General features: G+C 54.3%; 98 protein-coding genes (1 of these 98 running past the window's edge). 60 read left to right on the top strand and 38 right to left on the bottom strand.

The genetic code is table 11. The annotated features are described in order from the left end of the window. The first annotated feature begins 213 nt into the window (after window positions 1–213). The 8 genes from rpmH (at window position 214) to MMC1_RS19300 (ending at window position 7,848) form a co-directional block, all read left to right on the top strand. A complete protein-coding gene (gene rpmH / locus MMC1_RS19330; protein WP_011715297.1) occupies window positions 214–348 on the top strand; it encodes a 50S ribosomal protein L34 in 135 nt (44 codons plus the stop codon). Window positions 349–507: 159 nt separating this feature from the next. Continuing rightward, window positions 508–888, top strand: coding sequence for a ribonuclease P protein component (rnpA, locus tag MMC1_RS19325; RefSeq protein WP_049757778.1), 381 nt, complete (start codon window positions 508–510; stop codon window positions 886–888). 11 nt (window positions 889–899) lie between these two features. Beyond that, the gene (gene yidD, locus MMC1_RS21445) at window positions 900–1,109 is read left to right on the top strand and encodes a membrane protein insertion efficiency factor YidD (protein WP_011715295.1); all 210 of its coding nucleotides are present in this window, start codon (window positions 900–902) and stop codon (window positions 1,107–1,109) included. 21 nt (window positions 1,110–1,130) lie between these two features. Beyond that, complete coding sequence (gene yidC, locus MMC1_RS19320) at window positions 1,131–2,801, top strand: membrane protein insertase YidC (protein ID WP_011715294.1); 1,671 nt, start codon at window positions 1,131–1,133, stop codon at window positions 2,799–2,801. Window positions 2,802–2,931: 130 nt separating this feature from the next. Beyond that, on the top strand, window positions 2,932–4,338 hold the full coding sequence (gene mnmE / locus MMC1_RS19315) for a tRNA uridine-5-carboxymethylaminomethyl(34) synthesis GTPase MnmE (RefSeq protein WP_011715293.1): 1,407 nt from the start codon (window positions 2,932–2,934) through the stop codon (window positions 4,336–4,338). Between the two features lie 121 nt (window positions 4,339–4,459). After that, window positions 4,460–6,259: a tRNA uridine-5-carboxymethylaminomethyl(34) synthesis enzyme MnmG gene (gene mnmG, locus MMC1_RS19310; RefSeq protein ID WP_011715292.1), complete on the top strand. Its 1,800-nt coding sequence runs from the start codon at window positions 4,460–4,462 to the stop codon at window positions 6,257–6,259. Window positions 6,260–6,290: 31 nt separating this feature from the next. Beyond that, window positions 6,291–6,920 carry a 16S rRNA (guanine(527)-N(7))-methyltransferase RsmG gene (rsmG, locus tag MMC1_RS19305; RefSeq protein WP_160162745.1) on the top strand — a complete coding sequence of 210 codons (630 nt, stop codon included), beginning with the start codon at window positions 6,291–6,293 and terminating at the stop codon, window positions 6,918–6,920. 334 nt (window positions 6,921–7,254) lie between these two features. Continuing rightward, the gene (locus MMC1_RS19300) at window positions 7,255–7,848 is read left to right on the top strand and encodes a hypothetical protein (protein ID WP_041641508.1); all 594 of its coding nucleotides are present in this window, start codon (window positions 7,255–7,257) and stop codon (window positions 7,846–7,848) included. Window positions 7,849–8,186: 338 nt separating this feature from the next. On the opposite strand, the gene MMC1_RS20775 is transcribed toward MMC1_RS19300, so the two are convergent. After that, entirely contained in the window at window positions 8,187–8,429 is a 243-nt protein-coding gene (locus MMC1_RS20775; RefSeq protein WP_049757776.1) for a hypothetical protein, read from the bottom strand. Window positions 8,430–8,626: 197 nt separating this feature from the next. Further along, on the bottom strand, window positions 8,627–8,959 hold the full coding sequence (locus MMC1_RS21790; RefSeq protein WP_011715289.1) for a transposase: 333 nt from the start codon (window positions 8,957–8,959) through the stop codon (window positions 8,627–8,629). A gap of 323 nt (window positions 8,960–9,282) precedes the next feature. Between MMC1_RS21790 and MMC1_RS19290 the strand changes: the two genes are divergently transcribed. The 5 genes from MMC1_RS19290 to MMC1_RS19270 all read left to right on the top strand — a co-directional run bounded on the left by MMC1_RS19290 (window position 9,283) and on the right by MMC1_RS19270 (window position 14,221). Next, window positions 9,283–9,570 (top strand): hypothetical protein, encoded by a 288-nt coding sequence (locus tag MMC1_RS19290; RefSeq protein WP_041641505.1) that lies wholly within the window; start codon window positions 9,283–9,285, stop codon window positions 9,568–9,570. Between the two features lie 470 nt (window positions 9,571–10,040). Beyond that, window positions 10,041–10,814 carry a ParA family protein gene (locus tag MMC1_RS19285; protein ID WP_011715288.1) on the top strand — a complete coding sequence of 258 codons (774 nt, stop codon included), beginning with the start codon at window positions 10,041–10,043 and terminating at the stop codon, window positions 10,812–10,814. A gap of 199 nt (window positions 10,815–11,013) precedes the next feature. Next, entirely contained in the window at window positions 11,014–11,931 is a 918-nt protein-coding gene (locus tag MMC1_RS19280; RefSeq protein ID WP_011715287.1) for a ParB/RepB/Spo0J family partition protein, read from the top strand. A 212-nt stretch (window positions 11,932–12,143) separates the two neighbouring features. Beyond that, window positions 12,144–13,448 carry a hypothetical protein gene (locus tag MMC1_RS19275; protein ID WP_011715286.1) on the top strand — a complete coding sequence of 435 codons (1,305 nt, stop codon included), beginning with the start codon at window positions 12,144–12,146 and terminating at the stop codon, window positions 13,446–13,448. A 197-nt stretch (window positions 13,449–13,645) separates the two neighbouring features. Further along, window positions 13,646–14,221, top strand: a complete 576-nt coding sequence (locus MMC1_RS19270; protein ID WP_011715285.1) for a DUF3576 domain-containing protein — start codon at window positions 13,646–13,648, stop codon at window positions 14,219–14,221. 246 nt (window positions 14,222–14,467) lie between these two features. Here the strand turns inward: MMC1_RS19270 and MMC1_RS19260 are convergent, their stop codons facing one another. Next, window positions 14,468–14,917, bottom strand: a complete 450-nt coding sequence (locus tag MMC1_RS19260) for a hypothetical protein (protein WP_041641501.1) — start codon at window positions 14,915–14,917, stop codon at window positions 14,468–14,470. Between the two features lie 545 nt (window positions 14,918–15,462). Between MMC1_RS19260 and MMC1_RS19255 the strand changes: the two genes are divergently transcribed. From MMC1_RS19255 to priA, 11 genes are all read left to right on the top strand, one after another. After that, entirely contained in the window at window positions 15,463–15,687 is a 225-nt protein-coding gene (locus MMC1_RS19255) for a sulfurtransferase TusA family protein (protein WP_011715283.1), read from the top strand. 17 nt (window positions 15,688–15,704) lie between these two features. Next, entirely contained in the window at window positions 15,705–16,175 is a 471-nt protein-coding gene (gene dsrE2, locus MMC1_RS19250) for a sulfur carrier protein DsrE2 (RefSeq protein ID WP_011715282.1), read from the top strand. A 301-nt stretch (window positions 16,176–16,476) separates the two neighbouring features. Beyond that, on the top strand, window positions 16,477–17,652 hold the full coding sequence (locus MMC1_RS19245; RefSeq protein ID WP_011715281.1) for an aspartate aminotransferase family protein: 1,176 nt from the start codon (window positions 16,477–16,479) through the stop codon (window positions 17,650–17,652). Between the two features lie 54 nt (window positions 17,653–17,706). Next, window positions 17,707–18,672: an ornithine carbamoyltransferase gene (gene argF / locus MMC1_RS19240; RefSeq protein ID WP_011715280.1), complete on the top strand. Its 966-nt coding sequence runs from the start codon at window positions 17,707–17,709 to the stop codon at window positions 18,670–18,672. A 34-nt stretch (window positions 18,673–18,706) separates the two neighbouring features. Next, window positions 18,707–19,930: an argininosuccinate synthase gene (locus MMC1_RS19235; RefSeq protein WP_011715279.1), complete on the top strand. Its 1,224-nt coding sequence runs from the start codon at window positions 18,707–18,709 to the stop codon at window positions 19,928–19,930. Window positions 19,931–20,205: 275 nt separating this feature from the next. Further along, on the top strand, window positions 20,206–21,600 hold the full coding sequence (gene argH / locus MMC1_RS19230) for an argininosuccinate lyase (protein WP_011715278.1): 1,395 nt from the start codon (window positions 20,206–20,208) through the stop codon (window positions 21,598–21,600). 207 nt (window positions 21,601–21,807) lie between these two features. Beyond that, the gene (gene lptM, locus MMC1_RS21440; RefSeq protein ID WP_081436367.1) at window positions 21,808–21,924 is read left to right on the top strand and encodes an LPS translocon maturation chaperone LptM; all 117 of its coding nucleotides are present in this window, start codon (window positions 21,808–21,810) and stop codon (window positions 21,922–21,924) included. A gap of 182 nt (window positions 21,925–22,106) precedes the next feature. Further along, the gene (gene lysA / locus MMC1_RS19225) at window positions 22,107–23,366 is read left to right on the top strand and encodes a diaminopimelate decarboxylase (RefSeq protein WP_011715277.1); all 1,260 of its coding nucleotides are present in this window, start codon (window positions 22,107–22,109) and stop codon (window positions 23,364–23,366) included. 2 nt (window positions 23,367–23,368) lie between these two features. Further along, window positions 23,369–24,205, top strand: coding sequence for a diaminopimelate epimerase (gene dapF / locus MMC1_RS19220; protein WP_011715276.1), 837 nt, complete (start codon window positions 23,369–23,371; stop codon window positions 24,203–24,205). 218 nt (window positions 24,206–24,423) lie between these two features. Continuing rightward, window positions 24,424–25,533 (top strand): DegT/DnrJ/EryC1/StrS family aminotransferase, encoded by a 1,110-nt coding sequence (locus tag MMC1_RS19215; protein ID WP_011715275.1) that lies wholly within the window; start codon window positions 24,424–24,426, stop codon window positions 25,531–25,533. A gap of 136 nt (window positions 25,534–25,669) precedes the next feature. Then, entirely contained in the window at window positions 25,670–27,886 is a 2,217-nt protein-coding gene (priA, locus tag MMC1_RS19210) for a replication restart helicase PriA (RefSeq protein ID WP_011715274.1), read from the top strand. Window positions 27,887–28,003: 117 nt separating this feature from the next. Here the strand turns inward: priA and MMC1_RS19205 are convergent, their stop codons facing one another. Both MMC1_RS19205 and ygfZ read right to left on the bottom strand, forming a co-directional pair. Then, a complete protein-coding gene (locus MMC1_RS19205; RefSeq protein WP_041641496.1) occupies window positions 28,004–29,107 on the bottom strand; it encodes an NAD(P)H-dependent flavin oxidoreductase in 1,104 nt (367 codons plus the stop codon). 263 nt (window positions 29,108–29,370) lie between these two features. Further along, window positions 29,371–30,426 carry a CAF17-like 4Fe-4S cluster assembly/insertion protein YgfZ gene (ygfZ, locus tag MMC1_RS19200; protein WP_041641493.1) on the bottom strand — a complete coding sequence of 352 codons (1,056 nt, stop codon included), beginning with the start codon at window positions 30,424–30,426 and terminating at the stop codon, window positions 29,371–29,373. Window positions 30,427–30,739: 313 nt separating this feature from the next. Here ygfZ and thiC point away from each other — a divergent pair, with 313 nt between their 5' ends. Further along, entirely contained in the window at window positions 30,740–32,161 is a 1,422-nt protein-coding gene (gene thiC / locus MMC1_RS19195; protein WP_011715271.1) for a phosphomethylpyrimidine synthase ThiC, read from the top strand. A gap of 27 nt (window positions 32,162–32,188) precedes the next feature. After that, window positions 32,189–33,193, top strand: a complete 1,005-nt coding sequence (locus tag MMC1_RS19190) for an aspartate aminotransferase family protein (RefSeq protein ID WP_041641489.1) — start codon at window positions 32,189–32,191, stop codon at window positions 33,191–33,193. A 166-nt stretch (window positions 33,194–33,359) separates the two neighbouring features. On the opposite strand, the gene pyrE is transcribed toward MMC1_RS19190, so the two are convergent. Beyond that, window positions 33,360–34,010 carry an orotate phosphoribosyltransferase gene (gene pyrE, locus MMC1_RS19185; protein WP_011715269.1) on the bottom strand — a complete coding sequence of 217 codons (651 nt, stop codon included), beginning with the start codon at window positions 34,008–34,010 and terminating at the stop codon, window positions 33,360–33,362. A 216-nt stretch (window positions 34,011–34,226) separates the two neighbouring features. On the opposite strand from pyrE, the gene MMC1_RS19180 reads away from it, so the two are divergent. From MMC1_RS19180 to pnp, 10 genes are all read left to right on the top strand, one after another. After that, complete coding sequence (locus MMC1_RS19180) at window positions 34,227–34,607, top strand: FtsB family cell division protein (protein WP_011715268.1); 381 nt, start codon at window positions 34,227–34,229, stop codon at window positions 34,605–34,607. Window positions 34,608–34,786: 179 nt separating this feature from the next. Further along, a complete protein-coding gene (locus tag MMC1_RS19175; RefSeq protein ID WP_041643379.1) occupies window positions 34,787–35,275 on the top strand; it encodes a ribosome maturation factor RimP in 489 nt (162 codons plus the stop codon). Between the two features lie 20 nt (window positions 35,276–35,295). Further along, entirely contained in the window at window positions 35,296–36,816 is a 1,521-nt protein-coding gene (gene nusA, locus MMC1_RS19170) for a transcription termination factor NusA (RefSeq protein WP_011715266.1), read from the top strand. Next, window positions 36,794–37,492 carry a DUF448 domain-containing protein gene (locus tag MMC1_RS19165; protein WP_041641486.1) on the top strand — a complete coding sequence of 233 codons (699 nt, stop codon included), beginning with the start codon at window positions 36,794–36,796 and terminating at the stop codon, window positions 37,490–37,492. Before nusA ends, MMC1_RS19165 begins: the two co-directional genes overlap by 23 nt. A 4-nt stretch (window positions 37,493–37,496) precedes the next feature. Continuing rightward, on the top strand, window positions 37,497–40,346 hold the full coding sequence (infB, locus tag MMC1_RS19160; protein ID WP_011715264.1) for a translation initiation factor IF-2: 2,850 nt from the start codon (window positions 37,497–37,499) through the stop codon (window positions 40,344–40,346). A 59-nt stretch (window positions 40,347–40,405) separates the two neighbouring features. Further along, entirely contained in the window at window positions 40,406–40,699 is a 294-nt protein-coding gene (locus MMC1_RS19155; protein ID WP_011715263.1) for a DUF503 domain-containing protein, read from the top strand. Continuing rightward, a complete protein-coding gene (gene rbfA, locus MMC1_RS19150; RefSeq protein WP_011715262.1) occupies window positions 40,696–41,067 on the top strand; it encodes a 30S ribosome-binding factor RbfA in 372 nt (123 codons plus the stop codon). The genes MMC1_RS19155 and rbfA overlap by 4 nt, the downstream gene beginning before the upstream one ends. A 2-nt stretch (window positions 41,068–41,069) precedes the next feature. Further along, a complete protein-coding gene (gene truB / locus MMC1_RS19145; RefSeq protein WP_011715261.1) occupies window positions 41,070–42,029 on the top strand; it encodes a tRNA pseudouridine(55) synthase TruB in 960 nt (319 codons plus the stop codon). A gap of 30 nt (window positions 42,030–42,059) precedes the next feature. Further along, the gene (gene rpsO, locus MMC1_RS19140) at window positions 42,060–42,329 is read left to right on the top strand and encodes a 30S ribosomal protein S15 (RefSeq protein WP_011715260.1); all 270 of its coding nucleotides are present in this window, start codon (window positions 42,060–42,062) and stop codon (window positions 42,327–42,329) included. A gap of 76 nt (window positions 42,330–42,405) precedes the next feature. After that, window positions 42,406–44,511 carry a polyribonucleotide nucleotidyltransferase gene (gene pnp, locus MMC1_RS19135; RefSeq protein WP_011715259.1) on the top strand — a complete coding sequence of 702 codons (2,106 nt, stop codon included), beginning with the start codon at window positions 42,406–42,408 and terminating at the stop codon, window positions 44,509–44,511. 243 nt (window positions 44,512–44,754) lie between these two features. On the opposite strand, the gene MMC1_RS19130 is transcribed toward pnp, so the two are convergent. Then, complete coding sequence (locus tag MMC1_RS19130) at window positions 44,755–46,668, bottom strand: tetratricopeptide repeat-containing sulfotransferase family protein (protein WP_011715258.1); 1,914 nt, start codon at window positions 46,666–46,668, stop codon at window positions 44,755–44,757. 379 nt (window positions 46,669–47,047) lie between these two features. Between MMC1_RS19130 and MMC1_RS22005 the strand changes: the two genes are divergently transcribed. Together MMC1_RS22005 and MMC1_RS19125 are read left to right on the top strand one after the other, a co-directional pair. Then, complete coding sequence (locus MMC1_RS22005) at window positions 47,048–47,200, top strand: hypothetical protein (RefSeq protein WP_160162743.1); 153 nt, start codon at window positions 47,048–47,050, stop codon at window positions 47,198–47,200. 157 nt (window positions 47,201–47,357) lie between these two features. After that, window positions 47,358–47,999: an ATP-binding cassette domain-containing protein gene (locus MMC1_RS19125; protein ID WP_011715257.1), complete on the top strand. Its 642-nt coding sequence runs from the start codon at window positions 47,358–47,360 to the stop codon at window positions 47,997–47,999. A gap of 52 nt (window positions 48,000–48,051) precedes the next feature. On the opposite strand, the gene MMC1_RS19120 is transcribed toward MMC1_RS19125, so the two are convergent. Beyond that, on the bottom strand, window positions 48,052–48,573 hold the full coding sequence (locus tag MMC1_RS19120) for a thioredoxin family protein (RefSeq protein WP_011715256.1): 522 nt from the start codon (window positions 48,571–48,573) through the stop codon (window positions 48,052–48,054). A 242-nt stretch (window positions 48,574–48,815) separates the two neighbouring features. Here MMC1_RS19120 and MMC1_RS19115 point away from each other — a divergent pair, with 242 nt between their 5' ends. The 7 genes from MMC1_RS19115 (at window position 48,816) to folD (ending at window position 53,380) form a co-directional block, all read left to right on the top strand. Next, window positions 48,816–49,184, top strand: a complete 369-nt coding sequence (locus tag MMC1_RS19115) for a SoxW family protein (RefSeq protein WP_160162742.1) — start codon at window positions 48,816–48,818, stop codon at window positions 49,182–49,184. Window positions 49,185–49,253: 69 nt separating this feature from the next. Beyond that, on the top strand, window positions 49,254–49,688 hold the full coding sequence (gene soxX, locus MMC1_RS19110; protein WP_011715254.1) for a sulfur oxidation c-type cytochrome SoxX: 435 nt from the start codon (window positions 49,254–49,256) through the stop codon (window positions 49,686–49,688). 57 nt (window positions 49,689–49,745) lie between these two features. After that, the gene (gene soxY / locus MMC1_RS19105; RefSeq protein WP_011715253.1) at window positions 49,746–50,216 is read left to right on the top strand and encodes a thiosulfate oxidation carrier protein SoxY; all 471 of its coding nucleotides are present in this window, start codon (window positions 49,746–49,748) and stop codon (window positions 50,214–50,216) included. Between the two features lie 56 nt (window positions 50,217–50,272). Then, window positions 50,273–50,605, top strand: a complete 333-nt coding sequence (gene soxZ, locus MMC1_RS19100) for a thiosulfate oxidation carrier complex protein SoxZ (protein ID WP_011713559.1) — start codon at window positions 50,273–50,275, stop codon at window positions 50,603–50,605. Window positions 50,606–50,621: 16 nt separating this feature from the next. Further along, window positions 50,622–51,506: a sulfur oxidation c-type cytochrome SoxA gene (soxA, locus tag MMC1_RS20770; RefSeq protein ID WP_011715252.1), complete on the top strand. Its 885-nt coding sequence runs from the start codon at window positions 50,622–50,624 to the stop codon at window positions 51,504–51,506. 125 nt (window positions 51,507–51,631) lie between these two features. Continuing rightward, on the top strand, window positions 51,632–52,327 hold the full coding sequence (locus tag MMC1_RS19090; protein ID WP_011715251.1) for a DUF302 domain-containing protein: 696 nt from the start codon (window positions 51,632–51,634) through the stop codon (window positions 52,325–52,327). A 195-nt stretch (window positions 52,328–52,522) separates the two neighbouring features. Continuing rightward, the gene (gene folD, locus MMC1_RS19085; protein ID WP_011715250.1) at window positions 52,523–53,380 is read left to right on the top strand and encodes a bifunctional methylenetetrahydrofolate dehydrogenase/methenyltetrahydrofolate cyclohydrolase FolD; all 858 of its coding nucleotides are present in this window, start codon (window positions 52,523–52,525) and stop codon (window positions 53,378–53,380) included. Between the two features lie 118 nt (window positions 53,381–53,498). On the opposite strand, the gene MMC1_RS19080 is transcribed toward folD, so the two are convergent. The 3 genes from MMC1_RS19080 to MMC1_RS19070 all read right to left on the bottom strand — a co-directional run bounded on the left by MMC1_RS19080 (window position 53,499) and on the right by MMC1_RS19070 (window position 58,535). Further along, window positions 53,499–56,930 carry an SPOR domain-containing protein gene (locus tag MMC1_RS19080; protein ID WP_011715249.1) on the bottom strand — a complete coding sequence of 1,144 codons (3,432 nt, stop codon included), beginning with the start codon at window positions 56,928–56,930 and terminating at the stop codon, window positions 53,499–53,501. Window positions 56,931–57,300: 370 nt separating this feature from the next. Next, on the bottom strand, window positions 57,301–58,125 hold the full coding sequence (gene larE, locus MMC1_RS19075; protein ID WP_011715248.1) for an ATP-dependent sacrificial sulfur transferase LarE: 825 nt from the start codon (window positions 58,123–58,125) through the stop codon (window positions 57,301–57,303). A gap of 8 nt (window positions 58,126–58,133) precedes the next feature. Further along, entirely contained in the window at window positions 58,134–58,535 is a 402-nt protein-coding gene (locus MMC1_RS19070; protein ID WP_011715247.1) for a M67 family metallopeptidase, read from the bottom strand. A gap of 268 nt (window positions 58,536–58,803) precedes the next feature. Between MMC1_RS19070 and MMC1_RS20765 the strand changes: the two genes are divergently transcribed. From MMC1_RS20765 to MMC1_RS19055, 3 genes are all read left to right on the top strand, one after another. Beyond that, window positions 58,804–59,100 carry a WGR domain-containing protein gene (locus tag MMC1_RS20765; protein ID WP_011715246.1) on the top strand — a complete coding sequence of 99 codons (297 nt, stop codon included), beginning with the start codon at window positions 58,804–58,806 and terminating at the stop codon, window positions 59,098–59,100. Then, window positions 59,084–59,713, top strand: coding sequence for an MBL fold metallo-hydrolase (locus tag MMC1_RS19060; protein WP_011715245.1), 630 nt, complete (start codon window positions 59,084–59,086; stop codon window positions 59,711–59,713). Before MMC1_RS20765 ends, MMC1_RS19060 begins: the two co-directional genes overlap by 17 nt. Before the next feature lie 281 nt (window positions 59,714–59,994). Further along, entirely contained in the window at window positions 59,995–60,324 is a 330-nt protein-coding gene (locus tag MMC1_RS19055) for a hypothetical protein (protein WP_011715244.1), read from the top strand. Window positions 60,325–60,402: 78 nt separating this feature from the next. On the opposite strand, the gene pgl is transcribed toward MMC1_RS19055, so the two are convergent. Beyond that, a complete protein-coding gene (gene pgl / locus MMC1_RS19050) occupies window positions 60,403–61,152 on the bottom strand; it encodes a 6-phosphogluconolactonase (RefSeq protein ID WP_011715243.1) in 750 nt (249 codons plus the stop codon). Window positions 61,153–61,651: 499 nt separating this feature from the next. Here pgl and MMC1_RS20760 point away from each other — a divergent pair, with 499 nt between their 5' ends. Then, window positions 61,652–62,314, top strand: a complete 663-nt coding sequence (locus tag MMC1_RS20760; protein ID WP_011715242.1) for a helix-turn-helix transcriptional regulator — start codon at window positions 61,652–61,654, stop codon at window positions 62,312–62,314. Between the two features lie 34 nt (window positions 62,315–62,348). Here MMC1_RS20760 and MMC1_RS19040 read toward each other — a convergent pair whose 3' ends face one another. From MMC1_RS19040 to yhbY, 4 genes are all read right to left on the bottom strand, one after another. Next, complete coding sequence (locus MMC1_RS19040; protein ID WP_011715241.1) at window positions 62,349–62,627, bottom strand: hypothetical protein; 279 nt, start codon at window positions 62,625–62,627, stop codon at window positions 62,349–62,351. Window positions 62,628–62,632: 5 nt separating this feature from the next. Then, on the bottom strand, window positions 62,633–63,703 hold the full coding sequence (locus tag MMC1_RS19035; RefSeq protein ID WP_011715240.1) for a class I SAM-dependent methyltransferase: 1,071 nt from the start codon (window positions 63,701–63,703) through the stop codon (window positions 62,633–62,635). Between the two features lie 233 nt (window positions 63,704–63,936). Continuing rightward, window positions 63,937–64,251 carry a hypothetical protein gene (locus tag MMC1_RS19030; RefSeq protein WP_011715239.1) on the bottom strand — a complete coding sequence of 105 codons (315 nt, stop codon included), beginning with the start codon at window positions 64,249–64,251 and terminating at the stop codon, window positions 63,937–63,939. Between the two features lie 3 nt (window positions 64,252–64,254). Continuing rightward, complete coding sequence (gene yhbY, locus MMC1_RS19025) at window positions 64,255–64,581, bottom strand: ribosome assembly RNA-binding protein YhbY (RefSeq protein WP_041641483.1); 327 nt, start codon at window positions 64,579–64,581, stop codon at window positions 64,255–64,257. 692 nt (window positions 64,582–65,273) lie between these two features. Here yhbY and MMC1_RS19020 point away from each other — a divergent pair. Then, entirely contained in the window at window positions 65,274–65,564 is a 291-nt protein-coding gene (locus MMC1_RS19020; RefSeq protein WP_011715237.1) for a hypothetical protein, read from the top strand. Beyond that, window positions 65,564–65,956, top strand: a complete 393-nt coding sequence (locus tag MMC1_RS19015; RefSeq protein WP_011715236.1) for an RNA-binding S4 domain-containing protein — start codon at window positions 65,564–65,566, stop codon at window positions 65,954–65,956. Before MMC1_RS19020 ends, MMC1_RS19015 begins: the two co-directional genes overlap by 1 nt. A gap of 175 nt (window positions 65,957–66,131) precedes the next feature. Here MMC1_RS19015 and MMC1_RS19010 read toward each other — a convergent pair whose 3' ends face one another. The 3 genes from MMC1_RS19010 to MMC1_RS19000 form a co-directional block, all read right to left on the bottom strand. Next, complete coding sequence (locus tag MMC1_RS19010; protein ID WP_160162741.1) at window positions 66,132–68,204, bottom strand: adenylate/guanylate cyclase domain-containing protein; 2,073 nt, start codon at window positions 68,202–68,204, stop codon at window positions 66,132–66,134. 205 nt (window positions 68,205–68,409) lie between these two features. After that, window positions 68,410–69,354 (bottom strand): DUF7354 domain-containing protein, encoded by a 945-nt coding sequence (locus tag MMC1_RS19005; RefSeq protein ID WP_011715234.1) that lies wholly within the window; start codon window positions 69,352–69,354, stop codon window positions 68,410–68,412. 209 nt (window positions 69,355–69,563) lie between these two features. Then, the gene (locus tag MMC1_RS19000; RefSeq protein WP_011715233.1) at window positions 69,564–73,991 is read right to left on the bottom strand and encodes a tetratricopeptide repeat protein; all 4,428 of its coding nucleotides are present in this window, start codon (window positions 73,989–73,991) and stop codon (window positions 69,564–69,566) included. A gap of 479 nt (window positions 73,992–74,470) precedes the next feature. On the opposite strand from MMC1_RS19000, the gene MMC1_RS18995 reads away from it, so the two are divergent. Then, window positions 74,471–81,994 (top strand): tandem-95 repeat protein, encoded by a 7,524-nt coding sequence (locus tag MMC1_RS18995; RefSeq protein WP_011715232.1) that lies wholly within the window; start codon window positions 74,471–74,473, stop codon window positions 81,992–81,994. A 49-nt stretch (window positions 81,995–82,043) separates the two neighbouring features. Here MMC1_RS18995 and MMC1_RS20755 read toward each other — a convergent pair whose 3' ends face one another. Beyond that, window positions 82,044–84,047 carry a response regulator gene (locus tag MMC1_RS20755; RefSeq protein WP_011715231.1) on the bottom strand — a complete coding sequence of 668 codons (2,004 nt, stop codon included), beginning with the start codon at window positions 84,045–84,047 and terminating at the stop codon, window positions 82,044–82,046. Between the two features lie 199 nt (window positions 84,048–84,246). Between MMC1_RS20755 and MMC1_RS18985 the strand changes: the two genes are divergently transcribed. Then, the gene (locus tag MMC1_RS18985) at window positions 84,247–85,119 is read left to right on the top strand and encodes a MerR family transcriptional regulator (RefSeq protein ID WP_011715230.1); all 873 of its coding nucleotides are present in this window, start codon (window positions 84,247–84,249) and stop codon (window positions 85,117–85,119) included. A 217-nt stretch (window positions 85,120–85,336) separates the two neighbouring features. On the opposite strand, the gene MMC1_RS18980 is transcribed toward MMC1_RS18985, so the two are convergent. Continuing rightward, the gene (locus MMC1_RS18980; RefSeq protein ID WP_011715229.1) at window positions 85,337–85,834 is read right to left on the bottom strand and encodes a hypothetical protein; all 498 of its coding nucleotides are present in this window, start codon (window positions 85,832–85,834) and stop codon (window positions 85,337–85,339) included. 162 nt (window positions 85,835–85,996) lie between these two features. On the opposite strand from MMC1_RS18980, the gene metH reads away from it, so the two are divergent. Further along, a complete protein-coding gene (metH, locus tag MMC1_RS18975; RefSeq protein ID WP_011715228.1) occupies window positions 85,997–89,659 on the top strand; it encodes a methionine synthase in 3,663 nt (1,220 codons plus the stop codon). A 12-nt stretch (window positions 89,660–89,671) separates the two neighbouring features. After that, window positions 89,672–91,978 carry an NAD-dependent DNA ligase LigA gene (ligA, locus tag MMC1_RS18970; RefSeq protein WP_011715227.1) on the top strand — a complete coding sequence of 769 codons (2,307 nt, stop codon included), beginning with the start codon at window positions 89,672–89,674 and terminating at the stop codon, window positions 91,976–91,978. A 246-nt stretch (window positions 91,979–92,224) separates the two neighbouring features. On the opposite strand, the gene MMC1_RS18960 is transcribed toward ligA, so the two are convergent. The 6 genes from MMC1_RS18960 to MMC1_RS18935 form a co-directional block, all read right to left on the bottom strand. Then, a complete protein-coding gene (locus MMC1_RS18960; RefSeq protein WP_011715226.1) occupies window positions 92,225–92,578 on the bottom strand; it encodes a YajD family HNH nuclease in 354 nt (117 codons plus the stop codon). A gap of 20 nt (window positions 92,579–92,598) precedes the next feature. Continuing rightward, window positions 92,599–94,227 (bottom strand): electron transfer flavoprotein-ubiquinone oxidoreductase, encoded by a 1,629-nt coding sequence (locus MMC1_RS18955; RefSeq protein WP_011715225.1) that lies wholly within the window; start codon window positions 94,225–94,227, stop codon window positions 92,599–92,601. A 180-nt stretch (window positions 94,228–94,407) separates the two neighbouring features. Beyond that, the gene (locus tag MMC1_RS18950) at window positions 94,408–94,773 is read right to left on the bottom strand and encodes a P-II family nitrogen regulator (protein WP_041641475.1); all 366 of its coding nucleotides are present in this window, start codon (window positions 94,771–94,773) and stop codon (window positions 94,408–94,410) included. A 24-nt stretch (window positions 94,774–94,797) separates the two neighbouring features. Then, window positions 94,798–95,607 (bottom strand): DUF1538 domain-containing protein, encoded by an 810-nt coding sequence (locus tag MMC1_RS18945; RefSeq protein WP_011715223.1) that lies wholly within the window; start codon window positions 95,605–95,607, stop codon window positions 94,798–94,800. 3 nt (window positions 95,608–95,610) lie between these two features. After that, complete coding sequence (locus tag MMC1_RS18940) at window positions 95,611–96,357, bottom strand: DUF1538 domain-containing protein (RefSeq protein WP_011715222.1); 747 nt, start codon at window positions 96,355–96,357, stop codon at window positions 95,611–95,613. A 4-nt stretch (window positions 96,358–96,361) separates the two neighbouring features. Further along, window positions 96,362–97,021 (bottom strand): TIGR04211 family SH3 domain-containing protein, encoded by a 660-nt coding sequence (locus MMC1_RS18935; protein WP_011715221.1) that lies wholly within the window; start codon window positions 97,019–97,021, stop codon window positions 96,362–96,364. A gap of 248 nt (window positions 97,022–97,269) precedes the next feature. Between MMC1_RS18935 and argB the strand changes: the two genes are divergently transcribed. Then, on the top strand, window positions 97,270–98,154 hold the full coding sequence (gene argB / locus MMC1_RS18930) for an acetylglutamate kinase (RefSeq protein WP_011715220.1): 885 nt from the start codon (window positions 97,270–97,272) through the stop codon (window positions 98,152–98,154). Between the two features lie 40 nt (window positions 98,155–98,194). Here argB and MMC1_RS18925 read toward each other — a convergent pair whose 3' ends face one another. Further along, window positions 98,195–98,797, bottom strand: a complete 603-nt coding sequence (locus MMC1_RS18925; protein WP_011715219.1) for a glutathione S-transferase N-terminal domain-containing protein — start codon at window positions 98,795–98,797, stop codon at window positions 98,195–98,197. Window positions 98,798–98,884: 87 nt separating this feature from the next. Next, window positions 98,885–100,414, bottom strand: coding sequence for a potassium channel protein (locus MMC1_RS18920; protein WP_011715218.1), 1,530 nt, complete (start codon window positions 100,412–100,414; stop codon window positions 98,885–98,887). A 528-nt stretch (window positions 100,415–100,942) separates the two neighbouring features. Here MMC1_RS18920 and MMC1_RS18915 point away from each other — a divergent pair. Further along, window positions 100,943–102,340 (top strand): glutamate--cysteine ligase, encoded by a 1,398-nt coding sequence (locus MMC1_RS18915; protein ID WP_011715217.1) that lies wholly within the window; start codon window positions 100,943–100,945, stop codon window positions 102,338–102,340. 29 nt (window positions 102,341–102,369) lie between these two features. Here the strand turns inward: MMC1_RS18915 and MMC1_RS18910 are convergent, their stop codons facing one another. From MMC1_RS18910 to dusB, 9 genes are all read right to left on the bottom strand, one after another. After that, window positions 102,370–103,833, bottom strand: a complete 1,464-nt coding sequence (locus tag MMC1_RS18910; protein WP_011715216.1) for an MBOAT family O-acyltransferase — start codon at window positions 103,831–103,833, stop codon at window positions 102,370–102,372. Beyond that, a complete protein-coding gene (locus tag MMC1_RS18905) occupies window positions 103,830–104,999 on the bottom strand; it encodes a hypothetical protein (RefSeq protein WP_011715215.1) in 1,170 nt (389 codons plus the stop codon). The genes MMC1_RS18910 and MMC1_RS18905 overlap by 4 nt, the downstream gene beginning before the upstream one ends. Before the next feature lie 149 nt (window positions 105,000–105,148). Further along, the gene (gene atpF / locus MMC1_RS18900; protein WP_011715214.1) at window positions 105,149–105,718 is read right to left on the bottom strand and encodes a F0F1 ATP synthase subunit B; all 570 of its coding nucleotides are present in this window, start codon (window positions 105,716–105,718) and stop codon (window positions 105,149–105,151) included. A 26-nt stretch (window positions 105,719–105,744) separates the two neighbouring features. Beyond that, entirely contained in the window at window positions 105,745–105,972 is a 228-nt protein-coding gene (gene atpE, locus MMC1_RS18895) for an ATP synthase F0 subunit C (protein ID WP_011715213.1), read from the bottom strand. 84 nt (window positions 105,973–106,056) lie between these two features. After that, the gene (locus MMC1_RS18890) at window positions 106,057–106,836 is read right to left on the bottom strand and encodes a F0F1 ATP synthase subunit A (protein ID WP_227665284.1); all 780 of its coding nucleotides are present in this window, start codon (window positions 106,834–106,836) and stop codon (window positions 106,057–106,059) included. 208 nt (window positions 106,837–107,044) lie between these two features. Continuing rightward, window positions 107,045–107,380: an AtpZ/AtpI family protein gene (locus MMC1_RS18885; protein WP_011715211.1), complete on the bottom strand. Its 336-nt coding sequence runs from the start codon at window positions 107,378–107,380 to the stop codon at window positions 107,045–107,047. 242 nt (window positions 107,381–107,622) lie between these two features. Beyond that, on the bottom strand, window positions 107,623–109,137 hold the full coding sequence (ntrC, locus tag MMC1_RS18875) for a nitrogen regulation protein NR(I) (protein WP_011715210.1): 1,515 nt from the start codon (window positions 109,135–109,137) through the stop codon (window positions 107,623–107,625). A gap of 43 nt (window positions 109,138–109,180) precedes the next feature. Then, window positions 109,181–110,248 (bottom strand): two-component system sensor histidine kinase NtrB, encoded by a 1,068-nt coding sequence (locus MMC1_RS18870; RefSeq protein ID WP_011715209.1) that lies wholly within the window; start codon window positions 110,246–110,248, stop codon window positions 109,181–109,183. Window positions 110,249–110,259: 11 nt separating this feature from the next. Then, a complete protein-coding gene (dusB, locus tag MMC1_RS18865) occupies window positions 110,260–111,270 on the bottom strand; it encodes a tRNA dihydrouridine synthase DusB (RefSeq protein ID WP_011715208.1) in 1,011 nt (336 codons plus the stop codon). Between the two features lie 68 nt (window positions 111,271–111,338). Between dusB and yihA the strand changes: the two genes are divergently transcribed. The 3 genes from yihA to MMC1_RS18850 all read left to right on the top strand — a co-directional run. Beyond that, window positions 111,339–111,995, top strand: a complete 657-nt coding sequence (gene yihA / locus MMC1_RS18860) for a ribosome biogenesis GTP-binding protein YihA/YsxC (RefSeq protein WP_011715207.1) — start codon at window positions 111,339–111,341, stop codon at window positions 111,993–111,995. A gap of 365 nt (window positions 111,996–112,360) precedes the next feature. Beyond that, entirely contained in the window at window positions 112,361–113,719 is a 1,359-nt protein-coding gene (gene rsmB, locus MMC1_RS18855) for a 16S rRNA (cytosine(967)-C(5))-methyltransferase RsmB (RefSeq protein ID WP_011715206.1), read from the top strand. 214 nt (window positions 113,720–113,933) lie between these two features. Then, window positions 113,934–114,167, top strand: the 5' end (the start) of a protein-coding gene (locus tag MMC1_RS18850) for an NAD(P)/FAD-dependent oxidoreductase (protein WP_011715205.1). 984 nt of this gene lie beyond the right edge of the window; the window shows 234 of its 1,218 coding nt (coding positions 1–234); the start codon lies at window positions 113,934–113,936; its stop codon lies beyond the right edge, outside the window.

Genomic DNA, 114,167 nt, shown 5'->3' with positions numbered 1-114,167 from the left:
TTACTTGACCCTTGAGTAACTTTCACTACAATGGTGCGTTTTCGTCAAACGACTTGTGCACATAAGACGGCGCACCCCCCTGTTCCTTCCTGGTTTTAAGCGGGTTTGGAACGTTTTGGAGGCGTGTCGGTGCGGGCAGGGAGCCCCACAATACCGCCGCCACAGCGCTGTTTGAACATCTTCCGCTAAACCCCCATATAGAGGAGGGGAACCGTGAAACGGACTTTCCAACCCAGTAAAATTCGTCGTAAACGTACCCATGGTTTCCGTGCCCGCATGGCGACCAAAAATGGTCGTAAAGTGCTGGCCGCGCGTCGTCGTAAGGGCCGCAAGGCGCTTATTCCGTAAAAAACGGCTGCGCCTGCCGACCCGCTCGGCATAAAATGCATGGATATCCGCAAACCACGAACCATGATGGTTCGTGGTTTGCCGTGTCTGCCCGCATGGAGTGTTTGCGCTCTATTAGGGTAGAGTACGACCGGCTGCGCCATCGCGATGAGGGCTGCATTGAACGACGCATCACCGCACGCTCCCCAGCGGGCCTGCTTTCCTAAGTCAGCCCGGCTGCTTACTGCCAAGGCGTTTCGTCAGGTTTTGGCCGCACAAAATCGCGTGCAAAGCCGTGCTTTTGTGCTCTATAGCCGCGATGGCAGTGGGGCGGATCCTCGGGTTGGACTGACCGTTAGCCGTAAGGTTGGTAAAGCCTATGTGCGTAACCGCATCAAGCGGGTGGCCCGTGAGCTGTTTCGCAGCAACCGTCAGCGCTTGGCCTTTGGACGGGACTTTGTGCTTATCGCCCGTAACCGTGCTGCCAGTATGGATAACGATGCCCTGCGGGGGGAGCTCAACCGATTGTTCAAACCCCACTGGCGTGACCGGGTAGAGTGAGAGCACAAACCATGGGTCGTCTGCTTGTTCTGCTTGTTCGCTTTTATCAACTGTTTATCTCACCCGTACTGCCGCCTTCATGCCGCCACAGTCCCACATGCTCTCAGTATGCGATTGAGGCGTTACAAAAACATGGGGCAATAAAGGGATCATGGCTTGCCTTTCGGCGCGTTTTGCGGTGCAATCCCTGGCATCCAGGCGGGTATGATCCCGTCCCTTAAACCTCACAATCTTGGTGAATCATGGATCGGCGCACACTCACTGCCATTGTACTCTCTTTTGTTCTGCTCACCGCTTTTCAGTTCTATATGGCCTGGAAGTATCCCCCTGCGGAGTTAACGGGTGAGCAGGTACAATCCGGTGAGAGCAGTGCTCCTGCACCCCTCGCCTCCACGGCCCCGGTTGCTGACGCCTTGCCCCCCCCTGTGGAGGGTATGGCTGGGTCGGCTCCTCAACAGGCCATGAGCCAGCCGTTGATCAATACCGATGCCAAGAGCCTATTGCATTTTAAAAACGATCTGGTCGAAGGCTCCCTGAGCCTACAAGGTGGCCGTTTGGTGGGAATGGATTTTCTTCAACACACCGATGTGTTGGGGGGTAAACCCATTAGCTTTATGGGGATAAGCCAAGTTGAATCGTTTTATCAGGAGAGCGGTTTTCTACCGGTGGCTGGCAGTGCGATCAAAGCCCCCGATGCAAACACCCAGTGGCAACTGATCGGTAAAGAGAGCTTGCAGGGGGCTGGTGAATTTAAGTTGGTGTGGGATAATGGGGAAGGGATTGTGTTTGAGAAGCTGTTCTCCTTTGCCCAGGGTAGCTACCTGTTCAAGGTAGAGGATCGTCTCATCAACAACAGCGCGGCGGCTTTGGGTGTCTACCATTACAGCCAATTTAAGCGTATTCCTGTGATTAACAGCCAGTCCATGCTGGCTATGTCGGATTTTCAGGGACCCATGGCTTACTTAAATGGTGAGCGTTATCAGCACAGCTATGAAGATTTGACGGCTCAGGATCTGCGCGAGAAGGGGCATGGGGGTTGGACCGGTTTTAGCGATAAATATTTCCTGGCGGCAATGGTGGCAAAACCCTTGCCCCCAGAGGCCCAGCCCCGCCGCTACTACTTCGATTATGATCGCCCCAACTATCGTGTTGGTATGGTGGAAAACAGCGTGATCATTCCTGCGGGGCAATCCTTAGCGGTGGATTATGACCTGTTTATTGGTCCTAAAGAGATCTCTACTTTAGAGCGTTCTAACCTCTCTTTGGAGCGCTCCATTGACTATGGCTGGTTTCACTTTTTGGCAGAGCCTTTGGTTAAGGTGCTCAACTTTTTCAACAGTGTGGTGCACAACTATGGGGTGGCGATCATTCTGTTGACCTTAGCGATTAAGCTGCTTTTCTTCCCGCTGGCCAACAAGAGCTACCGCTCTATGAACGCCATGAAGAAGTTGCAACCCAAGATTGAAGAGCTGAAAAAGTTGCATGGTAGCGATCGCAACAAGATGAATGAAGCGATGATGAAGCTCTACCAAACCCATAAGGTCAATCCTTTGGGGGGCTGTTTGCCCATTTTGGTGCAGATTCCCGTGTTCTTTGCCCTCTATAAAGTGCTGTTCCTCTCGGTTGAGATGCGCCACGCCCCCTTTATGCTGTGGATTCCTGATTTGTCGGCGATGGACCCCTTCTATGTATTGCCCTTGTTGATGGGCGGCTCTATGTTTTTGCAGAGCAAACTCAACCCGACGCCATCGGACCCCATGCAGGCCAAGATTATGATGTTTTTGCCGGTGATCTTTACCGTGATGTTCCTCTCTTTCCCCTCTGGGTTGGTGCTGTACTGGCTGGTTAACAACGTGTTGTCGATTTCCCAGCAGTACTACATTATGAAAAAAATGGAACATGAGCCTAGCTGATCCACCGTCTGTCATCGCTTTGCTGTAACCATAATGGGATCCGGGGGTAACTCCGGATCCCATTCGTGGTTTAATGGGGTAGAATAAGCCATCACCCTCTGTCTAGAGGGTTACAAAGGAGTGTTACACCATGCTGCGCACACCACTGTTGCATGAGCAGGATTGCATTATTGGTATGGCAACGCCACCCGGTACCTCAGGGGTTGCGGTGCTGCGCCTGAGCGGCCCTGGGGTGCTTTCGCTGGTGGTTCCTTATCTTTACACCCCCAAGGGTGAAAAGGTGGCAGAAAGCGGGTTTAAACCCCGTGTGATGCGACGATTGAATTTTATCGATCCCCAAGCCCCGGATGTGCCGTTGGATCATATGTTGGTGGTGCATTTTCCTAATCCCCACTCATTTTCCGGTGAAGATATGGTTGAGTTGCACGGTCATGGTGCCCCAGTGGTGGTGAAACGGATCATGGAAGTATTGGTGGCTCATGGTGTGCGGCCAGCGGACCCTGGAGAGTTTTCTAAGCGGGCTTTTTTTAATAATAAAATGGATTTGGTGCAGGCCGAAGCATTGATGGGGCTCATTGAAGCGACCTCGTTAAGGGCGGCGCGGGAGGCATCGCGACAGATGACAGGAACGCTCTCGGAGCATCTCATGGCGCTAAAAGATCATTTGGTGCTTACCTATGCGCATCTTGAGGCGGCCTTGGATTTTTCCGATGAGGATATTGAACCGGAGAGCGAAGGGGGGCTATTGGATCGTTTAGCTTATGTGCACGCGGGCATAAAAAAAATGCTGGGTACAGCGGAGCTTGGGCGACAGATGCGGGATGGTTTTGAACTCGCCATCGTGGGGCGGCCAAATGTTGGTAAGTCGAGCCTGTTTAATGCGCTGTCAGGCGAGGATCGGGCGATTGTGACAGATTTAGCAGGAACAACCCGTGATTTAAACGAAAGTAATCTAGAAATCCATGGTCTACCGATTTTATTGGTGGATACAGCCGGCTTACGAGAGAGCGATGACCCTGTGGAGCGTATTGGTATTGAGCGCGCTTGGCAACGGGTAGAGCGGGCCGATGGTATCGTGTTTGTGGCAGAAGCGCAGCTTGGTGTGACGCTTGAGGATAAAGCGCTCTTACAGCGTTTACCCAAAGAGAAGGCGCTGTGGGTGTGGAATAAGCTGGATCAGTTGGAAGGGGCGCTCCCAGAGTGTTTGCAAGATTGGCCGGAAGAGCAAATATGTGGGGTGTCATGCCATACTGGGGAGGGGTTAGAAAGTGTTGTTGCACACATTGTTGCACGTATGGAGCAACTCCCTGAGCATGGGGAGGGGGTCGTTATTATGCAGTTGCGACAACAGCAAACATTACAACAAGCTATTGTATTAATAGAAGAAGCACAGGAAATGTTGGCGAACGGCCAATGGCTGGAATTAGTAGCTGAGCCATTAACTAGGAGTATTGACCAATTAACTCAATTAATGGGCAATACGGATTATGAGGATGTGTTAGGCATGGTATTTAGCAGTTTTTGTGTGGGGAAATGATGAGGTTTCACGTGAAACACGGGAATAGGGGTGTTTCACGTGAAACAGTCGATAGCGTGTAAGATTACGGAAAAACGTAAAAAGCAGAAAAAAGCAGTTTTCTCAAATTTTGGAGGTTTAGATGTTTAATCAACACTTCGATGTTGTTGTTGTGGGCGCTGGGCATGCCGGATGTGAGGCCGCTCATGCAGCAGCTACATTGGGTTGTCGAACATTATTAAGCACACAGGTGATTGATTCGATCGGTCAGATGTCTTGTAATCCTGCCATAGGAGGAATTGGTAAAGGCCATTTAGTAAAGGAGTTGGATGCACTTGGTGGTGTAATGGGGATCGTAGCTGATCAGAGTGGAATACAATTCAAAAAATTAAACCAAAGAAAAGGTCCTGCTGTACATGGTTCACGTGCGCAAATAGATAAAATGGCGTACAGGAAAAACATGAAAAAAATATTAGATGCATGTGCAAACCTTGAAATAAAGCAAGCTGAGGTCGTAGAGCTAATCATTAAAAACAGTTGTGTGGTTGGTGTTAAGACCGATTGGAATGAGGTGTATAGTTGTGGTGCAATAGTAATCGCAACAGGAACTTTTTTAGATGGACTGATACATATCGGAGAAAGAAAATTTCCATCTGGGCGTTTAGGCGATAAAGAGAGCCATCCATTAGCGGTGAATATAAAGTCACTTGGTTTAAAAATATCCAGATTTAAAACAGGAACGCCTCCTAGATTGGATGGGCGTACTGTTAATATAGAAAAATTGAATCGTCAAGACGGTGATGCGATTCCGTCGCCGTTTTCATTTATGCATGATAAAATTGAAAGACCAGAGATGCCGTGTTGGATAGCCCAAACATCAAAAGAAACAAAGCAAATTATTGAGAAAAATATTCACAGATCTGCCATGTATTCAGGGCAGATAGAGGGTGTTGGGCCGCGTTACTGCCCATCTATTGAAGATAAAATAAAAAAGTTCAAAGAACGTGAAGTCCATCAAGTGTTTTTGGAGCCAGAAGGTGAAAATACAAATGAAATGTATGTAAATGGGGTATCAACGTCAATGCCGATTGATGTTCAATGGCAAATGATAAGGTCTATTGTTGGATTAGAGAACGCTCAGATTGTTAAGCCTGGATATGCTATCGAGTATGATATGGTGATGCCAACAGAGCTAGATCATACGCTGAAAACAAAAAAATATGATGGGTTATATCTGGCTGGTCAGATTAATGGTACAACTGGCTATGAAGAAGCCGCAGCACAAGGGATGATTGCAGGACTTAATGCCGCGAGATTTGCAAAAAAAGAGAGTAGTTACCGGTTTGAACGGTATGATGGATATTTTGGAGTTATGGTAGACGATCTTGTAACGCGCGGTGTAGATGAGCCCTATCGTATGTTTACATCTAGAAGTGAGTTAAGAATCGTTCATCGTGAAGATAATGCCGACATGCGTTTAACGCCACTTGGTCACGAACTTGGATTGGTGGGCCATAAAAGATGGGAGAAGTATTTATCAAAAAAGAAACAATATGATTTATTAGAAGATCTATCACAAAAATTTAAAATTAATGGTCAGCCAGTGTCAGAAATTCTAAAACGCACCGATTGTGATTTAGAAAAAGTATGTGAAGCGATGCAATTGGATGCTCTGTCAAAAAATGTCCTAGAAATATACAAAAATGATTTGATCTATAGCGGGTATGAAAAGAAAATAATAGCCGAAAATTCTAGGGTAGAAAAGTACCGGTCACATGTTTTGCCTAAAGAGATTGACTGGTCAAAAGTTGCTAGTTTATCAAGTGAAGTTCGGTTGAGATTAGAAAAATCGGATTGTCGTACTGTTGCAGATGTGATTGCTACAAAGGGCGTTACACCAGCTTCTGTTGTGAATATTCTGATTTATCTTGGGTTGAAATAAAATGGAAAATTTCCGATATGAAATCGAGAGCATGTTGCAATTGGTGGGTGTAGATATGGATGTCATATCAGTTGACCCATATTCTGATGAGAAACTTGCTGAGTTTGTGAGTGAGCTGCTTCTTTGGAACAAAAAAATCAATTTAATAGGAAAGAGCACGGAAAAATCTATATGGAGTCGTCATATTGCTGAGTCGCTCATATTATTACCTTATGTTCAGGGTAGTACGGTTTTAGATATGGGTACTGGTGCTGGTCTGCCAGGTTTACCGCTTCAAATTGTGTCTGGTAGTAATATTGAAATGCACCTTGTTGAAAAGGACCAAAAGAAGGTAAGTTTCCTTAAGCATGTGAGCGCAAATTTAAATTTAAAAAACATACGCATTTATAATAAACAATTTACTGAAAAAGGGTTTGATGGTGCACCGCTCGTCAATGTTGTAACGTCACGAGCCTTAGCGGAAATTAACCAGCTAGTCGCTTGGGCTGATCCATGTTTAGTAAATGGCGGAAGTCTTGTACTAATAAAAGGTCCTGTATGTAAGGCTGAATTAGAAAAATTTGAAGAGAGTGATCTGTCAGATAAATATGAAAATGGAGAAATCGTTGAGTATAAAATTGATAGCCATGATGTAAATATCGTTATTATTAAAAAGAAATAAAAAAGTAGTTAACCATCCGTATTAAAATATGATTGACCAGTAGAATCCGATTTGTATTCGATATGCACATACGACCATGCTCAACAGCATATTTAAGGGAGTAGCCTTTGGTATTAAGAGCGCTCCCTTAATCCTTCTTTTCGCTACGTTCTCTATAGTCAAAATCTTCCGGTTGATACCAAGTAAAAGCACAATGGTTTATGGTGTACCCATCAGCATATGATGTCCGGATAGGTATCAATATTCAGCGATTTTGGAATCATAGTATAGCATCCGGTTGTAGCTGATCATCATAATTATATCGTCAATGACACCCAAATAGACAATCATAGAAGTGGGAGGGAAGAGCGGAAGCGGGAGGAAAGAGCGGAAGCGGGAGGGAAGAGCGGAAGCGGGAGGGAAGAGCGGAAGAGGGAGGGAAGAGCAGAAGAGGGAGGGAAGAGCGGAAGAGGGAGGGAAGAGCGGAAGAGCGAGGGAAGAGCGGAAGAGGGAGGAAAGAGCGGAAGAGGGAGGAAAGAGGGGAAGCGGGAGGAAAGATCGGAAGCGGGAGGAAAGATCGGAAGCGGGAGGAAAGATCGGAAGCGGGAGGAAAGAGCGGAAGCGGGAGGGAAGAGGGGAAGCGGGGGGAAAGAGCGGAAGAGGGAGGGAAGAGCGGAAGAGGGAGAAAAGAGCGGAAGAGGGAGGAAAGAGCGGAAGAGGGAGGAAAGAGCGGAAGCGGGAGGAAAGAGCGGAAGCGGGAGGAAAGAGCGGAAGCGGGAGGAAAGAGCGGAAGCGGGAGGAAAGAGCGGAAGCGGGAGGAAAGAGCGGAAGAGCGGAAGAGGGAGGGAAGAGCGGAAGAGCGGAAGAGGGAGGGAAGAGCGGAAGAGCGGAAGAGGGAGGGAAGAGCGGAAGAGCGGAAGAGGGAGGGAAGAGCGGAAGCGGGTCCTGAAAGTGGAAAAAATTAGAGCTGTATAGAGATAGAATTATGCAACCAGAGCTCATTATTAATGAGTCATTATGACATCAAAGATCATGGTTTGCGTTCAATAAAAGAGTACTACAGCAAATAACGCCATCTTGTGGACCTCTTAGATCGTGGTGTTTAGATCGGTTCTACCAATCATAGCGAACTATGTTATGATTCCTGTCAATTTAAGCATGCAACTGTGGGTTGCTTGGGTGGGTGTATTCTGCCTGGATAACTCAGAGATCAGCCTGCGATACGCATTACATGAGTATCGTTAGGACCACTATCTCCGTGTATCACCTTAGCTCGACTTTATCCATTTAAGCCGCATAAGCGACCGCCTCAAATAGGCGGTCGAGGAATGCTCTTGGGATTTTCACCGTATCCGGCTCATTTCTGGACATTGAAAAACTTTCTTGCCCCCAGAGATAGCGGCGTACAAACGCCAACGTATCAGAAAAGGTTGCAACCTCTTTGGCATACCATGCAGCGGTGCGAACAGGCAGCACAGCTGAATTGTTGCAATGGGCCGCCAACAACGTCACGAAAGAGAATAACGCCATCAATACAGGCGTTCTCCTGGCAATGGCCAGTTCCGACCATTGGTGCTGGGTCTCAACGCCTAGGTGAGCGCGCACTTCCTCAAAAATTACTTACACCTGCCAGCGACGCGCAAACCATTGAATGAACTGTTCCGGTGTCAGTGACAAGTTCGTACTCAATAGAGCCTGCGCTTTGCCACGGGCATGCCTGAGTGGTACTACACAGCCGTTGATGTACAGACTTCAACTGTACAGTCGGTTCGACCATACCAGCAACCATGATGCACCTGCTGCCAGTGGATTGAATCATCTTCCAAATTGGCTTGCAGGGTGAGTAAGCGCCTAACTTTCGTAGGAGTGCTACCAACTTTTCCAATCTTCTTTGGTGCAGCTGGTTCATACAGCGCCGCATCTAAACGCAACTGCGTAATGCAATGGACAGGGCGTTTCAACCCTGTTAACGCCGACAGCAGTTTCAACACGGCATAACCACTATCAGCAACAATGAGTAAATCCCAGTCGGGCATCCAGCGCCTGAGCTGGAATATCATCTGACGTCAACGCTTGGATAACCGTCTTCAAACGCTGACCCTTAGCAGGGTGACGCACTGGCCCATCATGACATCTTCTTCCACCAACACAAGCGATATCCACCGTCCCTCAACTTCCACATCGGGAATTAGCAAGCCTTGCCCGTGACGATCAATTTGAAGTTCAGTCACCTGCATCCTCGTTTACCCCATGTTTGCAACATCTTTTAGGAAATGGCATGCCGAGTCCAATTTGTTGAAGAATGCATAGAATCTGACTGTCACTGTGTCGAAAACTTTTCCATGTAAGGTAATTACCATTATTCAATGGATGTACATGTGGTTTGTTAGAGGGTGGTTTGTTAGAGGGTGGTTTGTTAGAGGGTGGTTTGTTAGAGGGTGGTTTGTTAGAGGGTGGTTTGTTAGAGGGTGGTTTGTTAGAGGGTGGTTTGTTAGAGGGTGGTTTGTTAGAGGGTGGTTTGTTAGAGGGTGGCTTGTTAGAGGGTGGCTTGTTAGAGGGTGGCTTGTTAGAGGGTTGGTTGTTAGAGGGTTGGTTGTTAGAGGGTGGCTTGTTAGAGGGTGGCTTGTTAGAGGGTTGGTTGTTAGAGGGTTGGTTGTTGGTTTGGGTATGAAAAATGGAACGTTTGTGCTTTTGGTTTTGCTCTAGGCCATCTTTAAAGGTAAGTGAATTATCTTTGAGTCAATGAAGAACGGAATAGGGCCCGTACCAATTAAGTCTAAACAGGCGCTTGTAAGAAGTAATGCAGTAGAGTAGTTCAAGGCCATTATGGCGTTTGATGTGAACTCATATCAGTTATATAAGAAAGTAAGCAGATACATACAGAGGTTTGAGCCAATAGTTTAGGGTGAATGTGTTAACTATGTCATGTCATACGTACATAATATCATTTCAACACTTGACCAATCGAGCAATAATGAGTAGGCTCGACCCTCAGTTGAAGGGGTGCCCGCACTTAGCTTGCAACCATATAACACATAAGTAGCGACTGTTTAGAAAAAATATTACGTCAAACTTTGTGTTCTATAACGAAGGCATCTGCGTTCAAAATGAAGTAACAGCAAGGAAGTAAAGGAGAGCCACATGGCACATGTGGTGGGTGTGGTTAATCAAAAGGGTGGCGTCGGTAAAACCACAACAGCTGTCAATGTTGCGGCAGCCTTATGTGCAGCAGAGCTACGGGTTCTTTTGGTGGATTGTGACGCTCAAGGTAATGCCACCACCGGCCTTGGCGGTGACAAAATGGCCGAGCAGAATCATTTGTACGACTTGATGATGGGGGCATGTCGTTGGGACCAAGCAGCGAAAAGGGTGGTACCTGGACTTTCGTTGATACCCTCAACACCTCATTTGAGTGGTGTTGAGGTGGAATTGGCAACGCTAGATGGTTGGGAAAATCGGCTTAAAGAAGCGTTGGCTCCGGCCCAGGATGTTTTTGATGTCATTTTGCTAGACTCCCCGCCATCGCTGGGCATGGTAACCGTAAACATATTGGCAGCGGCGCACCGCGTGTTGGTGCCATTGCAGTGTGAGTTTTATGCCTTAGAAGGTTTAAGCCAACTGTGGCGTACCCTACAGATGACCCGCAAGCGCATTAATCCCGATTTAGAAGTCCTTGGTATTGTATTGACGATGTTTGAAAGTCGGCATGATCTGAATCGTCAGGTTGCCGATGAGGTGCGTAAACATTTTGGTGAGCTGGTCTGTGATGCGGTCATCCCTCGGGATATACGTATGGGAGAATCGCCAAGTTTTGCAAGGCCGGTGCTTTGGTATGGTTCTGAGACCGTTGGGTCTAAAGCCTACCTAAAGTTGGGTAATGAGCTCATGGCGCGGCTGGGCCTTCACTCTTTTTAAGAAGGGTCTGCACGCATAGAGTGGCTTGGATAAAAAACATGGGCTAATGAACGAGACACCACGTCTTAGTGGCAAAACTAAAGATCACGCGATGGAATCAAACTTTGTAGGGTGATCTTGAACAAGCCGTATTGGCAGCGTGGGCAAACTTAAAATAAATAGATCAACCAAGCGTTGATGAGGCAAGGGAGTAAGTCGCATGAGTGAGACCAAAAGCCTGGGTAAGGGTCTGGGTGCATTGTTGGGTGAAGAAGCCGTTGATGCAGGCGAAAAACATCGGGTCCGTAGTGTTGCTGTTGAAAGCATACGGCCTAACCCCTACCAGCCCCGGCGTATCATTAAAGAGGATGCCTTAAAAGATCTGGCAGACTCCATTAAACAGCAAGGGGTGTTACAACCGATTCTGGTTCGTAAGGCGGCAGGCGCTAAAAAGGGCGAGCCCATTTATGAATTAATTGCCGGGGAGCGCCGCTGGCGTGCCACACAGTTGGCGGGTCTAACTGAAATACCTGTGATCTTGAAGGATTGGGACGATAACCGCGCGCTAGAGGTCGCCCTGCTGGAAAACGTGCAGCGTGAAGACCTAACCGCTTTAGAAACTGCACGGGGTTATGAACGCCTCATCCAAGAGTTTGGCTATAGCCATGCCCAGATTGGTGAGCGTATTGGTAAAAGCCGCATGGCCGTGAGCAACGCGCTACGCTTATTACAGCTGCCCCAACCCATTGTAGAGTTGTTGGAGCAGGAGAAGATCTCTGCTGGTCACGCTAGGGCGCTCTTGGGGTTGGGTGACAACGTGCGGGTTATGATCATTGTGGCCAACCGCATTATTGACGAAGTTTTGTCAGTGCGGGATGCCGAAGCCTTGGTGCGTGACCATGCGCAACTGGCAGAGGTTGAAGAAACCGAGGACAGTAGCAAAGATGCGACAAAGAAAAAGGCTAAGGGGCGGCAAAAAGATACCACCATAACCACCTGGGAGGAACAACTTGCCCAGAGCTTTGCTACCCGTGTCAGCATTACACATGCCAAAGGAAAGGGAAAAATCATATTAAACTATGCAAGCATGGAAGAGCTTGAAAAAATGATGGAATCATTATTAAAACAAGCATCCTAACCAAGCGCGCAATAGCAGTCGCTATTTTTTGTTTGCAATCGTGCAATGGGCATGGTAAAAGCGTCATCACTGTTGCAGTTGAGCAACACTATGTCGCAAAAAAGGGACAGCAAACGAAAACACCGCTTAAGGGTTACGGAAGATGGCCCGATAGGTGCTAGTAGCAACCCTGTCTGTTAAATTTTTTCCTACCATCTTGTGAGGATTTAGAAATGAAAAAAGGTCTGGTTTTGGGCGCTGCTGCCCTCGCTACTGTTGCCCTGGCTCCTGTTGCCGAGGCCGGCACCGTCTCCATGAAGGGCTACTACATGTTCCGCGTTCAATCCGTGGAAGGTGGTCTGTATGATGGTGACTTCCTGGCTGACACCCATGGTACCGGTACTGCTGACGAGTCCGCCAATGCCATGCGTCACCGTCTGGAAGTGAACACCGAGTTCAAAGCTTCCGAGAAAACCCACGCCCACATGAAATTCCGTTTTGTTGACGGTACCGTTGAGGGTGCTGACTCCAACGTGCTGGGTCAAGCTGGTGCCGTGGCTGCTGCAAACACCGTGAAGCAAGCTTGGTTAGAGACCGAAGCTTACGGTGTTGCTCTGAAAATGGGTAACATGCCCATCACGCTGAACGATGGCATCCTAGTCAACCATGACTCTACCGCTTTCGGTACCTTCTTGCTGGCCAAATCTTTCGGCGACGTAACCGTGATTGCGGCTGACGTTAAAGTGACTGAGACCGATGTTCAGAGCTCTACCGATGACACCGATCTGTATGCCGTCAGCGTACTGGGCAAAATTGCAGACGTAAACCTGCAATTGACCTACGCTCACCTGAATGCTGGTTATGATTTCGCCGCTGCTCCTAGCGTATCAGACAACTGGTTGGGTCTGACTGGTTCAGGTGCCGTTGCTGGTATCGACTACACCGCGACCTTGTTGTATGAAGCTGGTGCGGATTACACCGGTGGCAACAACACCAACCAGTTGGATAAAGCCGGTTGGTTGGGTGCTGTGCGCTTGAACGGTAAAACCGGTTTCGGCGCTTGGAATGCCTATGGCTTCTATGCTTCCAAAAACTTTGACAGCATTTCTGACGACAACATGGTTTGGTCCAACACCTGGGACATGGGTGGTCCCGGTGGTACCGACCTGCTGGGCACTTGGGCAACCGCTGCTGACCGTGGTAATGCTGTGCGCAGCACCGATCCTTCCAGCAACCTGTGGGGTATCGGCGCGGGTCTGACTGTGATGGCCGGTGGTTGGAAAATTGTTCCCCAACTGGACTATGTCGCTGTTGTTGAAAAAGACCTGAACAACGATGGTGTTGTGACCGCTGCTGACGGTCTGTTCGACTCTGCTATCGCTGGTTCCTTGTTCGCTTCTACCGAAATCGACACCGGTACCACCCTGATGATCGGTGGTGCTTATGGTAACTTCGACAAGGGTGCTGGTTTCAACAACGGTGTGAGCAACATCGACGACGCCGGTTTTGTTGAAGCTTCCATCAAGATGGCTTTCTAATCTAAAGCCTCATCTTGTTAGTCTCTGAAAAAAGGAGGGGGAAACCCCTCCTTTTTTTATGCATAAAAGGTCCTAACATCCCCCTCCCATTTTTTGCAGCTTTCCGATGTAATGTTTCTGTACAAAAGCCCTTTTCCCTCGTCTACAAATGCGTCAGAATCAGCGGGGCTAACGGATCACACCAAGGAGTTTTAACGATGCATGGAAATCGCTATGCCATAGCACTGCTGATTGCCCTTACGCTAGGGTTGAACGGCTGCTCTTCAGGATTTTGGGGCAGTGATAATAAGGTGGATAAACATCCGCTGGCTAAATTTGGCCAGAAAAAAGTGCTGGACGAGGCCAGAGACAGGGGTGAGATGGCTCTGGATAACCCCTATGCAGGCCAAAGTGCAGAAGATTCCACCTTTTTGTTTGGGGATAAGGACGGGGTTTTGGGGGGTGGGGGTGGCAAGACCGAAGAGGATATCCGCCGCGAAAAGCTCTATGCAGGTGCGTTGCAAGTGGTTATGGCACTGCCCATTAAAGTAGCGGATGGCAATGGCGGTTTTGTGGCGACCGATTGGAAAGTCGACCCAAACCGGCCCGATGTACGCTACCGATTGAATATCTTGGTTACGGGTACCAAACCCTATGGTACCGTTAAGGTGGTGGTGCTCAAACAGTTGCAGACAGCCAATGGTTGGCAAGATAGCCCATCGGATCAGGAGCTGGCCAAACAGATCGCCAAGGCCATTCGCAAAAGCTCTCACCCGGTTCAACTCCAGCCTTGATGGCATGGGGTAGCGGCACACGTTGTAGCAAGGCCATAGTGATGTTGCCCTTGCTACAACATAGGCCGGTCATGCTGTCATCAGGCCTTAAGAGTGAGCCGTCCCTTCCTTTGTTGGGGGTGGGTGTGCAGGTCTGCCGTAGCAAACGGCTCTGCACCGTCTTTAAGGGCCTTTGTTGGCATTAAAAAACGCGCTTAAGCCAATGGCCTAAGCGCGTTTTTTTAAATGCTACCGTGAACACCATGGTTAAGCGGATTTGGGTTTCAACGGCAACGGCAGCGTCAGGTTGATAAAGTCATTACGAATGGGTGGAGTAAGAGTAACGTAACGGTCGGATTTATGGTCCATAAAGTGGAGTTTACCGCCCATGTCGCTGTTGCGTTCCAAAATGCCTTCGGTGATGGATGACGTACAATTTTCCAGGCAGATACCATAGCCATTATATTCGGCAATAACGATGGAAAAGAGCGGTAACACGTTGGTCATATTGGCCAGTTCCGAGTGCTCCAAATAGCCTTTTTCCACCATGCCGTCGGGGGCACCCTGAATAATAGTGGGGTAGTTTCCATAATCCCGGTAATAGGATACCGCCGCTTTGGAGAGTGTCAAAAAAAGACCAAACAGCACGGTGTGCTCATCGGTTGGCATGATGTCGGCTGCACGGCGCTCGCGAATATCGCGCAATTTTGCTAACATCCATAGGATCATCGTTAGGATAAACAGAACCAGTATGTATCTGAACATGGGCCGATTTCTGAAAAAAGGGGTGGTTGAAATCCGAAGTGCCCATTTCTGTTCAAATAGCAGAGAAGAGCCTTCATAAACCGGTTGTCATTGCGTTATATGCATACCTTGTTCCTAATCTGTCATTTTTTTGCGTGGGACGTTGCACAAATAAAAAATAGTTATAGACCCTGTGGGTTAGATGGGTGCTCCCTCTTGGCATAATGGAGAAAACCCCCCGTAATTGCTTGTGGTATGAGAAAAAAAATAAGGTGTAGGCGTGCCTGTTTAAGGGTTCAATATCTATTTTGAAAATGCCATAAATACAGAAGCTTGATAGCATAAAATGGGTTGTTATCCAGCTGATATGGTGGGGGAACTCTGTGAAAAACTTGCAAGAGGTGTAAAAAAAACATTTGCATCGCCCCCCGAACCGATTACCTTATAGTAGATTATCATGTAGTACTAATACTGTGGAATCATGTGGCCCCAAACGGCCCCAACGGAGGAAATGAAGCATGGCTGATAAGCACCTGGACGCTAAAGGACTGAACTGCCCCCTGCCAATTCTGAAGGCCAAAAAGGCACTCAAGGATATGCAACCTGGTCAGATCCTGTCGGTTGAGGCCACCGATCCCGGTTCCGCCAAGGACTTCGAGTCTTTTTGCACCCAGACCGGTAACAAAATGGTCAAGGCTTCGGAGAACGGTGACGTTTTCTATTACGAAATTGAGAAGTGCTAATCTGATAGGGGGGACGCATGTCCGATCAAAAGAGAATGGCGATTATCGCCACCAAAGGTACGCTAGACTGGGCTTATCCCCCGCTGATCCTGGCGACCACCGCCGCTGCGCTGGATTATGAAGTTTCCATCTTCTGGACCTTTTATGGTCTACAAGTGGTGAAAAAACAACGCAATCTGAAAATTTCACCCTTGGGCAACCCTGCCATGCCCATGCCTGTCCCTATGCCCGTGTTGGTGCAAGCGCTGCCCGGTATGGAAGCGATGGCCACCATGATGATGAAGGACAAGATGAAGAAAAAGGGCGTGGCTTCCATTGATGAACTGATGGAGTTGGCCTTGGAAGCTGAAGTCAAGATGATCGCGTGTCAAATGACCGTTGATCTGTTTGATTTCAAACATGAAGAGCTGCTGGATGAGCTGGAGTATGCGGGTGCGGCTAAGTTTTTTGAAGAGGCTGGCAACGCGGACATCACGCTCTATATCTGATGCAAACAGTTTTGGTTGTTTGACCGAATCTGCCAACAAAAAGCCCGGCTCCGCTGGGCTTTTTGCGTTTTTGGTGTTGAGGCGATTGTGGCATGGATTTGAGTGGGTGTGGGGCACGTAGGATGGAAAAAGGGTGAAATATGGGGTTCATGGTACGAGTTATCTGGATTCGCAGCGCGGGATCGGGTAAAAAGGAAGTTTTTCGGAAATCCCACATTTTGGTGGCACCATGAGCAGAGTGTTGGGTTTGTCCGGTTTGCCTGGGTCAGGTGCCTTTTAATGGGTGAGAGGGTTGGGGATCATGAGCGACAAAGTGAGTTCGATCATGTCCACCTATGGACGCTATCCTGTGGCCTTTGAACGGGGTGAAGGGGTGCGCTTGTGGGACACCAATGGACGGGTCTATCTGGATTTTTTGTCCGGTATCGGTGTAAATAATCTGGGTCACAGTCATCCAACTGTGGTCAAGGCGGTGCAGGAGCAGGTGGCGAAATTAACCCACACCTGTAACCTTTACCGTATTCCCAACCAAGAGGCGCTGGCGGCGCGACTGGTGGCCACCTGTTTTGCCGATCAGGTGTTTTTTAGCAACAGCGGTGCCGATGCCAACGAAGCGGCCATCAAGTTGGTGCGTAAATATATGAAGGATCGCGGCCAGCCGGGCCGCTATGAGATCATTACCGCCACCAACTCCTTTCATGGCCGCACCATGGCCACCCTGACAGCGACGGGACAAGAGAAGGTGCAGTCGGGTTTTGAGCCCTTGGTACCTGGTTTCCGCTATGTGCCCTACAATGATATGGAGGCCATGGAGAAGGCGGTCGGTCCCTATACAGCTGCCATTATGGTGGAGCCGATTCAGGGTGAATCGGGGGTGCGGGTACCGGACGCTGACTATTTAAACCAGCTACGGGCGCTGTGCGACCGCAAGGATATTCTGTTGGTGTTGGATGAGGTTCAATCGGGCATGGGGCGCACAGGCAAAATGTGGGCTTACCAGTGGAGCGATATTGAGCCGGATATTATGACCAGTGCCAAGGCGTTGGCCTCTGGGGTGCCCATGGGGGCCTGTTTGGCCCGGCGTGGGGTAGCGGCGGCGTTTGCGCCGGGTTCCCACGGTTCCACCTTTGGGGGCAATCCTTTGAGTGCGGCGGCGGCGTTGGCTACACTGGACGTGATGTTGGCCCCGGATTTTCTGCCCACGGTGCAGGCCCGGGGTGACTATTTCATGAACGCTCTACGCCAATTGGCACAAGGGCGGCGCATGGTTAAGCAGATCCGTGGTCGGGGCTTGATGGTGGCCATGGAGCTTAATGCACCGGGTGAAGAGGTGGCTTCCATCGCGCTTTCCCGTGGTCTGTTGATCAACTGCTGCATGGGCACGGTATTACGGTTTTTGCCACCACTGGTGGTCTCGGAACAAGAGATTGACCAGGGTTTGGCCATTCTGGGGGAAGTACTCTCCGACCTATTCTAAGTTCGCTCCTGTGTTTTTTGGGGGGAACATCAACGACATGGCGAAGAAGCGGTTATGGGTATTCACAATCAACCAAAGCGGGATCTCTTATCCTTGTTTGATCTGCGGGATGAGGAGTTTACCGTTCTTTTTCAACGGGCGACCACGCTCAAGCGTAAGCTAGAGCGGCACGAACCTGTGCACTCGCTGGATGGCCGTACCTTGGCCATGCTGTTTGAAAAATCCTCTACCCGCACGCGGGTCTCGTTTGAGGCAGGCATGTTTCAGTTGGGTGGTAAGGCGCTCTTTTTGTCATCGCGAGACATCCAATTGGGGCGCGGTGAAGGGGTGAAGGATAGTGCGCGGGTGCTGTCACGCTATGTGGATGGCATAATGGTGCGCACTTTTGATCATGCCAATGTGGAGATCATGGCAGAGTATGCCAGCGTGCCGGTAATCAATGGGTTGACCGATACACTGCACCCTTGTCAGGTTTTGGCGGATATTTTTACTTTTGAGGAGAAGCGTGGTTCGCTCAAGGGTAAGCGGGTCGCTTGGGTGGGGGATGGCAACAATATGGCCAACACCTGGATACAGGCGGCGGTGCGTTATGGTTTTCATTTAACGCTGGCCTGCCCGTTGGGCTATGAGCCCGACGGGGATATACTCTCTGCGGCGCGCAAAGAGCTTGCCGAGCGCGAGGTGGATGCCAGCCTTACCCTGGTACGGGACCCCCGGCAGGGGGTGGATCGGGCTCATCTGGTGACCACCGATGTTTGGACCTCTATGGGGCAGGAGGGGGAGAGCGATACCCGCAAGGCGGTTTTTGCGGCCTATCAGGTGGATAGTGGTTTGATGGCGGCGGCGGATGCCGAGGCGCTCTTTATGCACTGTCTGCCCGCCCATCGTGGAGAAGAGGTGACGGCAGCGGTGTTGGAGGGTTCTCAGTCGGTGGTGTGGGATGAAGCGGAGAATCGTCTGCATGTACAGAAGGCGATTTTGGAATTTTTGATGCTGGGTGGCGTGCCTGCGGAGGCTTAAACTCAAGCATCGTTTAGCGTGGAAGGTGAGACCGATGTCCAACGGTATTGATAAGGTTGTGCTGGCTTACTCGGGGGGTTTGGATACCTCCATCATTTTGAAGTGGCTTCAGGATGAGTATCAGTGTGAGGTGGTCGCTTTCTGTGCAGACCTGGGTCAGGCGGAGGAGTTGGAGCCTGCGCGTGCCAAGGCGGAAAAGTTTGGGGTTAAAGAGATCTACATTGATGACCTCAAAGAGGAGTTTGTGCGGGATTTTGTCTTTCCCATGTACCGCGCCAACACATTGTATGAGGGGGTTTACCACCTGGGTACCTCCATTGCGCGGCCCTTGATTGCCAAACGTCAGATTGAAATTGCCAATGCCACAGGTGCCCAAGCGGTCTCTCACGGGGCGACGGGTAAGGGTAATGATCAGGTCCGTTTTGAGCTGGGTTATTATGCGTTGCGTCCCGATATTCGCGTCATTGCACCTTGGCGGGAGTGGGACTTGACCAGCCGTGACAAGCTGTTTGCGTATGCCGAAAAGCATGGTATTCCGGTCCCCACCGACAAGCGTGGTGAGGTCCCTTACTCGATGGACCGCAACCTGCTGCACATCTCCTTTGAGGGCAAGGCGCTGGAGGATCCATGGGTTGAGCCCGATGAAGAGATGTTTGTCTTATCGGTTTCACCGGAAAAGGCCCCCGATCAGGCCACCTATGTGGAGCTGACCTTCCGCCAGGGCGATTTGGTCGCCATTGATGACCAGGAGATGAGCCCCGCCACGCTGCTGGCCAAGCTCAACCAGTTGGGTGGGCGCAACGGCATTGGTCGCTTGGATCTGGTAGAAAACCGCTATGTGGGCATGAAATCACGGGGAGTTTACGAGACCCCGGGTGGCACCATTTTGGGGGTGGCACACCGTGCGATGGAGTCGCTGACGTTGGATCGTGAAGTGGCCCATATGAAAGATGAGTTGATGCCGCGCTATGCCAAGTTGATTTACAACGGCTACTGGTTTTCGCCCGAGCGGGCCATGTTGCAGACGATGATTGATGCCTCGCAGACCTTTGTTAACGGCAAGGTGCGGGTCAAGCTCTACAAGGGCAATGTGGTTGTGGTGGGGCGCCAATCGGAAAACTCACTGTTTGATCCGGCAATCGCTACCTTTGAAGATGATAAAGGTGCCTATAATCAAGCGGATGCAGATGGGTTTATCAAACTTAATGCGCTGCGCATGCGCATTGCGGCGATGCTGCGCAACGGCCCCAAGGTTTAAGCGTGTAGGCCGGGTGCTGGTGTGGGGGCTCTTTCCCGCACCAGCACCAGCTTGCGGCCCGTGGGCGGGTGGTGTGGTCGCTCGGTCCAGGCCGTGAGGTCGCCAGCCTCAGCCGGATGTGCATCCGGGCAGGTGGGCGACGCCGTAGGTAGCGTGCGGTAGTCGTGGGCCAAGTCACCCCCTAAAAAACTCTGGTGCAGTTGGTCTGTCTGTGTCCCTATCCCTTTTGATTCTCTTTTTTATCGTGCCATATCAACCGTTCTAGGAGTGGTCGCATGTCAGACGGCAAACCCATGGGTAAATTGTGGGGGGGGCGCTTTAGCGAACCCACCAACGCCTTTGTGGAGGCCTTTAGTGCCTCCATCGACTATGACGCCCGTCTTTACCGGCACGATATTCGTGGCTCCATTGCCCACTGCGCCATGCTGGGCCGCCAAGGGATTATTCCCCAGGCGGATGCCGAGCGCATTATTCAGGGGTTGCAGCAGGTACGCGGTGAAATTGACCGGGGCGAGATGCACTACAGCAACGCCTTGGAAGATATCCATATGCATGTGGAGAGCCGCCTTACCGAGATCATTGGGCCGGTGGCGGGTAAATTGCACACCGCCCGTTCCCGCAATGATCAGGTGGCGACGGACTTTCGCCTTTATCTACGGGATGAGTTGGATGCCATTGTGCAAGCCATTCGCACCTTGCAAGGGGGGTTGGTGATGCTGGCCGAGCAGCACGCCCATGTGATCATGCCGGGATTTACCCACATGCAGAGCGCCCAGCCCGTCACCTTTGGCCACCATATGATGGCCTATTATGAGATGCTCAAGCGGGACTATGGGCGGTTTAGCGATATGCGCCCCCGGCTTAACCGTATGCCGTTGGGTTCTGCGGCGCTGGCGGGTACCACCTTTCCGTTGGATCGGGAGAGTGTGGCGCGGGAGCTGGAATTTGATGGTCTGTGTGAAAACTCTTTGGATGCGGTTTCGGATCGGGATTTTGCCATTGAGATGATGGCCGCCTGCGCAACCCTGATGATGCACCTATCCCGTTTTTCTGAAGAGCTGATTTTGTGGAGTGCGCCGGCCTACCGTTTTATACGTCTGCCCGATGCCTTTTGCACCGGTTCCAGCATTATGCCGCAGAAAAAAAACCCCGATGTGCCGGAGCTGGTGCGGGGCAAAGTGGGGCGGGTCTATGGGGCGCTAACCAGTGTGTTGACGCTGATGAAAGGGCTACCCCTGGCCTATAACCGGGATATGCAGGAGGATAAAGAGGCGGTTTTTGATGCCGTGGATACGGTGCGCGCCTGCCTGCGGGTGTTTGGGGATATGGTGCCGGGCATACAGCCCCAGGTGGCAACCCTGCGTGGGGCGGCGGGGGCGGGTTTTGCCACCGCGACCGATCTGGCGGATTATCTGGTGCGTAAGCAGATTCCCTTTCGGGAGGCCCATGAAATTGTGGGCACCATTGTGCGCATGGCCGAGCAGCAGGGGGTGGATCTGGATGGGTTGACTCTGGCTGACCTTCAGTCGGTGGATGGCCGGATTGAGTCCGATGTAACGGCCATTTTATCGGTGGAATCCTCCGTCAATGCCCGCCAAGCCATTGGCGGCACTGCCGTTGCAACGGTACGCACCGCCATTGCCATGGCCAAACAGGAGCTTGCTCTGTAATCCTGCCGCTCTGACAAACACCCCACTCTGGATCAATCCGAGCAGTGATGGATCGACCCAGGGTGGGGGTTTGCCCATACCCCTGGGTGCCTGCCTGCTCTATCCCGCTCAAGACGCCTAGACCCGCACGCCTGAAACAACGTATAACAGAGCTTTACCTGACGGATTGGGCTGTCGAGAGCGGCCACCCCAGCGGAGAAGATTTCCATGCGCAGATGGTTAATAGCGGTGATCACCCTAGTGGTCCTTTATGGATGTGGTTATAAAGGGGATCTTTATCTCCCCGATGAGTCCTCGACGAGCAAAAAAGAGCAGAAGCGCTAGCGTTTGCTGGGGCGTTGAGCCAACACGCCTAGGGCCTGGAAAAAGGGTGTGATGCGGCGGCTTGGCCCATGGCACGCTCACCATAGGGGGGAGTCTGCACCCTATGGCTCAGGCGAGAGGCTTGCTGAGTACAGAGGGTGTGCCACGACACTCGCGATTTTAGCCCTAGATGGGGTGTGATGATGGACTATTTTCACTATCAAGATGACCAACTTTTCTGTGAAGAGGTGGCTTTAGAGCAGATCGCGCAAGCGGTGGGAACCCCCTTTTATTGCTATTCAGAGCGAACCTTGTTGCACCATTTACAGGTGTTTCAGCAGGCTTTCGCCAGCCAAGATAGCCTGATCTGTTATTCGGTTAAGGCTAACAGCAATCTGGCTGTGTTGGATGCTTTGGCCAAACAGGGTGCGGGTTTTGATATTGTCTCGGGGGGCGAGTTGGAGCGGGTACGGCGGGTTGGCTGTCCTGGCGAGCGGGTGGTTTTTTCTGGTGTGGGCAAAAGCCGGGCGGAGATTCAGGCCGCTTTGGCCTATGGCGTGCGCATGTTTAATGTGGAGTCGATCCCCGAACTACAGCGCATTCAAGAGGTGGCGCTGGCCATGGATGTGGCGGCCCCGGTGACGCTGCGCATTAATCCCGATGTGGACCCCAAAACCCACCCCTATATCTCCACCGGCTTGAAACGCAATAAGTTTGGTATTCCCTTTGGGGAGGCGGTGGCGGTCTATCAGCAGGCGGCGCAGATGAGCCATGTGCAGGTGGTGGGGCTGGATTGTCACATCGGTTCGCAGCTGACCCAGCTCTCTCCCTTTGTGGATGCCCTCAAGCGGGTGATGGTATTGATTCAGGCGCTCAAGGGCCACGGTATTGAGATTAAAAATCTGGATCTTGGTGGTGGTTTGGGCATCCCCTATGAGGATGGCGATACCCCGCCCAGCCCGGCGGAGCTGGCCGCAGCCCTGCTGGAGCAGTTGGATGGCATGCCGGTGACGGTGATATTAGAGCCTGGGCGTGCCATTGTGGGGAATGCCGGGGTGTTGGTGACGCGGGTGGAGTATGTGAAAAAGGGCGAGCAGCGCCACTTTGTGATTACCGATGCCGGTATGAACGATCTGCTGCGGCCTGCCATCTACAACGCCTACCATGGGGTGATTCCCTTGCAGCGCAAGTTTGACCGTGAGGAGCAGGTGGTGGATGTGGTGGGGCCAATCTGTGAGACCGGTGATTTTTTTGCGCGGGATCGCTATTTGAGTGAGGTGTATCAGGGCGAACTGCTGGCGGTGCGCTCGGCGGGGGCCTACGGTTTTGTGATGAGCAGCAACTACAACACCCGCCCACGGGTGGCGGAAGTGTTGGTGCGTGGGGATCGCTACGCGGTGGTGCGCAAGCGGGAGAGCGTGGCGCAGCTGTTGGAGAATGAGTCCCTGTTTGAGGATGCCTGACCGTGGGTGAACGCTTTATTAAAATGCACGGCCTGGGCAATGATTTTGTGGTGTTGGATCACCTGGAGAGCCCTCGTGAATTAAGCCCCCAGGAGGCCCGCTTTTGGGCCGACCGGCGGCGCGGCGTGGGGTGTGATCAGGTGGTGCAGCTCCTGCCCGGCGTCGAGGGGGGAGATGCCCAGATGCGCATCTATAACCCGGATGGCTCCCGGGCGGAGATGTGCGGTAATGCCATGCGCTGTGTGGGTCTCTATCTGCATGAGCAGCGGGGGATGGCGGCGGCCTTGGCGGTGGAGACGCTGGCGGGGATCATGCGCCCACAGGTGACGTCGGCCTTGGCCATTACGGTGGATATGGGTCGGCCCCAATGGGCAGGGCGGGCGATTCCGCTGGACCAGGATGGGGAGATGATTGACGCACCGCTGGAGGTTGGCGGGCAGAGCTACCGCATGACGGCGCTCTCCATGGGCAACCCCCATGGGGTGGTGCGGGTCGCGGATGCCGAAGGGTTTGAGCTGGCCAAGGTGGGGCCTTTGGTGGAGCACCATGCGCTGTTTCCCAATCGGATTAATTTTGAGGTGGTGCAGGTGCTCAGCCGGTCGCGTATCCGCATGCGGGTATGGGAGCGGGGGGCGGGTATCACCCCGGCGTGTGGCACTGGGGCCTGTGCGGCGGCGGTGGCCTGCATGCGGCAGGGTTGGGTGGAGCGCGACTGTACGGTGGTGCTGGATGGGGGTGAGCTACAGATTGTTTGGTTGGAGAGTGATCGGGTAATGATGAGCGGGCCCGCGACAGAGGTCTTTCGGGGTGAGCTGGTGGGGCTACCCGCTGGGTTTTAGCAGACCAAGGTAGGGGGTTGTGCCCTGGGGTTGGTGGCGCGGGCATGGGGCGGCGCAACGGGGCAGCGGCGTTGGTTTGCGGTGGTTGGAAGGGGAAAATTGGAGAGCATGAACCGGACAAGGTAGTGTTTGGGGGCCGCTCTACTCACGCTGTTGGTGAAGGGGTTGGCCGTGCGGGCGCCTCTTCGATAATTTCACGCCATGTTGGAGCCGATTCCATGCAGTTCATCGATCTAAAAACCCAGTATCTCGCTTATCAGGCTGAGATTGACGCCGCCATGAAGGATGTGGTGGATACGGTGCGTTTTATTAATGGCCCTTGGATTGGCGACCTGGAGCGGGACCTGGCCGCTTTTGTGGGGGTCAAGCATGCCATTGGGGTCTCTTCGGGCACCGATGCTCTGCTGGCGCTGTTGATGTCCTGGGGCATTGGCCCTGGGGATGAGGTGATTACCACCGCCTTTACCTTTATTGCCACGGCGGAGGTGATTGCTTTGGTAGGGGCCAAGCCGGTGTTTGTGGATATTGAGCCCGACACCCTGAATATTGACCCGGTTAAGGTGGAGGCGGCCATAACCCCCAACACCAAGCTTATTCTGCCGGTTTCGCTGTATGGTCAGTGTGCCGACTATGTGGCGCTCAATGCCATTGGTGCCAAGTATGGTATCCCTGTGTTGGAGGATGCCTGTCAATCCTTGGGTTCCAGCTTTCAGGGCAAGCGCTCCTGTGCGCTGACCGAGGCGGCGGCGACCTCCTTTTTTCCGGCCAAGCCGTTGGGCTGTTTTGGGGATGGGGGCATGGTCTTTACCGACAATGACGAGCTGGCCGAAAAGGTGCGCCAAGTTAAAGATCATGGTCAATCGGCCCGCTATCAACACGGCTTTTTAGGCATCAATGGACGTCTGGACTCCATTCAAGCGGCGGTATTGGGGGCCAAGCTGCCCCACTTCCAGGATGAGATTGACGCCCGTCAGCGCATTGCCAACCGCTATATCGAGGGGTTGCAGGGCCATGTGCAGACCCCCATTATTCGTGCGGGTAATATCAGCGTGTTTGCCCAGTTTACCGTGCGGGTTGCCAACCGCGACGCCGTGCAAAAGGTGATGGGGGAGCATGGGGTGCCGACAGCGGTACACTACCCCATTCCACTGCCGCATCAGCCGGTCTTTAAGGCCATCCGCGCCAAGAGTGGCGAAGCGGAGCCCTGCTTCCCTGAGTCGGAGAAGGCCGCAGCAGAGGTGATGAGTCTGCCCATGCACCCATTCTTGAGCGAGGCGGATCAAGATAAGGTGGTGGAGACCCTCATCCAAGCGGTTAAGGGCGCATAGAGCGGTTAGGGTGGCTCGGTACCGGTTGGTGCCGAGCCCCTCATTTGAGGGGGGGCCTGGCTGGCTCCATCCATCGCCACCGCCGCCCCGCCCGCGCATCAACCACCTTGTCCCGCCCTGGGAGCTTTTCCCACCCATGTATGCCCTGGTTGCTCTTACCGGCGCACGTGACGCCTCGTTTTCTTATAAAATTCCTGCTGAGCTGGCCGATGGGTGTCACCCGGGTTATCTGGTGTTGGTGCCGGTGGGCAATAGCCTGCGTACCGGGGTGGTGTGGGCGTGCAGTGCCACCCCCCAGTGGTGCGAGGGGGAGCTGAAAGAGATTGAAGAGGTGCTCAGTGATGAGTCGCTGCTGGATGATGAGCTGCGGCAGCTGCTGAACTGGATGATCCGCTACTACCATCAACCCGCCGGTGCGGTGATTACCGCCGCCTTGCCGGGCCACCTGCGCTACGACCGTAAACAGCGCATCCGTTGGAACCCCGCCGCAGACCCAACCACCCTGGCCCAACAGCCCGCAGCGCTGCAAGCCATCGCCACCGCCCTGCAAAAGCGCAGCAATGGCCTGACCGAGGAGACCTTGGCGCGGAATCATGGCCGCCGGGGGCTGAGCCGCCGTTTAAAGCAGTTGGAGATGGCGGGCTATATCCTGACCGAACAGAGTTGGAACGCCCGGCATACGGCCACGGAGGCGGCGGAGAGCCCTACGTCGCGGGTGATGCAGGCGGCCCCGCCGCTCAATGAGCAGCAACAGCAGGCGGTGGGTCAGTTGGTGGCGGCGCTGGAGGCTCAACACTTTGCGGCCTTTTTGCTGGATGGCGTGACCGGCTCGGGCAAGACCGAGGTCTATTTTCGTGGGGTGGAGCACTGTTTGGCCCAGGGTAGGCAGGCGTTGCTGCTGGTGCCAGAGATCGCCTTGACGCCGCAGTTGATCCAGCGCTACGAGGCCCGTTTTCATGAAAATCTGGCGGTCTTTCACTCCGAGATGAGCGCCGCCCGCCGCTATCGCGATTGGCAACGTGCCAAGAGTGGCGCAGCACGGGTGGTGATTGGGGCGCGTAGTGCCCTGTTTGCCCCCTTTGCCAAGCTGGGGCTGATTGTGGTGGATGAGGAGCATGAGGGCTCCTACAAGCAGGAGGAGGGGGTGCCCTACAACGCCCGTGACATGGCGGTGGTGCGGGCGCGTATGAACCAAGCGGTCTTGGTGTTGGGCAGCGCGACCCCCTCGATGGAGAGCCTCTACAATGCCCAGCAGGGGCGTTATCACCACCTGCACCTCACCCAGCGGGCCACCGGGGTTGCCCTGCCCCCGGTGCAGGTGATCAATCTGGCGGATAAAAAAAATTTGCAAGGGCTGCCCTTTGGCACCCTGTTGAGCCATCCCCTGCGGCAGGCGATGCAGCAGGTGTGGCAGGCGGGTAAACAGAGTCTGCTGTTTCTCAATCGGCGTGGTTTTGCCCCGGCCATTTTATGTAATTTATGTGGGATCACGGTGAGTTGTCCCAACTGTTCGGTGGCGCTTACCCTGCACAAAGGGGCGGCCAAGTTGGTGTGCCACTATTGTGACCATGTGCAGGGGGTGCCGGATCTGTGCCCCAACTGCAAGCAGTTGGGGTTGATTCAGTTTGGGCCGGGCACGGAGCGCTTGCAGTTGGAGGTAGAGAGCTGTTTTCCCGAGGCACGGGTGGCCCGTTTGGACCGGGATGCGGTGGCTCAAAGCGGCGCCATGGAACGTATTCTCAAGCAGTTTCATGAGGGGCAGATTGATATTTTGGTGGGCACGCAGATGGTAGCCAAGGGGCACCATTTTCCCCGTTTAACGCTGGTGGGGGTGGTCTTGGCGGAGACCACCTTGAGCATGCCCGATTTTCGGGCAGCGGAGCGCACTTTTCAGCTTATTACCCAGGTCGCGGGGCGGGCGGGCCGCGAGGCAGAGGTGGGGCAGGTCTATGTCCAGAGCTTTGATCCTGCCCACTATGCCATTCAGGCGGCCATGGCCCATGATGCCGACCGCTTTGCCGATGCGGAGTTTGGTTTTCGTCAATTGGTGGGGTATCCCCCCTTTAAGCGCATGGCGGTGCTGCGTTTTTCCACCCCCAATGTGCAAGAGGGTGGGCATTTTATCCATGAGCTGCGGCGCTTGGTGCCGGATCAGCCGGGGGTGGTGGTGTTGGGTCCCGCCCCGGCCCCGTTGTTTAAGCTACGCAACCGTTTTCGCTGGCAGTTGATGATTAAGGCCGAGACGGTGCAGGGGGTACACGCCATGGTCAGCCAACTGCTACAGATTGCCCAGCCCATGGCGGGCCGCAAAATCCGCGTGGATGTGGACATCGACCCCTACGGTTTTGTGTAGGGTGGGAGAATAGGCTGGGCCAGCGGAGCGGGTTTGGTTTGTGGCCATAAAAACAGCGCCCGGGTCACGGGACGCGGGCGCTGTTTTTATGGCGTAAGCCGCGAGGTTGGTTCCCGCTTAGGCTGGAACGTAGGGGCGGCCATTGATCTCTTCAAAAATCTCATGCACATGCATGATACGGTCATGGCGGGTGGCATTGGTGCCGGTAAAGACCAGCCCCTTTTGCATATCCCCCTGCTGGGCGAGGTGCAGCGCCTCGGCAATGCAGAAGGTCTCTTTATCATCCCGGCAGCGGCAGTGCTCCAGGCAGGTGGCAATACACTTCATACCCACCTCTTCACCACGGAACAGATCATTGGTAAAGTTGGTGCTCAGTGCCCGCCCCGGCAGACCAGCTGGGGAGTCGATAATCACCACATCCCCCTCTTTAGAGTCGATAAAGGACTGTTTAAAGCTGTCTGCCGCATCGCACTCATAGGTGCAGATAAAGCGGCTGGCCATCTGTACCCCTTTGGCCCCCAGCGCAAACATGGCATCAATGTCCTGGCGGTCCCAGATACCCCCCGCAACGATGATGGGAATATCCCCGCCATACTCCTGCTGGGACCACTCGGCCAGTTGGGGCACCACCACCTCAGAGCTGTGTTCCGCGCCATACAGTTGATCGCGGGAGACCCCCAAATGCCCACCGGCCTTGTTAGGATCTTCAAACACAAAGGCATCGGGCAGGCGCTGATAGGTCTTTAACCAGCGCTTGGCCAGCAGTTTACCCGCCCGTAAAGAGGAGATAATGGGGACCAAGGCGGTTTTGGGATAGTCGGCGGCAAACTCCGGCAGGCGCAGCGGTAGCCCCGCCCCAGAGATAATCATATCCGCGCCACACTCAACCGAGGTACGTACCATCGCCTCATAATCGCGAATGGCCACCATGCAGTTGGTACCGATGACACCATGGGGGGATTTTTCCCGCGCCCACTGGATCTCATCGGTCAACGCCTTGATGTTGGCTTTGTAATAGTCCCGTCCCTTTTTGTAGTACTTGGAGGCTAGGGAGAGGGCCACTGTGGCAATAATGCCACCGCCCCCGGCATTGGCCACCGCAGCGGCCAAATTGTGCGCAGAGACGCGCACGCCCATGCCACCCTGGATGATGGGGACAGGTAAGGTGTGTTCGCCAATCCGAAGAGATGGCAAAGGGGAATAAGTCGTCGGTGCGTTCATGGACCCATTTTATACCGGAATAACCGTAACCACACAACTGCTTACGGTGGTGATACCCTGGGAAAAACCAACACCACATCGCAAAAAGGCGTTCAGCCGTATAGAAAATTCCCTAACGGCTTAAAAGGACATTTTAGCCATGGATGAAAAGCACTCCCTCCCTTTTGCCCTCTTTTTTTAGACCTGTCCAATCCACCAAGGGTTGCAAGGGGGGGTGATTTAAAGTGTTCCCCCTTGCATCCTTTGGTGTGCTTGCATAAAGGTTATGCCCAACTTGCCCAAGCGGGTTTGGTTACCTGCAAGGGGGTTTGCCCCAGCATCAGCGGTTTACCCGACTCCCAATCAGAAACGCGAATAATGGCCAAGGCTTCACCGCCAGCGGGGGAGATGCTGGTAAGGTGACCGGCCTCTTTATCCTCGCCCACCGAGATAATATCACCCAGCTTGGGGGATGCCGCCTCTTGCCAGCGGACCTGGAACAGACGTTTTTTGAGGGTGCCCCGATGGTGGGTGCGGGCGGTGGTCTCCTGCCCCACATAGCAGCCCTTGGTAAAGTCCACCCCTTGCATCTCCAGAAAACCTGCCTCTAGGGGCAGGGTGATGTCGGCCTCCAGATCGTTGCCGCCACGGGGCAGGGCCTGGGCCACACGGTAGCTCTCCCAAGCGTGGAAGCCCACGGGAGTGGCTTGGGCCGCTTGCAGACGCTCCCACAAATTGGGCAGTTGCGCCTGTTCGGCCACCAAGCGCCAGCCGAAGGCGGCATGGCGGGGATCTTTTAACACCAGCACGCCGGCCTCTGGGGCAACGGTGGTGCCGGGTTCTTGGTTGGCAAAGTCAATATCGGCATAAAGCCGAGTCAATACCTGTGGGGCTTGGGGGCCGGTCACGATTAAGCTGCCCAATGTTGTGCTGGCATCGCTCACTTTGGCTTTGGCCCGTAGCAGATACATGGACAGCCGACCAATCAGATTTTGAATGCCTGGCTCGGTGAGCAGCAGTAGGCGCGGGTTTTCGTCCATCTGCTGTTCCGCGATGATAAAATCCCAGAGATAACGGCCTTGGGGGGTGAGCAGCCCCGCATAGATGGCGCATTCCGGCGTCACCCGTTTGATCTGATTGGTGATTAATCCAGAGAGAAAATCTTTACGCTCATCCCCGGTAATGGTGGCGACACCGGTGTGGCTCCAGTCCACCAAGGCGGCCCCCTGGGCCAGTGCGGCATGCTCTTGCGCGGCATCGCTAAAGGTCATCACAACCTTGCAACCACGCTCTTCACCCCACTGCGAAACTTGATTAAAATGGTGTTCAAGCAGACTCACGACAAAAACTCCCTTGTCAATTTCCCTACACCGTCCTCACAATGCAGACTTATGGAACTCTACAAGGTTCCCGACTCTCAAAGCGAGACTTCCTGAACATCAGGCTGCATAATCCCTGATTTGGAAGCGTTCGGGCCACGCCCTGCCCTGATTTTTTGGATCAGGTGTAGCGCTGGCGTCACCCTGACATTCAGCATGCCCGGTTCTCCCCCCGTGTGGAGATCCTGCCGGTCTGTAAGAGGACTGGAAGCGACCTTACCCCTACGGGTACACGTTTGCAAAATGCTAAAAACGCAGATGGAGAAAGAGTATAATGAGCGCATTTCGTGCCCAATGGGTCAAAGGTCGTAGCGGTAATGTTACCCAATTGCACTATGCCCGCAAGGGTGAGATCACGCCAGAGATGGAATATGTCGCGATGGCCGAGGGCATAAGCCCCGAAACCGTGCGGGATGAGGTGGCTCGGGGGCGTATGGTGATCCCCGCCAATGTGAACCATCCCGAGGTTAAACCCATGGCCATTGGTATTGCCTCGCGGTGTAAAATTAATGCCAACATCGGGAACTCGCAGATCTCCTCTGGTTTGGATGAGGAGGTGAAAAAACTCACCGACTCCATCAAATACGGTGCCGATACGGTGATGGATTTGAGCACCGGGAAAAATATCAAAACCATCCGCAATGCCATTTTGCGCCATTCGAGTGTGCCCATTGGCACGGTGCCCATCTACGAGGTGATTGAGCGGGTCTCCGATGTGAAGGATCTGACCCCAGAGATCATTTTGCAGGTGATCGAGGAGCAAGCCAAGGAGGGGGTGGACTATATGACGGTCCACTGTGGCGTGTTGATGCATGTGCTACCCATGGTGGCTTCGCGCATTACCAAAATCGTCTCCCGGGGTGGGGCCTTGATGGCTCAATGGATGCTGCACCATCAGCAGGAGAACCCCCTCTACACCCATTTTGACCAGCTGTTAGAGATCTGCAAACGCTATGATGTCACCCTCTCTTTGGGGGATGGCTTGCGCCCTGGCTGTCTGCACGATGCCTCGGACGAAGCGCAGTTTGCCGAGCTCAAGGTGCTGGGTGAGCTGACCAAACGGGCCTGGGCGCAGGATGTGCAGGTGATGATTGAGGGGCCTGGCCATGTGCCCATGGATCAGATCGCCATGAATATGCAAAAGGAGCGGGAGCTGTGTCACGAGGCCCCTTTCTATGTGTTAGGTCCGTTGGTGACAGATATTGCGGCGGGTTACGACCACATTGCGTCGGCCATTGGTGGGGCGATTGCGGCGTGGGAGGGGGCCTCCATGCTCTGTTATGTTACCCCCAAGGAGCATTTGGGGCTGCCCAATGCCGAGGATGTGCGGGCGGGCATTATCGCCTATAAAATCGCCGCCCATGCGGCGGACATTGCCCGTCACCGACCCGGGGCGCGGGATCGGGATGATGAGATGAGCCGTGCCCGGTTTGGGTTTGATTGGAACCGTCAATTTGAGCTGGCGCTGGATCCTGAGCGTGCCCGTGAGTATCACGATGAAACCCTGCCTGAGGATGCGCATAAATCGGCGGAGTTTTGCTCCATGTGCGGTCCCCGTTTTTGTGCCTATAAGCTTTCGCAAGAGGTGGATGCCAAATCCAAGGAGATTGCCGCCAAGTTTGTTCCGGGTTTTTGTCCCAGTGATAAGGCTGCGGGCGAGCAAGGCCAGGCGTTGCCTCAGTCTGTTGGTAAATAAGCTGGAAATGAAAAGGGTTGGTGGGTGATGCGCCAACCCTTTTCCTCTCACATGCTCCAGATCTCGATCCCCCTTTATCATCCCGATTTGACGGTGCAGGACCGTGCTGCGGTCATGCAGGCGCTTACCCTCCCATGGCAGGACGCCGCCGCACTCAGCGCGTTGGAGAGCGGTTGGAGCCAGCAGTGGGGGCGAGCGGTGGTGGCGTTTGCCGATGCCCAGCAGGCCATAGGGGCATTGCTGCGGTTATGGGGATGGCGGCGGGGGGATGCGCTGGCGCTCTCCCCCTTGGCGGATCGGGTGTGGGGCGAAGCGTTGCAGCAGCACGGCCTGTGGCCGGCCTGGTTGGATGTGGAGCCCCAGAGCGGTTTGGTGCAGGGTGAGCCCCTGGGCTTGGCGGGGTGTGCGGGTGGTTTGGTGGGGTGGCTACACGGCGGTTTTGGTGGGGTGCCAGAGCGTGGAGCGGCGCAGAGCGGGGCGGTCTCTTTGATGGTGATGGACCATATGCCGCTGGCACAGATCGCCGACGATGCCCTTGGTTTGCTGCATTTGGGTCCCAATGGACCCTTGCAGGGGGCGGGCATTACCTTAATTGCGGCTACCCATAACCAGCAAGCGGCCAAGTTGCGGGAGCTGCGTGGGCAAGCGCTCCCTTCGCGGGGGGCGGTGGCCTTGGCCATGAGCCAGTTTCACCAGCGTCACGCTTTATTTGCGCGGCGGGCCGAGGTCGCGGCGCGGTATGGGGCACTGTTACGACCACGGGGGCGGTTTGGTTTGCCTCAGGGGTGGGCCTATTGGAGCCGTTATCCACTCAGTTTTGAGGATGAAGTGGCGGCGCAGGGGTTGGCTGAATTTTTGGGTCGGACGGGCATTGGCGGCATGCTGGGTGGGCCTCTGCCGCCCATTCATAGCGGGCCGGGCTTGCGGGGGTGGTCGGCGCGGACGCTGTTGCTGCCCTGTTATGCCGCCTTGGGGGAGGCCGCGCAAAAGCGGGTGATTAACCGTGTTCACCGCTGGCTGGAGCGCAGCTAAACAGGGAGACACGGAAGGTATGCCTGTGAACCCCGCTCAGTAGGGGGGCACAGGGACGGGTTGGCACCCCAAGGCGTAAGATGGGGAGGCACCCTTCCCCATCAAACCCGCTTGAGCGGTCGCGTCGACTCCCCAGATATTGGGGTTCGTGGCGGCGCTTGGGGGATTAGGCGACCACCCCATAGGTGTCGCGATAGCCTTTAATATGGGGCATATGTTCGGCCAGATCGGCTTCTTGTTCCAGCAGCGCCACCAGATCGCTTAGGGATGCGATGGCAATCACGGGGACGGCAAAGGTCTGCTCAATCTCCTGAATGGCCGAGAGGGCGCCCTGTCCACGCTCCTGCCGGTCCAAGGCGACCGTGACGCCAGCCAGTTGTGCCCCGGCCCGTTCAATCAGTGCTACCGACTCGCGCACCGAGGTTCCGGCGCTGACCACATCATCAATCACCATCACCCGACCGTGTAGGGGGGCACCAACCAAAACCCCGCCCTCGCCATGATCCTTGGCCTCTTTACGGTTGTAGGCAAAGGGGGTCTCTCGGCCATGGCGCTCCGCCAGTGCCATGGCTACGGCGGTAGCTAAGGGAATGCCTTTGTACGCCGGACCAAAAAGCAGATCAAATTCAGGACCTTGTTCGGCTAATGTATCGGCATAAAAAGCGGCCAGTTTGGACATTAAGGCGCCGGTATTAAATAAACCGGCATTAAAAAAATAGGGGCTTAACCGCCCAGCCTTGGTCTTAAAGGTACCAAACCGCAACACCTCTGCGGCCAGTGCAAAACGTAAAAAGTCGATCCGCCGCTGCTGATTCATCGCCACCCACCTTTGTCTGCTGGAGATCCAGAGCCGTACGCTACCCCTTGCTCATACGCCCCGTACTGATAATATAAACACCCATATGCTGGTTTGGTGGATCATTTATGCCACACCTGCACGGATGCATAACCCTTTTTGGGGTGTTGGGTGCGCCATTGTAGCCCCATCTCCTGTTTTGGGTCGAGCCTCAGCTACAAGGATTGGCAAAAAGCCATGTCGGACACCCCGCCTACCAAAAATGAACGCTACGCCATTGACGCCCGTCATGTGGTGATCTCCCTGGTGCTGTTGGTACTGGTGGTGTGGTCCCAATATGTGCTCTGGTTTGGTCAACAGGGTATTGTGGCTTGGCGCCACACCAGCCAGCAGCTGGATGCTACAAAAAAAGAGATCGAAAAGGTCTCTGCGCGCATAGAAAAACGCAAACGCGAGATTATTTTGGTAAAAAGAGAGGCAACCATTCTGGAAGAGGTGGCCCGCCGCAATCTTGGCTTGGTCTATCCCGATGAGATAATCTTCGTATTTCCAGATAGTTCTAAAGATGACAAAAAAAAATCCACAAAGGATCAAGATGCACCCTTGCAATCCGAATAAAAAGGATTATATTAGCAGATCAATCACCGTGGATAACGGAGAGTGCAGAAAGTCGGCTTAGCCGACTTTTTTTGTTATTTGCTCTCATTTAGCCTCCTCTTCCTGCGGAAATGGGCGGCTTATGGAGCATGGTATTACCGGTCTTAAGTGACCAAAAAAACCCGAACCGATCGCCGCTTATGTCCGATATTGCACAAAAGGTTGAAGCGTTGGCCATACAGGCCGCCAAGACCGAAGATTGTGAAGTGGTCGAGGTTATCTACCGTCGCGAAGGCGGCGTCTACGTAGTGCGGGTTGCTGCCGATAAACTGCCCGATGATCAAGGCCAAGAGCGCCACATCTCACTGGATGAGTGTGGTAGCATCAGCCGCCAGATCTCCAGTCTGCTGGATGTTCATGATGTCATCCCCAATGCATACCATCTGGAGGTCTCCTCGCCGGGCATTGAACGGCCTTTAATTAAGGATGGTGACTTTACACGCTTTGCTGGCAAGCTGGTGGAGATACGCACCTACCAACCTATGGATACCGAATCTGGGCCACGTAAAAAATTTCGTGGTACCCTGCTTGGTCTGCAAGAGGCAATGGTGGTGGTAGCCGAAGCCAATGGTGAAGTGCGTATACCCTGGGAACAAGTCGCGAAGGCCCATCTGACCTTCGATTTTTGAAGACGTGGAACGTACCGGCAATGACAGTTGAAATTTTACAGGTAGCCGATCAGGTTGCGCGGGAAAAGGGTATTGATCGCAAGGTTGTGATCGAAGCCATGGAGAGTGCCATTCAGACCGCTTCGCGCAAGAAGTATGGTGCCAATAAAAATATTCAGGCCCGCTTTGATCCCAAATCTGGAGAGTTTCAACTAAACCAGCTGCGTGAAGTGGTGGACCTGGACCAGGATGAAGATCTGGATTTTGATGAGGATATCCATATCTCCTTGGAAAAGGCGTTGACTATGAACCCAGAGGCGGTGCCCGGCGACTTTATTGCCGAGCAGCTGCCCCCCATGGAGTTTGGCCGCATCGCCGCACAGACCGCCAAGCAGGTGATTGTGCAAAAGGTGCGTGACGCCGAGCGTGAGCGCATTTTTGAAGAGTATGCGGATCGTCAAGGCGAGATGGTCAACGGTCTGGTTAAGCGGGTTGAGCGCAATAACATTCATGTGGATCTGGGTCGTACCTCGGGCTTTTTGCCTCATGAAGAGCAGCTGCCCCGTGAACATTACCGCCCGGGCGACCGGATACGTGCCTTTATTAAAGAGGTGCGCGAAGTAACCCGTGGTCCGCAAATTATTCTTTCGCGCACCCATCCCCAAATGGTGGTACGCTTGTTCGAGATGGAGGTCCCCGAGATCTACGACGGCATTGTCGAGATTAAGGCGGTTGCGCGTGATCCGGGTCATCGTAGTAAAATCGCTGTACGTTCCAATGATGCCCATGTGGATCCTGTTGGGGCCTGTGTGGGGATGCGTGGCTCCCGTGTGCAGAGTGTGGTGACGGAGCTGCAAGGGGAGCGCATTGATATTATTGAGTGGTCCCACGACCCCGCCGTGTTTGTGTGTAACGCCCTAGCCCCGGCTGAGGTGGTTAAGGTGGTGGTGGACGAGGAGGATCGCAACATCAAGGTGGTGGTGGATGAAACCGCCCTCTCCTTGGCCATTGGTCGGCGTGGTCAAAACGTGCGTTTGGCATCGGAGCTGACGGGATGGCGCATTGATATTATTACCGAGCAGGAAGAGCGTAACCTACGCGAAGAGATGTTTGGTGAGCTGCAACAGACCTTCATGAAGGATTTGGATCTGGGTGAAGAGGTGGCGGCTGTCTTGGTCAACGAAGGTTTTACTTCGGCGGAAGAGGTGGCCTATGTGCCCCTGAACGAGCTGACCAGCATCGAGGGTTTTGATGAAGAGATTGCGCAAGAGTTGCGCAACCGGGCCCGGGATACACTGCTGCAACAGGCGTTACAGACCGAAGAGCGCAAGGCCGAGCTGCACATTGACGAGCGTTTGGCGCAGTTGGGTCTGTTGACCGATGATGCTCTGATTGCGTTGGCTGAAAAAAATGTTAACACCCTGGATGATTTGGCCGATCTGGCTACCGATGAATTGGTGGAGATGTTCGACGGTGAGCTGACGACTGAGGATGCCGAAACCTTGATCCTGGGAGCCCGCCGTGCGGCTGGATGGTTTGATGACGAGGAAGAAACCGCATAACCATCGGGGCAAGGATAAGGTTTTAACGGGCGATGCACCCCTGATGGGGAACCATCGCACCTGCATGGTGACACGGCGCACGGCGGATGCCCAATTGCTGATACGCTTTGTCGCGGATCCAGCGGGTATGTTGACCGAGGATCTATCTGGCCGTTTGCCGGGGCGTGGTGTGCATGTTATGCCAGAGCCGCAAACGGTTAGGCAGCTACTGAAACGCCGGGGTGGCTTGGTTAAGTTGGCTGCGGTAGCCATCCAGGTGCCGGAAGTTGAGCTGTTACTGGCCCGCATTGAGGCGGGGTTGCAGCGGCGCTTGAGTGATGCTTTGGGTCTGGGGCTGCGGGCAAGTGGTGTGGTCTTAGGCATGAGAGAGTTGGAAGAGTCGGTGGGTCGTGGTGAGCGTCCCCTGATTTTGATGGCGGCGGATACCGCAGCCAATAGCCGGGAAAAAGTGTTGCGTTTGGCGCAACGCCCAGCGCGGGAAGGGGGCAAAGCCCTGACCTGCTGGGAAGTGATGGATCGGGACCGCATAGGCGCTGCCTGTGGCAAAGGGCCGGTCGCGGTAGCAGGTATTCTGGACCCAGGCGTCCGAAAGCGCGTCGCCCAGGATGCTTGGCGTTGGCTTGCATGGACAGGCCATATACCGCAAATGGAAGAACAAACGGACGAGTTGGAGTAGTATCTTGAGCGACAATAAACCCAGCGAAGGCGACAATAAACTGCAGCTGAAAGCGCCACGCCGTATCGTGCTCAAGAAGACGGTGGAAGGCAGCTCGATCAAGCAGAACTTCGCCCATGGCCGTAGCAAGAGCGTTGCGGTTGAAGTACGCCGGAAGAAAACCTTCTTAAAGCCTGGTAGCAAGGAGGGTGGTTTCCTGATTGATCAGGAGAAGCCCGAAGAGATCGAAGAGAAGAAGGAGGCTCCAAAGTCGCCTAAGCGCGGTGAGGAGCGCCATATTCTGCGTCCCTTAACACCTGAAGAGATTGAGGCCAAGCAGAAAGAGCTGGAGGCCAAACGTCAGGCTGAAGAAGAGGCGGCCCGTCAGAAGGCCGAGCAAGAGGCCGCTCGCCAAAAGCAAGAGGCCGAAGCCGCCCGTCGAAAAGCCGAGCAAGAGGCCGCTCGCCAAAAGCAAGAGGCCGAAGCCGCCCGTCGAAAAGCCGAAGAAGAGGCCGCTCGTGCTGCGGCTGCTGCGCCTGCCGCTCCTGTGGCAGCGCCGGCAGAGGCTGCTCCAGCGGTACCTGTTGCGGTTGCAGAGCCCGTCGTTGTTGCGCAGCCTGCCCCAGAGGCGCCTGCCCCAGTTGTGGAAGAAGAGATGGTGGAAGCCAAGCCCCTCCCAGCCGCAGCGCCAGCGGCACCCAGTGCACCGGTTAGGCTTTTGCACCAGCCTGTTGAGGAGGAGCCCAAGCGCAAGCTCTCCAAGGCCCAGCGTGAGGAGATGGCGCGCCGCAAGACCGAAGATTTGGTCAGCAAGCGTCTGAACCAGTTGGAAGAGCTGCGGGAGCAGAAACGTAAAGAGGATGCCCGTAAAGAGGCCGAGGTTGCGCTGGCTAAAAAAGAGAAGCCCGTTGTGGCGGCCACAGCGGCGGCCGCAGCAGAGGTGGTTGCCGGTCGTACCCCGCGTGAAGATTCGGCCGGAGAGCCCTTTTCGGCTGGCCGTCGCAAGAATAAAAAATATCAGGACAATGAGGATCGTTTGCAGCAGCCACGGGGCAAAAGCCGTCGCCGCAAGCCCTTTAAGTCCGAGATGCAAGCCCCCGCGCCTGTATATCGTGAGGTCACCATTCCGGAGACCATTACGGTGGGCGAATTGGCCAATCGTATGGCGGTCAAATCTTCCGAGGTGATCAAACTGCTGTTTGCACAGGGTATGTTGGTGACCATTAACCAGACCCTGGATCAAGACACGGCGGTTTTGGTGGTGGAAGAGATGGGTCACAAGCCCAAGTCGGTATCGGAATCTGCGGCCATTGAGGCGGAGTTGGATGCCGGTGAGGATGCCGCAGAGGATATGGAGACACGTCCGCCTGTGATTACCGTGATGGGTCACGTGGATCATGGTAAAACATCGCTGCTGGACGCTATTCGTTCCACCGATGTTACCTCTCGCGAGCATGGTGGGATTACCCAGCATATTGGTGCTTATCAGGTGACGTTGGCCAGTGGTGATAAAATCACCTTCCTGGATACCCCTGGACACTCGGCCTTTACGGCCATGCGTGCCCGTGGTGCGCAGGTGACGGACATTGTGGTACTGGTGGTGGCGGCGGATGATGGGGTCATGCCCCAGACGGTTGAGGCGATCAACCACGCCAAATCGGCCAAGGTGCCCATTGTGGTGGCGGTGAACAAGATTGATAAACCCGGTTCCAATCCAGATCGGGTGATGCAGCAGCTTTCTGACCATGGTTTGGTGCCAGAGGCCTGGGGTGGTGATACCATCTTTGTGCATGTGTCGGCCAAGAGTGGCGAGGGTATCAGCACCCTAGAAGAGATGTTACTGTTGCAGGCAGAGATGCTTAATTTGCAGAGCAACCCCACCAAAAAGCGGGCGCGTGGTACCATTATTGAGGCCAATTTGGATCGTGGTCGGGGTGCGGTGGCGACCTGTTTGGTGCAGAACGGTACCCTGCGGGTGGGTGACATCTGCGTGGTTGGTAATGAGTGGTGCCGTGTACGGGCTCTGAACGATGACCGGGGCAATCAGGTAAGCGAGGCATCACCCTCGATGCCGGTTGAGATCATTGGTCTGTCGGGTGTGCCCCAAGCGGGTGATGATCTGGTGGCGGTCAATGATGAGCGCCGGGCTCGTGAGATTGCCCAGTTCCGTCAGCAGAAAGATAAAGAGGCCATTCAGGCCAAGCAACAGCCTGCGACCCGTCTGGAAGATATGTTTGAGCATATCGAACAGGGCGAGGTAGAAGAGCTGAATGTGGTATTGAAGGCGGATGTGCAGGGTTCTGTGGAAGCGGTGGCCGAAGCGCTACGCAAGATCAAGCATGAGCAGATTGAGGTGCGGGTGATTCACACCGGTGTGGGTGGTATTAACGAATCGGACGTGATGCTGGCGGTAGCCTCTGGGGCGATTACGGTGGGCTTTAATGTGCGGGCCGATGCCAAGGCACGGGATTTGGCCAAACGTGAGCAGATTGATCTACGTTTCTACAACGTGATTTATGATCTGGTGGACGATATCAGTCTGGCATTGGAGGGCCGTTTGGCACCTACCGTGCGGGAGAAGGTATTGGGTCATGCCCAGGTGCGCGAGGTCTTCCGGATTACCAAGATTGGTAACGTATGTGGCTGTTTGGTCACCGATGGTATTATTCAGCGTAATGGCAAGTTGCGTATTTTGCGCCAGAACGTTGTGGTTTATGAGGGACCGGTCTCCGCCCTGAAGCGCTTTAAGGATGATGTTAAAGAGGTGCGTGAAGGGTTTGAGTGCGGCATCAGCATCGAGAAGTTTAACGATGTTAAGGTGGATGACGTGCTGGAGTGCTATGTGGAAGAGCAGGTTAAGCAGACCCTCTCTTAAGAGGTTTTGCCACCATTCAGGCCCCACCGGTTTCGACTTGTGGGGCCTTTTTCCTTTGGATGACCATGTTTATCGCGGTGTTGGAACTACAGTTGGACCTGCCTGGGGTACACGGCCTTAAACAGAAGCGTGGTTTAATTAAGGGGCTGCTCCAGCGTATTCATAAAAACCATCATGCAGCAGTGGCCGAGGTGGATCTGTTGGATCATTGGCAGAGTGCCATGATTGGGTGCGCTTTGGTGGGTAATGAGGCGGCGGTTTTGCAGCGCCGTATGCAAAAGATTGTGGATGCCATTGAGCGGGATAGCTCTGGTGTGGTGTTGGTTGATTATCAGGTGGATATTCTGTCATGACGATCCGGACCGAGCGTGTTGGTAATGCCATTCGCAAGGAGGTCGCAAGTATGCTAACCCGTGGCGAGATCAAGGATCCTCGTTTGGGTGGCTTTGTGAACATTCAAGAGGTTAGGGTAAGCCCGGACCTCTCATATGCCAAGGTCTATTATACCGTCTTTGGTGAGAGTGATCAGGCGGGTGTGGCGGACGCATGGCAACGGGCCAGTGGCTTTTTGCGCAATGTCATTGCCAAGCGGTTAAAATTGCGGCATGCCCCGGAGTTACGCTTTGAGCTTGATCATGTGGCCGACTACAGTAAGCGTATTGATGAGCTATTGAATGGCTTGGAGATACCCCCAGCCGATGATAGCGACGAGACCCACTGATTATGGGGCGCAGACGTCGTAAAGGGGTGGTGATTCACGGTTGGTTGGCGATCCACAAGGAGCCTGGTTTAAGTTCCAGTCAGGTTGTGGAGCGGGTGATCCGCACCACCAAGGCCAATAAGGCCGGTCATGGGGGTACTTTGGATCCCTTTTCTGAGGGGGTTTTGCCCATTGCTTTGGGGGAGGCCACCAAGACCAGCGGTATGGTGCTGAATGGGGATAAAAGCTACCGTTGCTGGTTAAAGTTTGGCCAGGAGACCGACAGCGGCGATCTAACCGGCGTGCTGTTGGAAGAGCAAGGGCGGGTGCCTAGCGAGGCAGAGTTGCGGGCTGTGCTCCCGCAATTTATGGGTGAAATTGAACAGGTTCCCCCGGTTTTTTCGGCGCTTAGGGTAGACGGTGAGCGGGCTTATAAACGGGCCAGACGCGGAGAAGAGGTGCAATTGGCCTCGCGACGTGTTAGAATTGACCGCCTTGAACTGGTTGGATTTGAAGCAGATACCGCCGTTTTGGATGTAGCGTGTGGGAAAGGCACCTATATTCGCTCGCTGGGGGTGGACATTGCCCGGGCGCTGCATAGCCGGGCGCATCTGGTGCGTCTACTGCGTACCGGTACCATGGGTTTTGGCCTAAATGATGCTGTTACATTGGAACAATTGCGTGAAGCCTGTAGTGAGGGTAGGCTACAGGAGATTTTATACCCTGTTGACCGGGTGCTGGACGACATCCCGGCTCTACGGATGACAGGGAACGCTTGGTACCGCCTGCGCCAAGGGCAGGAGGTTGAGGTGGAGGATGCAGCAACCCCGGCGGGGATGGTGCGTTTGCAGGATCCCGACGGCCAGTTTGGCCTGCTGGGGGAGATCTCAGCGCAAGCTGATCTGCAAGGTTTGCGGCGGATTAAACCGACGCGGCTCTTTCATCTGGACGAGACACCAGGCAGTGACCCAACGGCCCAATGAAGGGCCAACAACTTAATCAAGGAGTGAACGATGTCGATTACTGCCGAGCGCAAACAAGAGCTGATTGCTGAATATGCGACCAAAGAGAATGATACCGGCTCCCCCGAGGTGCAGGTGGCCATTTTGACGGAGCGCATTAACAACTTGACCGATCATTTGCGTGGTCACAACAAAGATCACCATAGCCGTCGTGGTCTGCTGAAGATGGTTGGCCTGCGTCGCCGTCTGCTCTCATATGTTCAAAAAGAAGATCGTTCGCGCTATCAGGATCTGATTAAGCGTCTGGGTCTGCGTAAGTAACCTCGCCTTTACCGGGCTGTGCCCAACACAGCCCGGTAAAATCTATCTACCCCACCGTATAATCGGAAGGTTCTGTATGTTTAACATTCATACTAAGAGTGTTCAATTCGGCGAGAAAACCATCACGCTGGAAACGGGTCGTGTAGCCCGTCAAGCCAATGGTGCCGTCATGGTAACCTATGGTGATACCGTTGTGCTGGTCACGGCTGTGGCAGAGACCAGCATGCGTGCCGGTCAGGATTTTTTTCCCCTTAGCGTTCATTATCAAGAGAAATTTTGGGCTGCTGGTAAAATTCCTGGCGGCTTTATTAAGCGTGAAACCCGTCCTTCGGAACGTGAAGTATTAACTTCGCGTTTGATTGACCGTCCCATTCGTCCGCTGTTCCCCAAGGGTTTCATGAACGAGACCCAGGTGGTGGCTCAGGTGCTCTCTTATGATCCTGACTATCCGTCGGACATTGCCGCTTTGATCGGTTGTTCGGCAGCCTTGGCGCTGTCGGGTGTACCCTTCGAGGGTCCCATTGGTGGGGCGCGGGTGGGTTTTATTGATGGCAAGCCGGTACTCAACCCCACGGTTGATCAGTTGGCCGCAAGTCGTCTGGATCTGGTGGTTGCCGGTACCCGTAGTGCCGTGACCATGGTGGAGTCGGAAGTGGACTTCTTGAGCGAAGATGAGATGCTTGACTGCGTCATGTTTGCGCACGAGTCGTTTCAACCCGTGATTACCGCCATTGAAGAGTTGGTGGCAGAGGCTGGTAAGCCCCGCTGGGTGGTTGAGCCTGTGCAGGTCAATGAAGCGCTGCTGGCGGAGATGAACGACAAGTTTGCCGCACAAGTGACGGAGGCTTATGCCATTCCTGAGAAGATGGCCCGTTATGAGGCGGTGGCTCAGGTAAAGGCCGCTGCGATGGAGGCTTTGGGCACCATTGAAGTGGATGGTCAGAGCGTCAAGCGCAGCGAAGAGGTGGCCAGTCTGTTTAAAAAGATTGAGTCCCGCACACTGCGTCAAAATGTGTTGCAGGGCAAGCGTGTGGATGGTCGGGGTTTGACCGATATCCGTCCCATCGCCTGTGAGGTTAGCATTCTGCCCCGTGTGCATGGTACGGCGCTGTTTACCCGTGGTGAGACCCAGGCCATTGCGACGGTGACGTTGGGGACCTCCCGTGATGAGCAGATTGTGGAGACCCTCTCTGGCGAGTATCGGGACCGTTTTTATCTGAACTACACCTTCCCTCCCTACTGTGTGGGTGAAACTGGCCGTATGGGGGCGCCTGGCCGTCGCGAGATTGGTCATGGCAAGTTGGCGACCCGTGCGTTGACGGCCATTGTGCCTTCAGCGGAGGTTTTCCCTTACACGCTGCGTATTACCTCAGAGATTACCGAATCCAACGGCTCTTCTTCCATGGCGACGGTGTGTGGTGCGGTATTGGCGATGCAGGATGCTGGTGTGCCCATCAAGGCCCCGGTCGCTGGTATTGCCATGGGTTTGGTCAAAGAGGGTGATGCGTACGCGGTGCTGTCGGATATTTTGGGTGATGAAGATCACCTGGGCGACATGGATTTTAAAGTGGCGGGTAATGCCGACGGCATTACGGCGTTGCAGATGGACATTAAGATCACGGGGATTACCCGTGAGATTATGGCCAAAGCACTGGAACAGGCCCGTGCGGGTCGTTTGCACATCTTAGGTGAGATGGGCAAGGCCATGACCACCCATCGTGCTGAGATGTCGGCCTATGCGCCGCGCATTCACACCATGAAGATCCATCCGGACAAGATTCGTGAGGTGATTGGTTCTGGTGGTAAGGTGATCCGTAGCATTACCGAAGAGACCGGTTGTGCCATTGATATTGAGGATGATGGTACCATTCGCATTGCCTCCAGCGATCAGGCTTCGGCTGAGCAGGCGGTGAAGATTATCAAGTCCATTGTGGCCGAGGTGGAAAAGGGTCAGGTTTATGAGGGCAAGGTGGTACGTATTACCGACTTTGGTGCCTTTGTAAACATTCTGCCCAACAAGGATGGTTTGGTCCACATTAGCCAGTTAGCCAACCGTCGTGTGCAGAATGTGACGGATGTGGTGAAAGAGGGAGATGTGGTGACGGTTAAGGTACTGGATGTAGACCGTCAGGGTCGTGTGAAGTTGACTATGAAAGAGATGGAAGAGGGCGCTGCTGAGTAAACGCGGTGGTCTCTTGGTAGGATAAAAAAGGCCCGTCTGTGACGGGCCTTTTTTTATTAGGAAAAAGCGGCACCCTATTGGGGAAAGCAAGTACCGTCGAGAGGGCAGCTACACCCGTAGACGTAACGTGACGCTTATGGAAGAACGTGCTCAGGTGTGGCAAAGGTTGTGTGGCAAGCTAAGGCAATCGTCGCCAGTGTAGGGGCTAGCGAACCGCTGTGTGCCCGTGGTGCCGCTGCCTGCTCAAGATGCCGCAGGGTGGTTGGGCAACGTGGGGCTTTGGGGCTCGGTTAGAATCTGCTGTAGGCCATGCAGATGTTTTTCATAATTTTTCCATCGCTGTTTGGCGTGTTGATAGATGGGTTCCCGGACCTGCTGGCTGCTGGCGGTCTGCACGGAGCGACGGTTTTGGTGGTGGTTCATGCAGGCATCGTCCCAGGGCAGGCCCACAAATTCCAGCAGTTTTTTGACCTCGCTGGCGGGATCTTCCACCATCTTTTCGTAGACGACATCATGGATGGGCATGGGCAATACACGGTGCCAAAGGCGCATAAGATCGGCATAGGCGCGGTAGTAATGGGCGGTCTCTTCGAGGCTCTGCATAAAGCGCTGACCACGGGTAAAATTTTGAAAATAGATAGAGAGGCAGGTATCCCGTGGATCACGCACACTGTGGATGATGCGGGCATGGGGAAAGAGCGCCGCGATTACCCCCAGATAGAGAAAATTAAACAGTAATTTGTCGGTAATATGGGTGATGGTGGGGTCGTTGGGGGCATCACAACTGCTGCGTAGGGCATCAAGATACTCTTGCGCCATGGGTTGAGCTTGGTCCGGTTTTAATGCGGAAAAACAGTCTGGAAAAACCACTGTGGTGCCCAGCCGTTGGGGCATCTGGTGTAAGAGGTTGGCGATGTGGGGGCGTTCGCCGGTGGTGGCGACCTGGGGATGGGAGCCTAAAATTTGCTCGATCAGGGTTGAGCCCGAGCGAAACATGCCCACGATGAAGAGGGGAACCACGCCATCGCTGTGGTTGGGGACCAGGGTGGCTTGGGGGCGGTTAAAGAGGGTACGAATGCGGGCGATCAGGTCTATGTTGATGTGTAGATCGGTAAGCCCTTGGCTCTGATAACGACGGCGGTTGGCCTGTTGGTAGGCGGTAAAAGCGCGGTCATAGGCATGGCTTTGATCCAGCGCCCGACCGAGGGTGTAGAGCATGGCGATGCGTTCTTGCTCGACCATATCCGGGTGTTGCACCATCTGCTCCATGCGCTGGATCAGTTCGCTGTGGGGATCGCTCTGGCGCACCATTTGAGCGAGGCCGGTCAGAAAAAAGGGGTGTTCCGGGTGGTGTGCGACCCCCTCTTCAAACAGAGCTTGGGTGGCGGCAAAATCCCCAGAGGCCCGTAGCGCATTGGCGAGGTTGATTTGAATAAAAGCGGCATGGGGTTCGGCCTCCAGCCCCTGTTTGAAGGCGGCGATGGCTTCGTTTACCCGCCCATCCTCTAGGCGAGCCAGACCAATACTGTTATCAAAAGCGGCGGGGTGGTTGCTGAATTTACGCCCCTTTAAAAAATGCTGTTCGGCCAGCGCCCCATTCTGCCGCGCAAGTTCCAACTGCCCCAAACCGTGCCAACTGGCGGCGGATTGATCATTGAGGGCTAGGGCCTGTTGGTAGTGTATTTCGGCGGTGTGAAAATCTTTGTGCTCCCGCAGCGCATCGGCCAATTTGCGGTGCAGATCAGGATTTTCTGGTTGGGTGCTCAGCAGTAGCTGATAGTTGCGTATGGCATCGCTCCAGGTTTGTTGCGCGCTCTGTAGATCGGCCAGAGCCTCGCGCAGTGGGGCGTGTTCGGGATCTTTGCTTAGCCCCTCATGGAGAATACGTCCGGCGATGACAGGTTCTTGGAGCAGCAGCATGACCCGTCCCAAGAGATGGTAGACAGTGCTACTGTCGGGTAGCTGTTGCAGGGCCCGTTGTAACAGGGCGGCGGCCTCTTTAAAGTGGCTGGTACGTATAAGAATCTCACCCGCTAGGGTGAGCAGGGGTCCATGGTCAGGATTTTTTTGCAGTTGGGCTTGGCAGAGTTGCCAGGCTTGTGGCCACGCTTGGGCATCCATATGGGTCTGGATCTGTTGCAGAGGTAGTGGGGGCATGGGGGTATTCCTCATGAGGTACGACCGTGGTTATGGGCGGTGGGAATGATCCAGAGCATGCCCCTATGGTAGCGGGAAAGTTGCGCCAGGGGTAGTTGGCATCGCACAGGCCAAGGCGGTGCTTGTTAGGGGAGTGAAGGGTGTTTCAGTCACAGGTGGAGCGGCCTTAAATAGAAGGAACTCCAAAGTTGGTCATTAGGAAAGATAAACGGGTGAATGGGGGCATTTACAAAGATGCTGATCCATTAATACATTTAAATGAAACGTCCTTTGGACGTTTCATTTAAATTTTATCATACATAATAAGCTGAATCTACAAAATGACCGTACTGTGGAGAAATCGGAAAAACGCCTAAATAAGACCCCTACAGGTATGCGCATGAGAGAAAAAAAGGTCTATGATGCCGCCAAAAAAGAGTGGGAAACCATCACGGCTGAAGTTGATGAAGTGCCGGATTTTGACGATGCCTATACATTGGTGCAAAGGTTTTATGAGAGTCTGCCATGGCGGCCCATAGGCGCTAAAATTTAATAGTGTTATATATATTATATATTTAACTACTTTTTATGGTATCGAAACGCCATAAGGGGCGGTAGGTTGTGGGGGTAGGGTGAAGGGGCGTGTTTAGGGTGTTCAGGCCATAGGTGGCATGGGATGAGCGACGGATGGAAAAGGATCAAGGGTGCAGATGAGCAGATCGTTACGACTGAGCTTGCAGGATGTGGTATGGGCGCCCGCCATGGCCCCTATAAGCTTAACGGTTGAGGGGGGCTCCTCCATAGCCATTGTGGGGGAGGAGGGCGTGGGTAAGAGCCGACTGCTGCGGGTTATGGCCGGCCTGCTACCTGCTGAGCAGGGGGTGGTGGTGGTGGATGGTAAACCCCTGGGGCAGTGGAGCGCTGCGGAGCGGGCACAGCGTCTGGGGGTGTTGTTCCACCAGCCGGAGCGCCATTTTCTGACCGCCCATGTGGGGGATGAGGTGGGGTTTGGCTGTGAGCCTGCGCTGAGTGGACCCCTAGATGCACGGGTGCAGCCGTGGCTGGCCTGCTGTGGTGTGGAGGCCGCGTGGTGGTCGCGTCCGCTGAATCAACTCTCTGCGGCCCAACGGGCGCGGGTGGCGTTGCTGTCGGTGCTGCTGCACCAGCCCCCCCTGTTGCTGGCGGATGAGCCCGGTAATGCGCTGTCTGAAGCCGGGGAAGTGGCATGGGCCGACTGTTTAAAACAACGGCCTGGCGGGTTGGTGGTGTTTACCAGTCGCTTGAGCCGAGCACGGGCGTTTGCCGAGTCGATCTATCAGTTAAGCCACCAGGGCTTAATCCCGTTGGGCTAGCGTCCCCCGATACGGCGCACCCCCAGCAGGGGGGTGCGCCGGGCAGGGCGGATCAGGGCTGCTGTTCTTGTACAATCTTACGGATAAGATCTTGAAAATTCATGTTCTTATAATGTCCTTCCTGAACATAGCGCATGGAAGCTTTAAAGTGCATGGGCTTCCAAAATCCCGCTAGGCGAAACAGCTCTCGCCCGGTACCATCATAGTAGATAACCGTGGGGGTGAAGTGCACCCGTTGGGCCCGCGCAAAGGCCTTCTCCTGGGTGGCGTTGCCCTGAAAATCGGTAACCTCACGGGCACCATAAATATCCAATATAACAGGATAAAAATGGGCCTTCATATAGGCCTGTACTTGGGGGTCGGGCAGTGTCTCTTGATGTAACTGTACACAGTAGGGGCAGCCCTCTTGCTCGTAGAAGACCATATAGATCTTCTGGTGCTGGGCTGCGGTTGCGGCATCCTCGGCCATATCCAAAAAAGAGTCCTGGAAAAAGGGTTCATTGACCAGCGCCTGAGCCGTAGCCGGGAACAGCCAAAGCCCGCTTAATAGCGTAACCATGAGCAAATGTCGCATAAGGTGCTTCCTTGTGTTTTAGAAAAAACATATCCACAAAAAAAGGTGTGTATTTTTTGGGTTTCACCTTTACAATGGGAGGAGATCTCTTTATTAACATTTTTACGGGTTGATCAAAACGTATGATGGAAAAGTGATGCCCATTCCCTGACAATTTTACATGATGGATTGCCATGCACGCTCAAATATTTTTATTTACACGGCGTTTTTTTGTACAATTAAGCTTGGCAGGGTTGTTCCTCTTGCCTGGGTTTGCACGCGCGGAAACCCAGGCTGTGCAACTGATTCTCTTCATACAGCCAGCCTGCCCATGGTGTGACAAGTTGGAAAAAGATCTGGCTGAGCATCCCGATTTCAAACGCTATTTAGAAACCACTTTTGTCCACCAGAGCGTGGATATTCGCAGTGATGCCCCCTTGGCCGATTTTGCCGAACAGAGCGGTCGGCAGGTGGCAAAGATGCATCGGGTGCGCATTACGCCGACCACCATATTGCTCTACCAAGGGGAGACCATTGGGCGTATTCCTGGTTACATTGAACCGAAAGATTATCAATCGGTGATCTATCAATTTATGGAAGAGGCTGGTCTTGGCGTCAAGAGTGGCCTTTGAGCATAGGGGCCCGCTCTGAGGGGGGCTTGTTATGGCGTCTACTTTTATCCATCTAGGGGGTGTTGTTATATGAAGCCATTTCGATTTTTGGCACTTGTACTGGCGGTGTTGCTGCTGGGTATCGGTGGCATGACCGGCGCACAAGCGGAAGAGGGCATTGCACAACCGCTTACGGACAAACCAGGGGATCCAGCCAACGGCAAAGCATTGGCAATGGCCCGCTCCAAGGGCAACTGCATTGCCTGTCACTGGCTGCCCGAAGCGACCTTTCCAGGCAATGCAGGTCCCAATTTGTACGAAGCGATCCGTCATAACGAGCGCTCCACAGCCTGGATCCGGCAGAAGATTGTAAACCCCAAGGTGGATAATCCCGACACCCTCATGTTTACCTTCTACGACAGTACCGGCAAACAAAATCTGCTCAAAGCATGGGAAGGCAAACCTGTTTTGGAGGCTCAAGAGGTGGAGGATGTCATCGCCTACCTGTTAAGTCTGCGCAACTGATTCAGGTCATAACGATAAAGAGCACGGACAGAAGATTCGTGGGAGGAGATGCAAGCTATGTTTGATGTAACCAACCCTATGTTGACCCGTCGTAGCCTGATGGCTGGAGCGGGAAGTGTGGCCCTGTTGGCGATGGGAACGGCCAAAAACGCCCAGGCAAATGGCGACAAAGTGCTGGCGAATATTAAGGAGCATATGGGCAGCTCGGCGTATGCCGAGAGCAGCGCCATTAAGATTGATGCCCCGATTATTGCCGAAAACGGTGCCATGGTGCCGGTCAAGATCACCATTGATCACCCTATGGATGCCGACAACTACATCCAGACCATCGCGGTATTTGTGGACAATAACCCAACCCCTTTTGCCGGTCTCTATAGCTTGACCCCGGCCAATGGTAAGGCGTTTGTGTCGTCCCGTCTCAAGATTGGTAAAACCTCGCAGGTGCGTGCCATTGCCAAGACCAACACCGGCAAGCTGATTGGGGCGAGCAAAGAGGTAAAGGTGACCATCGGCGGTTGTGGTGGTTGATCCGACGCGAGCCACTTACATAGACGCATACCACTCCTAAACGCGAGGTAAAGAGAATGGCTGATGTAGGAAAAGCAAAAATTAAGATGCCCAGCAGTGTCAACGCTGGCGATGTGGTTTCGGTCAAAGCGATGGTGCGTCATCCCATGGAGACCGGCAACCGTAAAGATAAAAAAACCGGTGAGAAGATCCCTGCCCACTATATTGAGGATGTCACGGCGGTCTTTAATGGTACCCAGGTGTTTGCGGCCAAGTGGGGCGCGGCGGTTTCGCAAGATCCCTTTCTGGAGTTCTATCTCAAGGTGGATAAGCCCGGCGATCTGACCCTTACTTGGAAAGATAACAAGGGTGGGGTTTTCACCAAGAGTGCCAGTGTTAAGGTAAAGTGATTCGGGGGGAATCAATATGACCAACAAAAAGAGCATGGCGGGGATAACGGGTCTGCTGGGGGCGGCGCTGCTGGCGGGTTCGGCCTGGGCCATGGATGTCACCGGTTACAACCCGGAGATTGATCAAGGGCTCTACAAATACTCAGATAAATTCCGTGAGATGGCGGATTTTCCTCCCAGTGAGGGGGCCATTGAGGATGGTAAGGGCTACTTTAATAAAATGCGTGGCGAGAAGAGCTGCGCCAGCTGTCACGGTGAGGATGGCGAGGCGCTTAAAGGGGTCGGGGCCACCTATCCCAAGTATGATGAAAAAATGGGTAAGCCCAAGCTGTTGCAACACCAGATTGAGCGCTGTCTGACCGAGCAGATGGGGCAGCCGCCGCTGAAGTGGGAATCTCCCGAGCAGGTGTTGCTGGTGACCTATATTAAGGCGCTCTCCAACGGGATGCCGTTGAATGTCAAAACCGATGGTCCGGTGGCAAAGTATGTGAAGATGGGCGAAGCCTCTTATTTTCAGCGTGCCGGTCATTTTGACGTAGCGTGTGTCCACTGCCATGAGACGGCGGCGGGCCACAACATTCGTGCCGAGTATATGTCCGCCCCCAATAACACCGGTATGCACGAGCTGTCAAAGCTGGTGGCTGAGTTGCCCTTGGAGCCTGAGCAGGATCGTCGCAATGCGGCGGGGGCGACCATTGGTTCAGGTTCGGTGGATCACTGGCCCACCTATCGTTTGAAGTGGGGCAAACCTGCTACCATGCAGCATCGTTTGCGCACCTGCAATAAGAACGTGCGGGCCGAGCCTAAGGGTTACGGGGATGATTATTATGTCAATCTTGAGCTCTATTTGGCTTCAAAATCCAATGGGCTGCCCATGAACGTCCCCGGTTTTCGGCCCTGATTGTTGGGGAGATCATGGAAGCAGGTGGGGTTTCCCCACCTGCTTTTTAAAGGTTGGATGGTTTAAAAGAACTTTTATGGGGTGCTGAACCCGATATGGGGGCGCTCCCTTAATGGAGTAGTGCCATGTTGATGCGCGGATGGATGCAGGGGTTGTTGGTGGTATTGGGTTTGGTGTCAGCGGTGGGGGTGCAGGCGCAGGGGCAGATGGAGATGCCTAATATGCAGATGCCCAATATGCAGATGCCTAATATGCAGATGCCCAATATGCAGATGCCAGGCATGCCCACGATGCCCATGGCGTCAAACCCCAGGGTGCAGGTGCCCATGGGCTATGGTTCACCGGCGGGGGATATCTCTCCGGCGCTTATGCAATTTGACAAAATTCCAGGTGTTATCAATCGGGGTCCGGTCTTGCAAATTCCCATGCCCCAGGGTTACAGCATGGAGGATGTGGTGTTTGATCTGGAGTCGGGTTTGGCCGAGCACAATTTAAAGGTTGTGGCCAAACAGCATTTGGGCAAGGCGATTGCGGAGCGCAGTGGCGAGCCCTTTCCGGCCTATGACATTTACCATATTTGCAATCTGACGGTGGGTGAGAAGATTATCCGGGCAGAACCAGCATTTGGGGCCTTTTTGCCGTGCAAGGTGGTATTGTACCAAGATCCCCAGAGTAAGCGTATTTGGGCAGTGACTTACAAACCCTCGTTTGCCATGGTCTATTTTCCGTTTATGCCTGAAGAGACCAAAGCGGCGGCCAATCAAATTGGCGATCATCTGTTTAATATTTTGTTCGGCATTGCCTCTTCCAACGATCAATAGAGGGGTGTTATTTGGGGGAGAGAGTCTCTCTCCCCCTGCTGTCCAATCTGTTTCCTGCACCGTCTACCTGCATAAGCGTTCGACCCCTCGCTCTAGAGAGGCTATAATGCCGCCCTGACCCAATAACCCCTTCAAGTAAGGGGGTGGACCCTCGGGAAATCGCCCCTTCCCAAACATAAGACGGAGCAGGAAAACATGGCACACGTGATCGATGGTAAAGCAATTGCACAATCCGTGCGGGAAGAGCTGCGCATGGAGGTCGAAAGACTCAAATTAAACCATCAGCTTACCCCAGGTTTGGCGGTGGTGCTGGTGGGTGCAGATCCTGCCTCCCAGGTCTATGTGCGTAATAAAAAGAGGGCGTGTGAAACGGCGGGTATCGCCTCTTTTTCCCACGAGTTGGCCGCTACCACCAGCCAAGCAGAGCTATTGGCGCTGATCGAGCAACTCAACCAGGATGACGCTGTCCACGGTATTCTTGTGCAACTGCCCCTACCCAAACATATTGATGAGCAAAAAGTGTTGGAGGCCATCTCCCCCAGCAAAGATGCCGATGGCTTTCACCCCTATAATGTAGGCCGCTTGGTGACCGGCGATCCCACTTTTCAACCCTGCACGCCCTGGGGTGTCATGGAGATGTTAAAGGTGAGCGGGGTGGATCCCAAAGGCAAACATGCGGTGGTGATTGGCCGCTCCAACATTGTTGGTAAACCCGTCGCCCTTATGCTGCTGGCTGCCCACGCCACGGTGACCATCTGCCACTCCCGCACGCCAGATCTGGCCGAGACGGTTAAGCGGGCGGATATTGTGGTGGCTGCGGTGGGTCGGGCCAACATGGTGCCTGGTAGCTGGATCAAAAAGGGGGCGGTGGTGATTGATGTGGGCATCAACCGTGGGGAGGATGGCAAACTGTGTGGGGATGTGGATTATGCCAGCTGTTTTGAACACGCCTCGGCCATTACCCCAGTGCCCGGTGGCGTTGGCCCGATGACCATCGCCATGCTACTAAAAAATACGGTCGAGGGGGCCAAACGCGCCCATAACATCGCCTGATCGCTCCCCTCGCTTAGAACCTAGGCACCCTCCCCCATACAAGGGTTGCCCAGAGCATAAAAAAAACCGGGCAGGATAATACCTGCCCGGTTTTTTTAGGTTACCGCCCGCGGTTTTGTTACCACTCCCCATTATCCACAATGGTGCCACCATTCATGCCGGTTTTGGCTTTGACCATGGCTTGCATCTGCTCGGCTTCGACCTTCGAGGAGAAGGGACCCAGTTTAAGGTGGATCAGATCTTGACCCGCCAGAGTGGTGGTCTCTTGAACCACCGGAAGCGCGCCCTCGACTTGGCGAATGGCGTCCAGTTTGCGCTTGACGCTGTTGGCGGCTTGGTTGGAGGTGTAGGCCCCCAACTGCACCATGTAGCCACTATCCACACGCTTGTAGATCTCTTTTTTGGTAACCTTGGCAACCTTCGGTACAGGGCGCGTAACCGCTTTGGCCACTTTGGCCCCCGTTACTTTAGCCGCGTCCACCATGGGTTTGGGTTCAACCTGAGCGCGGTTCTCTTCGGTAATGCGATGGTTGACCACAATACTGGCAATGTGGGTGCGTTCATGCACCAGAGCGTTCATACGGGCCGCTTGATTCTTATACGCAAATGGCCCAATACGTACCCGGTGGAACAGGCGTCCATCCACCATTTTGGCCTCCCGGAAAATGGGCAGATCCTGCGTCGGCCAATCCATGGTTTGCATCTTCATCTCCATTTCCTGCGCAGCTTCGGCGGTGGAGAAGGCGGCAACTTGAACCGAGTAACCACGGGCCTGTCTGCCGGTGGCGATGCTCTCTTGAATGGGGGCAACTTGCTTGGCCAACATGGCGGTGGTGGCAGACTCCTCTTGGCTGCGCTTACGCACCATGATGCCATCCATCTTTAATTCCCGTGACAGGGCGAGGGAGAGGGTGGTGGCCTCTTCGGCGCTGGCTAAGGGTCCAAAGCGTACCCGATGGTAGAGCTGCCCATTCACCCGTGCTTGCTGTGTCACAACCGGCCACTTGCGTCCATGAATGGTGCGGTTGGCTAAGGTGTTGCGCTGGGCATTGGCGATGGCGGCTTGCCCGTGAGAGGCAACCTGCACGTAGATCAAACCACCCTTGGTTGCGGTAAAGTTTTTCTCATCTTCCTCCAAAAACGAGGCGCTGCGGGGGGCCGGAGGGGCCGCCGGTGTGATGAGATTTTGAGACGCCATAAAGGGTTCGTCACGCTCCCTAGGGGGCGCACTGTTGGGGATGATCTCCCCGGCTTCGGGTTTAAGCAACATCTCATCGCCGCGTAACTGCGTGGTGCGGTAGCGCTCTTTATTGGCCTGTAAGCGCTGCTCAAGCCGGTTAACCCGCTTTTCATCTTGGGTTTTTTGCATCGCTGCGCTCTCAACCGCACCATCACGCTGTTGCAGCAGGCTCTTTACCCGCTCTTCCAGTGAGCCAATTTTCATGCGGGCGTTGGCGTAGTCGGCCAATTCACGGTTGGCATTGCGCAACGCTTGGCGGGTATTATCCAGCTCATTTTGCGTCTGTTCCAGATCCTGCTCCAGCTTTTGCAGCTTGTTTTGGCGGGTATCTAGGGCCGCCGTGGCTTCATCGTGTTTCTGTTCAACTTCCGTCAGTTGCTGCCGCAGCAGACCTATGGCGGCATGGTTGTCCAACTGCTCCAAAACCGCGCGGGTACGCAGCGCAGGGTCTTTACGCAGGCTCTCTGGGGCAGCGGGCACCAGGGTCAAATCCTCGGGGGCTTTGATCTGGGGGACCTGCTGTTCAGGCGCTGGCTGCTCCGTCATGAAGGGCAGGGTTGGCTGCAACTCCACAATTTGAAAGGGTGATTGGGGCTCTTGGGTGAGCAGGAACCAGCCCATGCCCGCACCGACCAAAATGCCAGCCACAGCCGCGGCCCGCAACAGGGGGCTGCTCTTGCGTTTTTTCGTGGGTAGATTGGTGACTTCATCCTCGTCAACCAAATGATCCAGGGGGCGCCCGATGGTTTCATAGGGGCGACCGTTCGGTTGGTCATGGTTCCCAGGGTGCAGAGCAGGCTCTACCGTGACGTTGGTCTCTGCATCCGTCCACGCCTCAGGCTGTTCTACAGCAAGGTCGGCGTGGGGGTCGGCATAGCCATCTTCCTCATCGTCATCCACATGCATATCCACCAAGATCGCCTCGGCGGGTTGGGTGGCTTCTTGCTGCTTTTGACGCTCTATTTTGTGGCTGTGACCATCGGGGTCATCCAGCAGATCTTCATGTTGCAGCTCTAGCAGTGCCTCTTCATGCATCTCCATGGGCAACGTGCCTTCATCCTCCTCTTCACGAGGGTCAGCCATTGACTCGGGATTATGGCGGGTCGCCACGCGGTCAGGGGCTTGCTCGGCAGCGGTGTCTTTTTCCATACGTTGGGTTTCGATGGCAGCCAGATCCAGAATAGGCAGCTCATCCACATCGTCCAGATCCTCTATTAAATCATCTTCAGGAGAAGAGATCATAAAATCGTGGGCGTCGCCCATGCTCAAAGAGCCCGCGTCACGGGGGTCAATCTCCAGCTCCAGAACGGTGTCGTTGCTGGCAGCAGCGGCGGCCAGCGAGAGCACCACCGGGGCGGCTTCCACGGCCTTTTCAGGGGTGGGGTGTTCGGTACGGCTGGCTTGTCGCTCCCACTGTTTCCAACTGGCCAGCAGGGCATCCATCAAAGCGGTGGTCGAGGCGTAGCGCTCACTGGGGGTACGTTCCATGGCATGCGCCAAATGGGCATGCAGGGTCAACGGCAGATGTTGATCCATATGCAGAGAGGGCAGTTCACCATGGGCCAATGCCTCAAGATAGGCGTTGGCGGTAAAGGGGGGCTGACCGGTCAGCATGGTAAACAGGATGGCACCAAGGGCGTAGATGTCCGCCGCCACACCGGGCATATCCCCTTTAAGATCCTCATTGGCCTGCCGCAGCGCATTATGGCTGGGCAGTTGATCCAACCATAGGGTCTGAATAATCTCCGGGGCGGTAAAGCAGGAGATTAAGTGCGCCGGTTGCAGATCTTTGTCCAAGCGCCGCCATGCGGGTAGATGACGGGCATAGCTCAGGGCATGGTCCACCAGAATAATGGACTCATCGGGTGTGACAATGACATTTTCCAGTTTTAAGCTCAGATGGGGCAGGCCGGCTTGGTGGGCCATATCCAGGGCTTCGGCGATGCGCTTGGTCAGGGTCAATGCCTTACCCAAGTCAACGCGACCATCCTTTTGACGCTTGAGCCACAAGCCCAAATGTTCGCCGGGAACAAAGGGTGCGGTCATATAGTGACGACCACTGGCCTGATCATAGGCGTGGTTATATTTGGTGTGTAGTACAGGGTGTTTCAGCCCTTTTAGCCGCTGATAGCGCTGTTGAAACCAGATCAATGCACCTTGGTCGCGGGTGAGCTCCGCTGGGATCGGTTTGATCACCATGGGGGCATCGGTTAACCGGTCGGTGGCCAGAAAGGTCGGGCCCAGGGGACCCTGCGCCAGCATGTCCCGAATGGTGTAAAGATCGTCCACAATATGGGTGCCAATGTTCATAAGTTGCAATCCATTGCTGGTTGGCTTAGCCAAGGCGAGGTGCTCTCTGGTGGGACGGGCACCACGCCGTTACATGCGCAATCACAAGCAGAGTGTGACCCTGCACAAGCGGATCAACCCGGTGTCGAAAAAATGGGGGGTAATCCATCGCGAGTGTTAAGTCTGCATAATGGATGCCATGCAACGGCGGTGCGGGACGGATGTCTTGAACTTTTTGAATATACGTGTATTTGTTAATTTTTTTAGGTTGGCGATAGGGGATAATGTGGGGCCGAGTATTCCCATACAACAGCCGGTTCATTGGCAGGTTGGGGGTGAAACAGCATGGGGTACGGGTGGGAATGCCAAATTTCCTGATGGGGTTGAACCGCTATTGGGCGGGACCATTCGCTCCCCCGGTACGGTAGCCGTTTGGATCAAAAGAGACCTGAGAAAAGCCACATGCGGTGATCGCCTGAGTCAATTGCACAAGCAGGGGTGTATGGGTAAGCCGAGGCAGTTCATCCTGTCCCAGCTCGATACGGGCACGGGTGCCCTCAAAACGTACGCGAAAGAGCCGAAAACCGGCTTGACGTAGTACCTCTTCAGCCTGTTCTACCTGGTGGAGGTGCTCCAGAGTAATGGGGGTGTGGGTGGGAAAGCGGGAGGAGAGGCAGGCCATGGCGGCTTTTTCGGCGGTGGCCAGTCCCAATTGACGGGAGCGCTGGCGAATAAGCGCCTTACCCCATTGGCTCTCTAAGAGTGGTGCGTGAATACCCCGCTGCTGGGCCGCCAGCATACCGGGGCGGTGATCGCCCAGATCATCCAGGTTGGCTCCATAGGCGATGGACCAGCGCTGGGGGTGATCCTGTTGTGCCACCACCTGATCACAGAGATCAAATAGGGTGGATTTGCAGTGGTAGCAGCGGTCTGGCCCGTTGGCGGTAAAAGCGGGATTGCGCATCTCATGGCTAGGGGCCATGATCAGCCGTGCCCCTATGCGGGTGGCCAACTGCTGAGCCTGCTGTTGCTCCTGAGCGGGCAGGGTGGGGGAGAGGGCGGTTAGCGCCAAAACCCGTTGGGTACCCAGTACCTGCACCGCTTCGGCCAGCAATAGGGTGGAGTCCACCCCACCAGAGAACGCCACCAGCAGATGATCAAAACGGTTAAGGTTGCTCTGCAACCGATGCAACGCTTGGGGGGTGATGGTCGTCATGGTCACACTCAATCGTAGATGGTCAGTTCCTGAAGGGTAGCCTGACCCTCGTGAATGGTATAGCCATGCATATCCAAGCGGCCATCGGTGGCCAGCGAGACAATAAGGTAGAGTGCATCGGGATAGTGAGCCTGCTGTAGATCCAGCATCGAGGGTTCGGCGGGTGCGGTGGGGTGGCTATGGTAGAGGGCGACCACCTGCTCATCCTGCGTGCGCAGCGCCTTAAAGAGTTGGATCTGCTCATTGGGATCGGCCAAAAAGCGGCGGGTGTCGGCCAAGGCATTGGTCATGGGGTGGCAATGGCGAATCAGGCGGCCCTGCCCAGAGAGAATGCCAACGCACTCCTGGGGGTGACAGCGCAGGGCGTGGCTGAGAATTTGGTTGACGATGGGTCGGGGAATCTCCCACATGGCAAGCTACCCTTTAAAAGGAAGGTTAGAGACAGATAAAAAAGTGCGCGGCTGCGCTACCTTGGTCCACGCTTTGTGGTGGTGCCACTGGGTGGTGGCTTAGGCAGCGACAGCGTTGCGCCAAGTTACCCTCACCACCTTGGTGTGGCGGAGGGGTGGCAAAACAACGATGCCTTTTGCGTGGTGCGCAATTTCCTGTCATGATGCGGCACTATACCGTTAGAGTAAACGGGCAAGTAACGAAAAATAGTATGTCATGGGGTTGTGCATGAAGGCCTACCTGCAACAGATCAATCGGGAAACCGGTATGGTCTGGTACTATGCCATACAGATCCAACCGGATCTGTTGGGTCGCTGGCATGTGATTCGGGAGTGGGGAAAATCCGGCTCTCCTGGAACCATGCGGCGCAACCCCTTCGAGACCCATCAAGAGGCGGTGGCATTCCTGATCCGACTACGGGATAGTTTGACCAAACGCGGCTATCGTCTGGTTATGCAAGAGGGTTTGTCTGGCCCCATTATTGAGCGCATCAAAGCGGAGCATTCGCATGACGGTGATTCATGAGATCTTAGAGACAGGACCCTTGCAGGTAAACTGTCACATATTGGCGGCCTCTGGCGGGCAGGATGCCCTGCTCATTGATCCAGGTGGCAATGCGGGGGAGATTTTGCGGCATTTGACCCGGCTTGGTTTGCGGGTGGCCCATATTGTCAACACCCACGGCCATTTTGACCATGTGGGGGCGGTGCATGAGCTAAAAAGGGCTTTGGGCTGTCAATTCTGGCTGCATGAGGCAGATCGGTTTTTGGTGGAGAGTGCCCCGCAGCATGCGTCACGCTGGGGATTGCCCTTTGGGGCGGTGCCCGAGATTGACCACCCTTTGACCCATGGTCAACGGTTGGAGTTGTGTGGTTTGCAGCTAGAGATTATCCATACCCCCGGCCACACCCCTGGGGGGGTGTGTATCCGCTGGGGGGATGAGATTGCCGTGGGGGATACGCTGTTTGCAGGGGGGGTGGGACGTACCGATCTGCCCGGTGGCGACCACGAGCAGCTTATGCACAGCATCGAAACCCGCCTGATGACCCTGGGGGATGATGTGGTTTGCCATCCGGGTCACGGCGCTTCGACCACCATCGGGCAAGAGCGCATGGGCAATCCCTTCTTGCATGATTAAAACAACAGAACTTGGTTGAATATGGTCAGATATAGGGCTGCAACCATACGTTGCAGCCTTTTTTATAAAAATTTCTTAGTAACCCTAAAAAATATAGCATATAGAGTATATTAGAATATGCTTGATTAGGTTGGGGTGAGGGCTTAATCTGAACAGAGTCGAAGCTTGCGTAAAACAGCAGGAACGTGCGCCCCTAGCCGTGGTCGCGTGTGCCGTGTAGCGGCCTTGTCTGTGGGGGCATTTCACCATCTTTTGGTTGCAATAAAAGAAGGAGAAGGCAGATGAAACGAGCTCTGGCAATATTAGGTATGGCCGTGTTGTTGGGCAGCGGTCTGTTGCTGACCCCTAAGGATGCCAATGCGTGGAGCTGGTGGCCAGGTGACTGGTTCGATGGGCCCGGTTGGGGAGGCTATCCCGGTTATGGTTGGCCCGGCTATGGCTACTACCCAGGTTACGCTTATCCGGCCTATGGCTACGGTTATCCAGGCTACTATCCGGGTTACGCTTATCCGGCCTATGGCTACGGTTGGCCCGGCTACTATCCGGGTTACGCTTATCCGGCTTATGGCGATAGCGGCAGCACTGCGGCCACCTCAAACAGCACGAAATAGGGCACTATGTTGACCACAGATTAAGGCTGTGCGCTCTGGGTTTTGCTTGATATAAGTGTGCGTTACGACCCATGTATATCATTGATGTACATGGGTTTTTTTACATCCGTATGGGTGTGTTTGGGGATCGCAGTGGATCCAGGCGGTAACCGGTATGCGGTCTTGGTGGAGAATGGTACGCAACGGCATGGCGCTGGGGGGGCCGTCCTGTTTGGCCAGTTCAAAACGGTCCAGTTTGGCGTGGGAGTTGATCAGCACCCCAATCCAACGGCTATCCAGCAAAGTGGCGGGGGTTAGGCTAATACGGGCTCTGGGTGGGGTTGGACTACGGGTTGCCACACAGCGGATATGCTCTGGAAAGCTCAAGGGTTGTGCATCGCCGGGAAAAAGGGAGGCAAGGTGATCCTCGCTACCAAAGCCGAGCAGGGTAACATCGGCAGGCCAGGGAAACTGTTGTAGCTGGGTGCAGGCTTGCTTGGCGGCTTGGGTGGGATCGCAGATGGCTGGCAATAGGGGCAGCAGTTTGGCCTTGGCGGCGCCTTGACGCAAAAAGAGTTGGCGGAGTTGGCGAATGTTGCTTTCTGGGGCGTCGGGGGAGACCAAGCGTTCATCGGTCAACGTAACCGTCACCTTTTCCCATGGGAGCTCCATGTGGCAAAGCTGTTGAAACAGACCCCGAGGAGAGCGCCCACCCGGTACGATTAAGCCCGCTTCACCACGCTGTTGAATACCCCGCTGCAAGCGCATAACAACGGTTTCGGCTAGGGTGGCGATGCTCTGTTCCTCACTGGGGAAGTGGCGTTCCGACAGACAGGTAGGTAAGCTCATGCAAGGTTCCTACTTTGAGCAAGGGCCGTGGCGCGTTGGCAAAGGATGGGGGACAATGGGTAGTGGGTGCGCATGGGTGGCTATAGTCATACTGAGTTATGTTCACAGAGTGGGTAGACCCTTTTACCATTTTGTACCGGGTGAGGGAAGCAAAGAGCAGCGGTTTGTTAAAAAAGCGTGCTCAAACCGGCTAGCGTGGGTTGGGTTCGCAACCCTGGTTGGGGCTTGGGGTGCTCTTTTGGGTCGCGCGCGGTGAGTAACGGCTAAGGCTGCCCAACCAGGGTGGTGGATCAAACACCGGGAGAATGAGCGCTGCGATGTTTTCTCCGCCGTGTGAGGTGTGACGATGCAATAATTGATGAGATGTCCAAAGTTTAGGGGTTCAATTTCCTGTTTTTTTGTCTAATATAATACCCTGGTCTTAGGCTTAGTTTAGGATAGGTAGACGCAGGAATAAGCCCTTTCAACCCAGCACACTTTAGACAGAGGTGATCAGCACATGTCCAAGTCGGTCATGGAACTGATAGTGTTTACCCAACCCACCATACAGGCAAGGCTGTTGATTGCGTATCTGGAGAGAGAGATGGGGCGGGCATGTACGCAGCAAGCGGGCACGGCACCCACAGCGTTCACGGTGCGTTCCAGTTTGGGTAGCGTATTGTGGATTTGGGATTGGCAGCAGTCAGGGGATAAAGAGCGCATCTTTTCGCTGTTGAGCAATCAGAGTGGTGCCGTTCCCTTGGTTCTATTGATCAATTTGCCCGATGATATCAGCTTGGAACTGCGTGCTTTGCAGTCGGGTATACGGGGGGTTGTCACCTTTGACACACCCCTTGAGCAGTTAATTCGCGCGGTGGAGGCGGTGGAGCGGGGCGAGCTATGGTTTTCACGTAAAACCTTGACGCGGGGTCTGATTGAGCGGGGGCCGCAGAGTGGCACACTGCCTAAGCGCAGCCACTGGCCCAATGGCATTACCAGCCGCGAAGCGGAGATATTGCGTTTGATCACGAGTGGTTGCAGTAATAAGCGTATTGCTTATGAGCTGGGCATCAGTCTACATACGGTTAAGGCGCACACCTATAATTTGTACCGCAAGATTGATGCTTCTAACCGCATGGATGCCGCCAACTGGGCGGAGATGAATCTTTGGAATCAGGGATAAGTGGTGGGGTACGGCGGCCAAAACCGTTACCGCCCTAACGGCGGAAACGGCTTTGGTGGTTAAACCACCAGTTTTCGGCAAATCCCAGCAGTAGGAAAAACAGCAGGCTTAACGGCAAGGGTGGCAGTACCAGATAGAGAAACGCCACATAACCGTTGAGCTGGCAGTGCCCCTCGGTAAAGAGGCACAGGCCGCCGGGGATCTCACCCCGGCTAAGCAGCAGGGGTACCAAAATGCAGAGGGTATTCAGCGCGATGGCGGCTACGATGCTCGCCCGCAATTTTTTACCCACCTGATGATAGGGAAACAGCATCGGCCTTACCCTTTGATGGCTTTCCACACAATAAAGCGGCTATCCCGTAGCACCGTCTCCACCTTTTTGAAGGAGGCTTGTAAAATGGGGCCGTAGTCCAGAAAACTGTTGGCCACCAGCCATAAAGCCCCCCCCCTTTCCAATATCTTAACGGCGTCGCCGATAAATTCCAGAGCCACTTCACGATTAAGCGACTGTCCCCGGTGGAAGGGTGGGTTGGTGACAATGGTATCAAAGCCCTGGTTACGCAGATGGGGGCCGATGCCATCCTCCAGGATCACCTGACAGCGGGCCTGTAGCTGGTTTAAGCGCACACTCTCGGTACTACAACGGGTGGCGCGCACCATATCATCGGAGAGGGTAACTTGGAGGGTGGGGTGGTGTTTGGCCAAAGTGGTGCCAATCAGGCCGCATCCACAACCCCAATCCAATAGATGGTACATACGTTGATGCTGCAAAGCCTGCAACAGCATTAACGAAGCAGCATCCGGTTCTGCCCAGGAGAAGAGACCCGGAAGGGTCGCCAGGGTCACGTCACCATTTTGGTAGTGGTAAAAGGGCTCCCCTTCGACCCGTGTAGGCAGGATTGGCTTTTTTTTGCTCGGTTGATCTTGCCACTGGCTGGTTTTGTTTAACTGCACCAGCTTTAAATGGCCCTTGTTGAGTATGGTATGGCCGTTAGACCAATATTTGGGTAAGGGCTGAATGCCGCTCTCCTTATCCCCAAACAGCCATAATTTTCCCTCTGGCGGTAGGCTGGCCAGGGCCTCTTCGATGGCCAATTTGGCGGCCTCCTTACCCTGGGGCAGCTCCATTAAGATATGGCTGGCGGGCTCTTCGCCGCTGGGGTGATCGTGGCAGCGAATCCGTTTAAAGCCATCCTTTTGCGCCATAACCTGGGTAGAGATACGGGCGGTGGTTAGGGTACCCGCAAAGCCCATTTCTGCCAGGGTATGCGCCAACGGCCACTGGTTGAGGGGCCAATGCACCAGATGGAGATGGCTGATGGTGGCTACCTCAAGCACACTGGGCAGGCTCTGGAAAAAACGTTGAATCGCACGGGCATCATGGTGCATGGGATGGCATCCTAAGGGCTGTAAGCCAAGGGGCGCGCAGATAGAAATATTTCTGATCAACGCAGGGAATGCTGTACGGTAATAGCCAAATCTGGTGGGGTTTGGCGCGGCTCTTTAGGGGCTCCTTACCCCCTATGGGGTACCGCTGGTGCGTACCGGTGTGGGGGTGCGTGGGGTTTACCGACCCGTGCCGCCATGACCAACCGGTGGGCAGACTCCACCCCATGAGCCTGCTAGCCCCACCATGTCACATTGGGGTCGATGCGGGGGGTAAAGGTCAAAGGTTGGTGGCCTGACCCCTCGATCTTGGCCTCATGCTCCTCTTCCTGACGCTTTAACAAGGCCTGCCGCAGGAGATAGTCAGCCATGTGCTGTACCCATGCCTGCTGTTTTTCTTTGAGGGGTTTTCCCGCCAACTGCTGCAACTGGCGGGTAACCAGATCCACCTGCACCTTTTGACCCCTATTGAGGGTCATGGTCAACAGGGTGGGAATGCGCCCATCCCACTGGATTTCAGAGTCGGTAATACCACGAAAACGATCTTGCATGAATCATTCACTCTTCTTTGGCTTTTTCTTGGGCAGTTGAATGCGACGGTGTTCTGGCTCGGGGTGAGCGCGGTATAAAATGGCCAGATGACCAATCATACCCACCAGCTCGCTCTGGCTATCGGTTGCCAAAGCTTTGGCCAGATCTTTACGCTGTTCTTTAAAATCCAAAAAGCGCACTTTGATCAATTCGTGAATGAGCAGGGCCTCTTCCACTGCGGCTAAGACGGAATCTTTAACCCCCTCCTTACCCACAAACACCACCGGTTTGAGCGGGTGTGCAAGACCCTTTAAGTATGTGCGCTGAAAACCCGCAAGTGACACAGTCATAAACTCCAATAAATGGCCGCGCTGGAGTCCTAAGTGCTCATGGTGGCATCGAGTATGGCTAACCGGCCAAGCACAAAAGACCCAGGGGTCAAGTGATGTACCAGAACATCACGCTGTTCTCAACAACGGTATGTTGTTGAGGATGGGTTAAATTTTTTGACCGCAAAGGGTGAGCCCGTGATATGGATAGCCCCATCCTGAGGGTGAAAAAACCCATTTTACCCTATTTCCCGTCATCTCACCACCATCAGCCATGGAACCGCCGCTTCAGGCTGATTATCATAGGCACAAGATGATCTAAGGAGAAGCGATGATGTGTGAGGATACAAAACCCACCCCCCGGGTAGCGCGAAAAAAGGCGGGTCGCCACTATGGCCCCTGCGTGGCATGCAAAGAGGATTCTTTACCCTTTGCTTGGAACTGTTCTTGCGGATTTATGATGTGCCAGGATTGTATGCAGGATAACCTATGGGGCATGACCTGTAATAACCTAACTTGGACCTGCCCAGATTGCGGAAAAGAGAACAACTTTGGCAACCGTTAGCTTGCGGATAGGGGCTTGGCCCGGACCAAAAAAGGGCTCTAAGCCGTGCCTACCCTAACGCGTGGTGGCGTTTGCCCCCGGCAGGTTTGGGGTGGGTTTTTACAGTCGATGGTTTATTTTCAAATATCTCTGCAAAACAAGGGAAAGCATGATGCCTGATTTGTCAGATCCCAGTGTGGTGGCCTGGGTGATCATTGCGATCAGCGCCGTGGCGGTGGTGGTGGGCGCACTCAAAATTATTAGCAACGGTATTACCATGGTGTTGTGGTTACTGTTGGCAATCGGTGGGGTGTTGGGGGTCGATTATGGTCTAAAAGCGGGGGATGGTGTGGCAGCTAAGGCATTGCCTGCATCGGTACAAACGGTTCTAGGCCAAGGCGGCACCCTCTCCAAACAGGCGCTTGAGGCCCTCTGCCGACAAGTGGCAGAGCAACCCTAATGTCCCCCTCTAACGAAGCGCGGTTACGCATTGATAAGTGGTTATGGGCGGCCCGTTTTTTTAAAACCCGCGCCCTTGCCACCGATGCGGTCAACGGGGGGCATGTCCACCTGAACGGTCAACGAATTAAAGCCAGCCATCAGGTTAAGGTTGGGGATCGCCTGGAGATCACCAAAGGCCCCGTGCAGTTTGCGCTGGTGATCGAAGGGCTCCATGACAAACGTGGCCCCGCACCCGCAGCACAGCAGCTCTATTGCGAGTCGGAGGCGAGCAAACAGGCGCGGGTGGCGGTGGCTGACCAACAACGTGCCGAGCGCATCAGCCGTCCCGACTATGGCAGTGCCCGCCCCACCAAACGGGATCGCCGCGCCATGGACCGGTTAAAAGGGTAGCCTGCTGGTTGAACAGATTAGGCACACGCTGGTTCTAACCCGCCAATACAGGCAGCTCTCCAGCGTTGAGGATCTCTGCCACTTTCCCAAACAGTCTCATCTCATATACAACCCACAAAAAGGGGCGACCCTTGCGCGTCGCCCCTTTTTGTTGTCTCCACCCAAGGCCCTATGCTTAACCCTTGGAGGTAAAATTAAAGACCCCATCCCAATCATCCGCTGGGGGGCTCTCCATATAGAGTTTGCAGCGGTCTAAATAGGTGAGAGAGGGCCCATCATTCTCCACAATCTGCAACGCCTTTTCAAAAGCGGCCATGGCCGCTTTAAAGTCACGCCCTTTGTAGATCTCCAGCGCTTTATGGTAGGCCGCCATCAAATCTTCATCGCGGCTCTGCATCTGCCCCTTGCGCTGCAATACTTCGTAGATGGTAATGGGCTCTTTTTTACCCACCACCCGTACCGTGTCCAGCTCCCGGCACTCAATGGCGTCTTTTACATGGTTGTGGGTAAATTCAGAGATCATGGTGTAGGTGCTGTAAAACTTATTGGCCCCTTCCAGACGCGCCGCCAAGTTAACCGCGTCTCCCATAATGGTATAGTCCATACGCTGCTTGGAGCCCATGTTACCCACCACCATGGGGCCGGTGTTAATGCCCATACGCACGTTTAAGAGGGGACGACCAGCCTCCTGCAACTGCTTGCGCATATTGACCATAAGATTTTGCATGTCAATGGAGGCGTGACAGGCGCGAATGGCATGGTCCGGTTGATCCAGCGGTGCCCCCCAGAAGGCGATGATGGCATCCCCTTCAAACTTATCCACCGTACCCTCTTGATCGGCGATAATATTGCACATCTCTGTCAGGTACTCGTTGAGTAGTTGCACCAGCTCACCGGGTGTCAACTTTTCACTGATGGAAGAAAATCCCGCCACATCAGAAAAATAGGCGGTCATCTCGCGCTGCTGACCACCCAACTGCAACTTACTGGGATCTTTGACCAAAATCTCCACCACCTTGGGTGAAAGATAGTGACCAAAGGTATCCTTAATCATCGCTTTTTGGTTGCGCTCGGCCAGATACTCTTTGAGGTTGATTACCAAGTAGGAGAGAAAACCAGCCAGCAACACGTAGCTCATGGAGTAGATAACGCCACTGTGTACATAGGCCCAGGTGGTATAACCAATAAAGGTAGCAAACAGTGAGGCCACCAAAATGGCGCGGAAGCCAGGATGGGCCAGCCATAAGTTGACGTTGACCAGCACAAACATAAACAGCAGCGCCGAAATAACCTCGGCGGTAAACGAGGCTGGCATGAGCGGGCCTTGGGCCATTAGGGTGCTGATGGTATCGGCAATAATCTCTACCCCATAGACCATGCCCACCGGTGTATCAAACCAGTCGTGGGAGACCTCGGAAGTATCCCCCACCAAGACGATCTTACCTTTGACCAGAGCGGCATAATCTTCATACTCGTTTTCATCCAGCTGAAGAATCTCCATCGCGGAGAGCCCCCGGATCTCGCTCAAAAAGCGCGCACCATGGGGGAGCTTGGGAAAGTCGATATAGAAGCTATTAAACTGGTCAAGCTGTATCTTGATATCGCCAATGGTGAGCAGACGGCTTTTTTCATCAAAGCTGGGCTCCACCCCCTTGAACATGGCCAAGGCTTGCACCGCGAAGGGCCAGCCATCCTTTTCATGGATGATCTGGGGGAAGAGATTCAAACGGGAAAGCATGGTGACCAGAGAGCTGGATGAGCTGATATTGGTGTAACCGCTCTTGGTTACCTCTTGCAGCACCGGGGTAGGGTAGTTCAGCCCGGTAAACTCATTGTTGCGGTTAAAACGCCCTTGCGAAACCACCAGCACATTGCCAACCTCTTTAAAGACTTCGGCGGTTGGCTCATCCTCCCCATACGAGCTGGGAAAGTCCATCAACAAGTCAACCGCCACCACTTTCGCGCCAAGCTTGCGTAAGGTTGAGGTGATTTGCGCAATATCCGTGCGACGTAGCGGAAAGCTTTTATACTCTTTAAAAAACTGCTCATCGGTATTGACGATAAAGATATCATCATTCAGCTTGGTGTGCTCAGCGGGGCCATATTCCATACGCAGCAGTTGGCGGAATGAGAGCGTTTGATCCTCAATAAAGGAGAAGGGCTCTTTATATTCCAGGGGAATGGCAATGAGAAACAGGACAATGGTCAACCATATGTCCCACCGTTGGGATAATGCTTGTTTTTTCACCGTGCAAGCCTCTCGCATAGGCGCGTGGTTTATAAAAGGGGTGGGTGCTGCAACCATCATCTGGCAACCATACCATAAGTGACTGTTTAAGAGCACCGTATACCAAAAAAAATCCCACCCGGTTCGACCTAGGTGGGATTTTTAATCGTGCATCCGGTTAGTCCGTTTTGTTTCGACTAACCAAGCAACCTAAACTTTGGAAAAATTACTGATCCAACATTTGGTTGTAGACCATGGCCTCTTTCATCTTCATCTGTTTCAACTTCAGGTCATGGTAGGCTTTGATCAACAGCGGGCGCATATCATTGTCGTCAGGATATGCGGTAAAGTGCTTTTTATAGTGCTCCATGGCCGCGACCGTTAGGCCCTTTTCATCCAGGAAGCTGGCCAACACAAAGTCATCACCAGGGGCGGCTGCTTGGATATCTGCCATCGCTTTTTTCAGTTGGGCATCTTCAGCATCGCTCAGCCAAACCACACTGTTAGGCTTCTTGGGGCTGTAGAGCACATCGGAACCCTGCATGACGTTCACTTGATAAGAGTGGGTGCCAGGAGCCAGGGTAAGAGCATGGGAAACCATCTCTTCTTTGGTGTTAAAGGTGCCCACAGCTTTGCCATCCACCAGCAACTCATAGCTAAACTCGTCGCCCAGATTTTCCCATACCAAGGTGGGGAAAGAGGCGGACAAAGTAAGTTCCGAAGCGGTTTTTAATTTGACGTCCTTAGGGGCATCGGTTTTATGCACGCCACGACGCACGGTGGTATAACGCTGAGCCTTGGCAAAGCGGTTTTGTAAACCCGCCATCAAGGAGGCATCCGCAGGACGAGCGGCGGACAGGTTACCCGACAATGCTTTGGCACCATCGGCAGAGACCTGCACAACGGTGTTCGCACTGACATCCTGTACATCGCCGGTGGCCTGGTTTACCAGCATGCCCTTACCATCGGCCCCGGTGCGGACCTGGTAGTTCTCGAACAAAAACTTGTTGCGACGGACTTTTTTCCAGGTGGTGCCATCTTGGCTGTACTCTACCGTGCCGGTGGGCTGCATGAACATGGCAACAGGGGTCTTAGCCTCTGCTGGCATGCTTACCGTTAGCATCGCAAAGGCGAGCAAAACAGCAAAATAGGTTAAGAATTTGGTTTTCATCGGTCGTAGCTCCCTGAACGTGTTCATATCTTTTTTAAGCTCCAAACCCTGGAGCGAGTGACTAAATCCTGAAACTCCAAACCTCACGAGCAGCACGAGGACAGACAAAAGCAGAGTCTCATTATTCCCTCAAGCCTAACTGGTTGGTGACCAAAACAAGGGAAAGGATGCATCTTTTTCGCGACCCTCCATTGTTTTAGCCCATTTTTTTACCGGCCAACACTCATGAATGCCGACCAAATATAGGGCAAGCCCCACTGTGCGGACTGCATGAGCTCAAGTTGTGAATCTCTAAGTGCTTGGTGGGGTGACTTGCCTTCACCCAACCGTTTGTAGAGTCCGGTCATCAAAGCTTGGGTGCCGGCGTCGCTCACTTCCCATAGAGAGGCGATCACCTCTTGAGCGCCCGCCTCTTGGAACGCGCGCCGCAAACCGTACACCCCTTCCCCTTCATGGATCTCACCCAAACCGGTTTCGCAAGCGGACAAAATGGCCAGCTGAGTACCGCTCAAATTAAGATCCAACACCTCCAGTGCGGTAAGAATACCATCGTTTTTGGTATCGATCTCACCGAGGAATGGTGCATTGGCGTTAACCCCCGCAAAGGCCAGACCCGAGCGCAACATGGGGTTGTCTCCTGGGGGCGGGGTGGTGTTCAGCTCCACACTACGGGCCATGCTCTGTAGACGTTTACGCAACCGTTCATCCGCCTTCAAGAAGAAACCGTGGGTTGCAATGTGGAGCATATTGGGGGGTACCTCAATATCCTTAACCACCTCTTCTTGGGCATCATTGCGCAGCTTGAGGGTAAATTTACCACCCTCGCTGGCGAGGGTCTCGGTAATTAACTGTCCCTCTTTTTCGGCACCGGGTAGTGGGTCAAAACGTAAGCCCCGCATGCCTCGTGAAAGTGCCCGTAGCCCTGCGCGCATGGTGGCCGAACGGGTTGCTCGGGCACCCCCTTGGCGCTCTTCATCACTCACCACCACCGCAGCCCGGTTTGCACTACGCCGTCCCCGCACCGCCGCCAACACCTGCTGACCGGCAACCTCTTCGGTATCATAATTGGGGCCTGCCAAAGTCAACTGTGGTCCCTTGGCTGGTGTGATCAGACTGGGCAGCAGATCACGACTGGAGGTGAGCATGTGCAAGTCTGTCGCTTCCAGCAGATAGACATCCTCTTTAGGATCAACCATAGCAATAAAGGGCAGAATGTTCAAAATGCCATCGGGTACCACATAGACGTTCTCTCGCTCATCCAGCAGTTCGGAGATCGGCCCCCACACGGCATCATAAACTTCCATGCTCAGATCCCTGAGATCATCCTCATCCATATCTTCGCTTTGAATGGCTGTACGCAGATCAACCACCATTTTTTCCAATTCGGGCATAGTCAGTTCATAGCCTACCCGATTATAGCGTACGTTATCGCCATCCTTGGTCATAACCCCAGCCATCAGGCGTGAGACATCGTTGGGGTCTTTATAGGCGACAAAATCCACCATGGCACCCCCATCGGGCAGCGCCTCTTCAAGATCTTGCAGCGAGATGGCCCGCTTGTTCTGGCGGAACTGCTGACTGGCCCGGCCCAGCATACCATCCAAGGTGCTGAGACGTTCTTCCAAGGCGTTCAAACCAAGCAGATGCTGCTCAGGGCTTTGATCTTCAGCGGGGCCAGAGAGGGTCAAAGCGGCCAACTTTTTGCGGCTCAACTTGAGTTCATCGGTGATCGCTTTAAGGGTGGGATCTTCAGACAGACGCGCAATTTGGTGAATTTCAGAGGTAATTTTGAACAGCATACCCTTACGCTGTAAACCCACCTCCATAATACTGCGACCGGCTCTCTCGGCGTTGATATGGGGTAATAGTGCCATAAAGCGGTTAAGCTCACCACGGTGCAGGCGCACATAACCTTCACGGGCGTTGTCACTGGTGACCCACATCATACGGTTGAGAAACTCCGTGCGTCGCTCAAAGGCGGTATAGCGCAGATCATAGGCTTTAGGCAGCAGATTGGTCACTTCCATAATGCCGGCCAGCGCGTCCAGGGTTTCAAAGGTGTAGGGGTGTTGTGGTCCCAGGGTCTTTTCGTTCAGTTTTAGGGTCTGTTCTAACAATTTTTGTGCATCCGCCGCATGCCCGGTGCGCAACAGCACAACCCCCATATCCAGCATGGAGCGCTGGGTATCCACATGGGTTTCGCCCAGTGCTTCACGGCGGCCATCCCACGCTTCTTGAATAAGCTGTTTGGCTTCGTCATAGCGTTGTTGAGCCAGACGCACCCGGCCCAAGTTGTTGATGCTCTTGAGGGTACGCTGATGGCGTGCGCCTAAACTTTTACGCCAGCTCTGGGTCACTTCATTAAGAAGTTCAGCGGCCTCGTCATAGCGCTCGGACTTCATGTAGAGGTAACCGAGGTTGTTAACAAAGGCCAAGGTATCGGCATTCTCTGGCCCCAGTTTGGCACGGGTGGCGGTAATGGCGGTGGCGTAGAGGGGTTCAGCCTTATCAAAATTACCCTGCACCTCGTAGAGCAGTGCCAAACTGTTGGTTGCCGCCAAGGTAGTGGGGTGGCTCTCGCCCAGTGTGGCACGCGCGGTATCAAGAGCCTCGCGGAACAGCGGTTCAGCACGATCATAGAGACCCTGGGTCTCATAGACCAAGCCTAGGTTGTTAAGAATGGCCACGGTGGTGGGGTGGGTTTTGCCCAGCCCCTGCTGAGCGGCTGCCAGTGCCTCATCATAGAGCACTTCAGACTCCGCCAGACGGCTCTGTAGACGCAACAGACCAGCCAGTTCGGTACGGCTGGCAATGGTGTTGGGGTGGGTTTCGCCCAGGGTTTTTGCTTCAAAAGCCATGACTTCACGCAACAGCTTTTCGGCACCCAGATAGTCGCCCATATCGCGCAGGGTGAGCGCCATGGTGTTTTTGGCACGGAAATGGGCCTCTTCCAATGCACTCTTCAGGGCGGTTAGCTTGAGCATAGGCTTCAGACGCAGCTTGGCCTTGGCATAATCCCCTAGGCGGCGCTGCACATCGGCCAGCGCAATGCTGGTATTGAGCAACTCCACATTGTCCAAGCCCGATGCAGCACTCTGCTTTTTCAGGGTGCTTTGATACAGAGCCTCGGCCTGCTTGAGATCCCCTTTTTCCGAGAGGGTAAAGGCCATCTGGTTGTGACAGACGGCACTTTTGGGGTGATAGAGACCAAAATGGCGATCAAAACGGGCACAGAGGGTGTTAAACAGCGTAACCGCTTCGCCATACTGACCCGCATTGGAGAGCATGGCCGCTTGGCTGTTTATGGCTTCAAGGGTATCCAAATGGCCCTCTCCCAACAGCTGTTGGGCGCGTTGGGCGATCTCTCCATAAAGCTTGCCTGCGGGGACAAAATCCCCTCTGGCGGCCAGTGCATCGGCCAAAATGGTTTGGTAGGAGAGCACTTCAGGATGTCCCGCACCCAGCACTTCAGTAGCGACGCTATCTAGGGCATTAAACAACGCAACAGCTTGTTCCTGTTGCGCATCCAACAGGTAGGCTTGGCCCAGAAGCGATTGGCTACGTAGGGTTATGAGATGTTTGGCCCCAAATTTTTCATCCGCATGCTTAACCAGTGCCTTGGCTAGGGCAGTGCCCTCGGCAACTTGGCCCTTGTTCAGGCTGGCTTCAATGCCTTTATACTGTTTGAGCCAGTCGATCATGGCTTTTGCCTCCACCCCTTTGGGTAGGAGAGAGGCCTTTTTCACCACAGCTTGGGCGGCAACCGGTTGCAGGGAGAGGGCTTGGGTAATGCTGTTGTTGTAACTGGTTATGCGTTTAACCGCAGTGGCACGTTTTTTATCGAGTAAAGCGGCGGCCACGGCATCCCGGTAGTATGCGGCGGCTTCAACCGGACGTTGCAATTGTGTATTCAGTTCAGCGGCTTTAGCGAGGGTTGCCTCATCCCCTGGATTTTGCGCCAATTTAGCGGTTAGCTGATTAAGTGCTTGAAGCTGGGGTGGTCCCTGCTCGGCACGGGCAACCCCCGCTTGTTTTTGGCGCTCTTTGGTGGCTGCCACCAGTTTTTCACGCACGGCCGCATTGCTAGCCAGCACCGCTTGCACCTTGGCAGGCTCCATGGTGCTTACCAGTTTGGCTTTGCGCTTGCCCGCCAAGGCGTGGTCCTGGGCTTCGGCGTAGTCGTACCATTTTAGGGCAGAATCGGTATTGACCTTGGTACCGATGCCTTTTTCATATAAAAATCCAAGGTGATACTGGGCGTGCACACTGTTTTTCAGGGCAGCCTTTTGTAACCACTCAAAGGCTTTAACATTATCCTCTTCGACCCCCATACCGGCGTAGTACATCACCCCCAGTTTGGCCATGGCGTCTATGTGACCATGCTCGGCAGCTTTGAGATACCACTGGGCCGCACTTTTGGTATGCTCGGCTTTGCGGCCACGAATATAGATCTCTGCCAGCGCAAACTGGGCTTTGGCATCACCGGCATGCGCCGCTTTTAAATAAGGTTCTACAGGTTCTGGTAGATCGGGTAGCGCCTTTTCTTGAGCCCACGCCGTACCCAGGCCAAGCATCACCAAGGTAATGATTAAGTAGCGAAAAAATCCGTGACCGGAAGGTCTATATGATCTGTTCATGGTTCATCAAAGCCTTCATGATGCCTGTCTGTGCGGACCATGAAAGGACCACACAGCCTAATTTCCCATCCATGACCACTACCTCCCCCATCTTGCGAGCAACCCTATCATGCGAGCAACCATTATGGGCTGGGGTGTCACGCAAGAGAGTCGGAAGAGGTGTTGGGCACGATCCTTGGTCGGATGAACAAATCATCCACCTTCCTATGTGTCGTCTGCATACGGTTTGGGTGCAGCTTGTATCATCTACATCCTCCCCCACCGTGCATATTAACATGATTGCCAGGAAATGCTCTCGGAGTATTGTGCACGAAAGGGGGGGAAAAATACCATTACCCCCACAATTTTTGCATGGATCGTGTTCCTTGTGCTTTTTCAGCAAGCCTGCTGGCGTAAAAATTTTTAATGAAGAGGATGGCTACCGCATCCTTTTCACGCGATAATGCGGAAACCTCGCTCCCCATTAGGATGGATTTTCCATGGCCAAGCATACGCACACCTCGTTTCCCACCCCAACGGTTGTGATGACCGATGATACAGCGGTGGTTCGTTCTCTTAATGGACAGGTACATCTCCTTGATCCCGCTTATGTGCAGGATGGTACCTATCTGCGGGAAGGTGCGGACTTGATCTTGGTGAAAAGCGATGGCGCTGCGCTGCGGGTGGTGGGCTATTTTGACCATGTTAATCTGCCCACCCTTATCTTGCCCCATGGTGGAGCCATCTTGCCAGAGACCATTCAAGCGGTCTTGGCTACTCAGGGTCACGGGGTGCAGGTAGCGGGCCCCAGCATGGGCGTGACCGAAGCCATTGGGCAGGTAGCCCAGTTGGCGGGCAAAGTACTGGCGCAGGGGCGGGATGGGCTTATGCGTATCCTGGATGAGGGCGATGAGATTCTGCCCGGTGATATGCTACGTACCAGCGGCAACAGTCTGCTGTTTGTCCTGTTTAAAGATGGGACAGAGTTTCAGCTTGGCGAGGATGCCCGCGCCATGCTCGACAACTATATCTATGATCCGGCCGGTTCCCAAGGTCGATTTGATGCCACCATTTTACGGGGTATTTTCCGTTATAAAAGCGGGGCTTTAGCCAAGCTTACCGAAGGTAGCCACACCCTGCTTAAAACCCCTGCGGCCATGATCCGTGTGCGGGGTTCGGAGGCCGATGGTGAAGTGGGTAGCGATGGGGCGACCACCGTTGTGCATAAATCGGGTGTGTTTGAGATCTCCGATCCTTTAGGCCAGAACGTGGTTACATTGGATCAGCCCGGCCTTGCTACCGCCATCAGCTTTGGTCAGGGCCCCGCTCCTGTCTATCAAGCGCCCGCCAATCTGGTTAGCCGCTTTCAACAGCAGCTTTCGGCGCAAAGTTTTCAAGACGCCAAACAGGAGCAGCAAAACAAGCTGGAACAAGAGCAGGAGCAGTTGCAGGAGCGCCCTCCAGAGGCTGAACCTGATCCAGAGTTAAACCAGGGCGAGCCCCCCGAAGGTGAGGGCGATGGCCGTGGGCCTCCCGAAGGTGAGGGCGATGGCCGTGAGCCCCCCGAAGGTGAGGGCGATGGCCGTGAGCCCCCTGAAGGGGAGGGCGATGACCGCGGACCCCCTGAAGGGGAGGGCGATGACCGCGGACCGCCTGAAGGGGAGGCCAATGATGAATTCTTCGATAAGCTGTTTGGCAACGAAGGGGATGACCCCTTTGCCCTGAATGGTCATGATCCCTTCGAAACAGGGCTGGATGATGGTTTTGACTTCGGGGGCAATGAATTCGAACCCCCCGAGATAACGCAAAATAACCCCGAGGATGACTATCTGCCTACCAACCAAACGGCGGTAACAACCCTAAATTTGGGCAGCTTTGCGGAGTCAGCCACGGCGGCCAATCTTACCTTTACTTTGGAGGATCTGCGTCAGCTCAGCTCTTATGCCAATGCGGAGATTGAATTTAACCCCCAATTGGGCTTTTCGGTGGTTAGCCAGGATAGCTTGGGGAATGAGGTCTACCAATATGCGCCTAATGGTCGGTTTGATTATCTGACTCAAGGTCAGTCGGTAACGGCCACGGTGGGTACTTTTTACGCCGATGGTGTGCAGGGCTCGATTGTTGCCACGGTGATTGGGGACGACTCGGAGTCGTCCCAATATTATACCGTAAACGAGGATAACCCTTTCAGTGGTAACCTAAATTATTACGTCAACCCCCACTATGGTAGCCCCATCGCGTTTGAGACCGCCTACAGTGGTCCAGGGTCCCTAACGTTGGACGCCCAGACAGGGGCATTCATCTACAGCCCCAGTTACGCTTTTGGTGAAAACAGCACCCCCAATGGGGACAGTTATCTCTATGCAGATCAATTTCAGGTGGCGCTGCTCTATAGCGGCAGTGGTGATCCCTTTTACACCTACACCACGGTCTATATGCAGAGTGACTATGACCCGAGCCTGAACATCACCACCCTGAGCATGGATGAGGATGGCAGCACAGCCGTCTTTCTGCATGCCAATGAGCCCAATGTGGGCACCCATACCCTGCTCTCCCTCTATGGGGATGCACAGCATGGTACGGCCAGCCTAACCAGCTTTGGCACCCTGAGTTATAGCCCCGATCCCGACTATTTTGGTGTCGAGGTGTTGACCTTGGTTATGGATGATGGTGAGCGTGAAAGCTATCAAGAGCTGATCATTACGGTTAATGGGGTCAACGATGATCCCGTACTCAGCACGGCTGCCACCATCCATGTGACCGAAGATCAACCCTACAGTAGCGGCACGGCCACCGCCACCGATGTGGATGGGGGCACCCTTACCTTTGCCCTGACCACACAGGCGGCGCATGGTTCGGTGAGTTTGGACAGCATGACCGGGGATTATACCTATACCCCGGCGGCGGGCTATTTTGGATCCGACAGTTTTACCCTGGAGGTAAGCGATGGAAATGGTGGGCTTGACAGTCAGAGTGTGGCGGTTACGGTCGCTGCGGTAAACGATCACCCGCAACTGACCACCACCACGACCATAAGCACAGCGGAGGATACCCCCTACAGTGGCAGTGCGATGGCCAGTGATGGGGAGGGTGATACCCTCTCCTTTAGTGTGATCCAAGGGAGCCATGGTGCGGTGAGCCTGAACAGCTCAACCGGGGATTATACCTATACCCCGGCAGCGGACTATTATGGCACCGACAGTTTTACCCTGGAGGTGTCGGATGGCAATGGGGGTACCGACAGCCAGAGTGTGACCGTCACCATTACCGGTGTGAATGATAGCCCGGTGTTTACCAGCGGTGCCACTTTATCCACCCATGAAGATACCCCCTATCATGGTACCATCACCGCCACCGATGTTGAGAATGACACCCTGACTTATATGCTCTCCAGCCAGCCGAGCCATGGTGCTTTGACCGCATTTGACAGCGGTACAGGCAGCTATAGTTACACCCCCACCACCGATTATTATGGTACCGATAGCTTTACCGTAGAGGTGAGCGATGGGCAGGGTGGTATGCAAAGCCAGACCATCACCCTAACTGTGGCGGCGCAAAATGATCTGCCCACCATCAGCGCGGCCATATCGGTTCTCACAGTGAGTCTGGATAGCACCAGCTCCAGCTATGCCTATACCGTCGCGGATGTGGATGGCGATACGCTAGCGGTCTCTTATACCGCTTCTAACGGTGGCAGTGTGGTGCTTTCCAACGCCAGCGGTAGCGGCACCTTTACCTACACCCCGGCTGCGGGTTTTACCGGGACAGAGACCATTACCCTCAAAGTGGACGATCCCACCACCGCTGCCGATCCCGGCACCTATGGTGCCACCACGCTTACCGTCACGGTGACGGATGCCACCGCCCCCTATACATTGGCACTCGCCGCTATGACGGCGGGCAGTGACTATACCCTGCTTAGTGGTGCCGCTGGGGATGCCTTGGGATACGCCAGCAGCTATGTGGATGACTTTAACAAGGATGGCTTTGGGGACTTGGTGGTGGGGGCCCCCAATGCGGACAGTGCCGGCAGCGCGTATGTGCTCTATGGCAGCAGCGATGGTTTTGGCAGCAGCTTGGATCTGGGCACCCTCAATGGTAGCCATGGCTTTTTGTTGCAATCCCCCACCGGCAGCAACGATGAGCTGGGTTATGCGGTGACTGGCACTGGAGATTTTAACCACGATGGTTACGAAGATGTGATCGTGGGCCTGCCTGGTTACAGCTCTACGGCGGCGGTAGCGGTGGTTTATGGTCATGCCACCTCCACCACGGGCACGCTTAATCTAAGCGATCTCGATGGCAGCAACGGCGTTTTGATCCTCGGTGGCAGCTCTACCGCAGGCATGATGGGTCACGTTCTGCTTGGGGGGTCGGACTATAATCAGGATGGGGTGGATGATCTTTTCCTGGGTTTGTCGGAGCAGGATACCGGTTTTGTCGCGGTGGTGTATGGCATGGATGGTGGTTATGGCACAGCCAGCATGACCATGGATAACCTGATGCAAGCGGGCCAAGGTAAGATTTTGGTGGGGGAGGCCTATGGGGATCGTTTTGGTTCGGCCCTAGAAGGGGATATAAACTTCAATAACGATAACTACAGCGATCTGATGGTTGGGGCCAGTGGTGTCAACAGTGGGGCTGGTGCTGTCTATGTGGTGTATGGGGCCACCGATAATGCCATGGTCAACACCGTGTATATGTCCGATTTAAGCAGCGCCACGGGCTTTACCCTATATGGTGCCCAAGCGGGGGATGGCTTGGGTAGCTCCATCAGCTATGTGGGGGATCTGAACGATGATGGTTATGAGGATGTGATCATTGGGGCACCGGGTGCCAATGGGGGGCAGGGGGCGGCTTATGTCCTCTACGGTAGCGGGAATGTCACGGGCAGCGATCTCTATGTTACCGATCTCGATGGCAGCAATGGTTTTGTGATCAACGGCATGGCGAGCAGTGGGGGGGTAGGCTATTCGGTGCGCATTGCCGGGGATGTGGATGGGGATGGGTTTGAAGATTTGATAATCGGCGCGCCACAAAGTGTGGGGGTGACGGGTAATAATGGTGGTCAAGCTTATGTTATTTATGGTCGTAGTGCGGCTGAGAGTGGCTTTGGTGCCTCCCTTAACCTGAGCGATCTGGCCAGCAGCCAAGGTTTTATGCTCAAGGGTGTGGACAGCAATGATGGGTTTGGCGCCTCGGTGAGTGGTCTGCTGGATGTCAATGGGGATGGTTATTTTGATTTGGTGGTGGGCGCTCCTGCGGCGACCGCCAGCACCGCCGGTGATGTGGGGGGTGAGGCCTATATTATCTATGGCAAGGATTTCCGGGGGCGCATGGATAACTCCTATACGGCGGGGGATGATGTGATCACCGCGCCTGGGGCCGATACCGATATAATCCGGCTGGATGGTGGCGCGGGCAATGACACCATAACCGGCAGTGCCAATGGCGATCTCATCATTGGTGGGTTGGGTCATGATACCCTCTATGCCGGTAGTGGTAGCGATACCATTTATGCCGGGGCAGGCAACGATATAATCTACCTTGATGATGTGCAGAGTAGCGATAGTGACCAAATTTGGGGTGGGGCGGGGGTGGATAAGGTTGTGATCAATAGCGCCGCTGGGGTTACGCTGGACTATAGCAACGGTGGCGATCCCATAGAGCTCTCTTCGGTGGAGTGGCTGGATCTGGAAAATGGTGGGACCGATCAGCTAACCATCACCGCTTGGGCGTTGCGGGATGCCTCCTCCAGCTTGGGTTACAGTATGGTCACGGGGGATAGTGGCGACACCATAAGCGCCCCCAGTTGGGATGGGCAGTGGTATTACCATACCTCGGGTGTTTATCAGGATCCCATCACCGGCAGTGGGGTGAAAACCTTTAATATTTACTACAACCTTTCCGGCAGTAGCGATACGACGACCAACGCCATTCTCGCGGTGGAGAGTGATGTGGATCAGAGCGGGCTGAACGCCATCAACATCTCTTTCCGTTCGGTAGGTTATCTGGAGAGCAATACGGGGGCGGTATTAAACGGTGCCACTGCGGGTGATTTGACGGGGCGTCAAACCAAGGGTATTGGGGATATTAATGGCGATGGTTATGGGGATTTTGCCATAAGTGCCCATGCTGCCGACCCCAATGGGGTCAGCGCCGCCGGTCAGGTCTATGTGGTGTATGGAACCAGCGATGGGTTTGGTGAAAGTTTTGAGCTGAGCAGCCTCAATGGTGCCAATGGTTTTGTGGTGGAGGGGGATACGGCGGGGTTAAAGCTGGGTTACACCATCAGCGGTGCCGGGGATATTAACGCCGATGGTTATGCCGATTTTGTGATTGGCAACAATCAATCGGGGGATGCCGGTCATGCCTATGTGATTTTGGGCAGTGGTACCCGCAACAGTGCCACCCTGAATATCGGTTCGTTATCCAGCAGTGAGGGTTTTACCATCAGCCGTAGCAGCGGTGATAGCCCCCTGAGCACCCGTGGTGGGGGTGACATCAACGGCGATGGTTATAGCGATATTGTGCTGGCCGACAGCAATGCGGACATTGATCTGAACAGTGATATGGTCGATGAGAGCAATGTGGGGGCGGTCTATGTCATCTATGGCCGTGCCAATGTGGGCGATGTGAGCCTCACCGATCTGGACGGCAGCAACGGTTTTATCGTGACCGGGGATGCCGCTGGAGCCGAATTTGGTGTTTCAGCCACGGCCCATGGTGATCTGAACGGCGATTTTATGGATGACCTGATCATTGGTGCTGGGGATAGTTTGCATAGCGCAGCGGGACAGCTGTGGACCGTGTGGGGCAGTCAATCTTTAAATACGGCCAGCATCGGGGTGGATACGTTGCGCGACAGCAGCAGGGCGTTTCAGATCTACAACAGCCAGGGGGGGGATCAGTTTGCCCATAAGCTCGCGTATGCTGGAGATCTAAACGGCGATGGTTATAGCGATATGGTGATTGGCTACGCCGGTGCCAACAGCGCCCAAGGTGGGGCGTTGATTATCTATGGTCGCGACGCCATGGCAACCAACTTTAATGGGGCACTTACCGTGAGCTCAGCGCTCTCCATGGGCAATGTGGTGGCCTTGGATGGCTTTACCTCGGGCAGTTACTGGGGGGATCGGGTGCGGGGGGTTGGGGATCTCAATGGTGATGGCTATGATGATCTCTCGATTGGTTCACGTCTCGTCAATGGCACGGGAGCGACCGCCATCCTTTATGGTGGTGATACGACCCTCTCGTTGACCAGCAACGCTTTGGCGGCGGTGAATGGCAGCAACGGGTTTATCGTCTACGGCAATCAGGCTGGTGGTCAGTTTATGGTGGATGGTTCGGCGCTGGGGGATGTCAATGGTGATGGTTTTGATGATCTCATTGCCGGGGCCAATATGGTGGATGTGAATGGTGGTGCGGATACTGGGGTTGCCTATCTTTTCTATGGCCAGGACTATAGCAATATTGGTGCGATTTTGGGCAGTCCCATCAGCAGCGGTACGTTGACCGGTACCTCGGGCACGGATGCCATCCACGGTAATATCCAGAGTGAGATCATTGATGGTGGGGCGGGGGCGGATGCCCTCTATGGTGGGGGTGGCAACGATATTTTGATCTACGATGATCTGGATTATTATGTGGATGGTGGGGCCGGCTCGGATGCCATTGTGGTGAGTGGGGCCGGGATAACAATTGGTGGTGCCACGACCCAGACCGGCCATGGGGATGTGCATAATATCGAGGCGGTGGATCTGACCGGAACCGGCGATAACACCCTATACTTGGATCTTAATCAAGTATTGGATATAACCGACAGCAAGCAGACCCTACTGGTTTATGGCAACAGTGGCGATACCCTGTATATGAATGACTTCAATAGCTGGAATCTGGCCACCACGGGCTCCATGACCAACCCCACCAGCAGCGGTAATACCATCAACTACAATCTCTATACCAATGGTGTGGCCAAGCTGTTGGTGGATCAGGATATAAACTTTTTGAACAGTGTGCTTTAGTGAAGGGTGACGCCTTGCGATCACGGAAACCAAGCTACGGGGGAGGGTCTCAAGGCTCGGCATGCAGGAGAAATTGAGCGGCAATCCGTTTGAGGGTTTTTTTGCGGATGGGTTTGTTCAAAAACGCATCACTCCCTGCATTAAGCGAGGCGTCTCTATGGGATTCAGTCGCATGTGCGGATATGATAACGATAGGTACTTTTGCAACACGATGTGCTTTTTCCCAAGCCCGTATCTTTTGGGTCGCACTCAGACCATCCAGACCGGGCATCTGTAGATCCATTAGAACCAGATCCAGTGAGTGTCTGGAGGCGATGTATGTGTCAATCGCCTCGTGACCATCTACAGCTTGAATGATTTCACACGCATAATCACGCAGGTAGTGGGACAATAGGACTCGGTTATCTTCACTGTCATCGACGATCAACACCCGTTTTTTCGCATCGAGCGGGTCTGGCTTTTTTCTATTTTTGTGCAGACCCAGCACCGATTGGATTTTATCAATCAATTCATCTTCATCGTGAAAATCCGGGAAGATAGAGACACCCCTGTCGGCAAGTGCTTCCATGTCATCTCTTTGGTAACAACGGCCACAGATGAGAATTTTCGCCTTGCAGTCGGTGACCTCCTGTTTAAACTTCTCAAACCCTTGTAATAGCTTCTTTTTACTTGTGTTATCATGATGCACGATAAGCAGGTCGGTATCCTTTTCTTCAGCAAAACACGCCGCGATGGATTGACCATTAAAGCATAGATGCGAATGGGCACCGTGGCGGGTTAATTGCTCTTCAAAGAGCATGCCTTGGACAAGGTGATCTGTGAGTATGGATAGGTTCACCCCTTGCAGCTTTTTCTCTTTACCCGTTTGAACAGGGGCGGTGTAGCGGGTCAAGGGAATGGAGACCGAAAATGTGCTGCCATGTTGGGGGGTGCTTTTGAGTTCGATGGTTCCTTGCATCAGATCGACGAGATTTTTACAAATCGACAAGCCAAGTCCCGTCCCCTCGGTGGTTTCAGCGTTATTGTAGGCACCACGGACAAAAGCCTGAAAAATCTTCTCCTGATTCTCTAAATCGATGCCATCTCCTGTATCAACCACTTTAAATTCAACGTTATAACGAGAGTTTACAGGCTTTGCAGAGATCAGCAGCGCCACACTGCCCCAGTGGGTATATTTGATGGCATTGCCCAGTAGATTGACCAGGATTTGCTGAAGACGATTGGCATCACCAATAAACCAAGGCGCAATGTCAGGCGAGATATAGGGAATAAAAAGAATCTTTTTCTTAAAGGCCAATGGTCGAATAATATTGATGACATTCTTGACCAAGGCTATGAGGCTAAAGGGTTTTTCTTTGATTTTGATAATTCCTGCTTCCAACTGGGTAATATCAAGAAGATTACCAACCATACTGGTTAGGTGGTCCGTTGCTTGGCGCATTGAGTCGATGTATTCAAACTGCTCTTCAGACAATGGTGTGCCCTCTAGCATATCTAACATGCCGATCATGCTGTTCATCGGCGTGCGGAATTCATGACTCATTTTGGCGATAAAAACCCTCTTTGCCTCATGCCTGGATTCACATTCCCGGTAGGCCGTTTCGGTCGCTTGGCGTCTGAGGACCTCGCTTTGGAGGATGATATTGGTTCGCTCAACCTTTTTGCGGTTGATGTAGAGTTCTAAAAATAGTTTGGCTTTGGCAAGTAGGATTTCATGGCATATGGGTTTTTCAATATAGTCGATGCCACCGGCGTGATAGGCAATCAGACTATGGAACTCATCATGGTAAGCCGAGGTGAGAAAGAGGATAGGAATATTCATGGTCTTATCATAGGATTTCAGGTGACGAGCAACCTCATACCCATCCATCCCTGGCATGTCTATATCCAGATAAATTAAGGCAAAGTCATGCTCATTGGCCAGGGCCAAGGCGTCATTTCCAGAGGGAGCTTGGATGATCTCAACACGGAGCACTTTTAAGATTGAATGGAGGGCAAATAAATTTTCTGGGCGGTCATCGACGATCAAAATTTTTGGACACAGCTCCATCATTTCGACTTCCTTTTTTGCAGGTTGAATCTGCTTAACTTAAGTAGTTCACGACAGCTCGCTCCCAGCAGCCAGATACGGCAAACAGTCATTTTCTTACATATACGTGACCAATTCTATCTCGATAGGTGCAGAATAATCACTTGGATTTTGGTCCAATAAGCCTCAGAATGGCTTTTGACTGGAATAATTTGACGAGCTAATGGTTAAGGGACAGACTTTGAGCGCAAATTTTCCCATACGATTTATTGCCCAGGTACTCAACGTCAATGTGGATACGGTGCGCACATGGGAGAGGCGATATGGGCTCTTTGAACCCGTGCGCAATCGCGCCGGGCAGAGACGTTATTTGGCCAAGGATTTGGAGTTGGCGCAGAGGCTGCGACTGCTGCTTGACAACGGGATGAGAATTAGCGGGGCCATTGCCGAAGTAACCAGCCATTCACCCCCGCTCAACAAAGAGGATTCCCATGATCTATTGAAAATGATGTTACAGGCAATTTCTGCGTTCAATTTGACACATCTTGAGGATCTCACCCAACATGCTTTGAATACATTTCAACCAGATACAGTTATGTATAAGCTTATCTTGCCGGTTTTTAAAAACCTGGGTAGCCGATGGGATAAACACCCAACGGGTATCGCCGAGGAGCATTTTGCCAGTCATTTTTTCCACAATAAATTGACGACCCGCCTTAATCACATACTCTATCGAAAGCCGCGTTATGATCTGCTTACCGTCTGTGTTCCTGGAGAACAACATGAGCTTGGGCTTTTGCTGTTTTGCCTAACTTTGGCTGAAGAGGGTATTTACCCACTCTATCTTGGTACGAGTCTGCCATTTGATCAATTTAAACCGGTGGTTCAGAGTTGCCGTTGTCGGGGAATTTTGTTAGCGGGAAAAGCCAAAGTCACAGACAACCCATTACTTGAACCGTTAACAGATCTCTCCCGTGCATTTGATATTCCCATTTTCCTTGGCGGTAAAATGGCGGACCATTCGGAAAGTTATCTGCGTACCATCGGAATACTCCCCTTACCCCAATCATTTAAACAAGCCGTCGCGGAAATTTAGGCACACATCCTATGATTGATCCATGGCGGGGAGGGGCGGGCTTCCACCAGCATGACCAAGCCCTAGGCTAAACGGCTTGGCAAGCGATGCAGAATCTGGGGGGGCAGAGGGGAACTCTCTGGAGCGCCCCATCAAGGTGGGGTTGATTGAAACACGAACGGCAGGCCAAAGGAGATGGCCTGCCGTTTTTATTGGTGTTGCAAACCTCAGTCAGCCGTTAGCGACGGTTGCAGCGTTGCAGACGTTTAACCGCTTTGGAGCTACCCTTGAGGGGGATGCTAAACTCAAAGGTCTCCATGCCATTGAAGAAAGAGATCTTCATATGGCGTTTACGGGCTATACTGTCGATAACGGCGCTGGGCTGGTTGAGCTCAAGATATTGCCAACGCCAGTCGGTATCCATGCCGGGGGCCTCTTCCACAAACTTGATGCTCTGTTCGGGTTCGTCATCAAACTGAACCGTCACCTTGTTGCGGGCTTTACCCACGCGGCGGCGTTCGGTAAACAGCTCCCCATAGTAATTTTCATTATTGAACAGCGCCAAATAGGCGGCTATCCGGTCCTCTTTATAGAGGGATATTTCCAACTTACAGATGGTTTTGGTACCATCTTTGACCTCACGAACGGCGAAGGGACCATCCTCATACACCACGCGTGCCGCGGCCTGTGTCGGGATTAACATCAACATCAATAGCGGAACGAGTAGGAATCGCATAAACTAACCTCCTTTGAGCCTTTCACATCTGGCATTCTGGTGCTTTTCTTGCGTTGTTGTAGCGAGCATGGTAATCCCTCACCATGAGCGACCAAGCCCCTAGTATGTGGTGATGTTGGGTGTGGGGCAACGGTCTATGGAAAAAAATCCCTTAAAAAAGCAATGAGCGCAATGGCAAACCAACGTACCGAGCAGTTTCGCACCCTTCTTCAACAGCGCATTCTCATCCTCGATGGGGCAATGGGCACCATGATTCAGCGGCTGGGATTGGAGGAGGCGGACTACCGTGGCAGCCGTTTTGCCGATCATCCCGCCGAACTGCATGGTGCCAATGATCTGTTGGTTTTGACCAAGCCCCAGGTGATACGCAATATCCACACCGCTTATCTAGAAGCCGGCGCCGATATTGTAGAGACCAATACCTTTAATGGCAATGCGCCCTCCCTGGGGGATTATGGCCTTGAGGCGTTGGTTTATGAGGTCAATCTGGAAGGGGCCAGAGTTGCCCGCCAAGCGTGTGATGCGGTGATGGCCCAGCAGCCGGGGCGTATCTGCTTTGTGGCGGGGGTGTTGGGCCCTACCAACCGCACCTGTAGCATCTCGCCGGATGTGAACAATCCTGGTTTTCGCAATATTGATTTTGACGCCCTGGTTGCGGATTACGCCAATGGCACCCGTGGTCTGTTGGATGGAGGGGCCGATATTCTGTTGGTGGAGACGGTCTTTGATACCCTCAACTGCAAGGCGGCCCTGTTTGCGGTGCGTCAGGTATTGGAGCAGCGCCAGCTGGATCTACCCTTGATGATCTCCTTTACCATTACCGATCAATCTGGGCGTACCCTCACCGGCCAAACGGTGGAGGCCTTCTGGAATTCGGTGAGCCATGCCCGTCCTGATACCATCGGCATGAACTGCGCGTTGGGGGCCGATCAGCTGCGTCCCCATCTGGAAACCCTGGCGGAGATCGCCGCAACCCGCATCTCGGTACACCCCAATGCGGGTCTACCCAACGCCTTTGGTGAGTATGATGAAACCCCGGCGATGATGGCCGATAAGGTGGTGGCTTTTGCCCAAGGGGGGTTGATTAACATTGTGGGGGGGTGTTGTGGCACCTCGCCGGACCATATCCGGGCCATTGCACAGCGGGTTGCAGGGCTGGCCCCCCGGCAGATCCCGACCCTCAAGCCGGCCTGTCACCTGAGCGGCTTGGAGCCGCTGACCATAGATGCCGACAGCCTGTTTGTGAACGTGGGGGAGCGCACCAACGTGGCAGGCAGTGCCCGTTTTGCCCGCTTGATCCGTGAGGGCCAGTATGAGACCGCCTTGGCGGTGGCTCGGGAGCAGGTGGAGAGCGGTGCGCAAATCGTGGATGTCAACATGGATGACGCCATGTTGGATGCCCAGTCGGCCATGGTGACATTTTTAAACCTGATGGCCGCCGAGCCGGAGATCAGCCGGGTGCCGGTGATGATTGACTCCTCCGAGTGGCGGGTGTTGGAGGCTGGTCTAAAGTGTGTGCAGGGCAAGTGCATCATTAACTCCCTCAGTCTCAAGGAGGGGGATGAGCCCTTTCTCAAGCAGGCCCATTTGGCGCGTCGTTATGGTGCGGCGGTAATTGTGATGGCCTTTGATGAGCAGGGGCAGGCCGACAGTTACCAGCGGCGTATTGATATCTGCCAAAGGGCCTATGACCTGTTGGTGCATACGGTGGGCATGGAGCCCAATGATATTATCTTTGATCCCAACATATTTGCGGTGGCTACTGGCATAGAGGAGCACAACAACTATGCGGTGGAGTTTATTCAGGCCACCCGCTGGATCAAACAGAACCTGCCGGGTGCCCGCATCAGTGGTGGGGTGAGCAATGTTTCCTTCTCGTTTAGGGGCAACAATCCAGTGCGGGAGGCGATGCATGCGGTATTTCTCTATCACGCCATCGCGGCGGGCATGGATATGGGCATTGTCAATGCCGGGCAGTTGGCGGTGTATGAGGAGATCCCGGTTGATCTAAGGGAGCGGGTGGAGGATGTCATCCTCAACCGCCGCAGTGATGCCACCGACCGTCTGTTGGAGGTGGCCGATCACTATCGGCAGAGCGGCGTAACCGAGGATAAAGCGGATGCCGCATGGCGCAGTGAGCCGGTGCAAGCGCGTCTACGGCACGCCATGATCAAGGGCATTACCGAATTTATTGACGCCGATGTGGAGGAGGCCCGCAGCCTAGCGGCGCATCCGTTGGAGGTGGTGGAAGGGCCACTGATGGCGGGTATGAATGCGGTGGGGGATCTGTTTGGCGAGGGCAAGATGTTTTTGCCCCAGGTGGTGAAGAGCGCCCGGGTGATGAAACAGGCGGTGGCCTATCTGGTACCCCATATTGAGGAGGCCAACCGCCAGGGTGGTATAGAGAACCGTGCCAGTGGCGCGGGCAAGATTTTGTTGGCGACGGTTAAGGGAGATGTCCACGACATTGGCAAAAACATTGTTAAGGTCGTATTGCAGTGCAACAATTTTGAGGTGGAAGATCTGGGCGTGATGGTGGCGGTGGAGACCATTTTGGATCGCGCTCAGGAGAGCGGCGCGCAGATTATTGGTCTCTCGGGGCTGATTACCCCCTCTTTGCAGCAGATGACCCATGTGGCCAAGGAGATGCAGCGCCGTGGCATGCAGCATATTCCCCTGTTGATTGGGGGGGCGACGACCTCTAAGGCGCACACGGCGGTTAAGATTGCCCCGGTTACCGAGGGGTGTGTGGTGCAGGTGAAGGACGCCTCCCGTTCGGTGGGGGTGGCGGCGGCGCTGCTGAGTGCGCGGGAGCGGGATGATTTTATGGCCGCGTGTGTGGCTGAGCATGAAAAATATCGCGCCATTCATGAGCAGCGTAGCACCCGCAAGCCGCTTTTGAGTATGCAGGAGGCACGGGCACGGGCCTTTGCAACCCCGGCTGCCGTAACCCAAGCGGCGCAGCCCGGTGTGCATGTGCTGGCGGATTATGATTTGGCCACTTTGGTGCCCTATATTGACTGGACCCCCTTTTTCCGCACCTGGGAGCTGCATGGTCGTTATCCAGAGATCCTGTCGGATAGCAAGGTTGGGCAGGCCGCCACGCGGCTGTTTGAGGATGCCCAGCAGATGCTGCAAGAGATCATCGCTCAGGGTAGCCTTAAGGCCAATGGGGTGTTGGGGCTCTTTAACGCCTCCCGCGTGGGGGATGATATTGAACTGGCCGACGGTTTAGGCACCATCCACACCCTGCGTCAGCAGCGGGACGGTGGGGAGGCCCCCTGTTATGCCCTGGCGGATTTTGTGGGGCAGGGGGATACCATCGGTATGTTTGCGGTCACAGCGGGCATTGGTGTGGCGGAGTTGGTGGCGCATCATCAAGCGGCCCATGATGACTATCGGGCGATTATGGTAGAGGCGCTGGCCGACCGCTTGGCCGAGGCTTTTGCAGAGCACATTCATGAACGGGCCCGCCGGGAGTTTTGGGGGTATGCCGGGGATGAGGCGCTCTCTAAGGGTGACTTAATTGCGGAGCGCTATGTGGGCATTCGTCCGGCACCGGGCTATCCGGCCTGTCCGGACCATACGGAAAAAGCGCTGCTGTTTAAATGTCTGAATGCGCAGGAGCATGCGGGTATGGCGTTGACGGAGAGCTTTGCCATGACCCCAGCGGCATCGGTGAGTGGTTATCTGTTTGCCCATCCACAGGCACGCTATTTTTCGGTTGGCCGCATAGGTGGCGATCAGTTGGAGGCGTACGCCAAACGCAAGGGCATGTCTGTGGAAGAGATGGCCAAATGGTTGGCCCCCAATTTAGATAGTTAGGGGATTATGGTTATGTCTGCATCCCGTGCCGCAGAGCTGCGTAAGCGGCTCAACCACTATGCCCATAGCTACCATACCCTTGATACGTCACTGGTATCCGATGCCGAGTATGACCGCCTGTTTAGAGAGCTGCAAAGCTTAGAGGCGGCGGATCCCACCTTGATCAGCGCCGACTCGCCAACCCACCGGGTCGGGGGTGCCATCCTGGAGGGTTTTGAGAAGGTACGCCATCGGGTTGCCATGCTCTCCCTGGATAACGCCTTTTCTGCGCAGGATTTGGTGGAGTTCCACCGCCGCGTGCAGGAGGGCTTGGCGGAGTCGGTGGTGGTGGAAGCCGTGCAGCACTATCAGGATGAATATGGCCTGAGCGATTTAGGGGCGCTGGTGGGGCGACCGGGGGCTTTGGAGGGGGTGGCCCGCGATGTGACCCAGCGGCTCAACCAGACCTTGAGTTTTGTGGAGCCCTTGCAGCCACCGGACACTAAGAGCTTGCTGAGCAGTGGCCGCAAAGCGGCGGATATTCTACGTCGTCTGCGTTTGTGGGCGGCGGAACAGCCCCAGCGGGTGGAGTATGTGGCCGAACCCAAGTTGGATGGGCTGGCTTTTAGTCTGACCTATGCAGAGGGTGTGTTGGTGCGGGCGGCCACCCGTGGTGATGGGCAGGAGGGCGAGGATGTTACCGCCCATGCGCGCACCATACAGGATGTTCCCCTAAGATTGCAGGGGGCGGGCTATCCGGCGCTATTGGAGGTGCGGGGCGAGGTCTATATGCCCTTGGCAACCTTTGAAAAACTTAATGCCGAGGCGCGGGAAAGGGGAGAAAAAACCTTTGCCAATCCACGCAATGCGGCGGCGGGCAGTCTGCGCCAGTTGGACCCCAAGATAACCGCCAGCCGGGGTTTGCGGATGTTTTGTTATGGCACGGGTTATGTGGAGGGGGGCACGCTGGCGGACCGTTATGCGGAGATTTTAGCGGCGCTGAAGGGGTGGGGTTTGCGGGTGTCGCCAGAGGCCGAGCGGGTGGAGGGTGCCCAAGGGTGTCTGGCGTATACCGAGCGTTTGGGTGAAAAACGTGAAACCTTACCCTATGAAATTGACGGAGCGGTGTTGAAGGTGGATAGCCAGCGGTTGCGGGAGCGGCTGGGTTTTGTGGCGCGGGCACCGCGCTGGGCCATGGCCTTTAAGTTTCCGGCCACGGAGGAGAGCACCACGGTACAGGCCATTGATCTACAGGTTGGGCGAACCGGGGTTATTACGCCGGTGGCGCGGTTGGAGCCTGTGGCGGTGGGGGGGGTGACCGTGACCAATGCCACACTGCACAATTTTTTGGAGTTGGCCCGTAAGGATGTACGGGTTGGGGATCGGGTCATTGTGCGCCGCGCCGGGGATGTGATCCCAGAGGTGGTGCGGGTGATCCCCCGTGAGAGCCATGGGGCCCTTGCGGTATATAAAGAGCCGGTGGCCTGTCCGGTGTGTGGTGCGCCGACGGAGCGTGAGGGGGGGGAGACGGCCCTGCGCTGTTCGGGTGGTTTGACCTGTCGGGCGCAGGTTAAGGAGGGGGTTAAGCACTTTGCCTCACGCAAGGCGATGAACATTGAGGGCTTGGGCGATAAGTTGGTGGCGTTGCTGATGCAAGCGGGTTTGGTTGAGCGGATTTCGGATCTCTACCGGCTGCATGAGCAGCGGCAGGTCTTGGTGGGGTTGGAGCGGCTCGGTGGTAAGTCGGTGGCCAATTTATTGGAGGCCATTGAGCAGAGCAAGGCACAGTCAGCGGCTCGATTTTTGTTTGGTTTGGGCATTCGGGATGTGGGGGTTACGCTGGCGGGCTCCTTGGCGGCGCATTTTACCAGTTTGGATGCGTTGATGGCAGCCACGGTAGAGGATTTGGTCGGCATTGAGGATGTGGGCGAGGTGGTGGCGCGGCGGGTGGTGCATTTTTTTGCCCAAGCGCACCATGGTGCGGAGTTAGCGGCATTGCGGGCGTTGGGGGTGGCGGCGGCGGGTGAGCCATGGCGGGTTGAGCCGGATGGGCATGGGGTAGCAGCGGCGGAGCAGCCCTTATCGGGTCTGTCGGTGGTTTTGACGGGCACCCTGGCGGGCCTGACCCGTGAGGCGGCGGCGGTTCGGTTAGAGGGGCTAGGGGCCAAGGTTGTGGCTTCGGTTTCTGGCAAGACGGGTTGTTTGGTGTGTGGGGAGAGTGCGGGATCCAAGCTGGCCAAAGCGCAGAAGGCGGGGGTGCCGGTGTTGGATGAGGCCGCTTTAGAGGGGCTATTTAGGGGCGAGATACCCCCTGAGATTCAGGCCCGTATGCAGGGGTGATGGGGCGATGCGTTGGGGGGTTGGGGTGAAGCGTGGTTGGCCATTATAGGGCGCACGATTGTGTTTGAAACGGAAAAACAGCGTAAAGAGCGCAAGCGGCCATGGGCAGGGGTGCCGCGTGGGGGCACCCGTTACAGGGCTGCCCACGGGGGGGTGCCGCTCTTGCGCGGCAAGATCCTGTTTCCCAAACACGACCCTAGTGCCTAAGTTGTGCCCCAATGGGTGGTCGTTATATGCCGCCTGGGTTTAACCGCGGTTTTTACCTTCCATCAGCGCTTTGAGTTGGGCAAAGGGGTTATGGGTGGCGGCGGGGCCTTCATCGGGCTGGTTGCCGCCGGTGCCATACATTTGGGCCTCGGTCATGCGTGCATGTTCATTGTCATGACAGTAGAGACACAAAAGCTCCCAGTTGCTGCCATCTTCGGGATTGTTAAAATGGTCATGATCCTTATGATGAACCGTCAACTCTTGGACATTCTTGTGGTTAAACTCACGCTGGCAGCGCCCACATATCCAGGGGTAGATACGTAGCGCCTTCTCGCGATAGCCACCGGATTTCATTAAGGTATTGATGCGGTTCTCTAGCTTTTCCATACTCATGTTATGTTCCTTATGCCGACCTACATATCCCGATAATCGGGACCATTGCCACCCTCTGGGGGGGTCCAATGGATGTTGTTAAAGGGATCTTTAATATCACAACTTTTGCACTGTAGACAGTTGCCCCCATGGCGGAGGTAGATAATGGCCCCGCTTGCATCCCGTTTGACTTCAAACACCCGCCCCGGACAATAACGCAGCTCAGGAAAACCAAAACGTGCCCCCTGGCGGGCGGGTAGGGTGGCATCTCTAAGCTGTAAGTGGATGGGTTGATCCTCCTCATAACTTAGACCACTGGTGGCTAAGGCGTACTCAACCGAATGACCGGTGGGGGTTGTATCATAACGCATTGGTTGCGCCCAATCCAACCCACTCGGCCAGGGACGCAGACGTGCCCGGTCCTCTTGCTGCCAGCGTAATGAGAAACCGTTTTCACCCCGCTGACGTAGCCCGGTCCAGGCGGCCACCGCCATGCCCCCCAACTTGCCACCCATGCGAAAACCTGCCCGCACATTGCGTTCTTCTTTAAGGGTTTGGGCAAGGTCCGAAGCCTCCCATGCCTGTTGATACCGGCGTAATGCGGTGGCTCCCCCATCCCCCTCAGCCAGTGCCTGCACAATGGCGGTGGCCGCCAAGACCCCGGAATGCAGCGCCCCTTTTACCCCCTTTAAGCGGGCGGGATTAAGAAAACCGGCACCATCACCCACCAGTAGCCCACCATGGAAATAGAGCTTGGGCAGTGCCAGCCAACCCCCTTGGCTCACAGCGCGTGCGCCATAACCAAGCAGCGTGCCCCCCTCCAGCAGGGGGGCTAGGGTGGCATGCTGTTTCCAACGCTGTAGCGCCCCATAGGGGTCAAAGGTGGGATCTTGATAATCCAAACCAACCACCAGCCCCAGCGCGATACGCTGGTTGGGTAGATGGTAAATAAACCCTCCGCCATGGACACGCTCTAGGGGCCAGCCCAGGGTATGACGGATGGTGCCCGGCACACTCTTGGGCACAGACCACAGCTCCTTCATACCCAAGCCGTAGGTTGGGGGGGGGCAGCCATGGTTGAGCCCCAGCTCGGTAAGCAGGGGTTGGGTGAGAAAACCCCGAGCACCCTCGGCCAATACCGTGACCTTGGCGTGAATCGCTACCCCTGGCTGATAGGTGGGCTTTTTCCCGCCGTGGCGGTCAAGGCCCATAGCGCCAGTCACAACACCGCTGATGTGCTGCCCGTCCCGCAGCAGTTCCACGGCGGTAAAACCGGGAAAAATCTCCGCGCCCAAGGATTCCGCATGGTCAGCCAACCAACGACATAATCCCCCCAACGGGTAGAGCTGGGCACCATGATCCTGCCATTTTTTGGGATGGGGCAGGGGAATGGCCTGGGTTTTGGTCAAGAACTGGGTGGTGGCATGCTGGACGGTGGCCAACAGCGGGGGCGGTGTGGGTGGGGCGGCATAGGTGCCGAACAGCAGATCCAGGGCATCGGGCTCAACCAAAGCCCCAGAGAGCTGATGCCCACCCACACGGGCGGCCTTTTCTAAAATACAGAGTGAGATCGGCTGGGAAGCCCGTTGCAATATCGCGATGGCGGTTGCCAAACCGGCAGGTCCAGCACCCACAATGGCAACGTCATAGTGTAGGGTTTCGCGGGTCATGAGGGTGGACCTCCCCAAGCGGGCTGGTTGGGCAGAGCTTGGTCAAACAGGCAATGTGTTGTCCATCAAGCGGCGGAGCACGGGCCGAGTGGTCTAACAAAACGGGGCGTGCCGTCGCGTTATGGGAGAGCACGGGGGGCCCGGTCGGCAGGCCATGGGACCTATGTTGGGGCGCGGCCATTAGCTGGTTGGGGTGGCATCCTTAGCCAGCGCTTCCAGCTCCTCTTTAAACCGAGGGATTTGACTCTCCAGACCGGCCACTTCATCCACCCGTAGGGCAAAGGCGATACCGGTGCCGGGACTGGCAAAATTTCCACCCTCATGGATCGCAGCCAGAATGCCTGGGGTAAGGTGCTCTTCGACCAACATGAAGGAGATATCCCGCTGGATATCGAGGGTTAGGCCAAAAAAGGTGCGTGCCTCATGGATGCCCGTGCCGCGACCGGGCACCACCGTCGCGCCGGTGGCGCCCGCAGCTTTGGCCGCATCCACAATACGATCGGTTAAATCGGTACGGGACATTACAACGATCAGCTTAAAGTGCATCATAGCGCTCCTTTGGTACCCTCTTCAACGGGAGGTGCCATCCTGTTGGCGGGCATCCTGTAGAGGTTTTTGTGCCCGTTTGGCCATCCATGCGGCCAGTTGAGCATAACCCATCACCGAGATCATGGGAAACAGACTGGCAAAGGCGATTAAACCAAAGCCATCCAGCAGCGGGTTGCGGCCTGGAATGGTGGCCGATAGACCCAAGCCCAGGGCTGCCACCAGCGGCACGGTGACGGTGGAGGTGGTAACGCCGCCTGAATCATAGGCCAAGGGGATAATCATGCGGGGTGCATAAAAGGTTTGCACCAGCACCACCAAGTAACCCGCGACAATATAGTAGACCAGATTATGGCCGGTCACGATGCGAAAAGTGCCCAATGTGATGCCTACCGCCACCCCCAGCGCCACCGCGATGCGCAGGTGAAAGGGCTCAACCGTGCCCCGTGACACCTCTTGTGCTTTTAGGGCCACCGCCAGCAAAGAGGGTTCGGCAATGGTGGTGGCAAAACCGATGAGAAAGGCAAAGAGATAGATCCAGCCATAATTCCACCAGCCTGGATGTTCCGGTACCAGTGGTGTGCCAAACACCAGCATGGGGTCGGATAGCTGGGCGGCCATCAATTTACCAATGGGAAACAGCGCCTTTTCTAATCCAGAGAGGAACAGCGCGAGGCCCAGCAACACATAGATAAAACCGATGATGGTATGGCGAGCATGGGGTAGGGGTTTACGCAGAACTAAAAATTGAAATCCCACCAGCAGCAGCAAGATGGGTAGAATATCGCCAATGGTGCTCAACAGGGTTTTGGCCAGATCAAGTAGGATCTCCATCGCTTAACCTACCCCCATGACAATGGTACCGTAGAGCATCACAAACAGGATGGGTAGTAGACTGGCAAAGGCGATTAAGCCAAAGCCATCAATCATGGGGTTACGGCCATGGATAACCGAGGCCAACCCCACCCCCAGCGCCGTCACCAGCGGTACGGTGACGGTGGAGGTGGTCACTCCGCCAGAGTCAAAGGCGATGCCGATGATCGCCTCGGGGGCAATAAAGGTCATGGCCACCACCAGCATATATCCGGCTATAATCAGGTAGTGCAGGGGCCACCCTTTGATGATGCGCACTACCCCCAAGACGATGGCAAATCCCACCGACAATGCCACACTTAGGCGCAAGCCCCAGGCGTAGCGGGTCATGCTTGTGGGGCTATTTTCAATGGCACCCCCGGTTGCGGCCACATCGGCGGCCTCGGCGGCCACCGCAATGAGCGCTGGTTCAGCCACGGTGGTGGCAAAGCCCAACAGAAAGGCAAACAGGATTAACCAGAAGGCGTTGCCCTTATAGGCCAGGTTATGGGCCATACTTTCGCCGATGGGAAACAGCCCCATCTCCAGACCGCGCACAAAGAAGGTCAAGCCCAGCAAGACCATGATCAAGCCGGTTAGCATATCGCCGGGGTTGGGCAGGGGTTTATGCAGCACCACGCCCTGGAAAAAGGCGATGACTAGGACGATGGGCAGCAGATCACGGGCGGCGTCTTTGAGCCAGAGTAGGGGGACAAACCAAGAGCGTGACATGATCTTACATCAGCGCATCGTAGGGGGTCTGTTTACCGCGCCGCCGCAAGATGGCTCCGGCAATCATGCCCAGGGTTAGCACCACGGCACCGGAGAGAAAAAATTGGGTTTCTGAGCTTTTTTCCAGCACCCGTTTATCGGCGGTGACGGTCTGTAGTTCCTGTTCCAGAGCGGCGACGCGCTGTTCTAGGGTTTGGTTGATCTTTTCCAACTCCAGGGCATTTTTAGAGATCCGCTTAATGTGCATCAGCTCCGACTCTAAACGGCGTTGATTAATCAATTGACCGCGCAGTTCGGCTAACTGTTCTTGTAGACCATCGCGATCGCGCAGGGCCTGATCTTTTTGGGCCACCGCCTGGTCCAGCAGGGTACGGGCCGCGGGTTGTTCAGAGAGATAGCGGCGCAACACCCAGCCATCGCGGCCACTGCTGCTACGCACGCGATCCCAGCCTTGGTCGCCTTTTTCCAGGATCTCCACCCCTTCGCCCGATTTAAGCACCTGGAGAATGCGAAATTGGTTGCCGGCACCGCCCCGCATCATAATGCGGAATTCGTCGGTAACGTAGCGGGTGGCCGCAGAGGATGAGATGCCAAAACCCACCACAAACAGTGTGGTGAGCAGTAAGGAGGCAAGCCTTTTAGTCGATGGCCGTAGTGAGCCCATGACGCAGATATCCGTAGATGGTAGATCGCTAAGGGGGAACCCTGTGTTGCATTCAGTAGCACGTTTTTATGAATTTGCCAATACGTGCTTGAAACCAATGGAAAAATGGGGCAAATTAAGCGCCTTTTTGCATCCCCTTCTTCCGATAGCCTATAGTTTGTGGCTGAGGCAACGAGTATAATGAAGGGCTTCTCTTCCGGCAAGCGTACCTGACCGGTACGCCGCAGATCATTTCAGGAGTCGACGCCATGCCCATGCGTAACCAAGTGGAAAAGGTCAAGGTTCTCATAGAAGCGCTACCTTACATGCGTCGATTTGAGGGTAAGACCTTCGTGATCAAATATGGCGGTAATGCCATGGTGGATGAAGATCTCAAGAGCGCGTTTGCCCAGGATGTCATTTTAATGCGTCAGGTGGGCATCAACCCCATCATTGTGCACGGTGGTGGTCCGCAGATTGGTTTGATAATGAAGCGCATGGGTTTGGAGCCCAAGTTTATTGACGGCCTGCGTGTGACCGATGAAGACACCATGAGTGTGGTTGAAATGGTGTTGGCGGGCAAGGTTAATAAGGATATTGTCAATTTGATCAATCTGAATGGGGGCCGTGCGGCGGGTTTGTCGGGTAAGGATGGTTATACCATTCAGGCGCGTAAGCGCACCCATGTGCGCAAGGGTCCGGATGTGCAGGTTCCGGAGATTATTGATCTGGGTTGGGTGGGGGATGTGGAGCGAATTGAGACCAATCTTTTGGATCGGTTTCGGGCTTCGGACATTATCCCGGTGGTGGCTCCGGTGGGGGTGGGTGCCAATGGTGAGACGTACAACATTAACGCCGATTCGGTGGCGGGTCACATCGCCATCGCGATGCAGGCGGAGAAGTTGATTTTGCTTACTGATGTTCCTGGGGTGCAGGATAAAAACGGCACGCTGATCAATCAGATTGATGAAACGGATGTGGATAAGCTGATTCGCAATGGCACGGTGACGGGGGGCATGATTCCCAAGTTAGAGACCTGCCGCACGGCCCATACGGGGGGTGTTAATGCCAGCCATATTATTGATGGCCGCGTGGAACACGCCCTGCTGTTGGAGATCTTCACCGACAGCGGCATCGGTACCGTGCTGCGTTAGGTCCAGCCTTAGCTGGCCGCCACCTTAGCAGGCCACTGTTCTAGCTGGTCGGCGGGCAGGTGGCCAGCATGCTGGGGCGCTGGGCCAGCTCGGTATACCATTGCTGCAATTGAGGGCGCTGCTGTCGCCACGCCAGTTGGGGCAGACGAAAATCCAGATATCCCAAAGTCGCCCCCAGGGCCAGCTGTGCCAGCGTGAGCGTGCCTTGATAGGCGGGCTGCTGCTGCTCCAGGTGATCCAAGGTGCGCTGAATGGTCCCATGCCAGTGTGCAAGCCATTGGCTTGATTGCATCTCCTCTGGACGCAGATACTCTTTAACCAGTACCAAGGCGGTATCCAATAGCCCATCGGTCAGTGCCTCCTGGCGTAACACCGACCAACGCTCCGCGCCACTGGGTATCAACTGCGGCGTCTGGTTAAGCGTGTCCAGATAGGCGCAGATGACCGGACTGTCATAAAGTCCCTGCCCATCCGCCGTTTCCAGGGTGGGTATCTTACCCAAAGGATTTAGGGGGGTCACCCCACGGTTATCCTCCATGGGTAGCACCACAACCATGTCGATCTGATCCTGCAAGCCCTTTTCCAGAATAAGCAGACGTACCTTGCGTGCATAAGGCGAGGTGGGTGAGTAGAACAGGCGCATTGTAAGACTCCTCAAGAACAAACATAAGCATGAAAAAAAGGGGGGATACCCCGCCTAGCCCCCGTTCCCCCATGCCCGGGTTGGTGTTTACTCGTCAATGGCCTGTTTAAGCCGCTCCAGATCATCCAGATGGCCGGTGCAGACCAACAGGTCCCCGCCCTGGATCACATAATGTCCATTGGGGTTAAAGTGCATTTCTCCGTTACGCAGATGGCCCAAAACAATCACATTGTAGGTATTACCAATCTGGCTGTCCCGCAGACTGACATTGGCAAAGCTTGAGTTGGCAGGCACCATCAACTCCTCAATTTCCAAGTCAGTATGGGCGCGATGCAGAGCCAGATCAAAAAAACGTAAGGCCGTGGGCCGCATGGCGGTATAGGCCATATATTGACCCCCATCAAACAGTGGCGAAATGGCACGGTTGGCCCCCACCTTCATCAACCGCTTGATGGAGGTCTCGGTACTGGCCGCTACAATGATATAACAATCTTTACTTGGGCGTGTTTCACGAATATTCAGAATAAGGTAAACATTGGTGGCTTCATCATGGATGGCACTGATCACACTGTGGGCACGAATTAACCCAGCGCGTATCCAGGTGGTTTCGTCCGATACATCACCCCGCATGGCGTTCCACCCTTTGCGCATGGCCTCATCCACCAACGCCTGCTCACGATCAATGACGCAGAATGGCCGGTTTTCCGCTTGCAGCGTTTGACAAATGGCCTGCCCAATGAGGTTGAGACCACAGATAATAAAGTGATCACGCAATTTTTCTATCTGCCGCTCCATACGTTGTTCCTTTAACTCAAAAATACGCTCCGTCAGGGCGGAGACAATAATGGAGGTCATCAACACCGTTACCCATATCCCCACAATGGTACCGGTTATGGCAACCATCCGTCCGCCATCGGTGGCGGGGCTGATATCGCCATAACCCACCGTGGTGATGGTGATCATGGTCCAGTAAAGGGCATCCCACAGATTGGTAATGTCTGGATTATGGCCCCGTTCGGCCATAAAAAAGGCTAGGGTAACCATGCCCAGCACAACAGCTGCTAGGGTAAACAGCGAGGTGAGTTCAAACGAGCGTTCCGCAATGACCGAACTAAAAAAAGTGAGTCGTTTGGAGTAACGAAACAGCTTGAGAATGCGCAAGACGCGGAGGATACGCAGCAGCCGAAAGGCCCGGAAAATGGGTAGAATGGCTAATAAATCGATAATGGAGAGCGGTTTGCGCATCCATAACAGTTTGGGGCGAAAGGCAGCGCGCAAAGCTTTGAAGAGAGCTTGATGATGTTTGCGACGATGACTCATACGTCGTTGACGCTGAAAAGATTCCTCAAAATCGACCAGAAAATCGCTACAGACCCACCAGCGCAACATATATTCCATTAAAAAGATGATATTAAAAGCGTGGTCTAAAAAATCGAAAAAGAGCTGTTCTTCCAAGGTAAGGTCGGGGTCCGTCTCCAGCGTCATGGCGATCAACGAGGCAAACACCACCAACATCATCAACAAGCTAAATGCATTGCGGGCACGACTGGAAGGATCTTCCAGGAGGTGAAAGAATAGGGTTTTAATGGGACCACGTTGGCGACGGGACAAAACCATAAACGGGAAAATCCTGCAAGATGGTTGAATAACCAAGCGCGAGTTTGCGCCAAATAGACCGCCTTAGCCGCGCTTTTACGCCGGGTCGTGCAAAGGCGTGTAAAAAGTCGCCGTTATATGAGCAGAATATAAGCAGATTTTATGCCTAACGCTACGATTTGTTTATTTTTATGTTGCGCGCCTTGTGCACAGGTTCCGGTCCTAGGCAGGCTCTCTTCCCGCTTAAACAAAGGGTCTGGGGTGTGCGACGGGTCACACCTGCGGGGCCACCTACAGGGTAAGAAACCACCACGGCAATAAACCGGCGCCAAACCAGGTTCTGATCAGCCAAGCAGTCGCCATCATGTTTTAGGTTCTTGTGGATCTGTGTTGCACGGGTTGCACTGGTGTTCGTGTGTCAACAGGGGTAAAGTGTGCGAAAAGTTTGAGTACGTTTCAGCCTGCTGTCGCCGTGCCATGACAGCGCCGTTGCTGGCCCCTATAACAGCCTTTGTCCCTTTAGCGAAGGCGTTTAAGAGTTGGGATTCTATGAGTGCCATTGATCTTGCAACCCCTGTAACCCGATTTGATCAGCTGGTCACCTATTTGGAGGCAGGCTGTACGCCAAAAGAGCAGTGGCGAATTGGCACGGAACATGAAAAATTTGGCTTTCGTAAGCGAGACCTTACGCCCATTCCCTACGAGGGTGAAGCTGGCATCGGGCGGCTGCTCAACAGCATGGCCGACCGCTATGGTTGGCAGCGTGTTGAAGAGGATGGCCATGTCATCGCCCTCATTAAGGATGGTGCTTCGGTCACCCTGGAGCCGGGTGGTCAGTTAGAGCTCTCGGGGGCGCCTCTGCAAACCATCCATGAGACCCAAGATGAGATCAACGAGCATCTACACCAGTTGGGCGAGCTGTGCCAAGATATGGATATGGCCTTTTTTGGTCTAGGGGTACAGCCCAAGTGGCGCTTTGACGATATTCCCTGGATGCCCAAAGGGCGCTACCGGATCATGCGCGACTATCTGCCCAGCAGGGGCCACCTGAGCCTGGATATGATGGCGCGTACCTGTACGGTGCAGGCCAATTTTGATTTTTCTAGCGAAGCGGATATGGTCAACAAGTTTCGTTTATCCATGGCCCTGCAACCGCTCACCATGGCGCTGTTTGCCAATTCGCCCTTTTTAGAGGGTAAACCCAACGGCTTCCTCTCCTATCGGGGGGAGATTTGGCGGCATACCGACCCAGATCGCTGTGGCTGGTTGCCCTTTGTCTTTGAAGAGGGTTTTGGGTTTGCCCGCTATGCGGAGTATGCCCTGGACTGTCCCATGCTGTTCCTTTATGAAAAGGGGGTATATGGTTCAGGTGGGGGTGTGCCCTTCCGCGCTTTCATGGAGGGTAAACATCCTGCAAAACCCGGTGTTTATCCTACTCTTGGAGATTGGCAAACCCATCTTTCAACGCTGTTTCCCGATGTACGTTTAAAGCATTATCTGGAACTGCGTGGGGCCGATGCCGGTAACTCCAGCAGCCTATGCGCCATGCCGGCCCTATGGAAGGGCTTGTTGCACGATGAAACCGCCTTGCTGGCCGCTTGGGACCGGGTCAAACGCTGGAGCCATGAAGAACGGGACCGCATTCATCAAGAGACCCCCCGCCTTGCCCTACAGACCCTTACACCCGAGGGGATCAGCTTTCGCGCTTTGGGTTTATCGGTGTTGGAGATCGCCCGGGCCAGTTTACATCGGCAGGGCGAGCGCAATGCCAATGGCTGTGATGAGTCGATCTTTCTTGATCCTTTGTTTATCACAGTGGAGAACAACCAAACCCCTGCGGAACGTCTGTTGGAGGCCTATAAAGGGCGCTGGAGAGGCGCGGTAGAGCCCCTGTTTTGGGAGGAGGAGTTTGAGTCCTTCTACGCCGAATGCACCAAAAAAGCATAATCCATCGCGTATGAGCGCAAAGGATCTGATTAAAATTGAAAATAGATAAACTGGCTGATGGGGCGCAGAAAAATGAATACCAGCCCCATCACCACAGCCAGGAAAAGCGATTCCAGCATCAACGGTAGCACTCTCCTGCCGTGTTTCAACACATAAGGCCATACCACGGTATAAACCGCGTAACTGATCAAAAAGCCCATGAGTAGCAGGGCCGCAATCAAATAGGTGTTCTCACGCATACCCAGCCAGAGATAATCCCTTGGTTGCAACAGGTGGGCATAAAGCGTCCAGGTGTGTGCCAGACTCTCGGCCCGAAAGGGAATCCAGCTCAGCATGACCAGTGACAAGGTGATGATCCAACCAAGCCCATGCCGCAGTGGCATAGACCACCCATCAAACAGGTGGTGCCCAAGGCGATAGAGCGCAATCCACACCGCGTGTAACAACCCCCAAACCATGAATGTCCAAGCAGCACCGTGCCAAAGCCCCATGATCGCCCAAGTCAGGAAAAGGCTGGCGTATAGATTACGACTGGGTAGGGAGTCAGTCGTTACGGCCAAACCCCCGGTAGAGCGATCTTGCACCACGACCCTGGCCAAGGGAAAATAGAGATAGTCGCGTATCCAGCTGGATAAAGAGATATGCCAGCGCTTCCAAAAGGTTTTGGGCGAGTGGGCGATGTAAGGAAAGTTAAAGTTTTCCGGGAAGGTAATACCCATCATTCGTGCAGAACCAATGGCGATATGGGAATAACCAGCAAAATCAAAATAGATCTGAAAACCAAATAGATAGGCAAGCGTCAGTACATCTATGGCGCTAAGTGTTGCACTTGGTTGCGCAAAACCATCATCGACCAAGGGGGCCAGATTATCCGCCAACACAACCTTGAGAAACAGGCCAAGCAAGACCCGTTTGATCCCACTGACAAAAATATCCATCGACCAAGAGGGCCGAACATCAAGCTGTGGAATGACCTCTTTGGCGCGTAATACCGGTCCGGCTACCAGCTGTGGGAAAAAGGTTACAAAACATCCATAGAGCACAAAATGACGTTCTGGTTTGATAAACCCTCGATACACATCAACGCTGTAACTAATGGTTTGAAAAGTATAAAAACTGATTCCCAACGGTAAGATAATGGATAGAGCGGGCGTGTGGAAATCGCTGCCAAACCAAGAGAAGACATCATGCAAATTATCGACGACAAAAAAGAGGTATTTAAAATAAAAGAGCAAGCCAAGGTTGGTCAAAAGGCTGAACCAAAGTCCCAATTTTCGTTTCCAAGGTTCATTATGGGCATAGATATAAAGGCCGGCCAAATAGTCCACTAGGGTTGAAGCGAGCATTAACGGAATAAATTCAACGCGCCAAAATCCATAAAAGGAGATGCTGCCCAGAAACAGCAACCATAAACGTGGCTGACGAGGTAATACCCAGTAAAGTAGAGCGACAAGAGGAAGGAAAAGAAGATAGGTAACCGAGTTAAAAATCATCGAGAGACACCCTTATCCATAGTTTTGACAGCCTCATCAATGGCTTGTGCCAAGCGTACATGGCCTGGGCCTTGGAAATGCATAAAATCAAGCTCGGTTTTATCTTGCATATTGGTCGAGTTGTTAGCTCCCCACCAGTGTGCAGGAACAAGATTCTCAAAATTGAACAAATGGATATGTGGTCCCTGTGCTTTTTCAGAAAGTGAATGTTTAAAGGAGGTATATTCACGCATAAGATAAGGCAACTCAACGTCATTGCGGATGGGTGGGATGTAAAGTAATATGTCGACAAAACGCTGTTTGGCACGCACCAGGATGGCATCCAATGCCGCCATATTATCCAAATAGCGGGCGCGGATTATTTTACGTTTACTTTGAGCGGTAATGCCAAAAACTTGATTGCGTAGGCGATACAGAAAAAAGTAAATCTGTCCTCTGGCTTCGACCCGTTTATCCCACCAAGGCCAATAGTGGGATAACTGATGGTTGAGATATGATTCCACGCGCTTTTGCGGTGTTTCCGAGAGCCCTTTGAGATCAATCTCACTCTGTTTTTCCACCTGGGTATTCTGTGCGATTATTTTCTGTCCAATCGAGGTGTTGCTCAGGTTGGAGACAATGGACGGTTGTGACAGTAAAGGTAGCAGAGTGGGTCGAATACCCGTTTCACGAAGATCATCAAACACAACAGGCAAAATAAGCCGTTCAACTGGTAACTTTTCGAGCAACGCCTCAAAAAGGAGATAGTGCTCCATTAAATTTGCGTTGGGTTGACTATAGGCAAGCAGGGTATGGTTCCCATCTTTCCAACGTTGATGCAGCACATTGGGTGCGGTGGTCTCGCCTGGTTGCCATTGATTAATGGCGTGCAGTTGTGAATTCCCTAGCCATACATGAACCGGTTTGGCGCCTCTCTCAAGCCAATCGTGCAAACACTGACCACCATCATTCAATGTGCGACAGTGAACGTGATAGCCTTCTTCCTGCTGGCTTACTTCTGTAACATCTTTACCCAGGGCCAATTGATCAAAAGCGGTTTGTGGTTGATCCGACAACCATGACGTGAAGCTTATTAGACATATCAGCACAGCTAACACAAGGGATGTAAGCTGCGTTTTAGCCAACGTCAGAGCTGTCGCGCGCATGTTTGAGATCATCCAATCCATTTGTTACGGTGGTTCCAATGCAGTGACCCTGGTGGTCCGTTAGGGTGGGATTTGTCATGCAAAATGGTAACCAACAAGCCATATAAAAAAAGCCTACAGGGAATGATCCTGTAGGCTTTTTTAGCAGGGTAACCGACCATGCCAAAGGCTTAGTGCAGTTGATCCTTGTTGGCTTCCAAGTGACGGATGGCTTCGTCGGCCAGTTTGTTGGCCTCGGCCTTATCAATCGACTTGGTGATGAGCTTTTCGGTCACCGCCAAGGCGACTTCCACAACGACGCCACGGACCTCAGACATCGCCTGACGGCGTGCCTGCTCAATATCTTGAGTAGCCTGTGACTTCAGCTTGGCCAATTCGGCTTCCAGTTCGGCCTTCTCCTGCTCGCGCAGGGCATCGGCTTCTTTACGAGCGGACTCAAGCAGTTGCGCAATTTTCTCGCGCTCAGCTTTAACTTCGGCACGCTGATCGACCAGAAGCGCGGCGGCCTCTTTTCGCTCATTTTCGGCGGCTTTTAGTTCTTCTTCAATCCGCGACGCCCGTGCTTCCAACACATCAGAGATGGCGGGAACCACGAACTTCTTTAGCAGCAGCAGCAGGGCGACGAACGAAATCACCGTCCAAAACATCTGCGAACTAAAGGTACTGGAGTCGAACTGGGGCATGCCCGATTGGGCATGCTCTGCGGCGGCATGAGTAGCAGCGTAAGCAGCACTGATCATAAGATCATCCAGTTCTTTCTAGTGGTTTAACCTTTGCTCATGATGATAAAGGCGATAACCAGACCGTAGAGGGCAACGGCTTCCACGAAGGCCGCGCCGATCCACATGTACTTGGTCATCTGAGCTTCAGCACCAGGCTGACGAGCGATGGACTCAATGGTTTTACCGAACAGGTAACCCAGACCAATACCCGAGCCGGCCATACCGGCAGCGGCCAGGCCCATACCGATAAATGCGGCGGCAGCGCTTTCCATGGGACTTTATCCTCCTTAGCGGATTAGGACGAGATCCATTCCTACACACGCCGGGACCTCCCCGCACGTGTGACGCTGGTCTGCTTAGTGCAGATGCAGCGCGTCGTTGATATAGACGCAGGTAAGAATCGTGAAAATATAGGCTTGGATGAAGCCAATGAACAACTCAAAACCGGTAAACACCGTCGCGAACGCAGCTGGCATCAACAAACCGCCCAAAGGCAGCGTGGCCGCAAAAAAGAACATAATCGCCAACACGGTGTGGCCCGCAGTCATGTTCGCAAACAGACGCACGGAAAGAGAGACAGGCCGGGAGAGGTAAGAAACAATCTCAATTGGCACCATCAAAATCAACAACATGGGGGGCACCCCTGACGGCACAAAAAAGCCGATAAAACCGGTGCCATGTTTCACAATCGCCAAACCCGTGGCGAAGAAAAATACACTCAAGGCCAACGTCGCGGTCACAACCAACTGTGACGTAGGGGTAAACGAACCAGGAATAAGACCCAGCAGGTTGCAGAACAGCACCAGCAAAAACAGGGTAAAGATGGCTGGGAAGTACTTACGACCCTCTGCACCACCAATATTCTGATCCACAATCTGGCGTACAAAAGTAAAGGTCATCTCCGCCAAAGACTGCATTTTGGTGGGGATTAACTTATCTTCAGCGCGACCCCGAAAGCTCCACTTCATAAACAAAAACGCCACCGCCACCGCCAACCACATCCAGATGGTGGAGTTGGTAATGGAGAGGTCGATACCAGCAATCTCAATGGGCACAACCTTTTGCACCATGAAATGGTGAAGAGGATCCATTTTAGGGGCCGCACTGGCGGCTGCATGCATGGCTTCGGCGCTCATAAGCGATTCGTCCGTTCCGTTCGACATTCATACCTGGGTTTGGTGTAGCAACACACCCACCCTAAACATCCCTGCACCTTAACGTGTTGCGGTAATCCGGTTCAACCTGTTCTAGGGTTGAACCCACCCTAATTTGCGCATTCGCTTTTCATGACCTAGGGCAAACAACCGACCGCGCAGCACGTTATACAGGGTTATGTGGGCTTAATCAACGATCCTTGGTTTTTTCCACCGGGGCTATGCTTTTTTCCGCCATGGCAGCCTCGTTAAAGGTGCGCATGATATTGCGAAAACCGGCCGCAAAACCAACGATGATAAAGACCACAAAAAGCCAAGGCTCACTGCCAAAAGCTCGATCCAGTAACCAACCGATCACGCCACCCACCAGCAGTGCCGAGACCAGATCCGTCGCGAGGCGAAAACCCAACCCCATACCACCCATACTGGCTGGTGGTGGCGGACCCCCCTCACGCAGGGTCTGGTTGGTTTTACGCGCTTCAGCGAGTTTAACCGCTTCTTCAGGCGTATGGTGCTCTTGGCCCACGGTTAGACTCCCATCCCAAACCATCGTGTCAACGGGAAGCACTCTAGCGGCGGGTGCCCAATCTGTCAACGGTTGGTATCGCTAAAAGCGTGCTATCACGCCATTTTTTGCGATTTTTAGCATCACTCAAAGAAACACGCCCCATCTCTTTTACCCATGCTGGTGGGGCTTCTTTGTCTATCTCTAGCGCTATTATAAGGGAATCCTTATAAATATTCAACTGCTTGCTCAGGTTAGGAGGGTTAATCATCCATCCCCAAATCCCGCATTTTTTTTCGTAAGGTGTTACGGTTTATGCCTAGAATTTGCGCCGCCTTGACCCGGTTGCCACGGGTTTGCCGCAACACCCGGGGGATCAATACCGCCTCCATCTTGCGTAAAACCATATCATACACACCGCTGGTCTCCAATCCTCCCATGGTGGCAAAGAATGTATCCAGATCCTGTAATAAAATCGCTTCGTAGCTATGGCTGGTGTTGCTCTCGGTGGAGCGCTCCTCTTGGGGTTCATGGCCAGATAGATCATTTCTGGCCAACTTGGGCATGGTGCGCTCATAGAGTTCGATCTTTTCAGGGCGAATCTCATCCTCTGGAATCAACACCGTAAGGCGGCGAATCAGGTTTTCCAGCTCCCGGACGTTGCCGGGCCAGTCATAGGCCACCAACTTTTCCATGGCAGATTGGGTGAGGCGTTTGGTGGCAACCTTCAGCTCTTTCGAGGTTTTCGCCAAAAAATATTGCGAAAGAACCGGAATATCCTCTTTACGGGAACGCAGGGTGGGCACATGCAGGGGGATCACATTAAGCCGGTAGAAAAGATCCTCGCGAAAGCGACCTTCGGAAATGGCGGTGGGCAGATCCTGATGGGTGGCGGCAATAATACGGACATCACTGCGCAAAATGTCGGTGCTGCCCACCAAGGTAAAGGTGCCCTCTTGCAGAACCCGCAACAGCCGGGTTTGGGCCTCCATGGGCATATCCCCAATCTCATCCAGAAACAGGGTACCGCCCTCGGCCTTTTGAAAATGTCCAGGACGACGGGAGACCGCACCGGTAAAGGCCCCCTTTTCGTGACCAAACAGTTCCGACTCAATCAAATCCCGGGGGATAGCGGCCATGTTAATGGCAGTAAAAGGGCCACGGCGGCGGGGGCTGTAGGCATGCACGGCACGGGCTACCAGCTCTTTACCGGTGCCCGATTCACCATGAATGAGCACCGTCATCTCCGAATTCGAAAGACGGCCAATGGTGTGAAACAGCGCCTGCATCGCCCGGGATGAACCAATGATACCGCCAAAGCGCTCCTCCAACTGGCGATCCATATCCTCGGCGGCGGCCTGCTGTTTGGTTTTGGTTTGGGGTTGATTGCGGACGCGTTCTTCCTGTTTTTGCAGGGCACGTCGGGTTAAATCCACCAGCCGATTGATGTCAAAGGGCTTGGCCAGATACTCAAAAGCCCCCCGCTCAAAGGCTTGTACCGCATTGCGGAGAGTGGATTGGGCCGTCATCACAATAATGGGCAGGTCAGGATAAGTGGCTTTTAAGCTTTGCACCATATCCAGTCCCGAGCCGCCGGGCATCACCACATCGGTGATGATAAGATCCCCCCCATATTGGTTAAAATGGTTGACCAAGGGTTGGGTATTGCCAAAAGCGTGTACCTTGTAGCCGGCCCGGCTCAACGCCTGTTCCAGCACAAAGCGCACGGCTTGATCATCATCCGCGACCAAAATGGTCTGTTCGGCCTCCTGCTGCATAACCCTACTCCCTTATCGAGATACCCAAATGGGTAGACGCTGTTTAGCGTATGGTTTTCAGGGGCAGAAAAACCCGAAACGCGGTCTCCCCTGGTCGACTCTCTAGGGCCATCTGCCCATCGTGGTCGTGTACAATCTTTTGTGAAATCGCCAAACCCAACCCCGTGCCGTTGGATTTGGTGGTAACAAAGGGTAGAAAAATCCGCTTGCGTAGCTCATGGGGAATACCTGGACCATTGTCCCGAATCTCCACCACAATATGCTGTTGTCGACGCCCCTGGGTAAGCCGAATCTGCTTAGAAATGCGGCTGGAGATACGCACTTCACCCTCTTTACCGGTGGCCTCCGTGGCATTGGAGATAAGGTTAAGAAAGAGCTGTATCAACTTATCCCGATCCCCTGAGATCTCCGGCAGAGAGGGATCATAATCCCGTACCAAATGGGCCCCAGAGCTGGAACAGAGGCGTACCACATGATCCAGAACCTCATGAATATTGATGTTTTTTTGGTTGATCGGGTGGTCTTCGGCCAACCCCAGCAAACTATCCAACAGCCGACTGATGCGGTCCACCTCGGAGCGGATCAGCTCGGTACAGATTGCCCCGGTTTCGCTGGTACTCTCCATTTCTAATAGCTGCGCGGCACCCCGGATGCCAGCCAGCGGATTTTTGACCTCATGGGCCACCGCCAAAGCCAGCGAGCCAAGAGAATCCAGGGTTTCATTCAGGCGGCGGCCCTCTTCCAACTGTTCTGCCGAGCCGACCTCCTCCATCTCTAAAATGGTGCCCTGTAGCTGTCCATCCTCACGCATGTAAGGGGTCGCGGTCAGGGAGACCAGCAGATTAATATCGGGGGATGGTGAAAGTTGAGCCACGCGAAAGCGGCAGGGCATCAACAAATTACTGGCGCGGCTGATAAGGTCCAGCGCCACAGGGTGACCGGGCAGCACCTTCTCTAACGGCGTGTGCAGAAGGTGTTGACGTGGACGGTCTAAAATCTTCTCAGCTGCGGTGTTGACCCGCTGAATCACATTGTCACAATCCAGGGCAATGATGCCGATGGAGGTTTGATCCAGCAGTTGGGCAGCGTTAAATCGAACAGCCTTATCCATGGCGATCCCCGTTACGCAGCTTGGGTGTTATGCACACCACGGTAGAAGTCGTCCACCAGATGGCGGGTCTCTTCAGGCGTAGGGCAATGGTTGATCGCACTGCGATAGTGGGCGCTGTTGGGTAGTCCTTTGGCGTACCAAGCCAGATGCTTGCGCGCCATGCGATTACCGATATGCGGCCCATAAAAATCAATGAGTCGATCAAAATGTTCCAAAACCAAGGCGTGTTGTTCGGCCAGATCGGGAGGTGGTTTTTCCTGACCACTGCGCAGATAGTGGGCAATCTGTCCAAACAACCAAGGGCAGCCCATGGCGGCCCGTCCAATCATCAACCCATCAACGCCAGAGAGCAGCCACTTCTCCTTAGCCTCTTGGGGGGTGTGAAGATCCCCATTGCCCACCACCGGTATGGTGACGGCCTGTTTAATGCTGGCGATGCATTGCCAATCCGCATGGCCGCGATACATCTGCATGCGGGTGCGGCCATGCACGGTGAGCATGCGAACCCCCTGTTGTTCGGCAATTTGGCCGATGCGGGCACCATTTAGGTTGCTTTTATCCCACCCCAGGCGGATTTTAAGAGTGACCGGCACCGGAACGGCGGCCACCACAGCGGCTAAAATTCGTGCGACCAGAGCCTCATCGCGCATTAAAGCGGCACCCGCCTGCCCTTTAACCACTTTTTTAACGGGGCAGCCCATATTGATGTCGATTATTTCAGCCCCCCGGTCTACATTCATGCGGGCTGCTTCGGCCATCACTTGGGGATCGCTGCCGGCAATCTGTACCGAGAGGGGATGTTCTTCCTCATGGGCGGTACCAATGAGTAGACTTTTGCTGGTGTTACGTATCATGGCTTGGGAGGCGATCATCTCCGAAACCGTAAGGTCAGCACCGTAGCGCCGAGCGATAAGTCGAAAAGGGGCATCGGTTACCCCAGCCATGGGTGCAAGTACCAGCGGTGGTGGACCACCGGCTAGGTTTTGTGCAAAAAGCTTCTCAATTGGATCGTATGTGTCCATATTTTAACCCTGGTATGATTAACATTTAATCATATTTAAGGGCCTAAGGGCGTTAAGAGCAAGTTGAAATGGACAAGAGCAAGTTGGATACCGGTTTTAATGCTGAATTTGTTGTCGGTGCGGTTAAACCGGAACAATACCCCGATGACGGCCTGCCGGAGGTCGCCTTTGCGGGCCGCTCCAATGTGGGCAAGTCATCGCTGCTGAATAAATTGTTAAACCGACGTCAATTGGCGCGGGTGAGCAACACACCGGGTCGCACGCGGGAGCTTAATTTTTTCCGCATCAACCAAGCCTATTATTATGTAGATCTGCCCGGTTATGGCTATGCCAAGGTGGGACGGGGGCAGAGAGAGGTGTGGGATCGGGGTATTGGTCTCTACTTCAACAGCCGTCGTGATCTGCGTGCGGTGATTTTGTTGCTGGACATTCGGCGTGGCATGACCGAGCAGGATCAAGCGATGCTGGATTTTATCTTTAAGATGGGTCTGCCGGTGCTGCCGGTATTAACCAAAAGCGACAAGCTTAATGCCAACCCTCGCCGTGAGGCGATCAAGGCCATGCGCTTAATGGTGGCCGAAAAAGTGCCCCTGGCGGTGGCGCCCTTGCTGGTGACTTCATCGTCCAAAGGGGATGGTATTTTGGAACTACGCCAAACCCTAGCGACCCTATTGCAGCGTGAGTTGGGGGTTGGCGATCCACCCCCGCCTGACCCTTGCCCATAAACGGGCCATAAGGGGGGCGTACCGTCGCGGGTGGTCTGTCAAAGGGGTTGGCCCAATCCTTAAGGTCAGCAGCGTGGCTACGGGTTGTGCAGATAGCCCGTAGACAATGGTTCATGTGGGGTGCCGGGGCTTGGCGGTTGGCTGCGGCTGGACAACGGGCACGTTGGACTTTATAACTACCCTTGGCCCCTCCTCTTCGGGTTGATGGATCACCGTTCACGAACCTGCACCCCTCAATGGGCTGTGCGTGACGCAGAGCCTACACCTCCGTACAGAAGCCACGTATCACGATACATCATCCCGCGTGCGCCACACCGCGCCGTTGGGGTTGTCCATAGAGCCTAATAGAGATCACAGGAAGCCACATGTCCAAATCCCATGTTTCAGAACGCACCATGGCCGCTGCGGCGGTCTCTGCCATGCTCTCTGAGCACCTCCCCTTGGAAACCGCTTTGGAGCAGCAGATTCACCAGCAGAGCGGTACTTCGCCAGAGATGCGTGGGCGGGCCCATGAGATTGTGGTGGGTACCATCCGCCATATGGCGTTGCTGGAGGCAACCCTGACCCGTTTTATGCAAAAGGATCTCAAGGCCAAACACCACTATGTACGGGCGGTGTTGCTGACGGCTTTGTATCAAGCGCAATTTATGCGCACCCCCATTCATTCGGCGGTGGATGAGGCGGTTAAGTTGGTCAAACAACAGCCCCGTGACCACAATCTTTCTGGGTTTGTGAATGCGGTGCTGCGGCGCTCCACCGAGGTTGAACTCTCCACCACGTGGTCGGCGGTTAAAGATCCCCTTAAGCGTTTGGCCACGCGCTACTCTCACCCCCTTTGGCTGGTTAAGCGTTGGGAAAAACGGTTGGGTATGGAGGCCACCGAGGCCCGTCTGGCGGCGGCCAATGCGCAGGCCCCCTTAACCTTGCGTATTCACACCCCCAAGGTCACGGTCGCGGACTATCTGGCGGCGGCCAAACAGGCGGAGATTGAGGTAACGGTCTGCCCCGAGGCTGAAGAGACGCTGATGCTGCCCCAAGGGGCCAAGGTGGCGACGCTGCCCGGTTACAGCAACGGGTGGTTTGCGGTGCAGGATCGTGCAGCGCAGGCGGTGGCGCGTCTGCTGGCCCCCCAGGCGGGGGAGGCTATTCTGGATGCCTGTGCGGCACCTGGGGGAAAATCGGCGCATTTGGTGGCGTTGGGGGGTGCAGGGGTAGTGATTACCGCCCTGGATAGCGCCCAGCAGCGGCTGGAGCGCATGGGGGAAAATATGGCGCGTCTGGGCATTCGTTCACAGGTTAAGCTGCGCTGTGCCGATGCCACACAGCCCATCGAGGGTCTGTTTGACCGTGCGCTGGTGGATGCCCCCTGTACCGGGACGGGGGTGATCCGGCGGCATCCTGATATTAAATGGCGGCGCAACCCCAGCGGTTTGGCGGAGGTGGTCAAGCAGCAGCAGCAGATTTTGCAGTCGGTGGCCGCTGCGGTTAAGCCCGGCGGCTTGCTGGTCTACGCCACCTGCTCTTTAGAACCCGATGAGAATGAGCAACAAGTGGCGCGATTCCTGAAAGAGCATCCCCAGTGGAAGCGTCTGCCGTTGGAGGCGGGCATGGCGGGTATTCTCCCCGAGTGGATTGATTCCGCAGGGGATCTACGCACCGAACCGGCGACCCATGGGGTGGACGGTTTTTATGCGGCGCGGCTGATCAAGGATGCCAATCACTGAATTAAGCGTCGCAGGGGGGCTCTCTTCTGGCCCCCGGTGCCCGCTGGGTTGGTCGCAGCGGGGTTGTAAGCCGCCCACAACCCGCCGTTGCGGGTGGGCTGTTTAGGTACGCCTATGGGGGGAGGTTCCCCTGCTACCCGGCCCCTGTTGGGGGCATGGCCCATCGCTGCTGCCACCACGTCCTTGTCACCCCCTTGACTCTTTTGGTGTAGCGATGTCGACGGACTCCCCTGATTTTCTCATTCTTGGTGCCGGTGTAATCGGCTTGGCGTTGGCGCTGGAGGCCCGCAAACGCCATCCGCGTGCCACCATTGTGGTCGCGGAAAAGGAGGCCCAGCCCGGTCTGCATGCCAGTGGCCGTAACAGCGGTGTGCTGCATGCGGGTTTTTACTATACCGCCGACAGTCTCAAGGCCCGCTTTACCCGTGAGGGCAATCAAGCATGGAGC

Origin of the sequence: Magnetococcus marinus MC-1, assembly GCF_000014865.1 — a bacterium.
Classification (GTDB): Bacteria; Pseudomonadota; Magnetococcia; order Magnetococcales; family Magnetococcaceae; genus Magnetococcus; species Magnetococcus marinus.
This window is presented reverse-complemented; position numbering and strand designations above follow the sequence as displayed.

Excerpts from the sequence above, each read along its gene's own strand:
- MMC1_RS19155 (WP_011715263.1), top strand. The coding sequence starts at position 40,406 with ATGACCATGTTTATCGCGGTGTTGGAACTACAGTTGGACCTGCCTGGG.
- MMC1_RS18915 (WP_011715217.1), top strand. The coding sequence starts at position 100,943 with ATGAGTGCCATTGATCTTGCAACCCCTGTAACCCGATTTGATCAGCTG.
- rbfA (WP_011715262.1), top strand. The coding sequence starts at position 40,696 with ATGACGATCCGGACCGAGCGTGTTGGTAATGCCATTCGCAAGGAGGTC.
- MMC1_RS19030 (WP_011715239.1), bottom strand. The coding sequence starts at position 64,251 with ATGCAAGATCGTTTTCGTGGTATTACCGACTCTGAAATCCAGTGGGAT.
- MMC1_RS18935 (WP_011715221.1), bottom strand. The coding sequence starts at position 97,021 with ATGGGCTCACTACGGCCATCGACTAAAAGGCTTGCCTCCTTACTGCTC.
- mnmE (WP_011715293.1), top strand. The coding sequence starts at position 2,932 with ATGCTGCGCACACCACTGTTGCATGAGCAGGATTGCATTATTGGTATG.
- MMC1_RS19130 (WP_011715258.1), bottom strand. The coding sequence starts at position 46,668 with ATGCCCCCACTACCTCTGCAACAGATCCAGACCCATATGGATGCCCAA.
- MMC1_RS18955 (WP_011715225.1), bottom strand. The coding sequence starts at position 94,227 with ATGACCCGCGAAACCCTACACTATGACGTTGCCATTGTGGGTGCTGGA.
- MMC1_RS19090 (WP_011715251.1), top strand. The coding sequence starts at position 51,632 with ATGTTGATGCGCGGATGGATGCAGGGGTTGTTGGTGGTATTGGGTTTG.
- MMC1_RS19190 (WP_041641489.1), top strand. The coding sequence starts at position 32,189 with ATGCGCCAACCCTTTTCCTCTCACATGCTCCAGATCTCGATCCCCCTT.
- nusA (WP_011715266.1), top strand. The coding sequence starts at position 35,296 with ATGACAGTTGAAATTTTACAGGTAGCCGATCAGGTTGCGCGGGAAAAG.
- soxZ (WP_011713559.1), top strand. The coding sequence starts at position 50,273 with ATGGCTGATGTAGGAAAAGCAAAAATTAAGATGCCCAGCAGTGTCAAC.
- folD (WP_011715250.1), top strand. The coding sequence starts at position 52,523 with ATGGCACACGTGATCGATGGTAAAGCAATTGCACAATCCGTGCGGGAA.
- MMC1_RS19260 (WP_041641501.1), bottom strand. The coding sequence starts at position 14,917 with ATGTTAGCAAAATTGCGCGATATTCGCGAGCGCCGTGCAGCCGACATC.
- MMC1_RS19000 (WP_011715233.1), bottom strand. The coding sequence starts at position 73,991 with ATGAACAGATCATATAGACCTTCCGGTCACGGATTTTTTCGCTACTTA.
- MMC1_RS20765 (WP_011715246.1), top strand. The coding sequence starts at position 58,804 with ATGAAGGCCTACCTGCAACAGATCAATCGGGAAACCGGTATGGTCTGG.
- MMC1_RS19080 (WP_011715249.1), bottom strand. The coding sequence starts at position 56,930 with ATGAACATTGGCACCCATATTGTGGACGATCTTTACACCATTCGGGAC.
- MMC1_RS18920 (WP_011715218.1), bottom strand. The coding sequence starts at position 100,414 with ATGGTTTTGTCCCGTCGCCAACGTGGTCCCATTAAAACCCTATTCTTT.
- atpE (WP_011715213.1), bottom strand. The coding sequence starts at position 105,972 with ATGGAAAGCGCTGCCGCCGCATTTATCGGTATGGGCCTGGCCGCTGCC.
- MMC1_RS19215 (WP_011715275.1), top strand. The coding sequence starts at position 24,424 with ATGCAGTTCATCGATCTAAAAACCCAGTATCTCGCTTATCAGGCTGAG.
- MMC1_RS19180 (WP_011715268.1), top strand. The coding sequence starts at position 34,227 with ATGTCGGACACCCCGCCTACCAAAAATGAACGCTACGCCATTGACGCC.
- pyrE (WP_011715269.1), bottom strand. The coding sequence starts at position 34,010 with ATGAATCAGCAGCGGCGGATCGACTTTTTACGTTTTGCACTGGCCGCA.
- argB (WP_011715220.1), top strand. The coding sequence starts at position 97,270 with ATGCCCATGCGTAACCAAGTGGAAAAGGTCAAGGTTCTCATAGAAGCG.
- pnp (WP_011715259.1), top strand. The coding sequence starts at position 42,406 with ATGTTTAACATTCATACTAAGAGTGTTCAATTCGGCGAGAAAACCATC.
- pgl (WP_011715243.1), bottom strand. The coding sequence starts at position 61,152 with ATGAGCTTACCTACCTGTCTGTCGGAACGCCACTTCCCCAGTGAGGAA.
- MMC1_RS19275 (WP_011715286.1), top strand. The coding sequence starts at position 12,144 with ATGAAAAAAGGTCTGGTTTTGGGCGCTGCTGCCCTCGCTACTGTTGCC.
- MMC1_RS18910 (WP_011715216.1), bottom strand. The coding sequence starts at position 103,833 with ATGATTTTTAACTCGGTTACCTATCTTCTTTTCCTTCCTCTTGTCGCT.
- MMC1_RS18950 (WP_041641475.1), bottom strand. The coding sequence starts at position 94,773 with ATGCACTTTAAGCTGATCGTTGTAATGTCCCGTACCGATTTAACCGAT.
- MMC1_RS21790 (WP_011715289.1), bottom strand. The coding sequence starts at position 8,959 with ATGATATTCCAGCTCAGGCGCTGGATGCCCGACTGGGATTTACTCATT.
- MMC1_RS18905 (WP_011715215.1), bottom strand. The coding sequence starts at position 104,999 with ATGGATTGGATGATCTCAAACATGCGCGCGACAGCTCTGACGTTGGCT.
- yidC (WP_011715294.1), top strand. The coding sequence starts at position 1,131 with ATGGATCGGCGCACACTCACTGCCATTGTACTCTCTTTTGTTCTGCTC.
- MMC1_RS18890 (WP_227665284.1), bottom strand. The coding sequence starts at position 106,836 with ATGAGCGCCGAAGCCATGCATGCAGCCGCCAGTGCGGCCCCTAAAATG.
- larE (WP_011715248.1), bottom strand. The coding sequence starts at position 58,125 with ATGACGACCATCACCCCCCAAGCGTTGCATCGGTTGCAGAGCAACCTT.
- MMC1_RS19120 (WP_011715256.1), bottom strand. The coding sequence starts at position 48,573 with ATGCGACATTTGCTCATGGTTACGCTATTAAGCGGGCTTTGGCTGTTC.
- priA (WP_011715274.1), top strand. The coding sequence starts at position 25,670 with ATGTATGCCCTGGTTGCTCTTACCGGCGCACGTGACGCCTCGTTTTCT.
- MMC1_RS19245 (WP_011715281.1), top strand. The coding sequence starts at position 16,477 with ATGAGCGACAAAGTGAGTTCGATCATGTCCACCTATGGACGCTATCCT.
- argF (WP_011715280.1), top strand. The coding sequence starts at position 17,707 with ATGGGTATTCACAATCAACCAAAGCGGGATCTCTTATCCTTGTTTGAT.
- MMC1_RS19205 (WP_041641496.1), bottom strand. The coding sequence starts at position 29,107 with ATGAACGCACCGACGACTTATTCCCCTTTGCCATCTCTTCGGATTGGC.
- yihA (WP_011715207.1), top strand. The coding sequence starts at position 111,339 with ATGGACAAGAGCAAGTTGGATACCGGTTTTAATGCTGAATTTGTTGTC.
- rpsO (WP_011715260.1), top strand. The coding sequence starts at position 42,060 with ATGTCGATTACTGCCGAGCGCAAACAAGAGCTGATTGCTGAATATGCG.
- lysA (WP_011715277.1), top strand. The coding sequence starts at position 22,107 with ATGGACTATTTTCACTATCAAGATGACCAACTTTTCTGTGAAGAGGTG.
- truB (WP_011715261.1), top strand. The coding sequence starts at position 41,070 with ATGGGGCGCAGACGTCGTAAAGGGGTGGTGATTCACGGTTGGTTGGCG.
- MMC1_RS19055 (WP_011715244.1), top strand. The coding sequence starts at position 59,995 with ATGAAACGAGCTCTGGCAATATTAGGTATGGCCGTGTTGTTGGGCAGC.
- MMC1_RS19040 (WP_011715241.1), bottom strand. The coding sequence starts at position 62,627 with ATGCTGTTTCCCTATCATCAGGTGGGTAAAAAATTGCGGGCGAGCATC.
- MMC1_RS19015 (WP_011715236.1), top strand. The coding sequence starts at position 65,564 with ATGTCCCCCTCTAACGAAGCGCGGTTACGCATTGATAAGTGGTTATGG.
- MMC1_RS19020 (WP_011715237.1), top strand. The coding sequence starts at position 65,274 with ATGATGCCTGATTTGTCAGATCCCAGTGTGGTGGCCTGGGTGATCATT.
- MMC1_RS18995 (WP_011715232.1), top strand. The coding sequence starts at position 74,471 with ATGGCCAAGCATACGCACACCTCGTTTCCCACCCCAACGGTTGTGATG.
- argH (WP_011715278.1), top strand. The coding sequence starts at position 20,206 with ATGTCAGACGGCAAACCCATGGGTAAATTGTGGGGGGGGCGCTTTAGC.
- MMC1_RS22005 (WP_160162743.1), top strand. The coding sequence starts at position 47,048 with ATGAGAGAAAAAAAGGTCTATGATGCCGCCAAAAAAGAGTGGGAAACC.
- MMC1_RS19165 (WP_041641486.1), top strand. The coding sequence starts at position 36,794 with ATGACGAGGAAGAAACCGCATAACCATCGGGGCAAGGATAAGGTTTTA.
- MMC1_RS19035 (WP_011715240.1), bottom strand. The coding sequence starts at position 63,703 with ATGCACCATGATGCCCGTGCGATTCAACGTTTTTTCCAGAGCCTGCCC.
- ntrC (WP_011715210.1), bottom strand. The coding sequence starts at position 109,137 with ATGCAGCAGGAGGCCGAACAGACCATTTTGGTCGCGGATGATGATCAA.
- rsmG (WP_160162745.1), top strand. The coding sequence starts at position 6,291 with ATGTTGCAATTGGTGGGTGTAGATATGGATGTCATATCAGTTGACCCA.
- MMC1_RS18870 (WP_011715209.1), bottom strand. The coding sequence starts at position 110,248 with ATGGATAAGGCTGTTCGATTTAACGCTGCCCAACTGCTGGATCAAACC.
- MMC1_RS19235 (WP_011715279.1), top strand. The coding sequence starts at position 18,707 with ATGTCCAACGGTATTGATAAGGTTGTGCTGGCTTACTCGGGGGGTTTG.
- soxX (WP_011715254.1), top strand. The coding sequence starts at position 49,254 with ATGAAGCCATTTCGATTTTTGGCACTTGTACTGGCGGTGTTGCTGCTG.
- MMC1_RS19280 (WP_011715287.1), top strand. The coding sequence starts at position 11,014 with ATGAGTGAGACCAAAAGCCTGGGTAAGGGTCTGGGTGCATTGTTGGGT.
- MMC1_RS19125 (WP_011715257.1), top strand. The coding sequence starts at position 47,358 with ATGAGCAGATCGTTACGACTGAGCTTGCAGGATGTGGTATGGGCGCCC.
- MMC1_RS18945 (WP_011715223.1), bottom strand. The coding sequence starts at position 95,607 with ATGGAGATCCTACTTGATCTGGCCAAAACCCTGTTGAGCACCATTGGC.
- dusB (WP_011715208.1), bottom strand. The coding sequence starts at position 111,270 with ATGGACACATACGATCCAATTGAGAAGCTTTTTGCACAAAACCTAGCC.
- MMC1_RS19270 (WP_011715285.1), top strand. The coding sequence starts at position 13,646 with ATGCATGGAAATCGCTATGCCATAGCACTGCTGATTGCCCTTACGCTA.
- MMC1_RS18940 (WP_011715222.1), bottom strand. The coding sequence starts at position 96,357 with ATGTCACGCTCTTGGTTTGTCCCCCTACTCTGGCTCAAAGACGCCGCC.
- MMC1_RS20775 (WP_049757776.1), bottom strand. The coding sequence starts at position 8,429 with ATGGCGTTATTCTCTTTCGTGACGTTGTTGGCGGCCCATTGCAACAAT.
- MMC1_RS19285 (WP_011715288.1), top strand. The coding sequence starts at position 10,041 with ATGGCACATGTGGTGGGTGTGGTTAATCAAAAGGGTGGCGTCGGTAAA.
- MMC1_RS18980 (WP_011715229.1), bottom strand. The coding sequence starts at position 85,834 with ATGCGATTCCTACTCGTTCCGCTATTGATGTTGATGTTAATCCCGACA.
- MMC1_RS19005 (WP_011715234.1), bottom strand. The coding sequence starts at position 69,354 with ATGAAAACCAAATTCTTAACCTATTTTGCTGTTTTGCTCGCCTTTGCG.
- MMC1_RS19175 (WP_041643379.1), top strand. The coding sequence starts at position 34,787 with ATGTCCGATATTGCACAAAAGGTTGAAGCGTTGGCCATACAGGCCGCC.
- MMC1_RS19255 (WP_011715283.1), top strand. The coding sequence starts at position 15,463 with ATGGCTGATAAGCACCTGGACGCTAAAGGACTGAACTGCCCCCTGCCA.
- soxY (WP_011715253.1), top strand. The coding sequence starts at position 49,746 with ATGTTTGATGTAACCAACCCTATGTTGACCCGTCGTAGCCTGATGGCT.
- MMC1_RS20760 (WP_011715242.1), top strand. The coding sequence starts at position 61,652 with ATGTCCAAGTCGGTCATGGAACTGATAGTGTTTACCCAACCCACCATA.
- rsmB (WP_011715206.1), top strand. The coding sequence starts at position 112,361 with ATGTCCAAATCCCATGTTTCAGAACGCACCATGGCCGCTGCGGCGGTC.
- atpF (WP_011715214.1), bottom strand. The coding sequence starts at position 105,718 with ATGATCAGTGCTGCTTACGCTGCTACTCATGCCGCCGCAGAGCATGCC.
- yhbY (WP_041641483.1), bottom strand. The coding sequence starts at position 64,581 with ATGACTGTGTCACTTGCGGGTTTTCAGCGCACATACTTAAAGGGTCTT.
- yidD (WP_011715295.1), top strand. The coding sequence starts at position 900 with ATGGGTCGTCTGCTTGTTCTGCTTGTTCGCTTTTATCAACTGTTTATC.
- ligA (WP_011715227.1), top strand. The coding sequence starts at position 89,672 with ATGTCTGCATCCCGTGCCGCAGAGCTGCGTAAGCGGCTCAACCACTAT.
- lptM (WP_081436367.1), top strand. The coding sequence starts at position 21,808 with ATGCGCAGATGGTTAATAGCGGTGATCACCCTAGTGGTCCTTTATGGA.
- MMC1_RS18960 (WP_011715226.1), bottom strand. The coding sequence starts at position 92,578 with ATGAGTATGGAAAAGCTAGAGAACCGCATCAATACCTTAATGAAATCC.
- metH (WP_011715228.1), top strand. The coding sequence starts at position 85,997 with ATGAGCGCAATGGCAAACCAACGTACCGAGCAGTTTCGCACCCTTCTT.
- MMC1_RS18925 (WP_011715219.1), bottom strand. The coding sequence starts at position 98,797 with ATGCGCCTGTTCTACTCACCCACCTCGCCTTATGCACGCAAGGTACGT.
- dsrE2 (WP_011715282.1), top strand. The coding sequence starts at position 15,705 with ATGTCCGATCAAAAGAGAATGGCGATTATCGCCACCAAAGGTACGCTA.
- MMC1_RS19060 (WP_011715245.1), top strand. The coding sequence starts at position 59,084 with ATGACGGTGATTCATGAGATCTTAGAGACAGGACCCTTGCAGGTAAAC.
- thiC (WP_011715271.1), top strand. The coding sequence starts at position 30,740 with ATGAGCGCATTTCGTGCCCAATGGGTCAAAGGTCGTAGCGGTAATGTT.
- MMC1_RS18985 (WP_011715230.1), top strand. The coding sequence starts at position 84,247 with ATGGTTAAGGGACAGACTTTGAGCGCAAATTTTCCCATACGATTTATT.
- soxA (WP_011715252.1), top strand. The coding sequence starts at position 50,622 with ATGACCAACAAAAAGAGCATGGCGGGGATAACGGGTCTGCTGGGGGCG.
- MMC1_RS20755 (WP_011715231.1), bottom strand. The coding sequence starts at position 84,047 with ATGATGGAGCTGTGTCCAAAAATTTTGATCGTCGATGACCGCCCAGAA.
- mnmG (WP_011715292.1), top strand. The coding sequence starts at position 4,460 with ATGTTTAATCAACACTTCGATGTTGTTGTTGTGGGCGCTGGGCATGCC.
- MMC1_RS19070 (WP_011715247.1), bottom strand. The coding sequence starts at position 58,535 with ATGTGGGAGATTCCCCGACCCATCGTCAACCAAATTCTCAGCCACGCC.